This window comes from Butyrivibrio sp. NC2007 (assembly GCF_000421405.1).
GTDB lineage: Bacteria > Bacillota > Clostridia > Lachnospirales > Lachnospiraceae > Butyrivibrio.
The window spans coordinates 1-115,343 of sequence record NZ_ATWY01000014.1; the positions used below are offsets into that span (position 1 = coordinate 1).

100 protein-coding genes and 1 tRNA gene (1 of these 101 running past the window's edge) are annotated in these 115,343 nt (G+C 44.7%); 80 read left to right on the forward strand and 21 right to left on the reverse strand.

Annotation, left to right across the window (positions count from 1 at the left end):
* Nucleotides 1–946 precede the first annotated feature (946 nt).
* The 23 genes from G632_RS19885 (at nt 947) to G632_RS0111905 (ending at nt 27,937) form a co-directional block, all read left to right on the forward strand.
* Complete coding sequence (locus G632_RS19885) at nt 947–3,217, forward strand: DUF3160 domain-containing protein (protein WP_022769429.1); 2,271 nt, start codon at nt 947–949, stop codon at nt 3,215–3,217.
* Nucleotides 3,218–3,219: 2 nt separating this feature from the next.
* Nucleotides 3,220–4,671 carry a CapA family protein gene (locus G632_RS21300; protein WP_022769431.1) on the forward strand — a complete coding sequence of 484 codons (1,452 nt, stop codon included), beginning with the start codon at nt 3,220–3,222 and terminating at the stop codon, nt 4,669–4,671.
* Between the two features lie 21 nt (nt 4,672–4,692).
* A complete protein-coding gene (locus tag G632_RS0111805; RefSeq protein ID WP_022769432.1) occupies nt 4,693–6,477 on the forward strand; it encodes an alpha-amylase family glycosyl hydrolase in 1,785 nt (594 codons plus the stop codon).
* A 430-nt stretch (nt 6,478–6,907) separates the two neighbouring features.
* Nucleotides 6,908–8,002 carry an ankyrin repeat domain-containing protein gene (locus G632_RS21305; protein ID WP_022769433.1) on the forward strand — a complete coding sequence of 365 codons (1,095 nt, stop codon included), beginning with the start codon at nt 6,908–6,910 and terminating at the stop codon, nt 8,000–8,002.
* A 252-nt stretch (nt 8,003–8,254) separates the two neighbouring features.
* Complete coding sequence (locus tag G632_RS0111815; RefSeq protein ID WP_022769435.1) at nt 8,255–8,884, forward strand: prolipoprotein diacylglyceryl transferase family protein; 630 nt, start codon at nt 8,255–8,257, stop codon at nt 8,882–8,884.
* Nucleotides 8,885–8,886: 2 nt separating this feature from the next.
* The gene (locus tag G632_RS0111820) at nt 8,887–9,642 is read left to right on the forward strand and encodes an HAD family hydrolase (RefSeq protein WP_022769436.1); all 756 of its coding nucleotides are present in this window, start codon (nt 8,887–8,889) and stop codon (nt 9,640–9,642) included.
* Nucleotides 9,639–10,181, forward strand: coding sequence for a VanZ family protein (locus G632_RS0111825; protein ID WP_022769438.1), 543 nt, complete (start codon nt 9,639–9,641; stop codon nt 10,179–10,181). The genes G632_RS0111820 and G632_RS0111825 overlap by 4 nt, the downstream gene beginning before the upstream one ends.
* Nucleotides 10,182–10,190: 9 nt before the next feature.
* Nucleotides 10,191–11,810, forward strand: coding sequence for a response regulator transcription factor (locus tag G632_RS0111830; RefSeq protein ID WP_022769439.1), 1,620 nt, complete (start codon nt 10,191–10,193; stop codon nt 11,808–11,810).
* Nucleotides 11,807–13,141 (forward strand): sensor histidine kinase, encoded by a 1,335-nt coding sequence (locus G632_RS0111835; RefSeq protein WP_022769441.1) that lies wholly within the window; start codon nt 11,807–11,809, stop codon nt 13,139–13,141. Before G632_RS0111830 ends, G632_RS0111835 begins: the two co-directional genes overlap by 4 nt.
* Nucleotides 13,142–13,275: 134 nt before the next feature.
* On the forward strand, nt 13,276–14,268 hold the full coding sequence (locus G632_RS0111840; RefSeq protein ID WP_022769442.1) for an ABC transporter substrate-binding protein: 993 nt from the start codon (nt 13,276–13,278) through the stop codon (nt 14,266–14,268).
* 68 nt (nt 14,269–14,336) lie between these two features.
* Nucleotides 14,337–15,842 carry a sugar ABC transporter ATP-binding protein gene (locus tag G632_RS0111845; protein ID WP_022769443.1) on the forward strand — a complete coding sequence of 502 codons (1,506 nt, stop codon included), beginning with the start codon at nt 14,337–14,339 and terminating at the stop codon, nt 15,840–15,842.
* A 3-nt stretch (nt 15,843–15,845) separates the two neighbouring features.
* Nucleotides 15,846–16,934, forward strand: a complete 1,089-nt coding sequence (locus G632_RS0111850) for an ABC transporter permease (RefSeq protein WP_022769445.1) — start codon at nt 15,846–15,848, stop codon at nt 16,932–16,934.
* A gap of 1 nt (nt 16,935) precedes the next feature.
* On the forward strand, nt 16,936–17,976 hold the full coding sequence (locus G632_RS0111855; protein WP_022769446.1) for an ABC transporter permease subunit: 1,041 nt from the start codon (nt 16,936–16,938) through the stop codon (nt 17,974–17,976).
* A gap of 16 nt (nt 17,977–17,992) precedes the next feature.
* A complete protein-coding gene (locus G632_RS0111860; protein ID WP_022769448.1) occupies nt 17,993–19,042 on the forward strand; it encodes an ABC transporter substrate-binding protein in 1,050 nt (349 codons plus the stop codon).
* Nucleotides 19,043–20,280: 1,238 nt separating this feature from the next.
* Nucleotides 20,281–20,892, forward strand: a complete 612-nt coding sequence (locus G632_RS19900; protein WP_022769449.1) for a TlpA disulfide reductase family protein — start codon at nt 20,281–20,283, stop codon at nt 20,890–20,892.
* Between the two features lie 14 nt (nt 20,893–20,906).
* Nucleotides 20,907–21,053, forward strand: a complete 147-nt coding sequence (locus G632_RS22170; RefSeq protein ID WP_022769451.1) for a CD1871A family CXXC motif-containing protein — start codon at nt 20,907–20,909, stop codon at nt 21,051–21,053.
* Nucleotides 21,046–21,924: a 4Fe-4S binding protein gene (locus tag G632_RS19905; RefSeq protein ID WP_022769452.1), complete on the forward strand. Its 879-nt coding sequence runs from the start codon at nt 21,046–21,048 to the stop codon at nt 21,922–21,924. The genes G632_RS22170 and G632_RS19905 overlap by 8 nt, the downstream gene beginning before the upstream one ends.
* A gap of 174 nt (nt 21,925–22,098) precedes the next feature.
* Nucleotides 22,099–22,623, forward strand: coding sequence for a translation initiation factor IF-3 (gene infC / locus G632_RS0111880; protein WP_026512554.1), 525 nt, complete (start codon nt 22,099–22,101; stop codon nt 22,621–22,623).
* Nucleotides 22,624–22,723: 100 nt separating this feature from the next.
* The gene (rpmI, locus tag G632_RS0111885) at nt 22,724–22,921 is read left to right on the forward strand and encodes a 50S ribosomal protein L35 (RefSeq protein WP_022764511.1); all 198 of its coding nucleotides are present in this window, start codon (nt 22,724–22,726) and stop codon (nt 22,919–22,921) included.
* A gap of 60 nt (nt 22,922–22,981) precedes the next feature.
* A complete protein-coding gene (gene rplT / locus G632_RS0111890) occupies nt 22,982–23,338 on the forward strand; it encodes a 50S ribosomal protein L20 (protein WP_013280184.1) in 357 nt (118 codons plus the stop codon).
* Nucleotides 23,339–23,453: 115 nt separating this feature from the next.
* Nucleotides 23,454–24,932: an aminoacyl-histidine dipeptidase gene (locus tag G632_RS0111895; protein WP_022769454.1), complete on the forward strand. Its 1,479-nt coding sequence runs from the start codon at nt 23,454–23,456 to the stop codon at nt 24,930–24,932.
* 30 nt (nt 24,933–24,962) lie between these two features.
* The gene (locus G632_RS0111900; protein ID WP_022769455.1) at nt 24,963–25,523 is read left to right on the forward strand and encodes a TetR/AcrR family transcriptional regulator; all 561 of its coding nucleotides are present in this window, start codon (nt 24,963–24,965) and stop codon (nt 25,521–25,523) included.
* Between the two features lie 20 nt (nt 25,524–25,543).
* Nucleotides 25,544–27,937, forward strand: a complete 2,394-nt coding sequence (locus tag G632_RS0111905; protein ID WP_022769457.1) for an alpha-galactosidase — start codon at nt 25,544–25,546, stop codon at nt 27,935–27,937.
* Here G632_RS0111905 and G632_RS0111910 read toward each other — a convergent pair.
* Nucleotides 27,934–29,055, reverse strand: coding sequence for a cation diffusion facilitator family transporter (locus G632_RS0111910; protein WP_022769458.1), 1,122 nt, complete (start codon nt 29,053–29,055; stop codon nt 27,934–27,936). The genes G632_RS0111905 and G632_RS0111910 overlap by 4 nt on opposite strands.
* A 133-nt stretch (nt 29,056–29,188) precedes the next feature.
* Between G632_RS0111910 and G632_RS0111915 the strand changes: the two genes are divergently transcribed.
* The 4 genes from G632_RS0111915 to G632_RS0111930 all read left to right on the forward strand — a co-directional run bounded on the left by G632_RS0111915 (nt 29,189) and on the right by G632_RS0111930 (nt 33,460).
* Nucleotides 29,189–30,562, forward strand: coding sequence for a sensor domain-containing diguanylate cyclase (locus G632_RS0111915; protein ID WP_022769459.1), 1,374 nt, complete (start codon nt 29,189–29,191; stop codon nt 30,560–30,562).
* 19 nt (nt 30,563–30,581) lie between these two features.
* Nucleotides 30,582–32,237, forward strand: a complete 1,656-nt coding sequence (locus G632_RS0111920; protein ID WP_022769461.1) for a sensor domain-containing phosphodiesterase — start codon at nt 30,582–30,584, stop codon at nt 32,235–32,237.
* Between the two features lie 25 nt (nt 32,238–32,262).
* Complete coding sequence (locus G632_RS0111925; RefSeq protein WP_022769462.1) at nt 32,263–33,003, forward strand: hypothetical protein; 741 nt, start codon at nt 32,263–32,265, stop codon at nt 33,001–33,003.
* Nucleotides 33,004–33,208: 205 nt separating this feature from the next.
* Nucleotides 33,209–33,460, forward strand: a complete 252-nt coding sequence (locus G632_RS0111930) for a hypothetical protein (protein WP_022769464.1) — start codon at nt 33,209–33,211, stop codon at nt 33,458–33,460.
* A gap of 77 nt (nt 33,461–33,537) precedes the next feature.
* On the opposite strand, the gene G632_RS0111935 is transcribed toward G632_RS0111930, so the two are convergent.
* Nucleotides 33,538–34,833, reverse strand: a complete 1,296-nt coding sequence (locus G632_RS0111935) for an adenylosuccinate synthase (RefSeq protein WP_022769465.1) — start codon at nt 34,831–34,833, stop codon at nt 33,538–33,540.
* Between the two features lie 235 nt (nt 34,834–35,068).
* Between G632_RS0111935 and G632_RS19910 the strand changes: the two genes are divergently transcribed.
* The 15 genes from G632_RS19910 (at nt 35,069) to G632_RS0112010 (ending at nt 53,693) form a co-directional block, all read left to right on the forward strand.
* On the forward strand, nt 35,069–36,784 hold the full coding sequence (locus tag G632_RS19910; protein ID WP_022769466.1) for a methyl-accepting chemotaxis protein: 1,716 nt from the start codon (nt 35,069–35,071) through the stop codon (nt 36,782–36,784).
* 122 nt (nt 36,785–36,906) lie between these two features.
* A complete protein-coding gene (locus G632_RS0111945) occupies nt 36,907–37,392 on the forward strand; it encodes a GNAT family N-acetyltransferase (RefSeq protein ID WP_022769468.1) in 486 nt (161 codons plus the stop codon).
* Nucleotides 37,376–38,248 (forward strand): ParB/RepB/Spo0J family partition protein, encoded by an 873-nt coding sequence (locus G632_RS19915; protein ID WP_022769469.1) that lies wholly within the window; start codon nt 37,376–37,378, stop codon nt 38,246–38,248. The genes G632_RS0111945 and G632_RS19915 overlap by 17 nt, the downstream gene beginning before the upstream one ends.
* Entirely contained in the window at nt 38,229–38,771 is a 543-nt protein-coding gene (locus G632_RS19920) for an HAD family hydrolase (protein ID WP_022769471.1), read from the forward strand. Before G632_RS19915 ends, G632_RS19920 begins: the two co-directional genes overlap by 20 nt.
* Nucleotides 38,746–40,326: a PP2C family protein-serine/threonine phosphatase gene (locus G632_RS21310; RefSeq protein ID WP_022769472.1), complete on the forward strand. Its 1,581-nt coding sequence runs from the start codon at nt 38,746–38,748 to the stop codon at nt 40,324–40,326. The genes G632_RS19920 and G632_RS21310 overlap by 26 nt, the downstream gene beginning before the upstream one ends.
* A gap of 64 nt (nt 40,327–40,390) precedes the next feature.
* Nucleotides 40,391–41,284 (forward strand): HAD family hydrolase, encoded by an 894-nt coding sequence (locus G632_RS0111965; RefSeq protein WP_022769474.1) that lies wholly within the window; start codon nt 40,391–40,393, stop codon nt 41,282–41,284.
* 21 nt (nt 41,285–41,305) lie between these two features.
* Nucleotides 41,306–41,836, forward strand: a complete 531-nt coding sequence (locus tag G632_RS0111970) for a zinc ribbon domain-containing protein (protein ID WP_022769475.1) — start codon at nt 41,306–41,308, stop codon at nt 41,834–41,836.
* Nucleotides 41,837–41,941: 105 nt separating this feature from the next.
* A complete protein-coding gene (locus tag G632_RS0111975) occupies nt 41,942–42,415 on the forward strand; it encodes a hypothetical protein (protein ID WP_022769476.1) in 474 nt (157 codons plus the stop codon).
* A 16-nt stretch (nt 42,416–42,431) separates the two neighbouring features.
* Nucleotides 42,432–43,028 carry a TetR/AcrR family transcriptional regulator gene (locus tag G632_RS0111980; protein ID WP_022769478.1) on the forward strand — a complete coding sequence of 199 codons (597 nt, stop codon included), beginning with the start codon at nt 42,432–42,434 and terminating at the stop codon, nt 43,026–43,028.
* Nucleotides 43,029–43,102: 74 nt separating this feature from the next.
* Nucleotides 43,103–46,909 carry a phosphoribosylformylglycinamidine synthase gene (locus G632_RS0111985; RefSeq protein ID WP_022769479.1) on the forward strand — a complete coding sequence of 1,269 codons (3,807 nt, stop codon included), beginning with the start codon at nt 43,103–43,105 and terminating at the stop codon, nt 46,907–46,909.
* Nucleotides 46,910–47,195: 286 nt separating this feature from the next.
* The gene (locus G632_RS0111990; RefSeq protein ID WP_022769481.1) at nt 47,196–48,314 is read left to right on the forward strand and encodes a carbamoyl phosphate synthase small subunit; all 1,119 of its coding nucleotides are present in this window, start codon (nt 47,196–47,198) and stop codon (nt 48,312–48,314) included.
* Nucleotides 48,315–48,340: 26 nt separating this feature from the next.
* The gene (gene carB, locus G632_RS0111995) at nt 48,341–51,604 is read left to right on the forward strand and encodes a carbamoyl-phosphate synthase large subunit (protein WP_022769482.1); all 3,264 of its coding nucleotides are present in this window, start codon (nt 48,341–48,343) and stop codon (nt 51,602–51,604) included.
* A gap of 42 nt (nt 51,605–51,646) precedes the next feature.
* Nucleotides 51,647–52,216, forward strand: coding sequence for a DUF1961 family protein (locus G632_RS0112000; RefSeq protein WP_022769484.1), 570 nt, complete (start codon nt 51,647–51,649; stop codon nt 52,214–52,216).
* Complete coding sequence (locus G632_RS0112005; RefSeq protein WP_022769485.1) at nt 52,213–52,650, forward strand: type II 3-dehydroquinate dehydratase; 438 nt, start codon at nt 52,213–52,215, stop codon at nt 52,648–52,650. Before G632_RS0112000 ends, G632_RS0112005 begins: the two co-directional genes overlap by 4 nt.
* A 20-nt stretch (nt 52,651–52,670) precedes the next feature.
* Nucleotides 52,671–53,693, forward strand: a complete 1,023-nt coding sequence (locus G632_RS0112010) for a LacI family DNA-binding transcriptional regulator (RefSeq protein WP_022769486.1) — start codon at nt 52,671–52,673, stop codon at nt 53,691–53,693.
* Between the two features lie 2 nt (nt 53,694–53,695).
* Here the strand turns inward: G632_RS0112010 and G632_RS21315 are convergent, their stop codons facing one another.
* Complete coding sequence (locus tag G632_RS21315) at nt 53,696–54,604, reverse strand: helix-turn-helix domain-containing protein (RefSeq protein WP_022769488.1); 909 nt, start codon at nt 54,602–54,604, stop codon at nt 53,696–53,698.
* Nucleotides 54,605–54,854: 250 nt separating this feature from the next.
* On the opposite strand from G632_RS21315, the gene G632_RS0112020 reads away from it, so the two are divergent.
* The 12 genes from G632_RS0112020 (at nt 54,855) to G632_RS0112075 (ending at nt 67,814) form a co-directional block, all read left to right on the forward strand.
* Complete coding sequence (locus G632_RS0112020; RefSeq protein WP_022769489.1) at nt 54,855–56,312, forward strand: ABC transporter substrate-binding protein; 1,458 nt, start codon at nt 54,855–54,857, stop codon at nt 56,310–56,312.
* Nucleotides 56,313–56,338: 26 nt separating this feature from the next.
* Nucleotides 56,339–57,238, forward strand: coding sequence for a carbohydrate ABC transporter permease (locus G632_RS19935; RefSeq protein ID WP_022764539.1), 900 nt, complete (start codon nt 56,339–56,341; stop codon nt 57,236–57,238).
* Nucleotides 57,235–58,068: a carbohydrate ABC transporter permease gene (locus G632_RS0112030; RefSeq protein ID WP_022769490.1), complete on the forward strand. Its 834-nt coding sequence runs from the start codon at nt 57,235–57,237 to the stop codon at nt 58,066–58,068. The genes G632_RS19935 and G632_RS0112030 overlap by 4 nt, the downstream gene beginning before the upstream one ends.
* 21 nt (nt 58,069–58,089) lie before the next feature.
* The gene (locus G632_RS19940) at nt 58,090–59,313 is read left to right on the forward strand and encodes an AGE family epimerase/isomerase (RefSeq protein ID WP_022769492.1); all 1,224 of its coding nucleotides are present in this window, start codon (nt 58,090–58,092) and stop codon (nt 59,311–59,313) included.
* Nucleotides 59,282–60,463: a glycoside hydrolase family 130 protein gene (locus G632_RS0112040; protein ID WP_022769493.1), complete on the forward strand. Its 1,182-nt coding sequence runs from the start codon at nt 59,282–59,284 to the stop codon at nt 60,461–60,463. The genes G632_RS19940 and G632_RS0112040 overlap by 32 nt, the downstream gene beginning before the upstream one ends.
* Nucleotides 60,464–60,533: 70 nt before the next feature.
* Nucleotides 60,534–61,553 (forward strand): glycoside hydrolase family 130 protein, encoded by a 1,020-nt coding sequence (locus G632_RS0112045; protein ID WP_022769494.1) that lies wholly within the window; start codon nt 60,534–60,536, stop codon nt 61,551–61,553.
* Nucleotides 61,554–61,561: 8 nt separating this feature from the next.
* On the forward strand, nt 61,562–62,770 hold the full coding sequence (locus tag G632_RS0112050; RefSeq protein ID WP_022769496.1) for a hypothetical protein: 1,209 nt from the start codon (nt 61,562–61,564) through the stop codon (nt 62,768–62,770).
* Nucleotides 62,771–62,841: 71 nt separating this feature from the next.
* Nucleotides 62,842–63,822 carry a type I phosphomannose isomerase catalytic subunit gene (locus G632_RS19945; RefSeq protein WP_022769497.1) on the forward strand — a complete coding sequence of 327 codons (981 nt, stop codon included), beginning with the start codon at nt 62,842–62,844 and terminating at the stop codon, nt 63,820–63,822.
* A complete protein-coding gene (locus G632_RS0112060; protein WP_022769498.1) occupies nt 63,819–65,501 on the forward strand; it encodes a phospho-sugar mutase in 1,683 nt (560 codons plus the stop codon). The genes G632_RS19945 and G632_RS0112060 overlap by 4 nt, the downstream gene beginning before the upstream one ends.
* Before the next feature lie 7 nt (nt 65,502–65,508).
* Nucleotides 65,509–66,150: a GDSL-type esterase/lipase family protein gene (locus G632_RS0112065; RefSeq protein ID WP_022769500.1), complete on the forward strand. Its 642-nt coding sequence runs from the start codon at nt 65,509–65,511 to the stop codon at nt 66,148–66,150.
* 58 nt (nt 66,151–66,208) lie between these two features.
* Nucleotides 66,209–66,766, forward strand: coding sequence for an elongation factor P (efp, locus tag G632_RS0112070; protein ID WP_022769501.1), 558 nt, complete (start codon nt 66,209–66,211; stop codon nt 66,764–66,766).
* Between the two features lie 142 nt (nt 66,767–66,908).
* Nucleotides 66,909–67,814 (forward strand): DUF5688 family protein, encoded by a 906-nt coding sequence (locus G632_RS0112075; protein ID WP_022769502.1) that lies wholly within the window; start codon nt 66,909–66,911, stop codon nt 67,812–67,814.
* 4 nt (nt 67,815–67,818) lie between these two features.
* Here G632_RS0112075 and G632_RS0112080 read toward each other — a convergent pair.
* Nucleotides 67,819–67,890, reverse strand: a tRNA-Arg gene (locus G632_RS0112080).
* Nucleotides 67,891–68,035: 145 nt separating this feature from the next.
* Between G632_RS0112080 and G632_RS0112085 the strand changes: the two genes are divergently transcribed.
* The 4 genes from G632_RS0112085 (at nt 68,036) to gdhA (ending at nt 73,436) form a co-directional block, all read left to right on the forward strand.
* Entirely contained in the window at nt 68,036–69,370 is a 1,335-nt protein-coding gene (locus G632_RS0112085) for an SH3 domain-containing protein (protein ID WP_022769504.1), read from the forward strand.
* Nucleotides 69,371–69,415: 45 nt separating this feature from the next.
* Complete coding sequence (locus G632_RS19950) at nt 69,416–70,561, forward strand: Gfo/Idh/MocA family protein (protein ID WP_081647155.1); 1,146 nt, start codon at nt 69,416–69,418, stop codon at nt 70,559–70,561.
* Complete coding sequence (locus G632_RS0112095) at nt 70,512–71,972, forward strand: cell wall hydrolase (RefSeq protein ID WP_022769506.1); 1,461 nt, start codon at nt 70,512–70,514, stop codon at nt 71,970–71,972. The genes G632_RS19950 and G632_RS0112095 overlap by 50 nt, the downstream gene beginning before the upstream one ends.
* 129 nt (nt 71,973–72,101) lie before the next feature.
* Nucleotides 72,102–73,436, forward strand: a complete 1,335-nt coding sequence (gdhA, locus tag G632_RS0112100; protein ID WP_022769508.1) for an NADP-specific glutamate dehydrogenase — start codon at nt 72,102–72,104, stop codon at nt 73,434–73,436.
* A gap of 84 nt (nt 73,437–73,520) precedes the next feature.
* On the opposite strand, the gene ptsP is transcribed toward gdhA, so the two are convergent.
* From ptsP to G632_RS0112125, 5 genes are read right to left on the reverse strand one after another with little or no spacing between them, the layout of a single operon-like run.
* On the reverse strand, nt 73,521–75,227 hold the full coding sequence (gene ptsP / locus G632_RS0112105; RefSeq protein ID WP_022769509.1) for a phosphoenolpyruvate--protein phosphotransferase: 1,707 nt from the start codon (nt 75,225–75,227) through the stop codon (nt 73,521–73,523).
* A 1-nt stretch (nt 75,228) separates the two neighbouring features.
* Nucleotides 75,229–75,492: an HPr family phosphocarrier protein gene (locus tag G632_RS0112110; protein ID WP_022769511.1), complete on the reverse strand. Its 264-nt coding sequence runs from the start codon at nt 75,490–75,492 to the stop codon at nt 75,229–75,231.
* A 53-nt stretch (nt 75,493–75,545) separates the two neighbouring features.
* Nucleotides 75,546–77,486, reverse strand: a complete 1,941-nt coding sequence (locus G632_RS0112115; RefSeq protein ID WP_022769512.1) for a PTS fructose transporter subunit IIABC — start codon at nt 77,484–77,486, stop codon at nt 75,546–75,548.
* Between the two features lie 58 nt (nt 77,487–77,544).
* Entirely contained in the window at nt 77,545–78,450 is a 906-nt protein-coding gene (gene pfkB / locus G632_RS0112120; protein WP_022769513.1) for a 1-phosphofructokinase, read from the reverse strand.
* A gap of 14 nt (nt 78,451–78,464) precedes the next feature.
* Complete coding sequence (locus tag G632_RS0112125) at nt 78,465–79,214, reverse strand: DeoR/GlpR family DNA-binding transcription regulator (protein ID WP_022769515.1); 750 nt, start codon at nt 79,212–79,214, stop codon at nt 78,465–78,467.
* 302 nt (nt 79,215–79,516) lie between these two features.
* Here G632_RS0112125 and fliY point away from each other — a divergent pair, with 302 nt between their 5' ends.
* The 5 genes from fliY to G632_RS0112150 all read left to right on the forward strand — a co-directional run bounded on the left by fliY (nt 79,517) and on the right by G632_RS0112150 (nt 86,498).
* Complete coding sequence (gene fliY, locus G632_RS0112130; protein WP_022769516.1) at nt 79,517–80,122, forward strand: flagellar motor switch phosphatase FliY; 606 nt, start codon at nt 79,517–79,519, stop codon at nt 80,120–80,122.
* An 8-nt stretch (nt 80,123–80,130) separates the two neighbouring features.
* Nucleotides 80,131–81,267 carry a DUF4317 domain-containing protein gene (locus G632_RS0112135; protein WP_022769517.1) on the forward strand — a complete coding sequence of 379 codons (1,137 nt, stop codon included), beginning with the start codon at nt 80,131–80,133 and terminating at the stop codon, nt 81,265–81,267.
* Nucleotides 81,268–81,394: 127 nt separating this feature from the next.
* Nucleotides 81,395–82,756 (forward strand): GGDEF domain-containing protein, encoded by a 1,362-nt coding sequence (locus G632_RS0112140; RefSeq protein WP_026519623.1) that lies wholly within the window; start codon nt 81,395–81,397, stop codon nt 82,754–82,756.
* 36 nt (nt 82,757–82,792) lie between these two features.
* Nucleotides 82,793–84,547, forward strand: a complete 1,755-nt coding sequence (locus G632_RS0112145) for an ABC transporter ATP-binding protein (RefSeq protein WP_022769520.1) — start codon at nt 82,793–82,795, stop codon at nt 84,545–84,547.
* Between the two features lie 13 nt (nt 84,548–84,560).
* Nucleotides 84,561–86,498, forward strand: a complete 1,938-nt coding sequence (locus tag G632_RS0112150) for an ABC transporter ATP-binding protein (protein WP_022769521.1) — start codon at nt 84,561–84,563, stop codon at nt 86,496–86,498.
* Between the two features lie 1,004 nt (nt 86,499–87,502).
* Here G632_RS0112150 and G632_RS0112155 read toward each other — a convergent pair.
* The 10 genes from G632_RS0112155 to G632_RS0112200 form a co-directional block, all read right to left on the reverse strand.
* Nucleotides 87,503–89,098 carry an Mbeg1-like protein gene (locus G632_RS0112155; protein WP_022769523.1) on the reverse strand — a complete coding sequence of 532 codons (1,596 nt, stop codon included), beginning with the start codon at nt 89,096–89,098 and terminating at the stop codon, nt 87,503–87,505.
* 102 nt (nt 89,099–89,200) lie between these two features.
* The gene (locus G632_RS0112160; protein WP_022764589.1) at nt 89,201–89,563 is read right to left on the reverse strand and encodes a response regulator; all 363 of its coding nucleotides are present in this window, start codon (nt 89,561–89,563) and stop codon (nt 89,201–89,203) included.
* 177 nt (nt 89,564–89,740) lie between these two features.
* Nucleotides 89,741–90,142 (reverse strand): hypothetical protein, encoded by a 402-nt coding sequence (locus G632_RS0112165; RefSeq protein WP_022769524.1) that lies wholly within the window; start codon nt 90,140–90,142, stop codon nt 89,741–89,743.
* Between the two features lies 1 nt (nt 90,143).
* Nucleotides 90,144–90,698, reverse strand: a complete 555-nt coding sequence (locus G632_RS0112170; protein WP_022769525.1) for a hypothetical protein — start codon at nt 90,696–90,698, stop codon at nt 90,144–90,146.
* The gene (locus tag G632_RS0112175) at nt 90,698–91,207 is read right to left on the reverse strand and encodes a DUF4860 domain-containing protein (RefSeq protein WP_022769527.1); all 510 of its coding nucleotides are present in this window, start codon (nt 91,205–91,207) and stop codon (nt 90,698–90,700) included. The genes G632_RS0112170 and G632_RS0112175 overlap by 1 nt, the downstream gene beginning before the upstream one ends.
* 9 nt (nt 91,208–91,216) lie before the next feature.
* On the reverse strand, nt 91,217–91,552 hold the full coding sequence (locus tag G632_RS0112180; protein WP_022769528.1) for a hypothetical protein: 336 nt from the start codon (nt 91,550–91,552) through the stop codon (nt 91,217–91,219).
* 11 nt (nt 91,553–91,563) lie between these two features.
* Nucleotides 91,564–92,616, reverse strand: coding sequence for a type II secretion system F family protein (locus G632_RS0112185; protein ID WP_022769530.1), 1,053 nt, complete (start codon nt 92,614–92,616; stop codon nt 91,564–91,566).
* Between the two features lie 24 nt (nt 92,617–92,640).
* Nucleotides 92,641–93,546 carry a transglutaminase domain-containing protein gene (locus G632_RS0112190; protein ID WP_242826722.1) on the reverse strand — a complete coding sequence of 302 codons (906 nt, stop codon included), beginning with the start codon at nt 93,544–93,546 and terminating at the stop codon, nt 92,641–92,643.
* A gap of 111 nt (nt 93,547–93,657) precedes the next feature.
* Nucleotides 93,658–94,398 (reverse strand): GGDEF domain-containing protein, encoded by a 741-nt coding sequence (locus G632_RS0112195; RefSeq protein WP_022769532.1) that lies wholly within the window; start codon nt 94,396–94,398, stop codon nt 93,658–93,660.
* Nucleotides 94,399–94,443: 45 nt separating this feature from the next.
* Nucleotides 94,444–95,265 (reverse strand): histidinol-phosphatase HisJ family protein, encoded by an 822-nt coding sequence (locus G632_RS0112200; protein WP_022769534.1) that lies wholly within the window; start codon nt 95,263–95,265, stop codon nt 94,444–94,446.
* Nucleotides 95,266–95,478: 213 nt separating this feature from the next.
* On the opposite strand from G632_RS0112200, the gene gap reads away from it, so the two are divergent.
* The 3 genes from gap (at nt 95,479) to tpiA (ending at nt 98,724) form a co-directional block, all read left to right on the forward strand.
* A complete protein-coding gene (gene gap / locus G632_RS0112205) occupies nt 95,479–96,510 on the forward strand; it encodes a type I glyceraldehyde-3-phosphate dehydrogenase (RefSeq protein ID WP_022769535.1) in 1,032 nt (343 codons plus the stop codon).
* 124 nt (nt 96,511–96,634) lie between these two features.
* Nucleotides 96,635–97,873: a phosphoglycerate kinase gene (locus tag G632_RS0112210; RefSeq protein WP_022769536.1), complete on the forward strand. Its 1,239-nt coding sequence runs from the start codon at nt 96,635–96,637 to the stop codon at nt 97,871–97,873.
* A gap of 104 nt (nt 97,874–97,977) precedes the next feature.
* Nucleotides 97,978–98,724: a triose-phosphate isomerase gene (gene tpiA, locus G632_RS0112215; RefSeq protein WP_022769538.1), complete on the forward strand. Its 747-nt coding sequence runs from the start codon at nt 97,978–97,980 to the stop codon at nt 98,722–98,724.
* Nucleotides 98,725–98,818: 94 nt separating this feature from the next.
* Here the strand turns inward: tpiA and G632_RS0112220 are convergent, their stop codons facing one another.
* On the reverse strand, nt 98,819–99,355 hold the full coding sequence (locus tag G632_RS0112220; RefSeq protein ID WP_022769539.1) for a hypothetical protein: 537 nt from the start codon (nt 99,353–99,355) through the stop codon (nt 98,819–98,821).
* A 417-nt stretch (nt 99,356–99,772) separates the two neighbouring features.
* Between G632_RS0112220 and kduI the strand changes: the two genes are divergently transcribed.
* The 5 genes from kduI to G632_RS21320 all read left to right on the forward strand — a co-directional run bounded on the left by kduI (nt 99,773) and on the right by G632_RS21320 (nt 104,976).
* Nucleotides 99,773–100,636, forward strand: a complete 864-nt coding sequence (gene kduI / locus G632_RS0112225; protein WP_022769540.1) for a 5-dehydro-4-deoxy-D-glucuronate isomerase — start codon at nt 99,773–99,775, stop codon at nt 100,634–100,636.
* Between the two features lie 50 nt (nt 100,637–100,686).
* Nucleotides 100,687–101,541 carry a gluconate 5-dehydrogenase gene (locus G632_RS19955; RefSeq protein ID WP_022769542.1) on the forward strand — a complete coding sequence of 285 codons (855 nt, stop codon included), beginning with the start codon at nt 100,687–100,689 and terminating at the stop codon, nt 101,539–101,541.
* 30 nt (nt 101,542–101,571) lie between these two features.
* A complete protein-coding gene (locus G632_RS0112235; protein WP_022769543.1) occupies nt 101,572–102,537 on the forward strand; it encodes a bifunctional 4-hydroxy-2-oxoglutarate aldolase/2-dehydro-3-deoxy-phosphogluconate aldolase in 966 nt (321 codons plus the stop codon).
* Nucleotides 102,538–102,593: 56 nt separating this feature from the next.
* On the forward strand, nt 102,594–103,619 hold the full coding sequence (locus G632_RS0112240; RefSeq protein WP_022769545.1) for a sugar kinase: 1,026 nt from the start codon (nt 102,594–102,596) through the stop codon (nt 103,617–103,619).
* 100 nt (nt 103,620–103,719) lie between these two features.
* Nucleotides 103,720–104,976: an HD domain-containing phosphohydrolase gene (locus G632_RS21320; protein WP_022769546.1), complete on the forward strand. Its 1,257-nt coding sequence runs from the start codon at nt 103,720–103,722 to the stop codon at nt 104,974–104,976.
* Nucleotides 104,977–104,978: 2 nt separating this feature from the next.
* Here G632_RS21320 and G632_RS0112250 read toward each other — a convergent pair whose 3' ends face one another.
* Nucleotides 104,979–106,472 carry a serine hydrolase domain-containing protein gene (locus G632_RS0112250; protein ID WP_022769547.1) on the reverse strand — a complete coding sequence of 498 codons (1,494 nt, stop codon included), beginning with the start codon at nt 106,470–106,472 and terminating at the stop codon, nt 104,979–104,981.
* A 117-nt stretch (nt 106,473–106,589) separates the two neighbouring features.
* Here G632_RS0112250 and G632_RS0112255 point away from each other — a divergent pair, with 117 nt between their 5' ends.
* From G632_RS0112255 to frr, 9 genes are all read left to right on the forward strand, one after another.
* On the forward strand, nt 106,590–106,991 hold the full coding sequence (locus G632_RS0112255) for a hypothetical protein (protein ID WP_026512561.1): 402 nt from the start codon (nt 106,590–106,592) through the stop codon (nt 106,989–106,991).
* 53 nt (nt 106,992–107,044) lie between these two features.
* Nucleotides 107,045–108,208, forward strand: a complete 1,164-nt coding sequence (gene rlmD / locus G632_RS19965) for a 23S rRNA (uracil(1939)-C(5))-methyltransferase RlmD (RefSeq protein ID WP_051154940.1) — start codon at nt 107,045–107,047, stop codon at nt 108,206–108,208.
* Between the two features lie 109 nt (nt 108,209–108,317).
* Nucleotides 108,318–109,631 (forward strand): aminotransferase, encoded by a 1,314-nt coding sequence (locus G632_RS0112265; RefSeq protein ID WP_022769549.1) that lies wholly within the window; start codon nt 108,318–108,320, stop codon nt 109,629–109,631.
* 2 nt (nt 109,632–109,633) lie between these two features.
* Nucleotides 109,634–111,976, forward strand: coding sequence for a ferrous iron transport protein B (gene feoB / locus G632_RS0112270; protein WP_022769550.1), 2,343 nt, complete (start codon nt 109,634–109,636; stop codon nt 111,974–111,976).
* Nucleotide 111,977: 1 nt separating this feature from the next.
* Entirely contained in the window at nt 111,978–112,472 is a 495-nt protein-coding gene (locus G632_RS0112275; protein ID WP_022769551.1) for a CinA family protein, read from the forward strand.
* Between the two features lie 77 nt (nt 112,473–112,549).
* Complete coding sequence (locus G632_RS0112280; RefSeq protein ID WP_022769553.1) at nt 112,550–113,491, forward strand: polysaccharide deacetylase family protein; 942 nt, start codon at nt 112,550–112,552, stop codon at nt 113,489–113,491.
* A 30-nt stretch (nt 113,492–113,521) separates the two neighbouring features.
* Nucleotides 113,522–114,487, forward strand: a complete 966-nt coding sequence (locus G632_RS0112285; RefSeq protein ID WP_022769554.1) for a polymer-forming cytoskeletal protein — start codon at nt 113,522–113,524, stop codon at nt 114,485–114,487.
* Nucleotides 114,488–114,505: 18 nt separating this feature from the next.
* Nucleotides 114,506–115,201, forward strand: a complete 696-nt coding sequence (gene pyrH / locus G632_RS0112290) for a UMP kinase (RefSeq protein WP_022769556.1) — start codon at nt 114,506–114,508, stop codon at nt 115,199–115,201.
* Between the two features lie 18 nt (nt 115,202–115,219).
* Nucleotides 115,220–115,343, forward strand: the start of a protein-coding gene (frr, locus tag G632_RS0112295) for a ribosome recycling factor (RefSeq protein WP_022769557.1). 428 nt of this gene lie beyond the right edge of the window; 124 of the gene's 552 nt are visible here — the first part of the coding sequence; its start codon is at nt 115,220–115,222; its stop codon lies beyond the right edge, outside the window.

Genomic DNA, 115,343 nt, shown 5'->3' on the forward strand with positions numbered 1-115,343 from the left:
ATATAGGCCCGCCGCCATGGGATTGTAGCTCACATAAATACCGGACCCAAGGGCTGCCCGGGCGCCAAAGGGCGGCGCCCAGCGTACTGTCCCTTGACTCCGGTATTTATATGAGCGGTCGGTCACTAAGGCGGGCCGATAAAGTGGGCACGGGTTATGCAGAGACTATGGCGATTGTCTTGAATTGTCGAGGAATGCATCACAAAGAATCTGTGGTCTGCTGGTTGTGATGCTGAAGAAATTTTATTCATCTAATTTTCTACATATATGAGAAAAAGTGCCTGATGGGTATAGAAAAAATTCGTGTTGAAAAGGATGATTGAGCTATTTTTCTATATATATGCACAAAAGTGAGGTGTGGGCGTAGAAATTGGTGAGACCTGATTTTAAATTTTCTATATATATGACAAAAACTTGGCTGTGGGCGTAGAAAATTTGGCACCCAAAAACTTTGGAGGCAAAATCTTTCTATATATAGCCGAAAAAGTGCCTGATGGGTATAGAAAATGTGAAGATATGTTGGAAGAGAACCGTCCCCCCATTGACTCAACGTTTGCTCCGATGACTCTCAGCTCTGCGCATCAGCTGCTCAAAGATCTGGAGCCTGAGGTAATAAACCAGCCACCCTGCCGTGGCAGGGCTTGTCCTTGATACGCATAAATCAGAATGCTAAGCTGAGAAAGCCGATGGTGATGCTAATCAGCTGCTCATGAGTCTATCGCCGTCGGTGATGAAAAGCCAGCATTCTGATTTATGGGTGTCAAGGATGGCGTGCTAAACCAAAATGTAAGGAGTCAAAGAGAACCGTCCCCAATGACTCAAAGTGAGACAAAGTGAAACGTCCCCAGTGACTCAAAATGAGTCAAAGTGAAACGTCCCCAGTGACTCATGGATTTTACCTGGTGTGCATATTTGGTTATAATGTGGTAGAGGAGGAAAGTGTATTATGAAAAGACGTGTACTTTCGATGCTATTATCTATGACCATGCTGTGCACTGCATGCGGAGCAGCAGGAAACAGCACTAATGAGCAGTCCGGGGGGCAGGATCAGACGGCGCAGGAAGCAAGTGAGGATGCGGACGGCGCAGCACAGGCTGATACATCTGCTGATACCCAGCAGAGCGATGCTTCAAGCACTGTAGCAATCGGCAAACTCCCATCCCTTCTTGGAGATGAGGAGGAGATATATTACGATGAGGCTCTGGTTCCAAGCGTGGAGCCATATACAATCGCACCGGATTTTTCAAATGTAACTTATCATCCGGACTATGCATATCTGTTTGAACCTCAGTACAAATCTGAGTGGAATGATCCGACGCTCCTTAGGGATGCGCTTGTAAAGAACGGCTTTGCCATAAAAAATCAGAGCGAAGCTGATGAATTCTACGAGATTTATGAGGACAATCGTTATTTCTTTTTCCCAAACTTTGTAACTGTAGATTCTCTGATGCACACTTATCACCTGTACTTTGCACATCTGATGAAGAACACGGAGAAAGACTATCTTGCTGACAAGCTCAAAGAGCTCAGCGCCCAGATGCTTTCAAAGAGTACAGAGCAGTACAATGCCCTAAAGGGCACAAAGTGGGAGAGCGCAGCCCTTAGGAACTTAGAGCTCTTTTACGTAGGAGCATACCTTCAGGATGAGACTGTAGCTGCTCCTGTAGATGATGCTGATTTCGCAGCCGCAGTCAAAGCTGAGATCGACAAGATAAATGGCGCCGAGGCTATTGATGACTGCGTTGTTTCTGGCCTTAAGGAGGACTATACCCAGTACAAGCCAAGAGGCTACTACGAAGGCGATGAGCAGCTTGAGAAATACTTTAAGGCTATGATGTGGTACGGTCGCATTCCTATGGCGCTTGATGACGAGGATATGGTCAGAAGCGCATGCCTTATAAGCAGCGCCCTTGCAAGCGATGATGAAGCCTGGAAGAGCATTTATTCAGTTACATCCTTCTTCGCCGGCGCGTCAGACGATCCCGGATACGACCAGTTCTGCGCTGTGATCGAGCAGTGCTACGGCTCAGTGCCTGATGCTGCGACCCTTTCATCGGACGATACGGCCTTTGCAAAGGTCTTTTTGGCAGCAAAAGAGCTTAATCCTCCGGCAGTGAATTCCGTTCCCGTCATGGAAGGTGATGATCCCGTGATCCCATCCTTCCGTTTCATGGGCCAGAGATTTACTGTGGATGCAGCAATCATGCAAAAGCTCATTTTCAGCGCGGTAAAAGAAAACTCAAACGGCGATAGAAGATATCTGCCCGATACCCTGGATACCGCTGCAGCTCTCGGCTCCGATCAGGCTGTAGCAATCCTGAAAGAGCAGGGTGCATATGAATTTGAGAATTACGAGAAGAATATGAACACTGCCACAGAGCACTTTAACAACGAAAATCCCAAGATCTGGAACAACAGCCTGTACGCTGGCTGGCTCAATACCTTAAGACCTCTGTTTGAGTCCAAGGGCGAGGGCTATCCTATGTTCATGCAGAGTGCAGAGTGGGATAAAAGAAATCTCGAGTGCTTTGCAGGTTCATTTGCAGAGCTCAAGCACGACACCATCCTCTATTCAAAGTCAGTAATGGCTGAGATGGGCGGCGGATACGACACTCCACCGGATGACAGAGGATATGTTGATCCTGAGCCCAAGATCTACAGCAGATTCATCTTCCTTTCAAATAACACCTTGAAAGGTCTTGCTAACCTTGGAATGCTAAGCGAGAGAGATGAGGATAACCTTAACCGTCTCTCAGAGATCGCCCATAGGCTCCTTGAGATTTCAGAAAAAGAGCTGAAGGCTGAGTCCCTGACAGATGATGACTACGAGTGGATTAGAAACTACGGCGGATACATCGAGCATTTCTGGAATGAGGTAAATAACCCTGATGATACGCAGGAGCAGGTTTACCCCGAGAACGTGCCATGTCCTGTTATTGCTGATATCGCAACTGACCCCAACGGAAGCATCCTTGAAGTTGGAACAGGCTATGCTCAGACCATGTACGTGGTATTCCCTATCGACGGCGAACTTCACGTTGGAAGCGGAAGTGTCTACAGCTTCTACCAGTTTGAAGCACCTATGTCCGACAGAATGACCGACACTGAGTGGCGTCAGATCCTAAAGGGCGGATATGTCGATGACAACTGGGAATGGATTGAAACAGAGCCTGCACCGGACCAGCCTGAGTGGACTCAGAGCTACAGAGTAGGGTAATAATGGAGAGGCCGGCATCTGCTAAAAACCGGAAAAAGATATTGTGGCTGCTACTGCTCGTTGGAGCAGTGGCGGCCTTTTGCTGTTTATTTGCTCTAAATTATATCCCGGGCGGTTTTACCTGGCAGGAGAAGCGAATAGAGCTTAATGACGGACAGAGCCTTCTGCTCTCAGGAAAAGAGCTGACTCTGACCGCAGCAAATGGAGAAATGCTCTATAAGTCTGATGATGGCTACAAAGTTCAGGACGCCTTTGTAACTGACCTTGACGGAGACGGTGATGAGGAGCTGATAGCTCTTTTGTGGAAAAGAGGCAGGTTCGGCCCGGCAAGACCTTACTGGATCACATCCGATAAAAAGAGCTACAGCCAGCACATCTTCATCTATGATATAAATAAAGATGGCAGCGTGACCCAGAAGTGGTGCGCATCTGACATTGGTCCTGTGGTTGTCAGGATGAAGGTCATGGAGAAGAACAGCGCTTTTCTCCTGACGGAGGATGTTAACGACAAAGCCTGCCTTTGGAGGTGGCAGTCCTTTGGCCTTAAGAACATGGATAACACAGTGAGCTTTGCATGCTTTGGTGATAATATAATCCATGAGGATATATATCTTTACGGCGAGAGCGTAGCAGGCGGCAATTACGACTTTTTGTACAAGCCCTTTGAAAAAGACATCAAGGAAGCTGATGTATCTGTGATCCAGCTGGAGACTATGCTGGTTGACAAGGCATCTGCTGTGGGAGGATACCCCTCCTTCGGGACTCCTATTGGTGTCGGAAGAGCCATAGCCGATGCGGGTTTTGATGTGGCAACCTGTGCAAACAACCACAGCATGGACCGTGGGCTGTATGGTATAGATGTGACGATAGGTTTTTTGCAGCAAAATAACATTACCTGCGTTGGGCTGCACAGCGCCTATGATTCAGACAATAGGGCCTATAAGATAATTACCAGAAACGGCATGAATATTGCACTGTTCGGATATACTTATGGTATCAACGAGCAGGGGAATGAGAATGATTTCTCTTTCCTACTCAATAACTTTCCGGAGGGAGAGGAGCAGGAAAAAGAGTTTGTAGAAGAGCTTAAGAGTGCAAAGGACGAAGCGGACTTCGTCATTGTATTTGCCCATTGGGGACAGGAGTATGAGAAGGAGCCTAATGACTATCAGAAGCATATGGCACAGCTCATGGCTGAGGGCGGCGTCGATGTGGTGGTGGGTTCCCACCCTCACGTGGTGCAGCCTGTGGATATGGTGAAAAGACCTGACGGCGGAAACATGCTTGTTTACTACAGCCTTGGCAATTTCAGGTCAGGCCAGGCATTTAGCGAGGACACTAAAACCGGTGCAGAAGCTCTTTTTACAATCGAGCATTGTTATAATGGGGTGAGGCTTTCCGGTTATGAGATAAAAGAGATTGACGCATATTGGAAGGATGCTTTGAATAATTAGAGTTAAGTGGAGGAGTTTGAGATGTCTTTTAACAAAAAAGTGATATCCCTGGGGATTGCCGTAGTTATGACAGCTGCGGTTGTAGCTGCCGGAATGATGGGCGGAAATATCGGTTTGAAAGGCGCCGAGGAACAGGCAGATGTTCAGAGCGCTGAGAGTGTGGCGCAGAGTGCAGAGGGAACTGCGAATGTGCTGCCTGTGAATGTAATTGACGATAAGTACAGGACCACTTATGAGGTCTTTGTGTATTCCTTTAGCGACAGCGACGGGGATGGCGTCGGAGATATCAGGGGGCTTATCGACAAGCTTGACTATATCGGAGATGGGAACCCGGAAACCAATACGGACCTTGGTTGCAACGAGATATGGCTCATGCCCATTTCGCCATCGCCCACATATCATAAATATGATGTGACTGATTATAAGGATATCGATCCGGAGTATGGCACCATGGAGGACTTTGATGAGCTTATAAAGGCCTGCCACGACAGGGGAATCCGGGTTATCATCGATCAGGTTTATAACCATTCATCGGTTGAGCATCCCTGGTTTAAAGATGCAGCGGAGTTTTTGAAAGATCACCCCGGAATTACATTTGAGAATGGCGATTACAGTGCTTCGTTTTACATAGACTGCCCAAAGCTGTCCTACTACAACTTTGCAAACGAGCAGCTTGCAGGTTATGAGCCTCTTCCGGGAACGGAGTATTATTATGAGGCCAGATTCTGGTCGGGAATGCCGGATCTTAATCTTGATAGTGATGCTGTTAGAAGAGAAATCGCAGATATCACGAGCTTCTGGCTGGAGCACGGTGTAGATGGCTTCAGGCTTGATGCTGTGACCTACTACTACACGGGAAATGATTCTGCAAATATAGATTTTATGACATGGCTCAATGATACGGTGAAGTCTGTAAATCCCGATGCTTACATCGTTGCAGAGGCATGGACAAACTCTGCAACTTATCACAAGTATTATGCCAGCGGAATCGACAGCTTCTTTGACTTTGACTATGCGGGAAGTGAGGGCGTGATCGCAGGTGTGGCAAGGGGGACAGCTCCGGCGTCGAGGTATGGAGAAGCTCTTGAGAGCACCCAGAAAGCACTTGAAGCAAACGGCCCGGGAACAGCCATTGATGCACCTTTCTTTGTAAATCATGATATGGCAAGAAGTGCAGGTTACTTCACGGGAAAAGGCTCCGAGGACAAGCTAAAGCTCTCCTGGGGACTTAACCTTCTGATGCCAGGAAATGCGTTCATATACTATGGCGAGGAGCTTGGAATGAAGGGCTCCGGCAAGGATGAGAATAAGAGAGCACCCATGTACTGGACTGAAGACTCCGGTGCAGAGGGTATGTGCAAGGGTCCCAAGGCCATGGACTACTTTAAGATGAAATATCCGGCAGCAGATGAGCAGTACGACGATCCTGCTTCTATCTATAACTACGTTAAGGCAGCCATCAAGGCGCGCAACACCTTCCCGGCAATCGCAAGGGGAGAGACTTTTGTTGTTAAGGAACTCTCCGACGCGGACATTTGCGCCTTTGTCAGAGCCTGCAAGGCAGATGATGGCGGAAACTACGATGCTGAGAGATTGTTTGTTGTCATCAATTCATCAGATGAGGCAAAGATAGTAGATTTGTCAGCTGTTACCGATGCTATTGAAGCTTCAGATATGCCTGTATCCGGCGCTGACATCGCTTCAAACGGAATCGCATATCAGCTAAACACGGGCGAAGAGTGGAGCTCACTTGAGAACACCACCCTGACCATGGCACCTTACGGCATAATCATAATTAGATTCTAATGTAGAAAGATTTTGGTCTCCACAGTCTAAAAGTCATGTTATTAGCAACTTTTATCTTTTCGCATGACTTTTAAAGTACAAAAAGTCATGCCCTACAGAAAAACATTGAAAAAACATGACTTTGGAGTCATGTGTATAGGGAAAATGACCTTTTCGCATGACTTTTTATTGAGTTTTTGTCATGTTTATAATGAAAATCACTCTTGCGCATGACTGGACTAAATTGGTGAGTCATGTGTATTTGAATTTTCAATTAATAGCATGACTGAGGCGTACATAATTGCATATATTTACAAACGGCGATAACTTTGTCTGCAGTCTGAGGCACCACCAAAATTTTTTAGTGGTGCCAGTTTATTTATGCAACATTTTTCTATTGCTATGTGTTATAAAGATGAAGAGAAATTTTGAATACTGAAAGGTATGGATAATGGACAAAGAGATAGTCAAGGAGATGCGAGCAGCCATTAAGGCAGCCGATCTGGATCATATCAGAGAAATGATAGATAAGCATGAAGGGATACTGGATGAGGTAACAATCTTCGGTACTTTTTTAGCTGATGCAGCGAGTACCGGCCCAATAGAGTCTGTCAGGTTTTTGGTAGAAGCAGGAGCTGATATAAATAAAATAGGAGGCTATCACGAAAGTGGGCCTTTGACTGTTGCGGCGTTTGATGGGCGCCTTAATGTCGTCAGATATTTATTTGAACATGGTGCAATATTGGATGTCAGCTCTTTTTCCGCAAATCCTCTGTTCGGAGCAATATATAATGGACACACCGAGGTTGCTAAATTCCTGGTGGAAAATGGAATCGACCTTACAGCAACATATCCAATTGCAAACATAGACGAGTGTGATGCCTACGAATATGCCAGAATGTATGGCAAAACAGAAATAGCAGAGTATTTAAAAGATATTATGGGTAAGCCTGACATTATAAAAGAGCCTGATCCGGATAAAGAGGAGAGCCCGTACGCAGACGGAGCAGAGCCGATATTTCCATATGATTCTTTTGAAAAAGATCTGTATGATGAGGTTTGCAAAAGCCTTAAGAATCATGGCGATAATAAGGATATTTATGCTGTCTCTATCAGCTATTGGCCTGAATTTACCACGTTTATCGGTGTCGCATTAAATACGAATTCGAATCTTAAGAGCATGCCTTCGAAGGATGAGTCCGAATACATGTATTACAAATACTGCGAGGAAGAATGGGCAATAGGCGAAGAGTTCGAAGGTCTGTCAAAAGAGCTTGTTGATTATTACAATGCTTTGAAGCAGTGGACATTGGATGATGATGATCTGTGGGAAAAGACATATGATGATCATGTAAAAGGAATCATCGAGATATGCAAAAGAGTTTTGCTGAAAGTTAAGCAGTCTCCGGAATATGCTTTATATCCGTCTTTGAATCTTAATGTGTATGTCAGGGAATTCTTCTCAGAAGAGGAGGAGATAGCAATATTCAAAGAGCTTAACACTGAGCAGGCTGTACACGAATATGAAAGGTTTTTATTCGGGTAACAAAAATGATAAACAACGATAGAACTAAAATATTATGCTGGACATCTCTAATCTGCTGGATATTAGGGCATATCACTTTATTTTTGGTAGACAGGTTTGAAGCAACATTGCAAAGCCCCTATTCTGATTATGTAGTACCGGTGATGGGAATGCTTCTCGTTGCAGGTATCATTCTTTTCTTGGTAGCGTGCGAACTCTCATTTAGATCCTGCGAGAGTAATTTTATCGGATGTCTTGAGATGGGGTAAATATATGTATGCCGCAATGATTGGTTTATCTATAGTGCTTGGGCTCGGGGTATATGCTCTGTCTCTTAAGAAAAAGAGTGTTCCTGCAAACATTATTTTTTATTCTGTAATTCTGGAACTGGTCATTTCCATTTATTTGGCGCTTATGACAACTTATGTTTTATCCGGTGCAAACGGTTATGGACTGACAAGCTCCGGTGGCGCTGCAGGAATGCTGATTGGTGTATTTATAATGTCCAAAATAACCCCACAGTATGGGAAAAGCTTTTTTGACTCTTGTGTCCTTTCTCTTCCGCTTATGTATGGTATTGGAAAGATAGGATGCGCATTTGCCGGATGCTGTGGTGGAATCGGCTATACCGGGCCACTTCATATAGGGTCGGAAAGAGGAGATGTTTTTCCGATTCAGGCATTGGAAGCTATCATGTTTTTGAGCATATATGCTATTTCTTTATTCTTGTATTTGAAAGATCGTTTTAACTCACTGTATGCTGCAATAGCATATAGCTTTGTGAAGATTCTTTTGGATTTTCTCAGAGAGGCGCATGAGACTAAGCTTATCACTGCTAATCAGATAATATGCTTAGGGATTGTACTGGCATTGGTACTGGTAAGTGGATTTGAAAAGGAGTAGAAATGATAACAGATAATTACATCTTTGACCTATATGGCACGCTGATAGATATACACACCGACGAACAGGCACCAAAGCTCTGGGAGGCAGTGTGTGATCATATTGCAAAAGAGCTTTCGCAGTACATAACAGCATCAAACAAAGCTATACTCACAGTTCCTGCAAAACTCAAAGAGGTCTTTTTCAAAATGGACAGACAGGAGCGTGTGGCACTGGGTAAGCGCCTTGGCACAGAGCACCCTGAGATCCGTATCGAGTGGGTGTGGGAGAGACTGCTTTCAGACAAACCTGAAGATAGGACAAGACCAAAGGCAGAGCATGTGCCGCTTCCCATCTACGACTTTGAAGATGCGGATGAAACCGTAGCTCCGTTGCATCTGGTAAGACTTGGCAATTTCTTTCGCCGCACATCCAGAGATGTCTTCAGACTCTACCCTGACACCCTGAAGATGTTGCAATCCCTAAAGCGCAAAGGCAAGAAGATCTTCCTTCTCTCCAACGCGCAGCGCACTTTCACCAGGGAGGAAATCCTTGAGCTGGGCATAGCGGAATACTTTGACGACCTGTTTATGTCCTCGGACAAACTCATCATGAAGCCCGATACAAAATACATGCAGATGCTCCTTGATAAACACAACCTCGATAAGGCAAAATGTGTTATGATAGGTAACGAAATCGGCAGTGATATAAAGATTGCCGACGATATGGGAATGGAGAGTATCCTGGTAACAGACGGGGATTTCAGTAAGATATTATGAAGTACTTTTTGATGTATATTAAGCAGACCCTGAGGTTTGTTTTAAAGCCGCTGTCCTTTGTGCCTGCCATCATCATGATGCTGGTGATATACAGCTTTTCGGCGCAGGAAGGGGACCAGAGCTCGCAGCTCAGTTACGAAGTGGGGGTGAGGGTCCTTACGATTGCCAATGAGACTCTGGACAGGGGCTGGAGCGAGGAGCGTATCGAGCAGCTGTCTGAAAAGGGACAGTTCTATATAAGAAAAACAGCGCACTTTACGGAGTATTTTCTCCTGGCAGTGTCGGTTGCATTTCCCCTTTATGTATATGGGGTCAGGGGATTGTGGCTGGTATTTTCTGCAGGAATTTTCTGCGTAGGATATGCCTGTCTTGATGAATATCACCAGTCCTTTGTGGCCGGGAGAAGCCCGGGTAAGCGCGATATTGTCATCGACAGCGTTGGCGTTTTCTTTGGGATAATAGTTACGAGAATAATCGGTTGGACCGGCAGGATGACCATATTCAGGCCGCTTTCAAACCATAAAAATGAAAAAGGGTGATACGGGGTTATGTTAAAGGTATTTTTGGCGGAGGACGAGTTTGTTGTCCGCGAGGGGATTAAAAACAATGTGGACTGGAAGGCCCACGGTTACGAATTCTGCGGAGAAGCAGGCGATGGGGAGCTTGCTTATTCCATGATCCAGACTCTAAAGCCTGATATTCTCATCACGGATATCAAGATGCCATTCATGGACGGCCTCACACTCAGCAAGATGGTCAGGGCCGCTTTCCCAAACATAGAAATAGTACTGCTCACAGGCTATGAGGATTTTGAGTACGCCAAGGAAGCCATCAAGATCGGCGTCTGCTCTTATCTCTCCAAGCCTATTAGTGGTGAGAATCTGTTAAAAGAGATTGATGCAGTAGCGGCTAAGATAGAAGAAAAAACAAAAGAGCGCGAGATCGCAAAGCGCTACGAAGAAGACATGAAGGAACGCACAGAGCTCGATAAGCATGAGTTTTTCGAAAACCTTGTAACGGGAGAGAAAGATCTTCCATATCTTCTTAACAGGGCAAAAGAGCTATCGCTGAACATCACAGCTCTCAGGTACAATGTACTCATCTTAAGAATCCGTTCCATCAAGCACGGGACAGATGAGTATTCAGGTAGCGTAGTTGGCGTATCCGACAAGCTGGTTGATATAGTATCAGCCAACAAGGCCCTTTTATTTGATCTTAACCTTGATGGCAAGGCAATCCTATTTAAAGGTGATTCCGACGAAGAGATTACTCAGAACATCGACAACGCCATTGCGCAGATGAAAGAGCTCTTTTCCTCATATCCGCACATCAGATATTTCGGAGGTGTAGGTCAGGTGGCCTGTAGAATTTCGGACATCCCAAGCTCTTTTACCTGGGCAAACAGAGCCTACGCTCACCAGTACCTGACAAGCGAAAGCGACTTCCTCTTCGGCTCGGAAGAAGGACTTCACTCCCAGAGAGACGATGTCATCCTCTCGGAGATCGACCCAAGACACATCGACAGAAGACTTGTTAAGGAGTTCCTCAGAATGGGAGATGAGTCCGAGACTGAGTTCTTCTTGGATGAGTTTTTCAAGGGCATGGGCAAGAACGCAATTCGCTCAACCATGCTAAGACAATACATTTCCATGGACATCTATTTCACGGTGTCTGACTTTGTCATGAACGAACTGGGAATTTCCAAGGAGGAAGTGGATGCCCAGGTTCCGCAGTCAGACATGCTTTCCGATGAAAAGACAACCTACGATTACCTTGTCGGTATCCTCAAAAAGGCCATCGCTCTTAGAAAGCGCAGCTCGCAGAGTCACTACCGCGAGGTCATTGGCGAGGTTATTTCTTATATTGACCAGCACTACAGCGACGAGGAGCTTTCTCTTAATACGCTGGCTGCACACGTTAATTTCTCGCCCAATCATTTGAGCGCGGTATTCAGGCAGGAGATGGGCCAGACCTTCATCAAGTACCTCACGGATTTCCGTCTTGATAAGGCAAAAGAGCTGCTTCTTTCCACTTCAAGAAAGAGCAACGAGATAGGGGCTATGGTGGGTTACAAGGATCCGCATTATTTCTCCTATCTGTTCAAAAAGACTACGGGCATGACCACAACCCAGTACAGGGGAAAAGGACGCATGGAGGATGAGGAATGAGTACTTCTGCAAAGGAAGGCCGTACCAGGAATAAATCCCGTCTGGCCACTCAGATCCGAATATCATATCTGCTACTTCTTTTGCCCAATATCGTGTTCATGGTCTTTGCTTTCTACAACCTCTGGAAGCTGAGCGTGCGCTACGACGACATGCTCAATTCCGTTGTGGTGGCATCGGAGTTTTCCCTGGATTTCAAAAATGACTTCGACTATGAGACATATCTTTTGATAGTGGGTAACGTTGCCCCTGCGGATTCCAAGATTCCGCAGCTTCTTTCTGATGCCCGCGGAGTTGTTGACAGCCTGAAGGATGTTACGGATACGCCGGATAACAGAAAGAGGCTTCAGAGTGCGGACAAGTATCTCAACAACCTTCAGGGCTACATTGACAACATCACAGAGAACCTAAATTATGACGACCGGTATGAGGCAAACATGCTGATCTGGGAGAACGACGTTCAGATAGTAACAGCTCTTTTACAGGAGACTATCAATGAGTACATCTACTACGAGAACCGTCAGATTCAGATCGCGCAGGCCCAGAACCGTCAGTTCTACTTAAATACCATCAAGGTTTCCATGGGCATATTTGCCTTTATCGCAGTGGCTATCATCGTCGTTTCCATCGTAGGACCACTGTGGATCACACGCCCCATCGAGGAGCAGGTTACAAGAGAGCAGAAGCAGCTTCGTAAGGCTGAGTTTGAACTTCTTCAGGCCCAGATTAATCCTCACTTTTTGTACAACACATTGGATGCCATTGTATGGTCTGCTGAGGCCGGAAATCAGAAGCAGGTTGTTAAGATGGTCGGCTCTCTTTCCGAGTTCTTCAGGTCTTCTCTTAATAAGGGAAAAGAGCTTGTAAGAGTGCGTGAGGAATTATCCCACGCCAGAAGTTATCTTGAGATCCAGCAGATAAGGTATCAGGATATCTTAAGCTATGAGATTGAGGTTCCTGAGGAGCTTTTTGAGTATGAAATCCCCAAGATTACCGTTCAGCCCATTGTTGAGAATGCTCTTTATCACGGCATCAAGAACAGAAGGGGCGGAGGTAAGATCACCATAACCGGAGAGGAAGGCGATAATGATTACAGGATCATTGTCACCGATGACGGAATCGGCATGGATAGCGAGCGCCTTGCTCAGATAACAGAAGGCCTGTCCGGCAAGAATCCCGGGGATGTCAAAATTTACGGACTGTATAACGTAAATGAGCGCATAAAGCTCTTTTACGGGGAAGAATACGGTATCAGTATCGAGTCGGAGTATGACAAGGGCACCAGAGTTGTGATCCGTCTGCCGAAAAAATCAACCGAAATCGTAGAAAATTGAAACTGAATAAAAAATAAATAAAATATTCAACTCTTTTTCTTTGTTTATTTAATGGGAATTTTATGGTTTTTCTCTAGAATTGTAGTTAGTAAGGAATGGTCCTTACACATACATCCATTCTAGGAGGAAAAATTATGATGAAGAAAGTATTGGCAGTTCTTATGGCATCTGCAATGACCTTAGGTCTTGTAGCATGTGGCGGCGCAGCACCTGCAAGCTCAGGCTCAGCTCCTGCAGCATCAGGCGGAAAGATCAAAGTTGGTATCATCAACAACGATCCTAACGAGTCAGGTTATCGTACAGCTAACGACGCTGACCTTAAGGCTAAATTTACAGAGGCTAACGGCTACGAAGCATCATTTGCTTACAGCTTAAAGAACGACGAGCAGATCCAGTACGCTCAGAACTTTATCCAGGACGAAGTTGATTACCTTCTTCTTTCAGCAGCTGATACAGCAGGCTGGGATTCAGTTCTTAAAGATGCACAGGCAGCAGGCGTAAAGGTTATCCTTTTCGACCGTACAATCGATGCTGATCCTTCACTCTATGAGGCTTCTATCGTTTCCGATATGGCTAAAGAGGGACAGACAGCTGTTGACTGGCTCGCCGGACAGAACCTTTCAGAGTACAACGTAATCCACATTCAGGGTGTTATGGGATCAGCTGCTCAGCAGGGAAGATCAGGCGCTCTTGATGCTAAGGTTGCTGCAGAGTCCAATTGGAACATCGTTAAGCAGCAGACAGCTGAGTGGAACGCAGAGAAGGCTCAGCAGATCGTTCAGTCAGTTATCGACGCAGGAACACCTTTCAACGTAATCTATGCAGAGAACGACGATATGGCTAAGGGCGCTGTTGCAGCTCTTGACGCAGCAGGTATCTCTCACGGTGTTGGCAAGGACGTAGTAGTTATGGGATTTGACTGCAACAAGTGGGCACTTGAAGAGCTCCTTGCTCAGAACTGGAACTACGACGGACAGTGCAATCCTTTCCAGTCAAGCTACATCGATGATATCATCAAGAAGCTTGAGGCAGGTGAGACACTTTCACAGAAGACCATCATCATGGACGAGAAGGGCTTCGATGCTTCAACAATTACACAGGATGACGTAGACAACTACGGAATTTAATGAATTAGTAATGAAAGGCGCAGCGGCGTTGTCTGCTGCGTCTTTTTTAAAGAAATGAGGAGCAGCCAATGAATGAAACCACATTACTAAAAATGCGTGGCATTGTTAAATCATTCCCTGGCGTCCGTGCGCTTCAGAATGTGGATTTCACCCTTAACAAGGGAGAGATACATGCGCTGATGGGGGAAAACGGTGCAGGAAAATCAACGCTTATAAAAGTACTTACAGGTGTTTATCCCAAGGATGCGGGGAATATAGAACTTGAGGGGAAGGCAGTTGCGATCCATTCGCCTCAGGATGCACAGAATCTTGGAATAAGCACGGTTTATCAGGAAATCACTCTTTGTCCTAATCTCACTGTTGCTGAGAATATGTTCATCGGAAGAGGCGAGGGAGTTCTTACAAACTGGAAGCAGATAAATGCTGATGCGGATAAACTCCTTCAGTCACTGGACATTCCGGCCAGGGCAACTCAGCAGCTCTCCAATTGTTCCATCGCAGTTCAGCAGATGGTAGCGATTGCAAGAGCGGTGGATATGGATTGTAAAGTTCTTATATTGGATGAGCCCACATCATCTCTTGATGAGCAGGAGGTTGAAAAGCTCTTTGGCCTCATGAGAGATCTTAAGGAGATGGGAGTAGGAATCATCTTCGTAACACACTTCCTTGACCAGGTATATGAGGTGTGTGACAAGATCACTGTCCTTAGAGACGGACAGCTTGTAGGTGAATATGAGATCAAGGATCTTCCGAGAGTTCAGCTTGTTGCCAAGATGCTTGGTAAAGAAATGGATGATCTTTCAGATATAAAAGGAGAGACGAATGAATACAAAGGAAAAGATGCTGGAGAGATCGTGTTCGAAGCTAAGGACCTTCAGTCCGATGCCGGAATAAAGCCTTTTGATTTCTTTATCAAAAAGGGTGAAGTAAACGGCTTTACAGGACTTCTGGGTTCAGGCCGAAGCGAGTGCGTAAGAGCAATCTTCGGAGCTGACAGGATCCTTGGAGGTAAGGTCAAGGTTCATGGCAAGGATGTCAAGATAAATAAGCCTATTGATGCCATGAGAAACGGTATAGCTTACCTGCCTGAAGACAGAAAGATAGATGGAATAATAGGAGATCTTTCCGTAAGGGAGAACATAATCCTTGCGCTTCAGGTTTTGACAGGATTCTTTAAGCCGTTTTCAAAAGCTCAGGCCAATGCCTTTGCAGATGAATTCATAGAGAAGCTCAACATCAAGACACCATCAGCTGATAAGCCAATCAAGGCACTTTCAGGAGGAAATCAGCAGAAGGTTATTCTTGCAAGATGGCTTCTTATGCATCCTGAGTACCTGATCCTCGACGAGCCTACAAGAGGTATCGACGTAGGAACCAAGGTTGCAATCCAGAAGCTGGTGCTGGAGCTTGCATCTGAAGGTATGAGCGTGACCTTCATTTCATCTGAGACTGACGAGATGCTCAGAACATGCTCAAGACTAGTAGTAATGCGCGATAGAAAAGTAGTCGGAGAACTCACCGGTGATGATCTTACACAGAACAAGATCATGGCTACTATCGCAGGAGGGGAATAAGGTATGACAAACGATAAAAAAGGAAATGCTTTGGGCGTGATAAAGACGATAGCGTCCAATCAGCTGTTTATACCGCTTCTTGCACTTGTTCTTCTGGCGGTGGTAAACCTGATAAACGACCCGACATTTTTCGAGATAAAAAACGTAACTAACAACGCAGGCTATATCGTTAAGTCCGGAGCTCTTATCACAATTCTGGACTACGGCTCAGAGCTTGCAATCCTTGCCATCGGTATGACGCTGGTAACTGCAGCTTCAGGCGGACAGGATATTTCCGTAGGTGCAACCATTGCAATCGCAGGTTCAGCAATGCTGAGAGTCCTCTGCGGAGGCAATTCAAGACCTGATACCATTCAGGCACCAATCATTGTTGCTTTCCTGGTGGCTTGTATCGTAGGAATGCTCTGTGGAGCTTTCAACGGAATGCTGGTTTCAATCTTTAAGATTCAGCCCATGATCGCAACACTGATCCTGTTTACCGCAGGAAGATCAATTGCAGCATGGATCAACAACAACGAGCTTCCTATCGTTCCGGATCCCAAGTTTGCTTACTTCGGCGGATTTATCCCCGGAATACCGATCCCGACCACGGTTTTCATAGCAGCGATCTGTATCGTGATCATCGCTCTTGTGCTTAAGTTTACAAACCTTGGTCTTTACACACAGGCAGTTGGTATCAACGAGAGTTCATCAAGACTCAACGGTATCAACCCCACATTTATCAAGTTCCTTTCATTTGTAATTTTGGGACTCTGCGTAGCAGTAGCAGCTCTCATCAAGGTTAGTCGTCTTTCAACCATCAACTACTCGGTTATTGCAAAAGACATTGAGATGGATGCCATCCTTGCCGTTGCCCTTGGAGGTAATGCCCTTTCAGGCGGTAAGTTCAACATCTGGGCTTCAATCCTTGGAGCATACGTAATCCAGTTCCTTACAACAACTCTTTACAAGTTCAACGTTCCTTCCGATGCGCTTGCTGCATACAAGGCCGTTGTAGTTATCATCCTTGTTGTATTCTCAGCTCCTAAGGCAAGAGAGTACATGGAGATGCTTGTGAAAAAGCTGAATCCTGCAAGAAAGGAGGCGGCTTGATATGAAAGAGAAAAACAAAGTAAGTATCTTTAACAAGATGAATGATACGAGCCTGCTTCTTACCATCACCATTGTTATATTCTTCCTGATGTATATCGGAGCAGTGCTGTTTCAGGGAGGCGGATTCTCAAAGCCTCAGATGTTCTTTAACATCTTGAATGCCAATGCGGCACTTATCATTACAGCCTGTGGTATGAGTATTGTAATGATCTCAGGCGGAATCGATATTTCCGTGGGCGGTGTTGTAGCTCTTGTATCAATGTGCTGCGCAGTATATCTGGATAAAACAGATTCGCCAAGCCTTCTGGTTTCAGTGCTTATAGCCATCGGTATCGGAGTTGCTTATGGACTTGTACAGGGCTTTTTGGTTGCTGTACTTGATATTCAGCCGTTCATCGTATCTCTCGCCGGAATGTTTTTTGCAAGAGGTATGACAACCATAGTTAATACAGCACCTTTCAATGTAGAGAATCAGGCTTTCATAGCCCTTAAGGACACACGTGTAAACGTACCTTTCCTTGGTTCCTACAACAAAAAAGGCATATATGTTCCCGCATATATTGAAATTGGTGTTATTGTGGCCCTTGTACTTGTGATATTATTATTTGTAGTGCTCAGATGGACCAAGCTTGGAAGGAGCTTTTATGCAGTTGGCGGAAACAAGCAGAGCGCTCTAATGATGGGTATAAACGTAAGAAGGACCAAGTTCCTGTCACACCTTATCTGCTCTACACTGGCAGGCATCGGAGGATATGTATATTTCCTTCATGTAGGATCAGGATCTGCAAGCCATGCCATGGGTATGGAGATGAACGCAATTGCTTCCTCCATCATCGGCGGAACACTCTTAACCGGTGGTGTCGGCAACATTATCGGAACGTTCTTTGGTGTTCTTTCACTTAGCACCATTCAGAACATCGTTGCCTCTGCAGGACTTGACGAAGCATGGTGGACAGGTATCACCATTGCAGCAATGCTCTGCATCTTCCTTCTTATCCAGAGCGTAGTTATGGCTCAGAAAAAGAAAGCTATCAAGGCCTGAGGATAATTAAGGGAACATGAAAAGATTTTTTAAACTGATACCTTTGCTGCTCCTGATACCGGCTATTCTGGCCGGTTGCGGGAGTAGCATTCCTTCCGAAAATGCGGAAGAAATATTAGAAACCCCAAAAGCCGACGATCTCGTTACCGTCGGCTTCTCTCAGTTGGGGGCAGAATCGGACTGGCGAAGTGCAAACACAGACTCCATGTTAAGTGCCTTTACGGAAGAAGCCGGCTACAATCTGATCTACAAAAACGGTCAGCAGAAACAGGCAAACCAGATCACTGCCATCAGGATGTTTATCCAGCAGGAGGTGGACTACATAGTTCTTGCACCTTCTACGGAGGACGGTTGGGAGACCGTGCTGGGAGAAGCCAGAGAAGCCGGCATTCCCGTTATTCTTGTTGACAGAAGAGTAAACACAGCAGATAAAAATCTCTATTCCTGCTGGGTCGGTTCCGACTTTGAGCTTGAGGGAAAAAAGATGGCAGCCTGGATCAAGGCTTATACCGAGAGCAAGGGAATCGCACCTGAGGATCTCCACATAGTTAACATTCAGGGTAACATCGGTTCAACGGCTCAGATAGGCAGAACCAGGGGCCTTGCAAACGCAGCAAGAGACAACGGCTGGGACCTCATGGCAGAGGTGAGCGGAGACTTTACCGAGAACAGAGGAAGAGAAGTTATGGGAGCTCTTCTAAAGAGGTTCGATAACATAAACGTGGTCTACTGCGAGAATGACAACATGGCCATCGGCGCCATTGATGCCATCGAGAGCGCCGGAAGAAAAGCCGGCCCCAACATTCAAAATGGCGAGATCATGGTTGTATCCTTTGACGGTGTCAACGAGACGGCCCTTGACTACGCAAGACAGGGCAAGATCTCCTGCATCGCTGAGTGTAACCCACTTCACGGACCAAGAGTTAGAGCCCTTATCGAAGTTCTCAAGATAGGCGAGACTCCCGAGAAATTCAACTACGTTGACGAGATGCTCTTTAGCTCAGTTCCGGGTGTCGACGCCATCGTAGTAGACGACAAGACCTACAAAGTTGAAAGAGAATACTAATGTGAGTCACCGGGGACGTTTCAGTTTGACTCACTTTGAGACACTGGGGACGTTTCAGATTGACTCATTGCGCGCAATGAGTCAGGGGGGACGGTTCTTTTGACTTATAATTGCAGAAGATGTGGTAAAAGAGTGCTTTTGCCACATCTTTTTTGTTTTATCAGCCCGCCGCCACGAGATTGTAGTTCACATATATACCGGAGTCAATGGCTGCCCGAGCGCCAAAGGGCGGCGCCCAGCGTACTGTCCCTTGACTCCGGTATCTATGTGAACGATCGGTCACTAAGGCGGGCCGATTAAAAGGGGCTGGATAGAAGATGCATCCAGGCGCAACCGGTGTTTTCATGTCCCGGATGCGATAGAGTGCACATTTGCCACAGATATAGGCTGGATGAAGCCTCTTGTGCTAGCTTTTCTCATGCCCCGGAGACAATAGAGTACGCTTTTGCCACAGATTTAGGCCAGATGAAACATCTTGTGCAAGCTTTTCTCATGTCCCGGATGCGATAGAGTACACATTTGCCACAAATATAGGCCAGATGAAACATCTTGTGCAAGCTTTTCTCATGTCCCGGATGCGATAGAGTATACATTTGCCACAGATATAGGCCAGATGAAACGTCTTGTGCAAGCTTTTCTCATGTCCCGGAGGCGATAGAGTGCACATTTGCCACAAATATAGGCCAGATGAAACATCTTGTGCAAGCTTTTCTCATGTCCCTGAGGAGATAGAGTACGCTTTTGCCACAGATTTAGGCAAGTAGACACTTTAGCCAAACCTCTGCTTTGGATTGTGGCAGAGAGGTGCTTTTTAGGTGGATTGACAGGTAAAAAGTAGGCATAAGATCTTTTTCCAAGCCTGAATTTATGGCAGGAAGGAACTTTCTTGGTAGATTGACAGGTAAAAAGCTTGTACAAGATCTTTTTCCAAGCCTGAATTTATGGCAGGGAGTAACTTTCTTGGTAGATTGACAGGTAAAAAGCTTGCACAAGCTCTTTTTCCAAGCCATAGTTTATGGCAGGATGGTACATTCTTGGCGAATTGACAGGTAAAAAACTCATGAAGAAAAATGCTCCTCTGATCCGATTCCGGAGGACGTAAAAAATGAGTCAAAGTGAAACGTCCCCACTGACTCAAAATGAGTCAAAGTGAAACGTCCCCGGTGACTCCCCGGTGACTCATAGAATCCCACAGTGGAACATGGTATAATTATTCAAAACCATGGAGGACGGGATATATGAGGAAAGCAGCGGTGGTGCTATTGGCAGCCACACTTTCATTTTGCATAATATCAGGATGCGGAAAGAGCGAACAGCCATCAATAGATCAGCAGACGGCAGATACTCGGAATGTGGAGATTCAGGCTACTGAGCAGACCACGGAGATTATTTCTCCCGAGGATGGCCTTGTAAACTACACAGTCAAAGATCTGGATCTCAATGATGTGGCGCTTGCAGATTACGTAAAGGGTAACAAGCTCACCATGATCAATATCTGGGGAACCTTCTGCGGACCATGTATTTCAGAGATGCCGGCCTTGGGTGAGATTGAGCGAAGGTACAAGGATAAAGGCTTTGAGATTGTGGGTCTAACCTGTGATGTATACGATATGTACGGGAACTATGACGAGAGAATAATAGATGACGCCAGGTCAATTATAGAAGATACGGGAGTTACCTACCCTGTTCTTGTGGCTCCGTCGCAGCTCATGATGGAAATAGGGCTCCAGTATGTTCCGACAACATATTTCCTCGACTCAGAGGGCAATGTACTGGGAAACGCTGAGATAGGAAGCAAGACCAGCGTTGAATGGGAAGATGTTATCAACATGTATCTTTCACAGGAATAATAAGAGAGGTCATTATGAAAAAGACTCTGCCGACTTACGTGACGCTGATCCTCCTCTTACTTGCCATTGTTTCCTGCATATTTGGCATCAGCAGGGGAGAAGCAAGTACCGTGGGTAAAAAAGCAACCAGCATATGCATGGAGTGTATTGGAATTGGCTGATAATGGCTTGAAGAAACACAAAATAATAAGAAAAAGCATCCAGGCCGGCTGGGGAATCCTTACAAATGGCTATTTCAAAGGTTTCCTTACTGCCTCAATCTATAAAGGCCCCCTTAAGAACTTCTGCATTCCGGGAATGAACTGCTATTCCTGTCCGGGGGCTTTGGGAGCATGCCCCATCGGAGCCATGCAGTCCATCTTCGATGGCAGGAAAAGAAAATTTGCCTTTTATGTAGTTGGTTATCTCGCTGCAATAGGACTACTGGTCGGACGTCTCATCTGCGGATGGCTCTGTCTCTTTGGCCTGATAGAGGAGCTTCTCTACATGATCCCTACACCGAAGATCAGAATTCCGGAGAAAGTAGACAGACCCTTAAGATATCTTAAATATGTGTTCCTCTTCCTGTTTGTATTTGCACTTCCGTTCTTTTACAGGACAAGTCTTGGTACAGGAGATCCGTTCTTCTGCAAATATATATGCCCTGTAGGAACGCTGGAAGCAGGTCTTCCCCTTGTGCTTCTGGACAAATCCATAAGATCTGCACTGGGAGCACTCTTTAACTGGAAGCTGACTATACTTATTGCCTGCATACTGGCTTCAATCTTTATTTACAGGCCTTTCTGCAAGTATATGTGTCCTCTCGGAGCATTCTATTCCCTGTTCCAGAAGGTGAGCCTTCTCAAGATGTCTTTTGACGAAAATGCGTGTGTAAATTGCGGAACATGTTCCAGAACCTGCAAGATGAATGTGAATCCCATAAAGAGCCCAAACAGCGCGGAATGTATCAGGTGTGGCGAGTGTGTTAAAGCCTGCCCAAAGAGTGCGCTGAAGTTTAATGTAATCGAAAAAAAGAAAAAAGTGTTGACATAGCCTGACGGTTATGTTAAATTATATCAGTGTTTGAAAACAAAGCAGAGTATCCACTCTCACCCTGCGGCTTGGCCAGTAGCGGTTAATATCTTTTCAAATCTAAGCCTGGGGCGAGGATTCTGTAATTGATCATCAGTGGATACATTTGCGAATGTATCCATTTTTTATTCATTTTTGGAGGGTAAAGCCATTAGCGAGTTATTTATTAACGAACAGATCAGAGCTAAAGAGGTCCGTGTAATTGGTATTGAGGGAGATCAGCTTGGAGTTATGCCTATTGCAGACGCCAGGAAGATCGCAGAAGACGAGGGTGTTGACCTTGTCATGATAGCTCCAACTGCTAAGCCACCTGTTTGCAGAGTAGTTGACTATGGTAAGTTCAAGTATGAGCAGCTTCGTAAAGAGAAGGAAGCTCGTAAGAAACAGAAGACTGTTGAGATCAAGGAGATCAGACTTTCTCCCAACATTGATACCAACGATCTGAACACTAAAGTTAATGCAGCCAAGAAGTTCCTTGAGAAAGGAAACAGAGTTAAGATCACACTTCGTTTCCGCGGACGTGAGATGGCACACATGGGAGCCAGCGTTCACATTCTCACAGATTTTGCAGAGGCACTTTCGGATGTTGCGGTTGTAGAGAAGCAGCCTAAGGTTGAGGGACGTTCAATGACCATGTTCCTTGCCGAGAAAAAGAACTGATCATTAGCCAGAAATATTTGGTTAAAGATAAATATGATATAGGTTAATACAGAGAAATCCGTATATCATAACTAAGCGTAGAGTATAGGAGGAAATAGCAATGCTGAAGATGAAGACAAAGAGAGCAGCTGCCAAGAGATTCAAAGTTACAGGCACAGGAAAGCTCATGAGAAACAAAGCGTATAAGCGCCACATCTTAACAAAGAAGTCCACAAAGAGAAAGAGAAATCTTAGACATGCCGGACTTGTTGACGCTACAAATGTAAAGACAATGAAGCAGATTCTTCCTTACGCATAATCTTTGCAGGAAGAAACTTAAGTCAGGTATATTTTTGATTATTTATAGGAGGATTTAAAGATGGCAAGAGTTAAAGGCGCATTAAATGCCAAGAAGAAGCACAATAGAGTACTTAAGCTCGCTAAGGGCTATAGAGGAGCAAGATCAAAGCAGTACAGAGTTGCTAAGCAGTCTGTTATGAGAGCACTTACTTCAGCATTCGCTGGACGTAAGCAGAAGAAGAGAGATATGAGATCTCTTTGGATCACACGTATCAACGCTGCAGCAAGAATCAACGGCCTTTCATACAGCAACATGATGCACGGCCTCAAGCTTGCAGGTGTTGACATCAACAGAAAGATGCTTGCTGAGCTTGCAGTTAACGATCCTGATGGATTCAAGACACTTGCAGAGCTTGCAAAAGAGAAGATCGCATAATATTATTGGAAACTTTTATTGAATAAATAGTTTTTTAATAGTAAAATTAAGGAGTCTGAAGATATAAATTCAGATTCCTTTTTTATTTGATCAAATGTTAAACGGAGGCGATACTATGGCACTTGAGAATTTACAGCCAAAGGAAGTATTTACATTTTTTGAGAAGCTGTGCAGCATTCCACACGGCTCATATAACGTACAGAAGATCAGCGACTATCTCGTATCTTTTGCAAAGGAGAGAAATCTTGAAGTTATTCAGGATAAAGAGCTTAACGTAATAATCAAGGCTCCCGGCAGCGTAGGATACGAGGATAAAGAACCTGTAATCCTTCAGGGTCACATGGATATGGTGGCAGTTAAGGATGACAAAGCAAATATTGATATGAAGACAGAGGGCCTTAGAGTCACAACAGACGGAGAATATGTCTGGGCAGAGGGCACCAGTCTTGGAGGAGATGACGGCATCGCAGTTGCATACTGCCTTGCTCTCCTTGATTCAAAGACCATTCCTCATCCACCACTTGAGGTTGTTATAACAACCAATGAAGAGACAGGAATGGAAGGCGCTAATGCAATTGACCTCTCAGGTCTTAAGGGCAGAAAGATGATCAACATCGACAATGAGGTTGAGGGACAGTTCATCACCAGCTGCGCAGGTGGAGCAAGATTCTACTCATACCTTCCTGTTAAGAGGGAGGCTTTCAAGGGTATAAAGCTCAAGGTAACGATTGATGGCCTTAAGGGCGGTCACTCAGGAGAGATGATAAAGTGCGGAAGAGGAAACGCCAACGTGATCCTTGCAAGAACTCTTTTGGAGGCAAGTGACGTATCTAAATTTTCAATTATCGACATGCACGGTGGTGTTGCCGATAACGCAATCCCTGCATCAGCAGTAGCAGACATCGTTGTAGCAGCAGAAGATGCATCAGCATTTGTAAAGAGCCTTGCAGGAACTCTTAATGACCTCAAGGGAGAGCTCGAGATCAAGGATCCTGATGTCATGATCAGCGTTCAGAATAAGAAGGCAGAAGATGCAGCTGCCGTCGATGAAATCGTAAGCCTTCCTGAAACCGAAGAGATGGCAATAACTGTAGAAGATTCCTTAAAGGTGGTCTCACTCATTGCCGTAATGCCTGATGGAGTACAGGCCATGAGCGCTTCCGTAGAGGGACTTGTTGAGACATCTCTTAACCTTGGCGTTCTGAGTACAGAAGAAAACCGTGTAATACTGGAGCAGTCAGTAAGAAGTAGCGTTGAGACTTCCAAGGAAAATCTTCTTAGAAAGCTTGAACTCATATCCGGCGGCTACGGAGCAGAGACTGTTATCAACAGCCGTTATCCCGGATGGAAGTATAACCCAAATTCTGACCTCAGAGAGCATATGGTTTCTGTGTACAAAAAGATGTATGGCACTGAGCCCAGGATTGAAGCAATCCACGCAGGCCTTGAGTGCGGAATCTTAAGTGACAAGATCAGTGGCCTTGACTGCATCTCAATCGGACCTGACATGGATGATATCCATTCACCAAAGGAGAGACTCTCAGTTAAATCTACAGCCAATGTCTGGGAATTCTTAAAAGAAGTTTTGAAGTGATAAACAGGACAGTCGAAAAGGAGGCGTTACATGAATACCATCAGAAAAAGCATAATGGATGCTGTTGTTGATCTTTTCAACGAAAAGGGAATGAAGTTCACCATGGATGACATATCCAAGAAGCTCCACATCAGCAAAAAGACCATCTACAAGGAGTTTGATGATAAGGACGAGCTCTTTTACGCAACTGTTGACTATGGCTTTGCTGCCATCAAGCAGAAGGAAGCAGAGATCATTGCAGACGATTCCTTAGACCTTATTGATAAGATATCCAAGGTCATTGTATGTCTTCCCGACAACTACAGAAATATCGACTTCAGGCAGGTTTATCAGCTCAGGGAGAAATACCCTGTTGTCTACAGCAGGATTGCCGGCAAGATCGAGACTGACTGGGAAGAGACCGAGAAGCTCCTGGCAGAAGCCATGGAGAAGGGCTACATCAAGAAAGTGCCTATTCCCGTTATCAAGCTTACTATCGAGGGCGCCATCGAGAAGTTCCTCAGCACACAGGAACTTGCAGGAACTCAGGTTACTTACGAGCAGTCCCTCAACAGCATGATTGATATTATTATGAACGGACTTCGCGCCTAAGCGCCATTTGGAGGATAACAATGATATACGCTGATGGACAGATATTTCTTTTACAGACCAAAAACACATCCTACATCTTCAGAAAGACTGAGACCGGTCATCTTGAGCACATTCACTTTGGAGGCTCCATCTTTTCTTCGGAGACCTATGCCCGCCTCAAGACGGAGATAGAGCTTGAGAGTAGAGATAAAGAGCTCCTTGAAAAGACAGTTCAGGCCATGGCTCCCAAGCATTTTAACGGCGGTGGCAACATGAACTACTATGATGATGAGCATGAAAAGCTCTGCCTTGAAATGCTGGGCCTTGAGTTTTCATCCTTTGGAAAGGGTGACATCAGAGAGCCTATGATAGAACTATACTATCCCGATGGAAATACCACGGTAGATATGCTCTTTGACGACTATGAGATCAGAAAGGGTAAAAGAGCTTTAGAGACCCTTCCATCTTCCTACGATGATACAGACAGCGCACAGCAGCTTATAGTAAAGCTCTCCGACAAAGGATATGGTGCAAAGCTTGACCTTATCTATACCGTATTTCCCGACTGTGATGTGATCACAAGAAGTGCAGTCCTTACAAACGACGGAGAAGGCGATATAAGGGTTGAGAGACTTCTTAGCACCTCTGTTGATTTCTATGAGACAGGACTTAAATTTACTTCTTTCCACGGCAGATGGGCCTATGAAATGGGTAAATCAGAGTCTTTATGCAAGGCAGGCAAGGTGGTTTCGGAAGAACTTGCTGCCGGAGAATCCGGTTCAAGATCCAATCCCTTTGTTATTGTCAGCAGTCCTGATGCAGATGAAAACAAGGGAGAGTGCTACGGCTTTAACCTTATTTACAGCGGAAATCACTACGAGGCCCTCTCATCAAACGGCTGCAGCATAAGCAGGTTTGTTACGGGTATTCAGCCAACAGGATTTTCCTGGATTCTTTCAAAGGGAGAAAAGCTCGAGTCTCCCGAAGCTGTTATGGCTTATTCCGGCAAGGGATTTAACGGAATGAGCATGGGTATGCATGAGTTTGTAAGAAAGCATGTGGTAAGGGGCTCATGGCGCGACAAGGAGCGCCCAATCCTCATCAACAGCTGGGAAGCCAACTACTTTAACTTCAACCAGGGCTCTCTTTTGAATCTTGCAAAAGAAGCAAAGAAGTGCGGAATTGAGCTCTTTGTAATGGACGATGGCTGGTTTGGCGAAAGAAACGATGATCACAGGTCACTGGGCGACTGGGAAGAGAATAAGAAAAAGCTGCCCGGCGGCGTAAAAGAGCTGGCAGATAAGATATCGGATCTTGGAATGCTCTTTGGAATCTGGGTTGAGCCGGAGATGGTAAACGAGGATTCTGAACTTTACAAGGCACATCCCGACTGGGCTGTAATGGTTCCGGGGCATGCCCACACCAAGGGAAGATTCCAGTTAAACCTTGACCTTACAAAAACCGAAGTTCAGGACTACATCATAGATTCCATGAAAAAGGTCTTTTCCTCAGGGAAGATCTCTTACGTCAAGTGGGATATGAACAGGATATTCTCAGACCGCTTCTCAACAGGACTTGCTGCGGACAGACAGGGCGAGTTCCAGCACAGATATTACATCGGACTGTACAGGGTCATGAAAGAACTGACAGAGAGCTTCCCTGATATTCTCTTTGAAGGGTGTTCTGCCGGCGGAAACAGGTTTGATCTTGGTATCCTTTCTTACTTCCCGCAGACCTGGGGAAGCGATGATACAGATGCCTTTTGCAGGCTGGATATCCAGAGAGGCTACAGCTACGGATATCCTGCAAGTACTGTGGGAGCGCATGTTTCAGCCTGCCCTAACCATCAGACTCTTGGAAATGCCACTCTTGAGACAAGGTTTGAGATCGCTGCAGCAGGATGCTTTGGCTATGAGCTCAATCTCTGCGACATGAATGACTCTGATAAAAAGATAATTTCAGATCAGGTGGAGTTCTACAAGAAGTGGAGAAAACTCTTCCAGTTCGGTGATTACTACAGACTCCCTGACGATGGCTACATGATCGTTTCAAGGGATAAGAAAAAGGCCATTGCCTTTGCGGTGGAGAAAAAAGCTACTCCTAACTGTGATTACAGGTGCATAAGGACTCTTGGCCTTGATGATTCAAAGATTTATAATATTTCCAACAGAGTGGTGCCTCTTAGCGTAATGGACTTCGGAAGCCTTGTAAATACCATGGCTCCCGTACATGTTAAGCAGGATGGAATCATTCACCACCTTATTGATAAGTTTACGAATTTCACAGGAGAAGAGCAGAAGGAAACAGCTACCGGAGCTTCGCTTAAAAGCCGCGGCCTTTCACTGAACGGATCCTTTGCAGGAACCGGCTACGGTCCTGAGACCAGGATCATGAGGACCGGTGATACAAGGCTCTATCTCTTTGAAGAAGCTTAATCGCTGTAGCTTACGTCCATGTTTGCGATGACTTCGAAGTCGGGATAAGCTTCTTTTACAGCATTTATAGCGTTTTTAAACACATCCGTTTTGTTTGGTACGAAATCAACTACCAGATCAAAGCGGATGTTCTTTTTTTCAAAATCAACAAAGAATCCGTGCATCTGAAGGACGTTGTCAAAGGAGGAGACGATCTTTCTTACGTTGTTTCTTACTTCGGTAATCTTGTCATCTTTGGTATTTACGGAGTAGATACCGATGGAAATAATGGATACGTTGTGCTCCACATAGACTCTGTCCTGGATTTCTCTTGTTATCTCATCAATCTTGTCAGCAGTGAAGGTGTCGGGAATCTCGATGTGAACGGATGCCATTACACGGTCGGGACCATAGTCTGAAAATATCAGATCGTAGGCGCCCTGAACTCCGTCGACATCGACGATTGTCTTCTTGACTGCTGTTGATACCGCTGAATCAATACGCTCTCCGAGGATCTCGCTTATGGTGTCTCTTAACATTTCAAGAGCTGACTTTATCATGATGATAGCGATGATGGCTCCGAGGTATGCCTCAACGGAGAGGTGTGTAAATATAAAGATGAAAGCAGCCAGCAGTGTGGCTGCGGAAATGATGGAGTCAAATCTTGCATCGGTGCCTGATGCGACCAGGGATTCTGAGGATACCTTCTTACCTGTGTTTATGAAGAACTGACCAAGAAGGAGTTTGACCACAACGGCCACAGCTACGATGATAAGAGTAACAGTGCCGTACTGGGCAGGCTCTGGATGAAGGATTGATTTGCAGGACTCAACCAGTGATGTGATGCCGGCATAGAGCACGATGATTGAGATGATCATGGCGCTTAAATACTCAATCCTGCCATATCCGTAAGGGTGCTTTTTGTCGGGAGCCTTGCCTGCAAGAGCAGTTCCTATTATTGTGATGACCGATGAGAGGGCATCACTTAAGTTGTTGACTGCATCAAGAACGATGGCGATGGAGCCGGATATCATGCCTACTATCATTTTAAAACCGGCCAGAAGTATGTTTACCACGATGCCGATGATGCTGGTTCTGATGATGACTTTGCCTCTTGTAACTATCTTCGAATCTGCCATTTTCTATTACCTCACAATTGACTTTCTGTTTATGAATTGTACCATAGATTTGGATGGGTCATACCACAATAATACAAAAATATGATAAAATTAATAGAGTATGGGCGTATTTTTCTTATTTTGAGGGGCGAAAATGAAAAAGAGCATCACAGCAGGTCTTATAACCTTTATTGCAGCGCTGGCCATCACAACCGTGATCGCAATTGTATATATTACAACTGCAGCAGGCAACAGAAGGGAAAGGGCTGAGTTTATTGCGGAATCTGTTGCAGACAGAATAGAAGCTGAGATCCAGAGGCGTGATTATATAACCCGAATGCTGGAGATTGAAGTTTCAAGCAGTAAGGACGGTATCACCCCTGAGAAGTTTGCTATTACCGCCGATGAAGTGTTCAACGACTACATGGATATAGTTGACATCACTTTGGCACCGGGTGGGATAGTCAGCTACAAGTATCCGCTGGACAACGGCATTGCGGAGAGGGAAGATCTCTTTTCCGACGGTGTTGACGGCATCTATGCGGATTACAGCAAGATGAGCGGACTTGGAATAATCATGGCGCCTGTAACATTATCCGACGGAAGCTACGGCATCATACTCAGAAGACCTATCTATATGGGCGAAGTATCAGAAGAAAACTTCTGGGGATTTGCTTCAGTTAAACTCAATCTCTCAAGCTTTTTGTCCGATGTAAATATAAGAGCCCTGGTTGACGGAGGCTACGAATACAAGCTCCTCGGTGATAACCCTATCACCGGTGAGAACCGTATGATCATGGAGTATTCAGAAAAAGAGCTGGCATCTCCCGTATCGTCAATGATAAATACGGTAGGTGGCAGTTACTGGACACTTCTTATTTCTCCGACCAGCAGCTGGATGAATCTCTATGAGATAATAGGTGCTCTGGCAATCGCAGTTGTTATCAGTGTCCTTGCGGCTCTGGCAGCAGCAGCTTACGTTTCGATGAAGGCATATTCCAAGGAACTTGAAGTTCTCTCTTACAGAGATGCTCTGACTAACATCAACAACAACAGAAGTTATCAGGAGCACATGGAAGAGCTCAGCAAAAAGAAGCTTCCATACGGCCTTATATTTATGGACCTCAATGACTTTAAACAGGTCAATGATACCTATGGTCATGAAGCCGGAGATACGCTCCTTAACATCGTTGCCAAGAGGCTTCAGAACAGTATAAGAGAGAAGGATAAGGCTTTCCGTATCGGCGGTGATGAGTTCGTTGTAGTTATCCATGGAACTCATGACAAGCAGTTCTATGAGGGCGTTATAGAAAGAATGCGTCATAATGTGGCAAGGGATGTAACCCTTAACAACGGTATCATCCTTAAGGTGTCCATTAGTGCCGGATTTGCACGTTGTCCTGAGGACGGAGCCAAGTTCGAGGACGTTGTAAAGAAGGCGGATGACGCAATGTACCACAACAAGAGAGCCTTCAAGGCTCAGAGAAACGGTGGCAGCAGAGCGGGGAATGCGCCATCGGGAAGATAATTAAGCGGAGAAAGGTAAAATGGCGGGAGGAAATTTTGACACAATCAACAGAATCTTTGACACCTTTGCGGTAACTTCAAGAAGCCGCTATGTCTATGTATATGACATGGAAAAGAATGTGTCCAGGTGGTCAGCAAATGCTGTTGATTATTTCGGTTTAACCGGGGAGTATGTATACAATGCAAGTTCGGTATGGGAGATCCGTATCCATCCCGACGATATAGACAAGTACAAGGAGTACATTAATGCCGCTTTTTCCGGACAGAAAGTTGATCCCAACTTTGAGTACAGAGCCAGGAACAAGAACGGCGAATATGTAATTTGCTCTGCAAGGGGCGTTGTGATAAAAGACTATGTCGGAAGACCTGTCTTTTACGCATGCTCTATCATAAATAAAGGTATCGTTGATAACAGCGATCCGATAACTCTTTTGCCAAATCAGTATGAGATGCTCAACTACATGAGGCAGCTTAAGGCTCAGATGAAAGAGTACTCAATCCTCATGATCAATTACATTGACTTTGGTGGCATCAACAGAAGATATGGCTATACCATGGGTAATACCATTTTAAGAGCAACAGCCCAAAGGCTGGTTGACGAGGGCAAGAACCTCGGAAGGGCCTTCAGGGGCGATGGAACTACCCTTGCTTTCATTTCGGATTCCATGAACATAGAAGAGATCAAGAAATTCTACGGGCGCATGAGAATCTACGCCAGAGAATCTCTTATGGTGGATGAAAAGAAAGTAGGAGCAGAGCTTGCAGGTGGCGTTATCGTCTCGACAGATCATAACGTAGATGAGCATTCAATCTACACCAGCGCCAAGTACGCTCTTGATTATTCCAAGACCCAGAAGCACGGAAATCTCATTATTTTCCACAACGATGCACTGGATAACAATAAGAGCAGTATTGAGCTTGTAGACGCAGTCAGAAACAGCGTTTTAAATAACTTTGAAGGGTTCCACCTTGAGTATCAGCCAAGAGTATCCTCTGTGGGCGGTAAACTTGTAGGAATGGAAGTCTTTGTAAGATGGAGCAAGGAACCATATGGAGAGGTGCTTCCTTCTGAATTTGTGCCCTGGCTTGAACAGGATCCGGTGTTCTATTCGCTGGGTAATTGGATTTTAGAGAAGGCACTCACGGATGCCCTTGAGATCAGAAAGAACAACAAGGATTTCTATGTAAGTGTAAACCTTGCATTCATGCAGCTTGAGAGATCCGAGTTCAGAACAACTCTCCTTGATATCCTTAGAAAGACAGGTTACCCTGCAACAGGTATCTGCCTTGAGATGAGCCAGTCCAGCAGCAGACAGCTCTCCATGGAGCACTTAAAGAGTCAGATCGAGTTCATGAAGTCCTGTGGCATCAAGATTGGAGTTGATTGTTCGAGCTTCTCGGCTCTTGATATGGTTAAGAGTCTTCCGGTTGATATCGTGAACCTCTCGCCGGCTCTTACAGGAGTGGTTGCAGATAACCTCACCGTCAAATACATGATCGAATCCATCACCTCTTTTACCCACAGACTGGGTATTAGAACGTGCTTTTCCGGCATAGAGGATCAGGCGACAGATGCAATTGCAAGGCAGTATCCTGTATCTGAGCTTATGGGTTACTACTATGGTAGACCTTGCAGAATAGAAGATTTTAAGAAACTTGAGCTGCTTGGACAGTAAGTAAGTCCTGCAGCCGGAGGAATAGATGAGCAGGTTGTTTCGTTTCGTACAAGATAATGATGTGCTTAAGTCTTTTGAGGAGTTCAAGAATTCCGTACTCCTTGAAAGGCCTGTTGTTATTGCGCGCAACGGGGACTATACGCTCTTCCTTCGCAGAGTATCCGATGATGAACTGGAACTTACAACCGAGAATACCAAGAAGAGCCAGGTTACTGCCAGCAGGACCTATGTAGTCTCTGATACGACAAAAGAGCTTGTGGCAAGAGGCACAAGACATGCCTGCCAGAAGATGTCGGAACTTTCTGATGATGATGTAAACAGAAAGAGGCTTCAGATCTGGAAATGGTACATCATGGACTGGCAGCTGGAATATAAATCCAATACAAAAGAGCTTGTTGAAAAAGAGCTTCACTGGCAGGAGGATGTAAATGATAACAGGCAGGAAATCCTGGATATGGAGTCCTTCCTCCACGGGGATTACCTAAACCTTGGAAATACTCTTTCTCTCATAGACAAATATCTGGCTGATGATGAGAAACACAAGGAGGAATTTCGAAAGTTTGCCATCGAAGATATCATGGAGATGACAAGTGAAGATACCAGGGACAGGTCTCTTGCCGAAGCGGAGCAAAAGAGGCAGGAGGACGGTGTTAAGAAACACACCTACAGATTCACCGTCAGCGTGGAAGCAAGCGACAAAGAACACGCAAGAGCAGCACTGCTGCGGTATCTGGCGGGAGACGACAGGATCAAGGTGCAGAAATAATAAAAAAAGTCTAAACCACTTTATAAACTTTTAATGGTTTAACGTAAAAAAGTGTGGCTTATTCTCTATCTTTTAGGGGGTATAAGAGATATAATGTACCCATTAAATGAAATTTTATTGTGAAAAGTTAAGGGTTGAGGGGCCTTTTTATTTCACCGGTCATTTCATTTAAAATCATATTTCTTATGAGATGGAGGAATTGAATATGAGACGTTCCGCAAAGAGCAGACACAAAGTTAGCCAGAGCAGCATCGCAATCATGGCAGACGCAATCAAGGCAAAGGAGCAGAACCTTTCATACGGCAAGTTCAAGGCGCTAGACCTTCTTGGAGCCGGAAGTATGGTGGATGAAGACGAGACATCAGAGTATGCAGTACACAGCTCAACACTGGTTCGCAAAACTGTACACGCTGAGGAAAAGAAAGCAGTTGCTTACGTTAAGGTAAGAGCAGTATAAACCTTAAGAGCACAACTGAATACAGAATAAAAAATGGGAAGGACCTTTAAAAGGTACCTTCCCTTATTTTTGCTTATTTACTTGGAGAGCTTGCTCTCTCTGTAGATGATATCTGTTCTTGCAGGGCCGTTACTTACCATTGTGATAGGATAGCCGATGTGATCTTCGATGAACTCGATGTACTTTCTGCAGTTCTCAGGGAGATCTTCGTAGTTCTTGATTCCTCTGATGTCGCATTTCCATCCGGGAAGAGTTTCAAACACGGGCTTTGCCTTGTCAAGGAGGTGAGTTACAGGGAACTCTGTTGTAACCTCTCCGTCAATGTCGTAGCCAACGCATACAGGAATCTCATCAAGGTATCCTAAAACGTCAAGTACTGTGAAGGCAACATCTGTTGTGCCCTGAAGTCTGCAGCCGTACTTACTTGCTACGCAGTCATACCAGCCAACTCTTCTGGGACGTCCGGTTGTTGCGCCGTACTCGCCGCCGTCACCACCGCGTCTTCTGAGTTCTTCAGCTTCATCACCAAAGAGCTCTGATACGAAAGCACCTGCTCCTACAGCTGATGAATAAGCCTTGGATACAGTAACGATCTGCTTGATCTCGTAAGGTGGAATACCTGCACCAATCGCACCATATGCTGCAAGAGGTGAAGAACTTGTAACCATAGGATAGATTCCGTGGTCGGGATCCTTCATGGTTCCGAGCTGACCCTCAAGGAGAATTGTCTTTCCTTCCTTGATTGCCTCATCAAGATAAAGAGATACATTTCCAACATACTCTTTAACCTGATCTCTCCATTCAACGATCTGATTAAAGAGAGCTTCCTGATCGATAGGATCTGAGTGATAGAGATTAACAAGAAGAACATCCTTGATCTCTGCGATCCTTGCGATCTTCTCTTTGATAACATCATCATCCTGGAAGAACTCGTTTATCTGCCAGCCGATCTTAGCAAACTTATCTGAATAGAAGGGAGCGATACCTGACTTGGTTGAGCCAAAGCTCTTACCTGCAAGTCTTGCCTCCTCAAGTGTATCGAAGAGTACGTGATAGGGCATCATGACCTGTACTCTGTCAGAGATCATGATCTGTGGCATCGGAACGCCCTTTGATGTGATCTCATTAAGCTCTTTCATGAACTTTGTGATATCAAAGGCAACACCGTTACCGATGATATTCATAATGTGCTGGTGGAAAACGCCTGAGGGCATTGTGTGAAGTGCAAATTTGCCATAGTCGTTTACAATTGTGTGTCCAGCATTGGCACCGCCTTGGAAACGGATAACTACGTCCGCCTTGTCCGCGAGGGTATCTGTGATCTTACCTTTTCCCTCGTCTCCCCAGTTGGCACCTACAACAGCTTTTACCATAATAGAAAGCCTCCTCATTACTTATATAGAAACTATGTTTCAAACCACATATAAATATATCCTATTAACGCGAAGAAGTAAAACGAAAGTTGCAAAAGTGACTGAAATGTTTATGTTTTTTCTTTATTTTATAAATATTTATACAATATTAAGATTCATTTGACGTAATATCGTTTAAAATATAAAGTACAGATTGTTGACAATTTCTTTTCCCCGATATATCAGGAGGACCCTTATGGCAAAGACAGGTGCTAAGTCAAGTGAGTTTGGCGGCGAAGGTTTCAAAAGACTTTCTGTCGCAGATAAGTTCAAAAAAGTATTCAACAATTTCCGAAACAATTTAATAGTTATCTTTGTGGTAATTTTTATAATTGACCTTGTGGCCGTTAGCAATCTCGGAAATATATACAAGGTTTATTATGAGCAGAACAGTCAGCAGGGCGAAATAAGGATCACGATCCAGGCTCTTGCCAAGTACTATCTCTGGGCTATGAACGCTGTTGATGCTGCGGACAGAGACGAGCAGCTTGCAGGTGCTCAGGAGAAGATCGATGAAATGAATGATGGTCTTGATACACTTGCAAAAGTGTATAAGGGAGATCTTTCTACAGCCCGTGCTCATGTTGCAGACATTGATAGCGCAGATGAGAAGTTAAAAGAGCTGATGAACTCCGGAGCTCCCAGGGAAGAGATTTATGCATACTATGTTGGCACCGTAAATGAAGCCATCAAAGTAGTTGTAAAGGATTTTAAAGAGATAGGACTCTCAGCCAAGGCTGAAGCCAAGAAAGCATATATGCTATCCCTTGTAATGGTCAGCGTAATGACACTCATTGCACTTGGAATTGTTATCTATGCTCTTATGTATTCAAGGAATGCAAGAGGAGCTCTTACCAAGGGCATCCTTGGACCTATAAGTGCCATCACAGCCGCAGCTGATGATATGGCTAAGGGTAAACTGGAGGTCAATATCCAGACAGACTCAGAGGATGAGCTCGGCAAGCTGGCAGGTGATCTTCAGGAATCCACAACGGTTATCGAGAGTATTGTAAAAGACATTGATGAAACCCTGAGGAGAATGTCCGGAGGTGATTTCTCCACCGGCTCACAGAACGAAGAACTGTACATCGGAGACTACGAAGCAATAAAAAATGCCTTCGCTGATATTTCAGAGAATCTCTCAAGCACACTTCTTGAGGTTAAGAATTCTTCAAGCCAGGTATCCCAGGGAGCAAGCAACATGTCCCAGGGTGCATCGGACCTTGCAGAGGGTGCCACAGATCAGGCAGCTGCAGTAGAAGAACTTACAGCTTCAGTAAATTCAATTACAGAACAGACCAAGCAGCTTGCTGAAGTTGCCGAAAAGAGTAAGAGCATGGCAACGGAAGTAATGGATAATGCAGACATGAGTGCCCGTAAGATGCATCTTGTAACGGATGCCATGACCAGGATCACAGAAGCTTCTGCAGAGATCGAGCAGGTAACCAATTCCATCGAAGCAATTGCCAAGCAGACATCACTCCTTGCCCTCAATGCTTCCATCGAGGCAGCAAGAGCGGGTGAGACAGGAAAAGGCTTTGCGGTTGTTGCGGATCAGATCGGAAAGCTTGCTGATCAGAGTAGTGAAGCAGCTAAGAATACACATCAGCTCATCGCTGATACCATGGATGAGATCAGTAACGGAAATTCAGTAGTGGCTGAGACCACAGAGGCTCTTGATGCAATGAGAAACAGTGTCGAGGAGATCACTCAGATGATCGTAGAGACCGGAGATCTTGCAGAGCAGCAGGCTCAGAGCATGGACGAGATCGACAGAGGAATCGAGATGATATCCAATGTAGTTCAGAGCAATTCTGCTACAGCAGAGGAGTCCAGTGCAGTATCCTTAGAGCTTTCTGAGCAGTCAGAGTCACTGAATAATCTGATCGGACAATTCACAATAAACGGCTGATAAGATCAGCCTTTATAAGACACTAAAAGGCCCTTTGCGTATGGCCCTGCTCCTGCGCGAGGGGTTTTGTCTTATCATTGTTTACCTCCGAGTGTATAATTAAGCTTGGAGGAGACAATGATATGAATATAAGACGAGCAGAAAATAAAGATATAAAAAGAATCCTTGAGCTATTGGGGCAGGTACTTGAGATTCATGCAAACATCAGACCTGACATATTCGTTTCGGGTACGACCAAGTACAGCGAAAATGATCTGAAAGAAATGATGCTTGATGACGAGAAAACTATTTTCGTGGCAACAGATGAGAGAGATACGGTTCTGGGCTATGCGTTTTGTCAGCTGAAGAACCCCGCTTTTACCAGCACCATGGTTCCACATAAATCTCTTTTCATAGACGATCTGTGCGTTGATGAAAACGCCCGCGGACAGCATATTGGGGAAAAGATATTTGAATATGTCAAAGACGAGGCCAAAAGGCTTGGCTGCTATGAAGTCACCCTAAATGTATGGAAAGGCAATGAGTCTGCAGAACATTTCTATGAAAAGATGGGAATGACCACGAAAGAAAGAATGATGGAGATTATTCTTGATGAGAGAAAGATTTAAAGACTATCTTAAAAAGCAGATTGAATCCTACCAGGGAATAGCATTTCCCATAAAGGCAAGCCCTTTGGAGCGCTTTTTTACGACCAAGGCAGACGTGATGAAGCTTCATCCCAATCCCGATGATGAGTTCACAAAACCTGAGGTAGGACCCAGCGATCGTATCATTTCGGAGTATGAGCAGTTCTTTAGAAGAAATGTTGATCTTTATAAGGAAGAACCTCTTATTATCGAGAAGATGCATCCCGACGGATATATGCTTATAAACGGCCATCACAGATGGGCTGCCTACTACACTGTGGGCAGGAGGAGAGCACCGGTTAAGCTGGTAAACCTTACTCATGATGCCGATATCAAGGAAATGCTTAATGGCGCAGTCCATGACAAGATAGTTTCTTTTGACCTGGACGAAGTTGTATTTACGACAGGGTACGATGGCAAACTTGAGAAAAAGCTGATGTTTCCTTTTAATCGTTTCTTTAAGGAAGACATAAGGCTTGGTATTCCGGCTCTTTTCCATTATCTGTCCAAGTATGGCTATGATATTTGGGTATTTACTGCCAAGTACTATTCCATGGACTACATCCGTAATTACTTTAAGCGCTACCATGTGAAGGTCAACGGTATTGTGACCGGTACTGAGAGGCAGAAATCCATCAGCTCGATGAGTAAGACCGATCTTGATAAGATGATCGCCGAGAAGTACAAATATACCATGCACATCGACAATGATTCTGTTGTCAGGATCAATACAGTCACAAAGGAATTCGAAGATTTTGAGATAGACAAAGAAAAGGGGAACTGGGCCGATCAGGTCATGAAGATCGTCGGAGGATTCGATGAAAAAAAGCAGGAATAATGAAGAAAAGATGAGGGTATCCTTTGATCTTGATGAAGTTCTTTTTGTGTACCCCAAGACCCATAAGACTGAGCCGGAGCTTAAGTTTCCGTTCAATAAATACTACAAGGAAAGACTGCGCCTGGGAACGCCGGAGCTTATCAATACCCTGCAGGAGCTTGGGTATGAAGTGTGGGTATACACATCATCTTTTCGAAGTGAGAAATATATCAAGGGGCTCTTTAAGCACTATGGTGTCAAATTTGATGGTATAATCAACGGAAACAGGCATCTTAGGGAAGTGCAGAAAAACAGCTCGCAGCTTCTTCCGCAGAAAGTACCCAGCAGATACAGGATATCCCTTCACATCGATGATGAAGCCATCATCTGCACGCAGGGCAGAACATTTGGGTATGAAGCCTATCAGCTGGATGGCCCTGATGATGACTGGAAGGAAAAGATAATAAAATTTGCCGGAGAGGTAAGACACAGAAAAGAGCTCCGGGAGGGGATAAACGATGAAGACCAGGTGGACGGTAACTAAAAAGAGTGTACTCAGTATCAGTATATTTGCGCTGATACTCAGTGCTCTTATGTGCCTCAGCGGATCTTATATATTTAATCGCGCAATACAAAAAGAGTATAACGACAAGGGATATGTTATAGCGAATATAATTCTGGATGAGATAGATCACGATAAGATAGCCGAATATACCACTACCTGGAGAGGTGATGACTATTATAAAGAAATGTCGTCTTACCTAAGAGGTATGCAGCAGCACACGGGCGCAGCTTATATTTACATTATGGTTCCCTATGAAGATGGAACCATGCGCTATATCTACGATCCTGACACCTTTATGGGGGATACGGATCCCATAGCTGCTTCCTTTGATGAGATATGGACAGCTTATAAAGAGGGAGTAAGGCCCCAGAGTTATCTTGTCAGAAAGTCCAAGAAATACGGATATTTAACTTCCAGCTGTATGCCGGTTAAGGACAGCAGCGGAAATGTGGTGGCTCTTTTATTTGTTGACACATACATGGAAGTTATTCTTTCAACACTATACAGCTATATCTTTTACATGATAATAATAGCTCTGATACTTCTGGCTTTGTATGTTGTCTTTAGCTATATTGCTCTGAAACAGAATCTGATAGGGCCTCTGCTCACCATAAAGAATAACGTCAGCAGCTTTGCCAGGAACAATGCGCAGCCCGACGATACTCTGGATACCATTAAGACCAGGGATGAGATGCAGGATCTTGCCGAAGAGATCAGCAGCATGGAAAAAGATATTGTGAATTATATTGACAGTATCAAGACCATCACAGCTGAGAAGGAGAGGATCAGCGCAGAGCTGGACGTTGCAGCCAAGATCCAGTCGGATATGCTGCCAAGTGATTTTCCTCCTTTCCCGGACAGAAAAGAGTTTGATATCTATGCGACCATGGACCCTGCCAAGATAGTAGGTGGAGACTTCTACGATTTCTTTTTCCTGGATGATGACCATCTTGCTATAGTAATGGCAGATGTATCAGGTAAGGGAATTCCGGCAGCTCTTTTCATGGTAAATGCCAAGACCAGTATCAAGAACAGGACCCTGAACGGAGGCAAGCTCTCTCCATCACAGGTGCTCTATGATGTCAACAATCAGCTGTGCGAGGGCAATGATGCAGAGTTGTTTGTAACAGTATGGCTGGGAATTCTGGAGATCTCGACAGGAAAAGTTGTGGAAGCAAATGCAGGTCACGAGCACCCGGCTGTAAGAAAGGCCGGAGGAGAGTTCGAACTTGTAAAATACAAGCATTCACCTGCGGTTGCTACGCTTCCGGGCCTTAAGTTCAGAGAAAACGAGTTTACCTTAGACCCCGGAGACAGCCTCTTTATTTACACAGATGGTGTCACTGAAGCTACCAATTCCGAGGATAAGCTCTTTAAAACTGACGGACTTCTTAGGGTTCTCAACAGTGAACCCGATGCGGATGCAAGGCGCATGTGCGAGATCGTTGCCAAAGGAATCGATGAATTTGTGGGCGATGCTCCGCAGTTTGATGACATCACAATGCTTGGTTTTAAATATCTTGGCAATAAATAATTTATAGTGTATTATATTCCCTGGCATTAACGGTTTTAATATTTATGCGAGGAATATGTACTATATGAATGAGAAAAAGGAAACAAAAACATATAAGAGGGTGCTTGCCTGGGTTGGAATCGTTCTGCTCGTAGGCATGTACCTTCTTCTTTTATATGAAGCACTTACAGGTTCACCGGATACCTACAATGTATTTATTGGCTGCGTTGCAGCGACCATCGCTGTGCCGATACTTCTGTGGCTCCTTATCTGGGCTATCGGAGTATTTACCGGAAGACATACCGTGGCCTCTCTCGATGCCATGACCAGCAACAAGAAGCATGACAAGTACGGAAATGTAGTGCCGGATAGTGAGATCGATACTGTTGTATTTGATATAGGAAACGTGCTCACAACCTTTGCTTGGGATAAGTTCCTTGAGAACAAGGGATATGATAAAGAGATGGTCGAGAGAATGGGCAAGGCATCTGTAAACAGTGATGACTGGGTTCAGTTTGATATAGGAAACCTTACTACGCAGGAGATTGCCCAGAGATTTGCGGACAATGATCCTGAGATAGGTGATGAGCTTAAGAGTGCTTTTTCGGATATCAAAGATATCGTTATAAAGAGAGAAGAGACTATACCATGGATAAAGGCACTTAAGGCAGCAGGCTACAGGGTACTGGTTTTATCCAATTTCAGCAAGCAGGCTCTTGAGGGCTGCAAGGATGCCATGGCTTTCCTTGATTATGTTGACGGAGGAATCCTTAGCTACAGAGATCATGTGGTTAAGCCCGACCAGGCTATATATAAGCTCCTTATGGAGAGATATGATCTTGTTCCTGAGAAAACAGTGTTTATCGATGATACGCCGGCCAATATTAAGACTGCAAGAGAGCTTGGATGGCACGGTATTGACTATAAGACTTATGACCAGGTGGTGGAAGAACTCCATGGCCTTGGTGTCAGATATTGATTTAGATTAAGGAGTTTATGAATGACCAACTGTAATTCATGCGGAGTACCTCTTTCAGATGAGGACGCTTTTTGCCCTAACTGCGGAGCAGCTACGGGTAAGCCCAGGATACAGGCACCCAAGACTGTGATGGACATGGAGCCTGCTCCTGTATTTTTTCAGCCTGAAACTGTTCAGCAACCTGTTGTTCAGCAGCCTATAGTGCAGCAGCCAATGGTTCAGCAGCCAATGGTTCAGCCTGTAGCGCAGCCTGTTCTTACACAGGAATCAATGGATGAGTGGCAGCGCCAGGCGGCCATGAAGACAAGGAACCAGAACAGAGGATATGTCACAGCTATCAAGGTCATGCTTATAATTGCATGCATAGCAGGTGCAACAGCTTACCTGATACCTCTTTTATGGATGGTACCCATGACCGTTGTTGCATGGAAAAAGCTTGACAGAGCAGAGCCTCTTGGGCTTGCATTTAAGATTTTTACCTGTATTTTTGTAAGTAAGCTCGCCGGATTTTTCATGTTCATGCTAAAGGATGACTATCCGGGTTACGTATAATATTCGGGGAAAATCATCTGTACTTTTTTTGTGGTAATTGATATAATGATTTCTGACGGATTTAGTTGGAAAAATGGCGCAAAGCCAGAAGGGGAGCGGTGTTCAATGGGTTTCGAAAATGACGGAAGTGTCAATGAGAACAGCGTAGAGGATATAGTTTTAAGATATCGCCCGGAGCTTGATAAGATAGTTCCGTATCTGAATTGGCTTAAGGACAATGCAAGCAATGAAGTGGCTCAGAGCTATAACAACTCTGAACTTAAGTCCATGCCATTTCCGATATATGATTCTTCACTGCTTTCATTTGTAAAGGCGGCGCAGAATACAAACCTTATGGATCGCAACTATGTCTATGTATATTCAAGACATCGCTTAAATTCGGCCAAGGATGAGCTTTCATTCATTCAGGATGCGCAGATCACTGATATCGATGATCTTGCAGGTATCCTGTCCAAGTACATCCTTACCGGTATGACCAAGGGTACCGTTTGGGCAGAGGGAGTCCGTAACGGTGTTCTGTACAATGTGGTCAAGAAAATGGACGAGCTCGTGAAGTTTTGGGCTGTGAAAACTTGCTGAGGTTTTTGGAGGAGAGATGGGAGAGAAGTCAGTCCAGAAGAAAAAGTACATTCTTGAGAAGGCCAGAACGGTCTTTTCCGAAAAAGGTTTCAAGAATGTAACTATGAAGGATATTGTAGACGCCTGTGAAATCAGTCGTGGGGGTCTTTATCTCTATTTCTCCAGCACAGAAGAAATATTCCTTGCAGTTCTTGCAGACGATTCCTCAGAGGATGATGAAGAGGCAGTGGCCCTCGCACTTTCCGGTGATGCATCCGCCGGCGATATGCTCGCTCTTTTCCTCAAGGAACAGAAAAAAGAAATCCTTAGAAAAAAGAATAATCTCACTGTTGCCACTTATGAGTTTTTCTCTCTTCATAAGGCACAGTCTAAAGATAATCCGCTGAAGAACCAGTTCGATACAGCGGTGCGTATTGTTGAAAAGCTCATAGAAAATGGCGTTGATAGCGGCGAATTCTATTGCGAGAACCCTGTTGGCTGTGCTCGCAATCTTATGTACGTGGTGGAAGGCCTCAAGATCGCCTCCAAGACCATCGGCGTTACAGAAGAAGCCATTGACAGAGAGCTGATGTATGTATTAGAGGGGTTAGTGCCCGATGAATTAAATAATTAATTTGGTTTAAAAAGTGCTTAGATGATTCTAAAGCACTTTTTTAATAAATAAGTAGTCAGGAAAGAGGAGATTTTATGAGCGCAGTAAGACGAATTTATGTGGAAAAGAAAGCCCCCTTCGCCGGAAAGGCCAAGGAACTGAAGTCTGAGATCAAAGGCTACCTGGGAATACGAAGTGTAGAACAGGTAAGGATCTTTATCAGATATGATGTTGAGAACATATCTGATGAAGTCTTTGAAAAGGCCTGCAGAACCGTATTTTCAGAGCCCCCTGTAGACATCCTTTACAGAGAGGAGATCGAGATCCCGGATAATGCCAAAGTGTTCAGCATTGAGGCACTTCCCGGACAGTTCGACCAGAGAGCTGATTCCGCAGAGCAGTGCGTGCGCTTTATTAAGGGCGACGAGAAGCCTGTTATAAAGACAGCTGTAACCTACATGCTGATCGGCAATGTATCTGATGAAGAGCTTAAGAAGATCCAGGATTACACCATGAACCCTGTTGATTCAAGGATCGCAGCAGATACTAAGCCCGAGACTCTTGTTGAGAATTATGACGAGCCCGAGGATGTAAAGATCCTTGACGGCTTTAAGGATATGCCGGAAAAAGAGCTTGAGGAACTCTATAAGTCTCTCGGCCTTGCCATGACCTTCAACGACTTTAAGTGGATACAGCAGTATTTCGTATCTGACGAGCACAGGGATCCTACAATGACAGAGATCAGGGTTCTTGATACATACTGGTCAGACCACTGCCGTCACACCACTTTCGGAACAGAGCTTGTTGATGTGGAGTTCGGCGATGGATTCTACAAAGAGCCGATCGAAGGCGCTTACAAAGACTACCTTGCAGCAAGAGATGAGCTCTATAAATCAGATGACAAGAAGAAAGAGAAATTCATTTCCCTTATGGATATTGCGCTCATGGGAATGAAGAAATTAAAGGCAGACGGAAAGCTCACAGATATGGAAGTATCTGAGGAGAACAACGCCTGCACAGTTGTTGTACCTGTTGAAGTTGACTACGGACAGGGACCAAAGACAGAGAACTGGCTTGTATTCTTTAAGAATGAGACACACAACCATCCTACAGAGATCGAGCCTTTCGGTGGCGCTGCCACATGTCTTGGCGGTGCTATAAGAGATCCTCTCTCAGGAAGAGGTTATGTATATCAGGCTATGCGTGTAACAGGTGCTGCAGATCCTACAGTTCCCGTTGCTGAGACCATGAAGGGCAAGCTCTCACAGAAGAAGCTCGTAAGAGGCGCTGCATCCGGCTACTCATCCTACGGTAACCAGATCGGTCTTGCAACCGGCTATGTTAAGGAAGTTTACCATCCCGGCTATGTTGCAAAGCGTATGGAGATCGGTGCTGTAATGGGCGCTGCTCCTCAGGAGCACGTTATCAGAGAGAGCGCAGATCCCGGTGATATCATCATCCTCCTTGGCGGACGCACAGGAAGAGACGGCTGCGGCGGAGCAACAGGTTCTTCCAAGGCTCATGATTCTAAATCACTTACCAGCTGCGGAGCTGAGGTTCAAAAGGGTAACGCTCCTACAGAGAGAAAGCTTCAGAGGCTCTTCAGACGCCCTGAAGTAAGTGAGCTTATCAAGAAATGTAACGACTTTGGTGCCGGCGGAGTTTCAGTTGCCATTGGTGAGCTGGCTCCGGGTCTTGATATCAACCTTGACCTTGTACCCAAGAAGTATGCAGGTCTTGACGGAACAGAGCTTGCTATCTCAGAGTCACAGGAGAGAATGGCAGTAGTTGTTGCCAAGAAAGATACAGAACAGTTCCTTGCATATGCTGCAGAGGAGAACCTCGAGGCAGTAGAAGTTGCGGTTGTTACCAAGGAGCCAAGACTTGTTCTTAACTGGAGAGGCAAGAAGATCGTAGATATAAAGAGAGAGTTCCTTGATACAAATGGAGCTCACCAGGAGACCAAGGTCAAGGTAGAGATTCCTTCCAAGGAAGATAACTACTTTGAGACTATAGCAAGTGAGGGTGCCAAGGCTGCCCTTGCGGAAGGCGATGTTAAAAAGGCATGGCTCTCTGAGATGAAGGACCTCAATGTATGCTCACAGAAAGGTCTTGTTGAGATGTTCGACTCCTCCATCGGAGCCGGCTCAGTTCTTATGCCTTACGGTGGTAAGTACCAGCTCACAGAGACACAGACCATGATCGCTAAACTCCCTGTTCTTGCAGGTAAGACAGATACAGTAACCATGATGAGCTACGGCTTTGATCCATATCTTTCAAGCTGGAGCCCATACCACGGCGCAGCCTTTGCTGTAACAGAGTCCGTGGCAAGGATCGTTGCAAGCGGCGGTGACTACAGAAACCTTCACTTCACATTCCAGGAGTACTTCAAGAGAATGACAGAGGATCCCACAAGATGGAGCCAGCCTTTCACAGCACTTCTTGGTGCATTTGAGGCTCAGCTGAAGTTCGGCATCGCATCCATAGGTGGTAAGGACTCAATGTCAGGTTCCTTTAACGAGATAAACGTTCCGCCCACCTTGGTTTCTTTTGCAGTAGACGTTGCAAGCCTTAAGGATGTCATCACACCTGAACTTAAAAAGAGCGGCAATAAGCTTGTTCAGTTCGTTCTTCCTAAGGACAGCTTCGATCTTCCTGATTACGACAAGGTTTGTGCACTCTTTGGTCAGGTAAAAGAGCTTATGGCAGCCGGCAAGATCGTTTCAGCTTACGCAGAGGATGCCTACGGTATCGCAGCAGCAGTAAGTAAGATGGCCTTCGGTAACGGTCTTGGAGTTAAGATTTCAGATAATATTTCTGCAAAAGAGCTTTTTGCCAACGATATGGGTAACATTATTGCCGAAGTTCCTGCAGAGTTTGCAGCTGATGCCCTTGCAGTAAGCGGAGCAAGAGAGATTGGTGAAGTAACAGATAACGCTAAGTTTGAGGCATGCGGAGCTGTTATCGAGCTCTCAGAAGCTCTTTCAAACTGGAAAGAGAAGCTTGAGAAGGTATTCCCTTCTACAGTTTCAGAGGATAAGAGCGAGGTTAAGTCAGACCTCTTTAAGGCAGATAGCATCTATGTTTGCAAGAATAAGGTAGCTAAGCCTACAGTATTTATCCCTGTATTCCCTGGAAGCAACTGCGAGTACGATTCTGCAGAGGCCTTCAGAAGAGCAGGAGCTGAGACAAACGTTAAGATCTTCAGAAACAGGGATGCACAGGACATCAGAGAGTCTGTTGCAGAGTTTAAGAATGCAATAAACAATGCTCAGATCATCATGTTCCCCGGCGGATTCTCAGCAGGTGATGAGCCTGACGGAAGTGCCAAGTTCTTTGCAACAGCCTTCCAGAACGAGGAGATCAAGGCAGCAGTCGAGGACCTTCTTGATAACAGAGACGGACTTGCACTTGGTATCTGTAACGGATTCCAGGCTATGATCAAGCTTGGTCTTGTACCTTACGGACATGTAACAGGACAGACTGAGAATTCACCTACACTTACATTCAACACCATCGGAAGACACATCTCCAAGATGGCATACATAAAGGTTGTTTCCAACAATTCACCATGGCTCTCAGGAGCAGAGCTCGGCGGAGTTTACACAAACCCTGCTTCTCACGGTGAAGGAAGATTTGTTGCACCTGATGATGTCCTTAAGGATCTCTTTGCTAAGGGACAGATCGCAACACAGTACTGCGACCTCGACGGCAACGTAACAATGGACGACGAGTGGAACATCAACGGATCTTATATGGCTGTTGAAGGTATCCTTTCACCCGACGGCCGCTGCCTCGGCAAGATGGCTCATTCCGAACGCCGCGGCGATGGAGTAGCCATTAACATCTTCGGCGAGCAGGATCTGAAGATATTCGAATCAGGCGTAAGGTATTTCAAATAATACGCAACGGCCGGGCCCACATAATTTATATGTGAGTCTCGGCATGCCGGGCACTGCACTGAGCCCAGGGCATCAATCGCTGCGTGCATAGGCACTTACGATTGATTGGTCTCAGCTCCGTGGCATGAAATCGCCTCACATATAAATTATGTGGGCCCGGCATCTGCTTACGTATTGGAAGTATTAAGTGTCTGATTCATAAGTCAGATGTTTGCTCAGAATGAAGTATATAGATGGCTTCATTTGTGCTTGTAATGAGTTAGTTTGTTTATTTTTGGAGGTTTTAATGAAAGCTTTTTTGATCTTAGAGGATGGGACAGTCTTCGAGGGAAAACATATTGGAGCTGATAAGGATGTTGTCAGTGAGATTGTGTTTAATACTTCGATGACCGGTTATACGGAAGTGTTTACTGACCCGTCATATGCCGGACAGGCGGTTTGCATGACTTATCCGCTGATCGGTAATTATGGTGTATGTCTGGAGGACATGGAGTCCGAGAAGATTTGGCCGGATGCAGTTATTGTAAGGGAAATGGCCAGGGTTCCTTCCAACTTCAGATGTGATATGAGCCTGCAGGAGTTTTTGGAGAAGTATGAGACTCCCGGTATTGAGGGGATTGATACCAGAAAGCTGGTAAGGATCCTCAGGGAAAAGGGTACCATGAACGGGTACATCACAACCAATGAGAATGTGACCTACGACAGCATCAAGGACAAGCTCCATGCATATACAACAGGAGACGTGGTATCCAAGGTTTCCTGCAAGGAAAAGGTAAGACTCACAGCACCTAATCCAAGAGGCGAGAAGATCCCGAAGATTGCCAAGGAAGAGAACGGCAAGGGACTTAAGGTTGCCCTTCTTGATGTTGGCGCCAAGAGGAATATTTCAGATGCGCTTCTTGCAAGAGGGTGCGAGGTTACAATCTATCCTTACAACACCACAGCAGAGGAGATCCTCGCTGATAAGCCCGATGGAATCATGCTTTCAAACGGCCCCGGAGATCCCAAGGAGTGCACCGGAGTCATTGAAGAGATCAAAAAGCTTTACAATTCAGATGTTCCGATCTTTGCCATCTGCCTTGGACATCAGCTCATGGCGCTGGCAACAGGAAGCGATACCTACAAGCTGCACTATGGCCACAGAGGCGGCAACCATCCGGTAAAAGACCTCTCAACAGGCCGTGTTTATATCTCATCACAGAACCACGGCTACGTAGTGGATACGGACAAACTGGATAAAACAGTGGCAGAGCCAGCCTTTATGAATGTCAACGACGGCACCAATGAGGGTCTTAAATATGTGGGCAAGAACATCTTCACGGTTCAGTTCCATCCGGAAGCATGCCCCGGACCTCAGGATACCGGTTATTTGTTCGACAGATTCATCGGAATGATGCGCGCTTAAGCTTTAGTAGGAAGGATATTTTAGTTATGCCAAAGAATAAAGACGTTAAGAAGGTCCTTGTAATCGGTTCGGGACCCATTGTAATAGGACAGGCTGCGGAGTTTGACTACGCCGGAACACAGGCCTGCAGATCCTTAAAGGAAGAGGGAGTTGAGGTTGTCCTTGTAAATTCAAACCCCGCTACCATCATGACAGATAAGGACATTGCGGATGAGGTTTACATTGAGCCTCTCACCGTCAAGGTTCTTGAACAGATCATTGAAAAAGAAAAGCCGGATTCAATCCTGCCTACTCTCGGAGGCCAAGCAGGACTTAACCTTGGTATGGAGCTGGACGAGTCAGGTTTCTTAAAGAGTCATAATGTAAAGCTCCTTGGAACCACAGCCGAGACCATCAGAAAGGCTGAGGACAGACAGGAATTTAAGGATACCATGGAGAAGATCGGAGAGCCCTGCGCAGCTTCTACCGTTGTTCACAACGTTGAGGACGGTGTTGCTTTTGCTAGAGAGATTGGATACCCGGTAGTTCTTCGTCCCGCCTTCACACTTGGCGGATCAGGCGGTGGTATTGCCCACAACCAGGCAGAGTGTGAAGAGATTCTTAAGAACGGATTAAGGCTTTCAAGAGCCAATGAAGTTCTTGTTGAGCGCTGTATCGCAGGCTGGAAGGAGATCGAGTATGAGGTAATGCGTGACGGAGCAGGAAACTGCATCACCGTCTGCAACATGGAAAACATCGACCCTGTCGGCGTCCATACCGGTGATTCAATTGTTGTGGCACCTTCACAGACCCTTACCGACAAGGAATATCAGATGCTCAGAAGCTCTGCTCTTAATATCATCAATGAGCTGGGAATAACAGGAGGCTGTAACGTACAGTTCGCCCTTCATCCCACAAGCTTTGAGTACTGCGTAATCGAGGTTAACCCTCGTGTAAGCCGTTCATCGGCCCTTGCAAGTAAGGCAACAGGTTATCCTATCGCCAAGGTTGCAGCCAAGATCGCCCTTGGATATACCCTGGACGAGATCAAGAACGCAATCACAGGAAAGACCTATGCAAGCTTTGAGCCTGCCCTTGACTACTGCGTAGTTAAGTTCCCGCGTCTTCCTTTTGATAAATTCATTACCGCCAAGAGAACCCTTACAACACAAATGAAGGCCACCGGCGAAGTAATGAGTATATGCACCAACTTTGAGGGTGCAATGATGAAGGCAATCCGCTCTCTTGAGCAGCATGTTGACTGCCTTACAAGCTATGACTTCTCAGATCTTGATGATGATGATCTTAAGAAGCGCCTTACTGTAGTTGACGATCAGAGAATATGGGTTATCGCAGAGGCTCTTCGCCGCGGATTCAGCCATGAGGTGATACATGAGATAACCATGATCGACCTCTGGTTTATTGATAAGCTCCACACCCTTGTTAAGATGGAACTCAGGCTCCTTCGTGCAGGTGAGAGAAATACAGCAGGAAAGACCGGCACTCTCGAAGATGCCAAGAAGGCAATAAGCTATGACCTTCTCCTTGAGGCAAAGCGCCTTGAGTATCCTGACAGCGTAATTTCCCGCTTCACAAGATTTGATGTTTCCGTGTTAAAAGAGCTGAGGGACTTCTATAACATTATGGCTTCCTACAAGCTTGTTGATACCTGTGCAGCAGAGTTTGCTGCTCAGACGCCTTACTACTACTCGGTTTACAACGGCCCTGATTCAGAGGATGAAGCTCTTTTAAAGACCTCTGACAAAAAGAAAATTCTGGTTCTGGGTTCAGGCCCTATCAGGATCGGTCAGGGTATCGAGTTCGACTATTGCTCAGTACATGCAACCTGGGCGTTTAAGAAGGCAGGTTATGAGACCATAATCATCAACAACAACCCTGAGACAGTAAGTACAGACTTTGATATAGCAGACAAGCTCTACTTTGAACCCCTTACACCTGAGGATGTTGAGAATATCGTAAGACTTGAAAAGCCCGACGGAGCAGTAGTTCAGTTTGGTGGTCAGACTGCGATAAAGCTCACTCAGGACCTCATGAAGATGGGTGTTAAGATCTACGGAACCGATGCAGCAGATGTTGATGCAGCTGAAGACAGAGAGATCTTTGACCGCATCCTTGAGGAGACCCAGATAAAGCGTGCTGAAGGAGCTACCGTTTACACAGCAGAAGAGGCCAAAGAGGTTGCAAACCGTCTGGGCTATCCTGTACTGGTGCGTCCTTCCTACGTCCTTGGTGGACAGGGTATGCAGATTGCTCTTTCAGATCAGGAGATCGAGGAGTTCATGGGCATCATCAACAGATATGCTCAGGACCATCCTATACTTGTAGATAAGTACCTTCAGGGTGTTGAGACAGAAGTTGATGCCGTATGCGACGGCGAAGACATTGTAATTCCGGGTATCATGGAGCATATCGAGCGAAGCGGAATCCACTCCGGCGACTCAATCTCTGTATATCCTGCACAGTCTCTTTCACAGAAGGTAAAAGACACTATTGCGGAATACACAAGAAGACTTGCAAAGGCACTTCATGTAATAGGCCTTATCAACATTCAGTTCATCGCAGTAGGAGATGAGGTATATATCATCGAGGCTAACCCGAGATCATCACGTACCGTTCCTTACATCAGTAAGGTCACTGGTATTCCGATCGTTGATCTTGCAACTCAGGTCATGCTTGGTAAGAAACTAAAAGACCTTGGCTATGAGCCGGGACTTCAGAAGGAAGCAGACCACATCGCCATCAAGATGCCTGTATTCTCCTTTGAAAAGATCAGAGGAGCTGAGATCAGCCTTGGACCTGAGATGAAGAGTACCGGTGAGTGCCTTGGAATTAGTAAGAGCTTCAACGAGGCTCTCTATAAGGCATTCCTTGGAGCCGGAGTAAACCTTCCTAAGCACAAACAGATGATCATCACCGTCAAGGATGCTGACAAGGGTGAAGTCATTGAGATCGCAAGGCGCTATGAGAAGCTGGGTTACATCATTTATGCAACGAGATCCACAGCCCAGACCCTCAACGAAAACGGCGTCAAGGCGAGAAAGATAAATCGTATCAGCCAGGAATCTCCTACAGTCATCGACCTTATCCTGGGACACAAGATCGACCTTGTAATCGACACTCCTACCCAGGGAAGAGACAAGACAAGAGACGGCTTCATGATCAGAAGAACAGCCATTGAGACAGGTGTTAATGTTATCACTGCCCTTGATACTGCAAGAGCCCTGGTTACAAGCCTTGAGTGCGCAGTGGGTGAAGAAGGTCTTGAACTGGTTGATATAAGTAAGATATGATTTAATAGACTTATAAAAATCTGATTGGAGATACAAATCTTTATGCCTAGAGTTATTTATGAGAATGCTCTAAGTAGTGAATCGGATATAAAGGATTTAGTACTTGAAGGGGACGCCGATATTTCTTTTTCCAAAGACGCAATGTGCATCAGCTCTTTGGGAGAAGCAGTACTTTGGTATACCAAGCCCCTTCCTGCGGACGTGAGAATAGATTTTGAGTTCAAGCCTCTTTCGGATGCCGGAAGAGCACAGCTTCACTTTGCTGCCAAGAATGCAGGGGACAGGATCTCGGAGTTTTTGCTCTCTTACTACAACAGAGAGTCGGAGAGGGAGAGGTCTTTTCACACCTGTGCACTGTACAAGAACGGATACGAAAACCTGGTTTATAGAGGTGCAGACCCCATGGCAGGCGCCGGAGAGGATGAGTGGTATCATCTCTCTACAGTAAAGCGCGGAAAAGACGTGTTCTACGGAATAGACAATCTTGAACTCTTACATTATCACGACGACGGAATTACTCTCGGTGACATCCTGACAGGAGGCAACATGGGCCTTGGCCAGCTTCCGGGGACAGTTGCTCTATACAAAAACTTAAAGGTGAGCTGGATATGAAGATACTTGTGATCAACGGACCAAACCTCAATTTCCTGGGGATCAGGGAAAAGGCAGTCTACGGTAATCAGGACTACAATTACCTGTGCAACATGATAAAAGACAAGGCAGCAGCCGACGGAGATGAGGTGGAGTGCTATCAGTCAAACCATGAGGGAGCCATTATCGACAGGCTTCAGGAGGCTTACAGCGATGGCACAGTAGGGATTGTCATAAATCCCGGAGCATATACCCATTACAGTTATGCTATCCATGATGCACTTAAGAGCCTTGAAGATATCATCAAGGTTGAGATCCACATCTCGGATATCCAGTCCAGGGAGGAGTTTCGTAAGGTTTCCGTAACAGCTCCTGCCTGCGATAAACAGATTTACGGACATGGCCTTAACGGCTATCTTGAGGCTATGGACTACATACACGAAGCGCTAAAATAAACCACCAAAGGACTACTTACATGGCAAAGACAGTTAAGATGGCAGATATAGCCAAAAAAGTTGGAGTGAGTGTTGTCACAGTATCCAAAGCCCTCACAGGACAGAAGGGTGTCAGTGAGAGTACCCGTCAGCAGATCTTAAGGCTTGCGGATGAGATGGGATACGTTCAGCCCTCCGCTGCTATCCGCAGTGAAACAAAGGGCCATAACATAGGTATCATCATTCACGACAAGTACTTTAGTAAATACAATTCATTCTATCTGCAGATGTATCAGATGCTCACAAGCCGGCTTGGTGCTCAGGGAGATTTCACTATCTTAGAGCTTATAACCCATGACATGGAAAAAGAGCTGACGGCTCCGAATCTTCTTAAGGAAAACAAGATAGATGCTCTTGTGATGCAGGGTGAGTTTTCAAGGCAGTACTGCGAGTTCATAAAGAGCGTAGCAGGAGATATTCCTTTGGTGTATCTGGATTTCTGCGACGAATCCAGAGATGAAGTGTCTGTTATATCAGACAGCTTCTATGGCTCCTACTATATGACCAATTATCTGTTTGACAAAGGGCACAGAGATATAGCCTTTGTCGGATCTCTTTTGCAGACAACATCCATCACCGACAGATATCTGGGATATGTAAAGTCCATGATGGAGCATGGAATTCAGGTAAGACCTGACTGGCAGATTGAGGACAGAGATAAGAATACGGGAATCATCTTTGAACCGGATAAGCTCCCGCTTCCGCTGGAACTTCCGACAGCTTTTGTATGTAACTGCGATCTTACAGCAGGAGTACTTATTAAAAGGCTGGAGAAAGAGGGGTACAAGGTCCCCGATGATTTCTCGGTTGTAGGATATGATAACTTTATCTTCCCGGGAGTCTGCGACGTGGAGATAACCACTTATGAAGTAGATATGCCTGTTATGGTGCAGAAGGCAGTTTCCTATCTGACATCTCTTTTAAAGGGAGAGGAAGTGAAAATGGGAACGCACATTATAACGGGACATCTTATAGAAAAAGACAGTGTAAAAGCTCTTAGCTGATGCTAAGAGCTTTTGTTTTTTCTGTATTCTGCAGGTGTCTGCGAGGTTTCTCTCTTAAAGAGTTTGATAAAATGACTGGTGTTGGCGATGCCAACGTCGTACCCGACAGCATTTACCGTTATATCTGTCTGCTCAAGAAGTGTCTTGGCCTGCTGGATCCTGACATTGTTGAGATATTGAAGTGGTGAGTGGCCGTAGTAGTTTTTAAACTCACGACAGAGCCTGTATTTACTTATTAGGAGCCTCTGCTCAAGGTTATCTAAAGTAATAAAGGTGTTATATTCCTGATCAAGTATTGACTTCATCTCCTGGATATAGCCGGGAATACCGGGAGTAGCTGAGGGGGCAAGGGCCTTTGAACCTGCAAGATACCCTTCCGTGAGGATATCGGTCAGGATTCTGGCTCTTAGAAGCTCTGAGTCCGCTCCCTGCCTTAGCAGCAGCCTTTGCAGGTAGGAGAGCTGCGTTCCAATATGCTTTTCTTTAAATTCTATAACCTTGGATGAATGCTCTGTATATAATCTTAAGGATTCCCCTGATAACAAAAACAAATGGAAATAGCAGGGAGTACTCTTGGTGTCGAAGCGGAAATTCTCGTAAGGCCTAAGAAGTATCATGCTTCTCTCCGGCATCGTTATGCTGTCTTTTGTCTTTATCAAGGCATCCCCTTTTTCGATATATAATAATAAATAGAATGGATTATCGATACATTCAAAGGTGGTTGGGATACCGTAGGTAATGGCTCCGCCAAATACTGCTCTGAGGATAAGAGGATCCAATGACTCGCAGCCACAGGCCATGAATCTCTTGGTGTCAAGGACATCGGTAAAAGACGTGCCACTACCGAAGAGTCTGTGGAAACGGAAGATATTATTCAGTTCATCAATCGTGGTGTATTTTGCCGGTGTCATGATATTACTCCTGTTTATGGGACCATTATAGTAAGTAAAATAGGAAATATCAACCTAAAATTAACTAAAACGTTTAAGTTAATTAGGTAAAATAAGCTAAATAGATGAGTAAAAAGCTAAAAAATTAAAAGATAAATCCATTAACGCAAGAATGAGCTATAAAACGCAAGAATAATAGATGATTAAAAAAAGTAAATAATGTATTCTTCAATCAGTAAATGAAACAGAGCTCGTTTAAAGGAGGATGAATATGAAATTGAAAAGAGCTTTAGCGGTTACACTTATTACAATCATGGCAGCAGGTGCGGTTGCCTGCGGGGAGACAACCGTATCTGAAAGCGGTCAGGAGACAGGCACAGATACAGGTGCAGTAGCACAGGCAGAAGACGAGCAGGTAGCTACAGCAGATGCTCCTGTATCTGAAGCAGAGGGCATTAAGTCTTATGCTGATCTTGTTCTTGGTGAAGACTTTACTGATCTTAATACAGAGATCTCTTTCTTCAGCAACAGAACAGACCTTGATTCAGAGGATTATGGCGGAGTTACATGGAAGGAATACATTGAGGCCTTCAATGAAGTTTATCCTGATATCACAGTAAACGTGATCACAGATACAAACTACGCAGAGGATGCCAAGACACACCTTCAGTCAGGAGATTATGAGACAGTAATCCTCATCCCTGCAATTGACAAGGCTGACCTTTCTTCATACTTTGAGTCATTCGGAACTCTTGATGTTATGAACGGACAGATCAACTACGCAGATCACTGGGAGTACCAGGGTGAGGTTTACGGAGTACCTTCAACAGCAACAGCGCAGGGTATCGTGTACAACAAGAGAGTGTTTGAGGAGGCAGGCGTAACAGAACTTCCCAAGACTCCTGAGGATTTTCTGGCTGCTCTTAAGAAGATCAAGGAGCACGATGCTTCAATCATCCCTCTCTACACCAACTACGCAGCAGGATGGACAATGGGAAGCTGGGATGATTACACAGGAATCAGTGCAACAGGTGATGTTAACTACACCAACGGAACACTTCTTCATGAGAAGGATCCTTTCAGAGATTATGGCGATTCAACCCACCCTTACGCTGTATACAAGATTCTCTATGATGCAGTTGCGCAGGGACTTACAGAGGATGATTACTCAACAACCGACTGGGAAGGCTGCAAGGGTATGATCAACAGAGGTGAGATCGGATGCATGGTCCTTGGATCATGGGCTTATCCTCAGATGGAAGCTGCCGGAGAGAACGCAGCAGATATCGGATACATGCCATTCCCTGTAACAGTAAATGGCAAGCAGTACGCTCTTGCAGGTCCTGACTACTGCTATGGTATCAATAAGAATGCTCCCGATGATGAAAAGCAGGCAGGAATCATCTTTGTAAAGTGGATGACTGAGCAGTCAGGCTTCGTATACAACGAAGATGGTCTTCCAATCAAGGCAGGAAGCACTGAGACAAAGCTTTCATTTGACAATGTTGAATTCCTTCAGGAAGCACCTGCAGCAGAGGGAGAAGAGGATCTTCTCAATGAACTCAACTCCGAGTCAGAGCTCAACTACAGAGCAGGCGGTGACAGAAGAATCCAGCTCATCATCGAGCATGCGTCAATGGGCGATATGGAATTCGATGACATCATGAACGAGTGGAACGAGAAGTGGACACAGGCTCAGGAAGTTCTCGGCGTATCAGTAAATGAGTAACTGTTAAAACCAAGGAGGATGGGGCAATGAAATGGCTTAAAAGTAGAAAGGGACAACAGACTGTAATAATAATCAGCTTTATCACTGTCCCATTACTTCTTCTTGCTATCTTTACCTACCTGCCCTTTGCGCAGATGGTACAGTTTAGCTTTTACAAAATGAAATATCTTACACCACCGGACAAAAGAGTCTTTGTGGGATGGAAAAACTATATTGATGTGTTTACCAGAGACGATTGTTTCAAGGCATTAAAGCTCAGTTTCTATTACTGCGCCGGTGCACTGTTTCAGCTGGCACTGGCACTGTTTCTGGCAACGATCTTAAGCTTTGGGGTAAAGGGCGGAAACATCTTTAAAGGAATGATGTTCTTTCCTTATCTCATAAGCGGAATTGCTATCGGTTTTATCTTCAAGTTCTTTTACACAAGAGGATTCGTCCTTGATTCAATATTGGGGATCATTGGAGTGAACAAGGACATTCTTCCCTACTGGCTAAAAGATCAGAGTGTAAATAACTGGTCCCTGGTGGCGACATCTGTATGGCGCTACTTCGGACAGAACATGGTCCTTTTTATCGGAGCGATCATGTCGGTGGATGCTGAGCTATATGAGGCAGCTTCCCTGGACGGAGCAAATCGCTTCCAGCAGTTCTTTCACATAATTCTTCCGAGTATCAAGACCATTGTCACCTTAAACGTGATCCTGTCAATAACCGGATCCTTAAGTGCTTTTGAACCTCCGTTTGTAATAACGGGAGGTGCTAACGGAACAGGAACCTACTTCGTTATCATGAACGAGATTGCACATGTCACGCAGAAAGTAGGACTTGCAAGTGCCATGGCTGTGGTACTTCTGGTGATCATATTCATAGTCACCATATTGCAGAAACTGTTCTTTAAATATGTTTTCAGAGAGGCAGACGCATGAAGATAAGAAAGTTATTAATAAACATAATTAAATATCTGATCCTTGTATTCTTTGCGTTTGCAGCTGTGGTACCTGTAGTATCCTGCATATTTACGGCATTCAAGACATCGGAGGAGTATCAGACAACAAATGTAATTACACCCCCCTCAAACTGGTTATACTTCAATAACTTCGTCAAGGCCTTTCAGACAGCAAACATGGGCAGGGCATTTATGAACTCTCTCATAGTAATGGTGGTTGTTCTCGTGGTCTCTGTTGTAGTCGGAACACAGCTTGCTTATGTACTGAACCGCTTTGAGTTTTTAGGAAATACCCTCATAAGAAATCTGTTTTTGTTTGCATCACTCCTTCCGTCAATTGCCATGCAGGTTACAGTGTACAAGATCATGAGTACCCTGGGATTTGTAAATCACCTCTACGGCTATATCATCATGATGTGCGGAACTGATGTCATCTCCATATATATCTTCATTCAGTTTATGGAGAATATATCAAATTCAGTGGATGAGTCAGCAATCATAGACGGTGCTTCCTACTGGACGGTTTACTGGAAAATAATCCTTCCGCTTCTTAAGCCGGCGGTTGTTACAGCGTGCATATTAAAAGGAGTATCGGTCTACAACGAGTACTACTGCGCCAATCTTTATCTTATGGACAAGGAGATACGAACCATGTCCACTTCCCTTTATACCTTTGTTGGTCCCATGGGAAGCCAGTACAACCTGATCTGCGCAGGTGTCCTTATTTCGATCTTCCCGGCGTTTTTGGTATTTATCCTTTGCCAGAAGCAGATTTACAGCGGAATAACGCAGGGTGCAGTTAAGGGATAAAAGAGTTTTTGAGGTTTTGAAATGTTACAGGAAATACAAAAAGAGTTAACGGAACATATCATACCCTTCTGGAAAGGGCTTAGAGATGATGAATACGGCGGCTACTACGGCCTTATGGATTTTGATCTTAAGTTGGATAAAAAAGCCGAGAAAGGCGCCATACTAAACAGCCGCATTCTCTGGTTCTTTTCAAGGGCATTTAACGAGTTAAAAGACATATCGCTTCTTGAAGAAGCAGACCACGCCTACAGGTTTTTAAAAGACAAACTTGCAGGTGATGGAACAAAAGGAATCTGCTGGTCTGTTACCTACGACGGCAAGGTTCTCGATAGCACAAGACATACGTACAATCAGGCATTTGCCATATATGCTTTATCGGAATACTACAGAGCAACAGCTGAACCGGAGGCGCTTAATCTGGCGCACAAGCTCTTTTTCCTGATAGAGGAGATGTGCAGGGACAATGACGGTTATCTTGAGGCTTTTGATGAAGACTTTAACCTTCTTCCCAACGACAAGCTCTCCGAGAACGGAGTTATGGCTGAAAGAACCATGAATACAGCGCTTCACGTGCTTGAAGCCTACACGCTCTTATATGATGTGACAGATGATCCTGCCATCAAAAAGTGTATAGGAAAGAAACTCTCAGACTTGCTCCTTATCTTTAAGGACAGAATCTACAACAAAAAGAAACACAGGCAGGAGGTCTTCTTTGACATAAACTACAACTCTCTGATAGACCTTCACAGCTTCGGCCATGATATTGAAAGCTCCTGGCTTATCGACCTTGCGCTCGATACTCTTGGCGGTGAGTACCTAAGAGCAAAAGATGCAGAGGAGATTCGGAGTATGACCCTTGATATGTTGGAGAACACCTATAAAAAAGCCATGGTTGATGGATCTTTTGTAAATGAATGCGAAGCCGGAGTAAGGGATGATACCAGAATCTGGTGGGTGCAGTCGGAGGCCATGGTAGGGTTTGTAAATGGCTACCTAAGAAGCGGAAAGCCTGAGTATTTGCAGGCTGCAAAGAGCATATGGCAGTACACAAAGAGCCATATCATCGACAAGAGAGAGGGCTCGGAGTGGTTCTGGCAGGTTGATGAAAATGGAAATCCGGGCAAAAGACCTATAGTAGAGCCCTGGAAGTGTCCCTACCACAACGGCAGAATGTGCTTTGAAATGATAAACAGACTTAAAAAAGGAGCAGCAGATGATTCACGAAAAGTATTACGAGGAGCTTGAAAAGCAGGAGAGGCTTATCACAAGGAAGAATGAGCCGTCTGATTTTTATAACGGTCTGTATAACAGATATAAATATCCTGTTCTCACAAGAGAACATATTCCGCTTACCTGGAGATACGATCTTGATAAAGACGAAAATCCCTACTTCATGGAGAGACTTGGCGTAAATGCAGTCATGAATTCAGGAGCTATCTATCTGAACGGGAAGTATTACCTTGTTGCACGAATTGAGGGAAATGACAGGAAGTCATTCTTTGGAGTTGCAGAGAGTGAGAATGGAATAGACGGTTTTAGATTTTGGGATCATCCGGTTCTGTTGGAGGATACCTGCAAGGAAGAGACAAATGTTTATGACATGAGACTTACCCAGCATGAAGACGGATATATCTACGGAGTTTTCTGCTCGGAGAGTAAGGATACATCTGTAAGTGACCTCTCTGCAGCAGTGGCTTCGGCAGGAATTGTGAGAACAAAGGATCTAAAGAACTGGGAGAGACTTCCGAATCTTGTCACCTTGAGAAGCCCCCAGCAGAGAAACGTTGTTCTTCATCCTGAATTTGTAGATGGCAAGTATGCCTTCTATACAAGACCGATGGATGATTTTATTGAGACAGGAAGCGGAAGCGGAATCGGATTTGGGCTTTGCAGCGATATCACTCAGGCAGTGATTGACGAGGAGAAGATGACGAGCCTTCGTAAGTATCACACCATCACCGAGGCTAAGAATGGAGCCGGTGCTGTGCCTATAAAGACAGCAAGAGGATGGATACATATAGCTCACGGAGTAAGAAATACGGCAGCAGGGCTCAGATACGTTCTCTACTGCTTTGTGACAGATCTTAAGGACCCGTCCAAAGTTATCGCTGAGCCGTCAGGTCTTTTAATTGGACCCAGAGGTGATGAGAGAGTAGGAGATGTCTCCAATGTTGTGTTTACAAACGGAGCGATAGTTAATGAGAAAGAAGAGGTGTTTATTTATTATGCATCATCAGATACAAGAATGCATGTTGCAACAACCACAGTGGACAAGCTACTTGACTACTGTTTCAAAACCCCGCAGGATCCCGGCAGGTCGGTCCTGTGTGTAAGACAAAGAGACGATTTGATAAACAGAAACCTTGAACTATTGGGTAGTATAAACCAATCGTGAAGACAGTAGACCGTCCTAAGGAATCCACCGCAAGCGGTACCCCCTTAGGACCAAAAAGGAGAGAAAACTAATGAAGTACGAGATTTTCGGACCCGGAACAGAGCGCATGCCCTGGCAGGATAAGCCTGAGGGACTTAAGGGAGCTCCTATCTGGAGATACAATGCCAATCCCATAATTGACAGAAATCCTGTGGAGGGAGTTGCAAGAATATTTAACAGCGCAGTAATGCCCTATGAGGACGGATTCATAGGAGTTTTCAGAGGAGAGCAGACAAACGGTATTCCTACGATCTACATGGGCAGAAGCGCAGATGGAATTAAGTGGGATATTGATAGTGAGAAGATTCCTTTTACGGATGAAGATGGAAATCCCTTTATGCCTCAGTACGCTTATGATCCGCGTCTTGTAAAGGTTGAGGATGATTACTATATCATCTGGTGCCAGGATTTTTACGGAGCATCCATAGGAATAGCAAAGACAAGAGACTTTAAGAAGTTTGTGAGAATTGAGAATCCTTTTATTCCCTTTAACAGGAATGCAGTTCTTTTCCCAAGAAAAATAAACGGAAATTATATGCTGCTCTCAAGGCCGTCAGACTCAGGCCACACTCCTTTCGGAGATATCTTTATAAGCGAGAGCCCCGATATGACTTACTGGGGTAAGCACAGACATGTCATGGGCCCCAACGAGAACTGGTGGGAATCGCTTAAGATAGGCGGAGGAGCAACTCCGATTGAGACAAGCGAAGGCTGGCTTTTGTTCTACCACGGTGTTACCGGAACCTGCAACGGATATGTGTATTCCATAGGAGGTGCAATCCTGGATATAGACAACCCTTCTGTTGTTAAGTACAGGTGTGAGACATTTCTTTTGACTCCGCAGGAGTGGTATGAGGAGAGAGGCTTTGTGCCCAATGTCTGCTTCCCATGTGCAACGGTACAGAACAGGGAAACCGGACAGATCGCCATCTATTACGGAGCTGCCGACAGCTATGTTGGACTGGCATTTGGATATACCGATGAGATCATCGACTATATTAAGGAGCACAGTAAAACTTCCGAGACGGACCGTGAGATTGGAAGGCGGTGATTTGAGCGATGAGAGAAAAACCAATCATCACTTATTCAAAAGAGCCTGTGCTGGAGCCAAAAGAGGGTTGTGCCTGGGCGGATACGATGGTGCTGAATCCTGCGCTGGTTCTTGATGAAGACGGAAAGACCATTCACATGCTCTTTCGGGCAACAGGCCCCTGGCCGGAGGCTAATCTTAAAGGAAAGTCAGATCCATATCCGATATTCCTTGGATATGCAAAGAGTACCGATATGGGAGAGAGCTTTACAGCTGACTTTGAAAGACCTGCTCTTGCCCCGAAGCTTGCCTATGATGAGCAGGATATGTACGTGATAAATGATAAGGGAGAGAAAGTCATTAACTATGCCAACGGGTGCATAGAAGATCCAAGGCTCTTTTACATAGGAGCGCAGCTCTATCTGACCGTTGCCTGCAGACTCTTTCCTCCGGGACCTTACTGGGAAGGGGATAAGAGAAAAGACAACCTGCCTGACTGGGTTATGAATCCGGACTCTCCGGTGGGAGTTCTTGCCAGGAGAAATGATACTGTCACGGTTCTTTATAAAGTCAATCTTAATAAGCTGAAAAAAGGAAAATACGAAGAAGCATTCTCTTATGTAGGACCGCTTACGGACGGGAATCTTAGTGATAACAGGGACGTTTTCTTTTTCCCAAAGAGAATGAATATCGGTGGAACAAAGAAACTTGTTATGCTCCACAGGCCTGAGAGAAGCTATGAGTTTCCGACAGGTGAAGGTGTAGAAACTCCTGCTATCTTCCTGGCAGCAGCGGATGAGTTTGAAGACTTTGTCACGGCGGATGCTACCCACAAGCTGCTGGCAAAAAGTGAGTTTGACTGGGAAGAGGAGAGAGTCGGAGCAAGCTTTCCTCCACTGGATTTAGGAGATGGAGAGTGGCTCGTATCTTATCACGGAAAAGAGCTTCCGACTTACGGCTACACACAGTCATTCATGATACTTAAGGAAAGAGACGGTGACTTTCCCGAAATAAAACACCGTATGTCTGAAAGACTGATTTATGCAAGACAGAAATGGGAACTTCCCGATAAATTCCCATGCCCCTGTATCTTTACAACCGGAGCGGTGGTGGCAGGTGATGAACTGATCATGGGCTATGGAGCAGCTGATCAGAAGATCGGGATAGCTAAGGTAAATCTAAAAAATCTGACGGACTATGTTCGCGGATTTGACGCATGCGGAAACAGGACGGATTGACCAAGTAAACAGCGATTGAATTTGCGGTTTTGCAATCGCTGTTTTTTTGTTGCCCAAAATTGGAGGAGAGAATGAAAGAAAACAATCTTGAGATACTATTTTTGGAGCCTGTCTGCAAGCACACCATCTGGGGCGGAACAAGGCTGAAGGACGAGTTTGGATGCAATGAAGAAGGAAATGATATAGGAGAGCTGTGGGGAATATCGGCTCATCCAAGCGGTGATGTAACGGTGAAAAATGGAAAGTATAAGGGCATGCATTTGTCTGAACTGTGGGAGAAGCACAGAGAGCTCTTTGGAGATGAAGAAAGTGATGTGTTCCCGCTTCTGGTTAAGATCATTGATGCCAGAGACGATCTTAGCATACAGGTTCATCCCGATGACAGGTACGCTGCAGAACATGAAAACGGGGCTCTTGGAAAGACTGAGTGCTGGTATGTCCTTGATTGTCCGCCGGAAGCAAGTCTTGTCATCGGGCACAGCGCCAGAGACAAAAGTGAACTGGATGAGCTTATAGATCAGGGCAGATGGGGACAGCTTATAAATAGAGTTCCCGTAAAGAAAGGGGATTTTTTGCAGATAGATCCCGGAACGGTGCATGCGCTTACGAAGGGCTGCCTTATTCTGGAGACTCAGGAAAACAGTGACATCACCTATCGCGTCTATGATTACGACAGACTTGAAGGCGGAAAAAAGAGAGAACTTCACCTTGAGCAGAGTAAGGATGTGATCATGACTCCGGCAAGACCCATAGAAGAATGCCTGGTTCCTGCATGCAAAAGGGACAGAAGAGCAAACACCCTTCACAGTATTTACGGATGTGAGTATTACCACGTCTATGAGATGAAGGTTGAAGGACGGGCACAGATTTTAGGTGTGTCTGAATTCATGCTGGTAAGTGTTGTGGAAGGATACGGAGAAGTGGATGGATGCGCCATCTCAAAGGGAGATAGTTTTATCATACCAAAGGGATATGAGAAGGCGGGCTTTATAGGCAGCATGAAGATCATAGCATCAACACCGGGACAGAAGCAGCAGAGGAGAATAGGATGAAAAGAGATTACAGAGATGAGTTTGGAAAATGGAAAGAGGCAAGTCTTCTTGATGATGATCTTGTAGCTGAACTTTATGTTATGGAAGAGAATGAAGCAGAAATGGAGGATGCCTTTTATAAGGATCTTTCCTTTGGGACGGGAGGCTTAAGGGGCGTTATAGGCGCCGGTACAAACCGTATGAATGTCCATACTGTCATAAAGGCCAGCAAGGGAATAGCGGATTATTTAAATGACGAATTTGGTGATGAGAAAAAGAGCATCGCTATCTCTTTTGACTCAAGGATAAAGTCGGAACTCTTTGCAAATACAGCTGCAAAAGTCTTTGCCGGATGCGGGATCGATGTGTACATATATAAAGAGCTTATGCCAACTCCCTGTTTGTCTTTTGCAGTGAGAAAACTTGGGTGCAAAGCCGGAGTCATGATCACAGCCTCCCACAACCCTGCCAAATACAACGGTTACAAAGTATACGGTCAGGATGGATGCCAGATAACCACCGAGGCTGCAGCAAAAATCCAGGGGTATATCGATAAAGCAGATGCACTTGATGTGAGAATGGTCAGTGAGAGTGATGAAAGGATTTCTTTTGTGCCTGATGAAGTCTATGAATCTTTTATCAATGAGGTGTTAGGACTCTCGTTGATCGGCGAAGAAGATGGCGATAAAAGTGCGAAGATAGTCTATACTCCTCTAAACGGAACCGGAAGAAAGCCTGTTACAGATGTCCTTAAAAGAGCCGGATTTGTGGATGTCCATATTGTAAAAGAGCAGGAGAATCCCAATGGTAATTTCCCGACATGCCCTTATCCCAATCCTGAGATTCCCGAAGCGATGAGGTTAGGAATGAACTATGCGGAGGAAATAGGTGCAGACCTTCTTCTGGCGACTGATCCCGACTGCGACAGAGTTGGAGTTGCGGTAAGAGATAAAGAAGATTTTGTCTTGCTCACCGGAAATCAGGTGGGATGTCTTTTGCTAAACTACGTATGTGAACGCAGGATCAGCATGGGAACTATGCCAAAGAACCCTGTTATGGTCAAGACCATTGTCACCAGTGATCTCGGTGAAAAGATTGCTGATCACTACGGCGTAAAGACCGTCAATGTCCTCACGGGATTCAAGTTCATCGGAGAGCAGATAGGCCTTTTAGAATCACAGGGCAGAAAAGATGATTATGTCTTTGGATTTGAGGAGAGCTGCGGATATCTTTCGGGCACTCATGCAAGGGACAAGGACGGAGTTAACGCGTCTCTCCTTATTTGCGAGATGTTTGCATATTATAGAAAGATGGGTAAAAGCTTGGTCCGTGTACTTAATGAGCTCTATGAAAGATACGGTTACTATCTGAATACACTCTATAGCTTTGAGTTTGAAGGCCCCAAAGGGCAGGAGAAAATGAAGAACATCATGGAGAGATTCAGAAACCTTAAAGGAGAGCTGTGCGATCAAAAAGTTGCCCTGACCCTTGATTATCTTGATGGAGTAGATGATCTTCCAAAGTCAGATGTCCTTAAGTTCTCTCTTGAAACAGGTGCAGGCATAGTTGTAAGACCCTCAGGCACAGAGCCCAAGATCAAGATATACCTCTCGGTTCCGGGAGATGATAAGGCCGGTGCACAGAAAGCGGAAAAAGAATTGTCTGTTCTGATTGAGGAAAACATGACTACTGTGGTATAAAAGTATTATGAATACTTATATGGTTGAAAAATACAGACATCTTAACAGAGGCGCCAGGAAAGGCCAGATTTTGTTTGTGGGGTCATCTCTCATGGAGCACTTTCCTATAAATGAAATTCTTGTAAACAGAGGGCTTGACCTGGCAATCTACAACAGAGGCATAAGCGGATACACAATCCCTGAGCTTCTTGAGTCCATGAATGAGCAGATCTTTGACCTTGATCCTTCTGTCATCTTCATTAATATCGGTACCAATGATATCAGCAGACCTGAGGAGACCAAGGAGGATCTGTACAGGGATTATAAGGAAGTCCTGCAGCAGATAAAAGAAAAGCTTCCTTTGACGAAGGTCTATATGATGGCATATTATCCGGTAAATCCGGCTCTTGCCAAGGAAATACAAGCCTGGCCCGAGGCAGCAGAGGCAGCAAGGCTTCGTAAAGAGCGCCTTCCCGGGGCCAATGATGTTGTAAAAAAGCTCGCAGCAGAATTTTGCTATGAGTATATAGATGTAAATGAAGGTCTTTATGATGACGCAGGAGAGCTAAAACGCGAACTCTCAACAGATGGAATTCACATGTGGCCTGAGGCTTACGAGTTAATTTTTGACAACATGAAGGATTACTTGTCAAAAACAGTTGAAAAATGATTAAGGATAGTTTATACTATCTTAGTTGTTTGAGTTATGTATTTTAGGAGGAATATTTATGATTTCTGCAAGTGATTTCAGAAATGGTGTAACCATCGAAATCGATGGCAACGTATGTCAGATTATTGAATTTCAGCATGTTAAGCCTGGTAAGGGCGCTGCTTTCGTAAGAACCAAGCTCAAGGATATCATCAATGGCGGTGTTAAGGAGACAACCTTCCGTCCTACTGAGAAGTTCCCTGCAGCTCGTATTGATAAGAAGGATATGCAGTATCTCTATCAGGATGGCGACATCTTCAATTTCATGGATTCAGAGACTTATGAGCAGATTGGTCTTACTAAAGATCAGATCGGCGATTCTCTCAAGTTTGTTAAGGAGAACGAGACCTGCAAGGTTATGTCTTACAACGGCAACGTATTCGCAGTTGAGCCACCTATGTTTGTAGAGCTTACAATCACAGAGACAGAGCCCGGATTTAAGGGTGATACAGCTACAGGTGCTACTAAGCCTGCTACTGTTGAGACAGGTGCTAACGTATCAGTTCCTCTTTTCGTTAACGAGGGAGACGTTATCAAGATCGACACAAGAACCGGTGAGTACCTCTCCAGAGTTTGATAATACGTAACCATATCTGACGCAGTAAAGGTCATATTTTAATAGAAACTAATTAAGACAATAGGATTTTCGGCATTAAGCGCCGAGGGACTATTGTCTTTTCTTTTGCAAAAAATTTGATTTTAAAGGAGATTATTCAGATATGGAAATTAAGGAATTTAGCCGTGTAATGGCAAGAGAAGTAAGCGATAAATTAGGTGAGGGTGTTCAGATTGAGTGCACTGAGGTTTTAAAGAATAACGGAGTTGTGTACCACGCTCTTACCATCAGAAAGCAGGGGCAGAACGTTGCTCCCACGATCTACATCGATCATATGCTTGAGAAGTACAACAGAGGAACTATGCTCATGTCGCTGGTTGATGACGTGGTAGGTATGTATAACCAGTGTGCGCCGGCTGCAGATACAAAAGTGGACTTTTTTGATGATTTTTCAGTGGTTTCAAAGCATCTTTTCTTCAAAGCGGTGAATTATAAGAAAAATGAGAAAAAGCTTGAGAATGTGCCTGTAAAGAGAGTATTGGACCTGGCGCTGGTTCCCCTTGCACTGTTTGAACATCCAAGCCTGGGATCGGGCACAATAATAATTGAGAATTCACATCTTGATATATGGGAGATTACAGAAGAGGAGCTATGGGAGAATGTAATTGAAAATGCTCCCGGATTTCAGCAGGTTAAGATAAAGGGAATTATGGATGTACTTGAGAAAATGACAGGGATGCCGGCTCCGATACCGGGCGGAGGGGATGAACTCTGTGGCATATATGTGATATCAAATAAAGAAGAGTGCCTGGGGGCTGCCACTATCTTTTATCCCGACGTACTTAAAGGCCTTTCTGAGGACTTTGAGAGCGATATTTTTGTTATACCCTCATCAATCCATGAGTGTATTGTGATCCCTGATACGTTCCTCGGACTTGATGTGGAATATCTTAGAAGAATAATTCATGAGGTCAATGTAACTACTGTGGCTGATGAGGAAATCCTGAGCGATAACCTCTACAAATACGACAGGGACAGCGACAGACTCTTTATCGTCAAAGAGGCATGAAAAATGCACCCGACTGGACTCGAACCAGCAACAAAGGCGTCGGAGGCCTACGTTTTATCCATTAGACTACGGGTGCAACATAGATTATGATACCACACAAATGGTGACGCGTCACTAGTGCCAATTGGTGTACCAAGGCCTTCAAACTTGACTTGACCTGGGTTTACCATTAAAATCATTTTGGTGGTTTGTGCCAAACCAAAATTTCGAGGTTTTATTTTATGAGAAAAAAGAAGAATAGTGTAACAAATTGGAGAAATGAAAAGAAGGATATATTTGCTATCCTTGGTGATAATAAGAAATTCCTGATGCCGGCTATTTTAGTTATTGCAGTGATCATCACAGTAGTGATCGCAGTAAGTGCCAATCACAGAGCGACAGAGATCGCAGCAAACACTGCTGCTGAGGCAGAATCTACTACCTTTGAAGTAACAGAAGCTGCAATGGAAGAGAATGCTCATCCCGAAGTTAATGCCCTGGTTGAGAAATACTATGAGGCTTCCGCTGCAGGAGATGCAGATGCTCTTAAAGAGATATACAAGGGACTTGATGAGACAGAGATCCTAAAGGCTGTTGCTACTTCAGAGTATATTGAGAAAATCGATAACATAACAGTATATACCAAGCCCGGTCCTGTTGAGGGAAGCTATGTTGCTTACGTATACAATGAGGTTAAGCTCTTTGATTATGAGGGCAAGGTACCCGGTCTTGAGACTTTGTACATCTGCACAGATGAGAGCGGAAATCTCTACATCAACGGTGATATTGCCGATGCAGGTGAACTTGATTACATTAAGCAGATAAGTGTACAGGCAGATGTTATCGACCTTAATAACAAGGTTGCTTCAAGCTATAACGAGATGGTCAGCGGCGATGAGGCTCTTGCAGAGCTTCTTACCAAGATGCGTTCAGGAGTTCAGGTTTCCGTAGGAGAAGCTCTTGCTACATCAGAGGCTACAACTCCCGAGGATAATGCTGCAGAGGAAGCTTCGGAAGAAGAGACAGAACCAGGCAAGACAACCATTACCACAAGGATCATCAAGGCTACAGATGTTATCAATATCAGAAGCTCCGATTCAGAGACTGCGGATATTTTGGATAAGACTACACAGGGCCAGGAGTTTAAAGAGCTGGAAGCTCTTGCGAACGGATGGAGTAAGGTTGAGTATAAGGGCAAGGAAGCTTATGTAAAGACTGAGTTCTTCGAGGTTGTTTCTGAGGAGACGACAGTAGTTGATAATGGCGAAGAGAATACAGAAGAGGCTGACAATGCATCAGCTGCAGCTGCTTCTTCAGCATCAACGGATTCATCAGCTGCTGCTTCTTCATCTGCTTCAACGGAGAGTTCAACCAGTGTTTCATCTGCCAAGACAGGTAAGATGACAGTTACGGATTCTGTTAAGTTCCGTAAGGGACAGAGCACTGACAGTGAGGCTATTACAACAATTTATGCCGGTTCCACTGTAAATGTTATTGAGCAATATGCCAGCGGATGGGCTAAAATAGAGTATAATAATAAGACAGGATACGTTAAATCCGAGTTCCTCAAAGACTGATAAATACATATTCCTTCCAAGGAGGTAACATCTATGTTTGGACGTTTGAAAGTTGCTATCATGGGAACCGGCAAGATTGCCGGAACAATGGCAGAGACACTAAAGGAAACCAAAGGTGTTACGTGTTATGCAGTTGGATCACGAACATTAGAAAATGCCGAGAAATTTGCCAGGGACTATGGCTTTAAAAAGGCCTATGGTTCTTATGCGGAGCTTGTTGCAGATCCAAAAGTCGATCTAATCTATGTTGCAACTCCGCATTCGGAGCATTATGAGAATGTTAAGCTTGCTATTTCCGCAGGCAGAAACGTTATCTGCGAAAAAGCTTTCATGCTCAATGAAAAGCAGGCAAAAAAGATCTTTGAATTTGCTGAGGAGGAAAAGGTTCTTGTCACAGAAGCTATCTGGACAAGATATATGCCCATGAGGACCAAACTCATGGAGATCCTTGCCAGCAATGTCATCGGTGAGCCCACTATGCTCACAGCTAATCTCAGTTACAATATCGCTTATAAAGAGAGGATTCAAAAGCCTGAGCTCGGTGGGGGAGCTCTTTTGGATCTTGGTGTTTATTGCCTTCATTTTGCATCCATGGTATTCGGAAATGATGTAAAAGACATTGCATCAATATGTACCTTTAACAATCTCGGAATGGATATGCAGGACAGCATCACACTCAGATATGCTGATGGAAAGATGGCTGTTTTAAATGCCACAGTTCTTTCAACGGGAGACAGAAACGGTGTCATCTACGGAAGCAAGGGCTTCATCGTAGTTGAGAACATCAACAATCCTGAGGCTATTGCTGTATATGACAACAACTACAACAAGACTGCCTATTACAAGAGACCCAAGCAGAAGACCGGCTATGAGTATGAGATCGAAGCCTGTGTTAAGGCTATCGGAGAAGGATGGCTTGAATGCCCGGATATTCCTCATGCCGAGACTTTGAAGATTCTTAACATGATGGACTTTATCAGGAATAACAATCACATCGTATTCCCGGGTGAAGATGATAATAGTGAAGCTATAGAAACACCCGCAGAGACTACTGATGAATCTGTAGAGGTAATTGAAACTATACCGGAAACAGAGGCTGAGGCTTCTGAAGAAATTTCAGAAGCAGTGGAGCAGGGAGAGTATGAAGAAGAAGTTAATTCTGGGGATGATACTTCTGGCACTGACGTTTAATCAGTTTTCTTTCGTCAGTTTCGCAGATGAAACTGATGATGCTATTTCTGAGATGAGGGAGAGGGAGGCCGAGACACAGGCGGCCATCTCCAATCTTCAGAAACAGACCAAGGAAACAAAGGAAGCAATCAGTGCCCTTGAAGGTCAAAAAGAGCAAACACAGCAAAGCGTAAGCAATCTGGAAAGCCAGAAGAGCTCTCTTCAGAGCACCATAAATGGCTATTCCAGTAAGTTAGAAACGCTTAACAGCGAAATTGACGAGGCTGAGGCGGCAATGGCCGTAGTCTCTGCTGAGATAGTATGCCTGAATAATGAGCTTGCAGAGGCTCAGAAGCAGGAAGCAGACAGATATGCACTTCTCAAAAAACGTCTGCAGTCTACCTACGAGAGTGGAGGCTCATCAGGACTTATCCGTGTTCTACTTGAATCCGGATCTATTGGTGAACTTCTGACCAAGTTTGAGTATCTAAATGCAATTGTCAGATATGATCGCACAAAAATAGCTGAATATCAGGGACTTCAGGCTCAGATCGAGGAGCAGAAAAGAGTTGTTGAGGAAAAGGAAGCAGAGCTGGATGCTTATCAGGAACAGCTTGATGAGAAGCACACAGAACTGTCAAACCTCACTGATGAAGTAAAGGGGCAGCTCTCTTCAACCAAGAATTCGCTTTCGAGTGAGAAGAACAAGCTTTCAAGTTATGAAGATCAGCTAAAAGAGCTTGATAAGAAAATGAAAGATCTCGAAGCTCAGACAGCAGCAGCTCAGGCAAAGCTGGCTCAGCAATTGGCAGAGCGCCTTGCTCTTTCAAAGGAAAACCTGGGTGGTTCCTATGATGCCAGTGAACAGGAGCTTATCTGGCTGGCAGCTACCATACAGGCCGAGTCGGATGGTGAATCCTATACAGGTAAACTCGGCGTAGGCTCAGTTATCATGAACAGGGTAAAGAGTTCGGCTTTCCCAAATACAGTCATAGGCGTTATTACGCAGCCTATGCAGTTTGCACCCTACAGATCGGGAAAGGTTGAGTTCATCATTGCAAATGGCCCAAATTCCACCTGTATAAGGGCAGCACAGGAAGTTTTGGCCGGTGCCCGTATCGGAGACTACCTTTTCTTTATGACTCAATATTGGGCCGATTATTACAGAATAAAGAACTATACAATGATAGGTCACCATGCCTTCTTTTATCGCTGGGAGACCTACGATCCGCCTGCAGAGGAAACTCCACAGGAAGACCCTGCACCACCTGAGGAAAATCAAGACAATGGCGGCGGTGAAAATACAGAAAATACAGAAAACCAGGAAGAAAATTCCGAGTCCTCAGAAGGTGGCGACGATAGCGGTGAGAGCAGTGAAAACAGTGAGGATGGCGGAGAAAACAGTGAAGAAAGTTCCGGAGACGGAGGATAAATTAAGCCCCATTACAGCATAAAAACTGTAATGGGGTATATTTATAAAAAACTCTTGCGCTTTAAACTATCAAAGTGTATAATTGTATACAATTATTGATGCTAACGAAATATAGGAGGAAGTAAAGCTATGTCATACGTAGATGAAGTCTACAACTACGTTGTAGAGAAAAACCCGGCTCAGCCTGAGTTCCATCAGGCAGTTAAGGAAGTGCTTGAGTCACTTCGTGTTGTTATTGAGGCTAATGAAGAGGAGTATCGTAAGGACGCTCTCCTTGAGAGACTTGTAACTCCTGAGAGACAGATTCTTTTCAGAGTACCTTGGGTTGATGACAAGGGACAGGTACAGGTTAACAACGGTTTCCGTATCCAGTTCAATTCAGCAATCGGACCTTACAAGGGAGGACTTCGTTTCCATCCTTCAGTAAACCTTGGTATCATCAAGTTCCTTGGCTTTGAGCAGATTTTCAAGAACTCACTTACAAGCCTTCCAATCGGCGGTGGTAAGGGTGGATCTGACTTCGATCCTAAGGGCAAGTCTGACAGAGAAGTAATGGCATTCTGCCAGAGCTTTATGACAGAGCTTTTCAGACATATCGGTGCTGACACAGACGTACCTGCCGGAGATATCGGTGTAGGCGGACGTGAGATCGGCTTTATGTACGGACAGTACAAGAGAATCAGAGATACATACGAGGGTGTTCTTACAGGTAAGGGACTTACATACGGCGGATCACTTGCTCGTACACAGGCTACAGGATACGGCCTTCTTTACCTTACAGAGGAGCTTCTTAAGTGCAACGGCTCTGACATCAAGGGCAAGACAGTAGTTGTATCAGGTGCAGGAAATGTTGCTATCTACGCTATCGAGAAGGCTCAGCAGCTCGGTGCTAAGGTTGTTACATGTTCAGATTCAACAGGCTGGATCTATGATCCTGAAGGAATCGATGTAGCTCTTCTTAAGGAAGTTAAGGAAGTTAAGAGAGCAAGACTTACAGAGTATGCAGCTGCAAGAAGCTCAGCAGAGTACCACGAGGGCAAGGGTGTTTGGTCAGTTAAGTGTGACGTTGCTCTTCCTTGCGCAACTCAGAACGAGCTCCTTCTTGACGATGCTAAGCAGCTGGTTGCTAACGGCGTTCAGGCTGTATGTGAGGGTGCTAACATGCCTACATCTATCGAGGCTACAGAGTACCTCCAGAGCAACAAGGTTCTCTTTGTTTGTGGTAAGGCTTCAAATGCCGGTGGTGTTGCAACATCAGCTCTTGAGATGAGCCAGAACAGCGAGAGACTTTCATGGACCTTCGAAGAGGTTGATGCTAAGCTTAAGCAGATCATGGTTAACATCTATCACAACATTGATGACGCTGCAAGAAAGTATGGCATGGAAGGCAACTACGTTGCAGGTGCTAACATTGCAGGCTTCCTTAAGGTTGCTGAAGCTATGAAGGCTCAGGGTATTGTTTAATAAATAACCCTCCAATTTGATTTAACCGACAATAATAAATCCTCCGGTAATTGCTTACCGGAGGATTTTTTATTTATTGCTTTATTATTCTTTAGCAGATTCTTTTAATAACTTTTGTATCTCACCTTCTGTATCAAGAGCCATAACCTTGGCTGCAAGATCGTCAGCTTCCTGCTTGGTCCACTTGGAGATGATACATCTCGCTGTAAGAACAAGAACAGGATTTACTGAAAACTCAGTAAGACCAAAGGAGATGAGAAGAGGTATCATAAGCGGATCTGCAGCTGCTTCTCCGCACATTCCAACAGGTATTCCCGCTTCAACACCGCACTCTATTATGTGCTTGATGGAGCGAAGAACCGATGGCTGGAAGGTTGAGTAGAGATATGCAACATCTGCATTTCCTCTGTCAACGCTCATGGTGTACTGTGTCAAGTCATTGGTACCGATTGAGAAGAAGTCCGACTCTTTTGCAAGAAGGTCAGCAATAAGAGAAGCAGAAGCAGTCTCTACCATGCAGCCTACTTCAATATCCTTGTCATAGGCTATACCGTTTGCATCGAAGTCTTTCTTGATCTCGGCAACCATCTCTTTTACTGCACGGATTTCTTCTACGCAGGTTACGAGAGGAACCATGATCTTAACCTTACCGAAAGCGCTGGCTCTCACAATAGCACGAAGCTGGATCATGTAGTTGTCTCTGTTTCCGAGACAGTACCTAACAGCTCTGTATCCGAGGAAAGGATTCTCTTCCTTCTTGATGTTGAGGTAAGGAATATCCTTGTCTCCTCCAACGTCGAGAGTTCTGATTATCACAGGCTTGCCACCAAGAGTCTCAGCTGCTTCTTTATAAGCTGCAAACTGCTCGTCCTCTGTGGGCATCTTGGTGTTGTCCATGAACAGGAACTCTGAGCGGAAAAGACCTACACCTTCACCGTCACATTCAACAGCCTTCTTGGCATCTTTTGGAGTTCCGATGTTGCAGAAAAGTTCGAGATTTATTCCGTCTGCAGTCACAGTCTCTTTTCCAAGGAAGCCCTTGAGCTCAGCCTGTTTCTTGATGTAATCCTCTCGCTTAATGATGTACTGTGAAAGAATGTCTCCCTCGGGATTGATGTAAACATTTCCTTCTGTTCCGTCTACAATAGCAGTGTCCTTGTCTTTTACAAGGGTTGTAATGTCAGGGACGGAGAGTACTGCGGGAATTTCCAGAGCCCTTGCAAGGATAGCGGAGTGGGAGGTCTTGCCTCCAACCTCTGTTATGATACCTGCTACGTTTTCCTTGACTATCTGTGAAGTCATGGAAGGAGTCAGGTCTCTTGCAACCAGGATAGTTCCCGGTGCAACCTTGCTGATATCAATGTCTTCAATCCCAAGAAGGATCTTGAGAAGGCTGACCTTGATATCGCTGATATCTGAAGCTCTCTGACGCATCATGTCATCATCCATTTTGGAGAACATTCCGATGAACATGTCGCAGACAGCTTCTACAGCAGACTCTGCGCACTGACCTGCGGCGATCATCTTACCCATTTCTCCGGACATGGAGGGGTCAGACATCATTACAAGGTGTCCCTCAAGGATCTCAGCCTCTTTGGGACCGATGCGCTTTCTGATATCCTCAGCCATTTCAGCGGTTTCTTTTTTGAACTGCTCAACAGCTTTGTCAAAGCGCGCTTTTTCGCTTTCTGTGTCTTCTACTTTGACAGCATCATACTTGAGCTCGTGCTCAGTAATAACACAGATGCTGCCGATTCCGATTCCGCGGGATGCGGCGATTCCGTTGTACATATCAGTCTCCTAATCCACTCTCAACAAGTTCAATAGCTTTCTTAAGTGCATCCTGTTCGTCAGCGCCGTCGCACTGGATCTCGATCTCAGCGCCGCACTTGATGCAAGCGCTCATAAGCATCATAACGCTCTTTGCATCATAAGCTGTTCCGTTAAAGACAACCTTTACATCACTTGCAAAGGGAGTCATAGCCTGTGAAAAGACACTTGCCGGACGCATGTGCATTCCCTGTTCGTTTGTTACTGTGATTTTCTGTGATACCATAATCTGTTTTTTCCTTTCTGTTAATCAGACAATAATAAAGCTGTTAGTTTATTTTATGCTTCCTGAGCATTCTTTTTAAGAATACCAAGAAGAAGACATCCAACTGCAGATCCTACTAAAAGAGCTACCAGGTACATTGCAACGTTTCCTACTACAGGGAATACGAAGATTCCGCCGTGAGGTGCCATAAGTGTGCACTTGAAGGCCATTGAGAGAGCACCTGCAACTCCTGATCCAACAAGAAGTGAAGGAATTACATGGAGAGGATCAGCTGCTGCGTAAGGGATAGCACCCTCTGTGATGAATGAGAGACCCATAATGAAGTTAACAGGGCCGGACTTTCTCTCAGCTGCAGTAAATTTCTTCTTAAAGAAGATGGTTGCAAGAGCGATGGCAATAGGAGGAACCATTCCGCCTACCATGATTGCTGCCATGATCATGTAACCTGTCTCGTTCTGGTTAGCAAGTGAAGCAAGACCGAATGCGTAAGCAGCCTTGTTGAGAGGGCCACCCATGTCTGTTGCCATCATTGCTCCAAGGAGTGCACCAAGGATGATGATTGATCCGTTTGACATTCCTGTAAGAACACCTGAGATCCAAGCGTTAAGTGCACCAACAACAGGATTGATGAGGCACATAACAAGACCGATAAGAAGTGTTCCGATGAGCGGATAGATAAGTACAGGCTTGATTCCCTCAAGAGCAGGAGGAAGAACCTCACATACCTTGCGAAGACCAAGAACAATGTAACCACCTACAAAACCTGCTACAAGAGCACCAAGGAAAGCTGAAGGAACGTCGCCTCCGGGAGAAGCGAATGTAGCACCGGTTGATGCAAGATAACCACCTACGAAACCAACTGCAAGACCTGGACGGTCAGCAATACTCTGTGCAATAAAGCCTGCAAGAATAGGAAGCATGAATCCGAATGCAGCGCCGCCGATTGACTTAAACCATGCAGCTACAGGTGTGTTTGAACCAAAGTTACTTGGATCGATTGAGTAGTCATCCAAAAGGAATGCGATAGCAATAAGGATACCGCCACCGATAACGAATGGAAGCATATGTGATACACCGTTCATAAGGTGTTTGTATGCTTTTCTTCCTGCACTCTCATTTGATGTTGTCTCTGACTTTGTAACTGCGCCTGTGTGATGGTAAACAGCTACGTCACCTGTCTGAGCCTTCTTGATGAGATCTTCAGGACCGTGGATAGCTTCTTTGGTAGAAGCGATGATAACCTTCTTACCATCGAATCTTCCCATTTCGATGTTCTTGTCAGCTGCTACGATAACAGCATCAGCATCAGCGATTTCTGCTGCTGTAAGGACATCCTTTGCTCCGCCTGAACCGTCTTTTTCTACCTTGATGTCAATGCCCATCTCTTTAGCCTTGAGCTCAAGAGCCTCAGCTGCCATGAAGGTGTGAGCGATTCCAGTAGGACATGCTGTAACACCGACGAGCTTTCTAATTGAAGGAGCAGCAGGAGCAGCAGGAGCAGCAGCGGCTGCTTTCTTCTGAGCTTCTTCAGCATCCTTTGCAGCTTCCTTACTATCAATTATAGCAAGGAATTCATCAGCTGTTTTAGCATCGATGAGCTTTTGTGAAAAACTCTGATCCATGAGAAGTGTCATCAGCTTTGAGAGCACTTCAAGATGTGTGTCTGCTGCTGTATCAGGTGCAGCTATCATAAAGAAGAGCTTACTTGGGTTTCCGTCAAGTGACTTGTAATCAATTCCAGCAGGAATTGTCATGGCAGTAACGCCTGCTGTTGCTACAGCTGCTGACTTTCCGTGAGGAACTGCGATTCCCATGCCAACTGCTGTTGAACCCTTTTCTTCTCTTGCGAGGATTGCTTTCTTAAACTCCTCCGCATCCTTTAAGTTACCAACCTTTGAATGGAGCTCGATGAGCTTGTCGATTGCTGCATTCTGGTCAGCGGCATCTACGCCGAGCGCAATGCCATCCTTTCTTAGTAAATCTGTGATTTTCATAGACCCTCCTTTTGGCTTTTTGCCGTCATAGTATCCCCTTTACAAAATCTATTCCTCTTTAAAGATTTTTATAAAGCTCGAGAATTGCTTCTCCTGTGGCGAGATCGTCTGAGAAAGCAGTAGCTGATCCTGCTGCAGTACCCATCTTAAGAGCTTCTTCATAACTCTTATTCTTAAAGTATCCTGCGATGAAGCCTGCTACCATTGAATCTCCTGCGCCAACGGAATTTTTAACCTTGCCCTTTGGAACTCCGATGCGGAACTTTTCTCCGGTCTCGGCTATGAGCATTGCTCCGTCGCCTGCCATTGAGATAAGTACGTTCCTTGCACCAAGCTCCTGGAGCTTTTTGGCATAGAATTCAATCTCGTCATCAGTCTTAAGCACTGTGCCAAACATCTCACCAAGCTCGTGATTATTTGGCTTTATTAAGAATGGATGATATTTAAGGACATTCTTTAAAAGATCCTTTGTCGCATCCACAACGACATCAACTTTTTTATCTGCAACCAGAGCGATGAGCTTTTCATAGACATCGTTTGGAAGAGAATTCGGAATGCTGCCGGCCAGAATGATCATGTCGCCGTCTTTAAGAGCAGCGACCTTGTCAAAGAGCTTTTTCCTGGCATCTTCAGGAATCTTGGGCCCCTGAGCATTTATCTCTGTTTCGGCTTCGCCCTTGATCTTTACATTGATCCTGGAGATTCCTTCATCCAGCTGGATGAAATCTGCGATGATACCTTTTCCGATAACGCTTTCCTCAATAGCCTTACCGGTAAAGCCTGCAGTGAATCCAAGAGCAGTGCTCTCAAGACCGAGGTTTTTAAGAATTGTTGAGACATTAATGCCTTTGCCACCAAAGTAACAGTCTTCGGAATCTGAACGATTGGTCATCCCCGGAAGGAGTTTGTCGCTCATTCTTACGATGTAATCAATGGCAGGATTAAATGTAACCGTATAAATCATTTGTGCCTCCCTTTTTATTCAACTACCTTGATAATGGTCTTACTGTGGTAGTTCTTGCCGACTTCTTTGTCGGTGATAATGCAGCAACTGGAAATGTCTGCAAAAGTAACTGAACTTATCTGTCCAAACTTGCTGTGATCAGCAAGGATGTAGGAGATATAAGCGTGCTTTACCGCTTCCTCTTTTACAAGAGCTTCATCCACGTCCGGGGTGGTGTAGCCTGCATTTATGGAGATTCCGTTGGTTCCCATGAAGGCTTTTGTGAAGTGATACTTCCTGATGCCTTCGATACAGTCTGGGCCGATGATAGCCTCAGTGGCTGCCTTGCATCTTCCGCCGATTATCATGGTGTTCAGGTTCTTCTCAAGGAGCTTTTTGGCATGGACAATACCGTTGGTGATGTATTTTGCCTTGGTGTTGTCTATATACTTGATCATCTCCAGGGTGGTGGTACCTGAGTCAATGTAAACGAAGTCGTCATCATTTATCAGCGAAGCTGCATACTTACTTATGAGGTCTTTCTCCTCGACATTTAATGTGGCCTTGGCTGATACTGTGGGCTCGAGTGTGATTACATCACTTGCTGAAAGAGATGTGGCACCACCGAAGACCTTTAAGATCTTTCGCTCATCGTGAAGGACGGATAAGTCTCTTCTGATGGTGGCTGCCGAAGCATCAAACTCTTCCATGAGCTCGTTTACCGTGACGGCGTTTTTTTCGTTTATATATGAAACAATCAGATCTCTGCGTTCCTGAGTGAGCATATAACCCTCCAAACAAAAGTCAGCTATCTTATAGATTGAGGATAGCACTTTAAAAAATCAAATTCAATCAAAATAAATCACAAATAATCAATGAGCTTTTTATTAAATAATCACAAATTAATATAAAATGATAAAAATCAATCAACAAAAAAGCATCAAATGATCACTCCCGAAAGCACAGTATATTCTAAAAAAAGCATAAAGCTTTTCTTATAACCGTATATCTGCCTTTACAAAAGCTCCCCAAATAAACTAAAATAGAAGAGGATTCTGTACAAAAGACATATTGGAGGTGACTGACTTTGGAAGATTTTATGCTGAACAATGAACAGATTGATATTCTCGGTGAGATTGCAAATATCAGTATGGGTAACTCAGCAACAACCCTTAGTATGATGGTCAATAGAAAGGTAGACATCACTACTCCCAATGTTAAGGTCATTAAGAGGAGCGAAGCTCTCGATGACTATGAAAAGACATGCATTTTTGTTCAGATTCATTATGTAAAGGGACTTCAGGGCAACAATGTGCTTGTCCTTAAGGAGCATGATGTAAAGGTTATGACCGACCTTATGATGGGCGGAGACGGCACAAATACATCAGGTGATATTACAGACCTTCATCTTTCCGCAGCGTCTGAAGCTATGAACCAGATGATGGGAACCTCTGCAACCAGCCTTTCATCTATGCTGGGAGTTGCTACTGATATCAGTACACCTATTGTTAATCAGATAGATGTAGAGAGTATTAAAGTTTTTGAAAAAATGTTTGATACTACTTACGATAAATTTGTTAAAATAGCATTTAGGATGACCATAGGAAATCTTATCGATTCCATTATGGTCCAGCTTTATCCAGTGGATTTCGCAGTGGATATGTGCAACAAATTTATGAGTAAAGGAAAATAAAGTATCAAATGAATAAGGCAGAAACACTAGAGATCAAGAAACAGTTTACACAGGAGAGATGTACTATAGACCACATTTGCGGATGCTATGTGGACCATGAAAAGAATAAAAAGCTTACCTTCAGGAAGGCCTTTGGCCAGCTGCCTGAGGAGGAGACTTTCAAGTATCTGGATATATTCCAGCACACTCTGACAGGAACCTTTGGCAAAAATCTAATAAGTCTTGAGTTTCCGCTTGACCAGGAGATGCCTGGAGGTACTCAAGACTTTCTTTTGACCTTAAGAAACTCAAAGCTTGAGGATGACGAACTGGTTGATGAGTGCTATGACAAGATCATCGCCAACTATGTCAACGGTGAGAATTACTACATTATCCTCGTTCATGCAGCCTATGATGTTCCGGGTATTACAAGGGACGGCATAGAGATGGAAGATGCCTCGGACAATGTTTATGACTACATCCTTTGCAGTATCTGTCCCGTTAAGCGCTCAAAGGCAGGTCTTGGCTATAACGAATCCGAAAACGTGATAGAGGAAAGATACAGAGACTGGGTCGTTGAAGGTCCGGTGAAAGGATTCCTTTTCCCGGCATTTATAGAGAGAAACACAGATATTCACAATATGCTTTACTTCACCAAAAAGCCTGAGGATCTTCAGCCTGAATTTGTTGAGGCGATGTTTGGCGGAAGAGCTCCGATATCAGCTCCCGAGCAGAAGGATATCTTTGATGCAGTCGTGCAGGAAACCATAGGTGAAGATGCCGACTATGACATAATGAAGAATGTCCATGATAACCTCAATCAGATGATCGAGGATCACGCAGAGGATGCTGAGCCTTTAGAGCTTACCAAAAATGATGTGAAGCAGCTCCTTTCAGACAGTGGTGTATCTCAGGAGCGCCTGGGATATTTTGACGAGAACTATATAAAGTGTGCAGGAGATGAGGACTATCCTCTGCTTGCAAGCAATATAGCTCATACAAAGAAATTCGACATTGAAACCCCCGATGTTGTCATCAAGGTTAAACCCGACAGAACAGACCTTGTTGAGTCAAGAATTGTTGACGGAAGACAGTGTCTTGTTATTGAAGTGGATGATCATATTGAGGTCAATGGTATCAATGTCAGAACATTTATGAACAAGTGATATGATCCATACCCTCTTTAACTTTATACAAGTTAATAATGCTGAAATTTGCGAGATCAGAGAGTATTTCGATATTTGCAGCGATGAGATAGACAAACGTAATCTGTTCATGTTACGCAGAGTGTGTATGTACACTTCTCTGGTATACCTGGGCATGATTGCTTTGGCCTTTATGATTGTGCCCGGATTTAAAATGAATCCCGGGCACATTGCGATTATTCCGGTGCTTGTTGTGTATATGTTCATCAATTCATATACAAGGAAAAGGAATGATATCGTTGGCCCTATGGCAAGCGCTATATGCCTTTGTTATTATGCTCTGATGCTGATCTGTCTGATAGCTGTAGATCTGTCCTATACTACAAGGCCGGCTTTATGGCTGCCCTTGTGTCTAATGGTCTATTCGGTCATCTACATTGACAGGCTCTTTATGTATGGTATCGAAGAAACTATCGCAGTTGTTATATATGCTGTCATTTCATACCAAAAAAAAGCATACCCGCAGTTTATAAATGAACTGTACATGATCATAGCTGCCTATGTCCTTTCTTTGATAATCGGGAGAATCATCCTTGGTGTAAGAAGTAAGGAAGGACTTGCCATGGCTGAAGTCAGAAGATTCAGCAAGGTGGACAAGCTTACCAATGTTCTCAACAAGGGAGCGTTGGTGTCTGAGATAGACAATTACTTCAATCACAGAAGAGAAAACATTCCCTGTGCAATGTGCATCTTTGATGTGGATGATTTTAAGCAGGTCAATGACGGAATAGGACACGGAGGCGGAGATATACTCCTTGAGCATGTGGGAGGCCTTCTTTTAAAGAGCTTTAGACCCTCTGATATCATCGGAAGATTCGGCGGAGATGAGTTCGTTGTATTTATGCCTAACATGAAAGAGATTTCTCTTGTTGAATTCAGGTGCAAATCTCTTCAGATGATGCTCCATGAATTTACCATCGACGATAAGGGCCCATTTACCTTAAGTATCGGAGCTATCGTAGATAAAGGCGGACACAGCCGTGACGAAGTATTCAGAATGGCGGATGATGCCCTCTATAAGTCCAAGATAGGCGGCAAAAACAAATGTAGTTCCTGGGTTGTGGATAAGGATACTAAGTTTACAAGGCCGGTAATGGTTTTCCTTACATCACTGGATGAAGAAAATGCACTGATTCTTTTTAAGGAAGAGTCAGACAGATTCGATATTCTTCCCTGCAATGACAACGATGAAGCCATAGGATATATCAGCCAGTACCATAACAATATTAAGATAGTTGTGGTTGAAGTAAATGATGAGAGCCTCATGGGAGGCCTTGCGATCAGATATATAAAGGAGAGGGAGTTCTTCAGATCAATTCCTGTCCTTGCTGTTGTAAGTAACGATGACACCATTTCGCTGGCAAAAGAGTTCGGTGCAGATGCCGTTTTAAAGACAGATGATCCTAATGAAACATTTGCTCTTACAATAAAAGAACTTTCGGGTGTATGATAATATAGTTATTTACTTATAGAAGGGAAGACATAAATGTTAAAGACACTATTATCGCAGGTTAAGCAGTACAAACTTGCATCCATTCTCACTCCGCTGTGTATGATCGGCGAAGTAATCTGTGAGATGATCATTCCTGTTCTCATGGCGGGAATAGTGGATAAGGGTATCTACGGTAACAACATGGGATATATCTTTTCCACCGGAGGAAAGATGATCGTCATTGCTGTTTTGGGACTTCTGGCAGGACTTTTAGGAGCTTACTATGGTTCCATGGCATCCACCGGATTTGCCAAAAACTTAAGAAAGGCCATGTTTGATAACATCCAGACCTTTTCTTTTTCCAACATCGACAAATTCTCAACTTCAGGTCTTGTAACAAGACTTACCACCGATGTTTCCAACATTCAAAATGCATATATGGTTACACTCAGAATGGCTATGAGAGCACCGGCATCTATGATAGTTGCCCTGGTCATGAGCTTTATCATCAGCCCTGAGCTTGCAAGAATATATCTGGGAGCAGTAATATTCCTGGCTGTTGTTGCAGTTCTTCTTATGAGAAGAGCTACCAGATACTTTAAGCAGGTGTTTGAAAAGTACGATGAACTCAATGAGAGCGTACAGGAAAATGTATCAGCCATCAGAGTTGTTAAGGCTTATGTAAGGGAAGACTATGAGAACGCCAAATTTAAGAAAGCTGCCCTTAATATCTACAACATGTTCGTTAAGGCAGAAGGAAATGTTGTATACGTATCTCCTTTAATGACAGGAACCGTTTACGTATGCATTCTTCTTATCAGCTGGTTCGGTGCACACATGATAGTGGCCGGAAACCTCTCGACAGGAAGCCTTATGAGCCTTCTTACCTACTGCATGAGTATCCTTATGAGCCTTATGATGCTGGCTATCATATTTGTAATGATGACCATGGCTGAGGCAAGCGGAAAGCGTATTGCAGAGGTTATCGAGGAGAAAGCCGATCTAACAAATCCCGAGAATCCTGTAATGGAAGTTGCGGACGGAAGCATCTCTTTTGACCATGTATATTTCTCATACAATAAGAGCTCGGATGAACCTGTGTTAAAAGACATTACTCTTGATATAAAGTCCGGTGAAACGATAGGTATCATCGGAGGAACAGGTTCAGCCAAGTCATCTCTTATAAACCTTATCAGCAGACTCTATGATGTTACGGATGGCTCTGTAAAGGTCGGCGGAGTGGACGTAAGGGACTACGATATGGAGGTCCTCAGAGACCAGGTATCTGTGGTTCTGCAAAAGAATGTCCTGTTCTCCGGAACTATTCTTGATAACCTCAGGTGGGGCGATAAGAATGCTACTGAAGAAGATGCAAAAAGAGCTTGTGAAATGGCCTGTGCAGATGAGTTTATTGAGAAGATGCCCGATGGCTATAACACAGTTATAGAGCAGGGCGGAACCAACGTATCAGGCGGACAGAGACAGAGACTCTGTATTGCAAGAGCTCTTTTAAAGAAGCCTCGCATACTTATTCTGGACGATTCAACAAGTGCCGTAGATACTGCTACGGATGCCAAGATCAGAAAAGCATTTGCTACGATGATCCCCGGTACTACCAAGCTTATAATTGCTCAGCGTATCAGTTCAGTTCAGGATTGTGACCGTATAATCGTTATGGATGACGGTAAGATCAACGGCTTTGCAAGCCATGATGAACTTCTTAAGACTAACGAGATCTACAGAGAAGTTTACGAGTCACAGACCGGAGTAAGCGGAGATGCTGATTTTGATTCAGCTTCAGGGCAGTAATTGGAGGTAAAACATGGCAGAGACAAAAGAAATTAAAGGAGGCCCGGGCGGCGGAGCAAGACGCGGAATGCCAAGGCCCAATATAGATAATCCCGGTAAGCTCTTCGGAAGGCTTATGGGATACGTATTTAAATTTTATCCGATACATATGCTGGCGATTGTGGTCTGCATAGTGCTTACAGTATTTTCATCGGTTCAGGGAACTCTTTTTACAAGGACTCTGATCGATTCCTACATTCAGCCGATGCTGGATAATCACAGCACAGACTATGGCCCTTTACTTGGAGCCATGGGAAGAGTTGCGATATTCTACGCAGTTGGTGTCCTGGCAGCCTTTGTTCAGGCAAAGGTAATGATCTATATAAACCAGGGAACACTTAGAAGGCTCAGAGAAGAGCTGTTCGTTCATATGGAATCTCTTCCTATCAAGTATTTTGATACACATGCCCACGGCGATATCATGTCGATCTATACAAACGATATTGATGCCTTAAGGCAGATGATAAGCCAGAGTATTCCTCAGCTCCTCAGCAGTGCCATCACCATTGTTTCAGTGCTGGCATCCATGATCGTTCTCAGCATTCCGCTTACCATTGTTACGCTTCTTATGGTAGCAGTCATGCTGTTTTGCTCAGCTAAGGCGACAGCTTCTTCGGGTAAGAACTTCGTTGCTCAGCAGAAGAATATAGGTGAGCTTAACGGTTTCATTGAAGAGATGATGACAGGACAGAAGGTCGTTAAGGTCTTCAACCACGAGTCAGAAGCAATCGAAAAGTTTGATGAATTAAACGAGAAGCTCTGTGAGAGTGCATTTAAGGCAAATGCATATTCCGGAGCCCTTGGACCTATTAACGCACAGCTCGGTAATACCAGCTACGTGCTCTGCGCCATGATAGGTGCTGCAATTGCCCTTTCAGACAGCGTGGCGGTAGGGTTTACCGTTGGTATGCTGGCGAGCTTCCTTACCTTTAACAAGAGCTTTTCAATGCCCATCAACCAGGTCAGCATGCAGTTTAACTCAATCATCATGGCTCTGGCAGGTGCAGACAGAATCTTTAAGCTCCTTGATGAGCCGGGAGAGACTGACGACGGCTATGTAATGCTGGTTAATTCTGAAGAAAAAGACGGAGAGATCGTAGAGGCCGATCACCACACAGGACACTGGGCCTGGAAGCATTATCATAAAGCTGATAACACAACAACCTATCAGCCCATGGAAGGTGATGTTACCTTTAACGATGTTGACTTTGGATATACAGATGAGAAGATGGTTCTGCACAACATAGTTCTTCATGCAAAGCCCGGACAGAAGATTGCCTTTGTAGGTTCAACCGGTGCCGGCAAGACCACCATCACCAATCTTATCAACAGATTCTATGACATTCAGGACGGTAAGATAAGATACGATAACATCAATATCAACAAGATCAAGAAGGCAGACCTTAGAAGGTCTCTTGGAATAGTTCTTCAGGATACGCACCTCTTTACGGGTACTGTTATGGAGAACATAAGATACGGCAAACTCGATGCCACAGACGAAGAGGTTAAGGCAGCAGCCAAGCTCGCCAATGCCCACAGCTTCATTAAAAGGCTCCCTGACGGGTACAACACAATGCTCACAGGAGACGGTGCAAACCTCTCCCAGGGCCAAAGACAGCTCCTTGCAATTGCAAGAGCAGCTATCGCAGATCCTCCGGTTCTTATCCTGGATGAAGCTACTTCCTCCATCGATACAAGAACAGAGAAGATTGTACAGGATGGTATGGACAAGCTTATGAGCGGAAGAACAACCTTTGTTATTGCTCACAGGCTCTCCACAGTCAAGAACTCAGACTGTATCATAGTTCTTGAACACGGCCGCATAATAGAGCAGGGAACACATGATGAACTTATTGCTAAGAAGCAGAAATATTACCAGCTCTATACCGGAATGAAATCCGAGACAGCATAAGTTAGTGGGGACGGTTATGTTGACTCCTCGCAGAGGTTATTTATGCCCCGCTGCCTGGGATTGTAGCACATAATAAAACCGGAGCCAAAGGCTGCCCGGGCGCCAAAAAGCGGCACCCAGCGTACTGTCCTTTGACTCCGGTTTTCTTATGTGCATCATGGTCACTAAGCGGGGCTTGCATAAGGGGTGCATGGTCTGCCATAATCTGTGGCGGATAGCCAGCTTATAACTGCCGGGATATGAAAAAAGAGTACATGGTCGAGGATCAAAAAGTTTTTCTACCTATACGGTCATAAGTAGCTCATGGGCGTAGAAAGCCGAGGGGAGAGAATTTGCATAAGGGGTATTTTTCTACCTATACGTACAAAAGTACCCTGTGGGCGTAGAATGCCCTGAGGTTATTTCTACTTATATCCAAAAAAGTTGTCCTTGGGCGTAGAAAAAAAGAGGTGTTTAATTTTTTACAGGAAATTCCTTCTACCTATATTGTGAAAAGTACGTTCTGGGCGTAGAAAATCTTTGAATCTGAGATTTTCTATATATGTGAATCTAACTTGGATTGGGGTATGGAAAATGCAGAGAATCGAAAAGCTTGATTCTTGATTTTTCTCTATATAACTTAAAAAGTTGCCTTGGGGTATGGAAAGTCGTTGGCGAGCCAGAGCAGATTTCTATATATATGAGTAAAAGTAAGCATGGGGTATAGAATTAAAGGCATTCAAAGTTTTTGTGCAAATTTATTTTCTATATATATCAGGCAAACTCATCGCAGGGTATAGAAAAATCGGCAGACAAAAAGTTTTGGGACTCGCTTTTCTTCATGACCCGCTTAGTGACAAAAAATGCCTTAGCAAATGAATGTCAATGGCACCGTGGAATACCGCAGCACGCATTTTGCGAGGATATGCCGCGAAAGGCCATTGATATTCATTTGCTAAGGCATACAATTCCTAAGCTGCGAGTCATGAAGGAGGGAGTCAAAAAGAACCGTCCCCGTGACTTTTTTACTTATGCCTGTCGCGCAGCATCTTCAGAATCTCAAATATCGCATCAACCAAAAGAAGCATGCCACAAGATAGCATATACCAACTGTTTTCGATATCCGGAGTTACAAGGATATATCCTCCCAGGAACACCGTCACAATGCCTTCAAACGATGACCTGAAGCGGTCAAAGACCTTGGTCTGGTTCCTGAAATTGATAACGTTCTGATATGCAAGAGTAAGGAGCACAACTCCGATTATCATGCTGGATATTACGAAGAGAGCATCGGGCTTTATCATGATAGCTGATGTCAGAACCAGCAGTATGATACACATGATAACTCGTGGCCGCTCTTTACGAAATTCCAGTCCGGAATCTCTAAGGTGCTTGATGGTAAGGACTACTTCATAGACACAGACTATGAGAAGTGCCAGAAATACCACGGATTCCATGGCGAAATCCGGAAATGCAAAGCACAGAGCGGACAGGAATAAGGAAAGTCCGATCCTGATCAGCTGTTTTCTGTTTATAAGGCCCCATATCCTGACAAAAAGACCCTTGGAGTCATCATCCTCTTTCTTGATGCTTCTGGCTTTGTTTTTGAGGTTTAGAGCGTCATTTCCGGCCATCTTCATGATCAGCTCCTCAAAGGCCGAAGGCCCAAGGGAAGCGAACTCTTTTATGGTGTTTACTCCTGTATCAGACATGGAATCGAAGAGAGTATCAACGAATTTTTCTCTGGCGGACATATCCATCCCCTCAACAAATCTGTCGATAAGATCGTTTAAAAGATGGCTCTCCGGAGCATGGTCGTCACACATGACAGGACCGTTTGAATCAAGGACCCAGGTCTGTATGCTGTGCTGGATCAGCGGATTGGCAGAGCTCTTTATGATGATGCTTTCGCCTGCCGGAGGCTCAAAGATCCTACCGATAATTGAGTATTCGGGAGTGATTTTGGTGATCTTGCTAAGAATCCTGTAGATAAGGGATTTATCCAGAATGTCGGGACAAAAACCGGGACCGTCATTGATATAAACATGAAGGAGCTTATCCTGCTGAGAACCCTCCAGATGGGCAGCGGCGTAGAGGGCGAGATGAGCGCCCTTTGAATGGCCCAGGATTATAACGCTGCCATCAGCTTCGTCTACGTGCTTTGTGGCGTAGGAGAGTGCCAGATCCTGAGAGGGAACGTTTGTGTAACTTATCATGAAGTCTTCCTTCCATCCGATGATGGTGGAGTCTGTTCCTCTGAATGCGATTATCGTAGGACCATTTGGAATCTTATAAGTTACTGCAGCAAATTGTTTGTCCTGGCTGTCATAGATATCCTGAAAATCATAGAGACAAATGTCTTTGTACCTTGCACAAGCAGCACAGTATCTGGCAAAGTCCAGATCTTCTTTTCCCGCGCCTGCTCTTGTACTTTTTAAAAGACCTTTAGAGTCCAGCTCGTTTATCGCCTGCTCGATGGTCATGGAACGGCCGTCCTTTAAAACACTCTTAAAGTCTATATAAATGAGTTCGGAAAATACAAGGTTATCTTCAGTTTTAAATTCTCTTTCGGAAAAGGTAAGGTCACCTCTCCAGAGAATATAATCATTTATATGCGCCATGTCTCTACCTTAAAAATAGATATATTTAGTCATGAAAAGAGGAGCTGCAGCAAATAGTTGCAGCTCCTTTATTTTATCATAGATTATCAGAGCTATGCGGATTTAGCCGATAGCTTTTTTAACTGCCTCGAGAACACGATCAGCCTGGAAAGGCTTAACGATGAAGTCCTTGGCTCCTGCCTGAATAGATTCAATAACCATTGCCTGCTGTCCCATAGCAGAACACATGATACAAACTGCATTAGGATCTGCAGCCTTGATTCCCTTCAAGGCTCCGATACCATCAAGCTCGGGCATTGTGATATCAAGAGTTACAAGGTCGGGTTTTAACTCATTATATTTTTCGATTGCGACTTTTCCGTTCTCTGCTTCGCCGGCAATCTCATATCCGTTCTTTGAGAGGATATCCTTGAGCATCATGCGCATGAAAGCGGCGTCATCTGTAATGAGTATTCTTTTTCCCATATTGAACCTCCAATAAGTATTTTTAGTTGCGTAAGAAAAAATGCAAATTCATTTTGAGAATTATTATTGGTACATAATCTATTGTACCACGTAATTCTGTTTGTGAGCGTTAAATCGTCATGCAAATAATTAAAATTTGATAAAGTCTCTGAGAAAATTGTTTGAAAATCACATTCATTATTTCAGTACCGGAAGAGTGCTGTCATAATTGAAATCGCCGTGATTTACAATTTGCCACTGGATAATAGACAATGTATTGTCTGAATTGGATGAGTTGTTTGTGCTATTTGCATCTATGGCGATATCCAGAGACTGATTATCGGTTATTGGTATACTTTCTTTCATTATACCATCCTCCGAGCCTTTAGAATAGCCTGAATTTACGGCTGCGACAAAGGCATTTCCTTTATGACAGGCTTCGTAGTATAGTTTATGTCTCTCGGTAAGATTATTGCTTAAATTGTAGTCAGCTTTTGAGTTTACAAGTGTCAGAGTGGCAAAAGAGATTATGCTGAGCACGGTAAATATCAGAAGGATGGAAGCGCTGCCAATATGAGAGCCACCGGATGCTTTATTCATATCATCTGCCCTCCTTTCCAAGATAAGTGTCAACACTTACTGACATTATGATCCTCTTAGGATCGACTGAAGCTTCAGGAGTAAGTTCATCTAAACCTCTTATATCAATAACTGTAATTTCGCCTACTGCAGCCTTTCCTATAAGAGAGATGCCATAGTCTGATACATCTGAGTAAACCCTGCTTGCATCTTCCGTGGTGATGCTGAGGTTTGCAACATAAGAGGAATTTGCAAGACCGTTTACCTGATTCCACTTATCATCAAAGAAAAGAACAAGGCTTCCGTCACTCATGGAAGGATCTGATGTTGTATAGCTTATGACAGCATCAGGAAAGAGATCAGCCATATCAGACAGCCGTCCTTTTTTGCCCTCAAAAGCTTCCGCCAGATTCTGGGTCCAAATGGTGGCATTTGACAGATTCTCAGTGGTTTCAGCCATTATATGGGCAGAGGCAAAAAGCCTTACGCAGACTGCTGCAGAAAGGGAGAAAAACATAATTGCCACTATTAGTTCCATCAGGAACAGACTTAAGCGCGAATTACTCCTCTGATCCATTAGTTACCTTCCGTACTTCTTTTTGTGATGTATAAAAAGTCTTCGGTTCCGTCTTCAAGTACTACTTCAATACTAAACATCCTGTCTGATACTTCTTCAATCTCAAGAGATTTTATATCCATGATCTTCTGCCCTGACTGTGGATAGACAACTTCCAGCGAATCTCTTGCCATAAGCTCCATCAGCTGGCCGTCATAATCATAGATATAGGTGGTGTAGAGCTCACCGTTTACTTCCTTACTCATGGCAAGTACATTCTCGCCAAAAAGCTCTTTTACCCGCACGGTTCCGTTTATATCGGACTGCCTTACCTTCTCTGTAATGTAGGCACTGGCAATCCTGTGGGAATTGTTACTTGCCATGGCGGAGACATTCTTTTGGTAAATGCTTGCGCCGATGGCGATAACTGACAATGCGCACAGAACAAAGAGCAGCATAAGGCATATGACAAAGACAGAATCTATAACGTGTTTGTCTTTTTTCTTTGGTGTTAATGTCGTTTGTTCCATAAGCTTTTGTTACCTCAGGATAACTGTGTAATCAGGATAAAGATTTGCTGCGATGGGCTGATAGTCTACGAAAAACGTGTTCTTGTCATAGGTAAGACCATAGTGCTGTTCCATATACTCAAGGCTTGGTGGGTACATTCCCTCTATGGCGTAGCACTGGACTATATCCCTTGAAATGGCATTCTCAAGAGACTCCTGCTGCTTTTCAATGGTGCTTCTTCCGGAGTACTCAACAGCCAACAGGAAGAAAGCCACAATAAGTGCAAATATTGCGACTGAGATCACCCTGTAAAATGCAGGAGAAGGTGTGAAAATGTGTTTTTCGTTATCAAATCTGTTAGCCATTTAAGACCTCTTTAACCTATGGTGGTCATTATTCCCATAAGCGGGAGAATTACTGACAAAAGGATCATTCCGACAATGAGAGAAAGAATGATTACCAAAGTGGGTTCAAGTACCGAAATGAGAGAGTAGATCCTGCGCTCGGTATCTTTTTCAATTCTCTCGGAAACCTGCTTCATTGCCTGATCCATGGAACCTGACTTAAATCCGACTGAGACCATCTGTGCATAGAAGGATGTGAAGATTTCAGTCTTTTCAAGGGCTTCAGGGAAGCTGTCTCCGTCGAGAAGGAGCTCTTTACACTGGTCGATCTTGTTCTTCATGTCATCATCGCCGGTAAGTTTTTTAACGAGCCCCAGACCTTCGTAGGTATCCATACCACTGGAGAGAGTGAGCACCATTCCGCTGGCGAATCTCTCGAGCTCGATGTCGTGCATCAGCTTTCTTGTGGGGCCGAATTTCCTCATGAGCTTCTTGAAATTCTCTTTTCCTGCAGAACTTGAGAAGTAGAGGAAGCACGCTGCGAATATTACGAGGATGGCCACAAGGATAATGGAGTATCTGTTGAGGGCACTTCCCAGGGACAAAAGAGACTGTGCAAAGCCACTCATGCTGGTCCCGAGCTGTGAAAATACCTGCTCGAAGATGGGCAGTACCTTTGTGATAAGTACCAGTACAACGATCAGCATCATAAATACCATGATTAGCGGATAGCTCACGGCACTTCTTATGCTTGACTCGATATTTTCTTCCCTCTCGTAGTAGTCCGCCAGGGATTCCATTACGGTGTCCATGTTTCCGGATTCCTCACCGATGGTGACCATGTGGACAACATAGTCGGGAAAGACCTCACTCATACTGAGGGCTACATGGAATTTTTCGCCGCTGTGGAGAACATTACTGATGGCGCTGTATACCTTTTTGGCGGATGCATCCTTGGTGTCCTGCTCAAGGATATCTATACCGTCGGCCGGCGCAATTCCTGCTCTTAGCAGCAGAGACATCTGTCTGCAAAAGCTTGAGATCTCATAACTTTTTAATTTGCCAAGTTTTGCTGTAGTGCCCATAAGTTCCTCCATCATGAACTCTTGTCAATAAATGTATTTTACGGAGTAATTTGAACCGTCTCCGATGAACTCTTTTAAAGCCTTGTCTTTGGTGTTAGAAGCAAAGGTCGGATCCATCAGCGACCATTCGTTTCCGTCGAATTCGATCATACCGTTTACCCAGCCTACGTCTTCGATATAGGTGGATAGCCATGCGTGATACGCGGTTCCGGCGTAGCCGATCTCCATTCTGGTGGGGATTCTCTGGCTTCTTAGCATGGTGGTCATGAGGGCTGCATAGTCGAGACAGATTCCGGTCTTGGTATAAAGAACTTCATCCACATCCGGAAGGTATCCGCTCTGGACGGTTTCAGCCTCCTCGTGGTCGTAGGTGATGTTACTTATTATGTAGTTGTAAACTTCGGATACTACTTCAAGGTCCGAGTTACAGACATAGGCGAGATACTCGCTCTTTGCAACGGCCTCGTTGGAACCGGTGAAATTTACGTACTGATTGGGATATAGGAAAGGTGAAAACTCGTTGGTTATGTTTACATCAAGCATCTGGCTGTAGGCCTGTGAATACTGGGTTCCCTCGATGTTCTCGAAGATGTTTACCATATACTGGCCGTTGCCCTGCTGAAGAGGAAATACTTCTTCTTTGGGAATGCTGGAGATGTTGTAGGTGTAGGTCACTTCTTTCGGACCTGTGATCTGGAGTTTTACCTTTGGTGAATTTCCGTGGTAGGTTACAACAATGTAACCTTCGGAAATATTGGAAGCATCCACCTTGGCGTATTGGTTTTCATATACGACTTCGCCCGGTGCTTCGGGCACAAGACAAACAGGGGTGTTGTCACGGCTTCCCTTTACGCGCTCTGTATCCGGAACTTCCACATCGGGAGTGGGAGCGGGAGCGGCCTGATCGGAAGACTTTGAAAACTCAGCCACCGGATCATCTGCTTCTCCGCATCCGGAAAGGACAGTGACAATACCCAATATTAGGATAAGTGAACAAGATATTAGATTTTTCTTTTTCCTAAGAAAATCTCTTCTCATAAGTTAAGAAAGTGTTAGAGGCATCTCGCGGATCCTCTTGTAGCCCAGGGAAATAAGGTCGGAAATATTATCTGCATGTTCATCGCAGTTAAGGATTCTTGTGTAGATGACTTCGATAGGTGTTCCGACTTTCATTTCGTTGTAGCCGTGGATCCTCTTTGTGAGTTCAAGTAAAAACATATCGGCAGCAGTGCTGTCGCAGTTCTCGATAAGGATGATGAATTCGTTTCCCCCGTTTCTGCCGACGTATCCGAAATTCGCACTTACATCTTCGAGGATGGTTGAGAATTCAGAGATAAGCCAGTTGCCGTTGTCATGTCCGTTTTCATCGTTGGTGGAATCGAGGTTTCCAAGCTTCATCAGCATGAATCCGGCCATTGGAAGGCGCTGAGGGTTATTAAAGCTTTCAATCAAAAGATCACAACTGTATCTGTTGGGAAGGCCGGTCAGATGGTCAAGATACGCCATCTTGTTCAGATGCCTTCCTATAGAAGCAGTCTTAGTCAGAATATAGAAATCAAATAGAATGGAAAAGACATACAGAACAAGGCAGATTCCGCCGACCACAAAAAAAGCAGGGGTCGATTTATCCGAAATCAGATGAAAGATCTCTTTGTCCCTGTGAAACAAAAAAGCCAGGACTATGGTAAGAATACCAAGTATGATCAGAGAAATCATCTTATATACATAAACACTGTTATATACGTTAGTACGTTTACTCTTGTCATAAAATTCAGGCTTCATTTGAATCCTCCATATAGAATAATTGTACTATAAATATGTGCACTCTTAAAGTGCATGAGGAGTCGGAATTCTCTTTTCATAAGTGAAATATTCGTCAAAACCGCACGATTTTGCGATTTCGCACATTTTTTCAAAACCGCAGGCAACTTTTTGTGGCGTGTGTGCATCGGACCCTATGGTTATGATTCTGCCACCCAGTTCTTTATATCTTTTAAGAACCTCGGGAACAGGATTTGGCAAAAGAGATATGTCATTCCCCAGAAGCTTTGAATTAAAATCAAGACCCTTGTCATTCTTTATAAGGTAGAGCAGGATTTCATCGATCTGGTCTGCGAAGCGCTCATAGCTATAAGTGTTATCACCCTTTGGCGCATATCTCGAGACATAGTCAAGGTGGCCCAAAACGTCAAAGTCCGTAAAGAGCTTTATGTTTTCCAAAGTCTGCTCAAAGGTTCTTTTGTAGATGTTCTCGGGAGTATCCCCGTCCCAAAAAGAAGGGTAGTAGGGATCTTTTTTGTCAACAAGGTGGATTGAGGCGATGACAAAATCAAAGCCGCCCTTTTTGACAAAATCGAGGTTCTCTTTTACGACCTGAGTCTGCATTCCGACTTCCACGCCAAAATGCATTTTGATCTTATTCGCATAGAGCTCTTTGTAATGAAGAAACTCATCCCTGTAGGAATCGACGTCAAGGATAAAGGGAAACTCCGGAAGATCGTAGCAGGTAGGGTAGTCCTCGTCCTGGTGCTCTGTGAAGCAAATCTCCTTAAGTCCCTTGTCTATGGCGCTTTTGATCATGTCCTCCATGGGGGCATCGCTGTCGCCTGAATTGTGTGTGTGCATGTGATAATCTGCTAAAATCGGCATTTTGATTCTCCGTAAAATTGAGTGTAAAAGATCCAATTAATTCATATCGTCAGTTTACTAATTTTTTATTATATAATCTAGCATAAATTTAATATTCTCACTTGATTTATGGGCAAAAGTCGGATAGAATTGTAGGTGCTGATAAAAATTTATCAAGATAGATAATTTATGAAACAGCAACTCATATAAAATTCATTTTAGGAGGAACTTAAAATGGCAGTAAAAGTAGCAATTAATGGTTTTGGCCGTATCGGTCGTCTTGCATTCAGACAGATGTTTGGTGCAGAAGGTTACGAAGTTGTAGCTATCAACGATTTAACAAGCCCTAAGATGCTTGCACATCTGTTGAAGTATGACTCATCACAGGGACGTTACGTAGATCTCGGACACGAGGATGACGTAACAGCTGACGACGAGGCTGGAACAATCACAGTTAAGGGTAAGACAATCAAGATCTACAAAGAGCCCGATGCTAACAATTGCCCTTGGGGAGAGCTTGGTGTAGACGTTGTTCTTGAGTGCTCAGGATTCTACACATCTAAGGATAAGGCACAGGCACACATCAATGCCGGCGCTAAGAAGGTAGTTATCTCTGCTCCTGCAGGAAACGATCTTCCTACAATCGTTTACAACGTAAACCACACAACACTTACAAAGGACGACAAGATCATTTCAGCTGCTTCTTGCACAACAAACTGCCTTGCACCTATGGCTAAGGCTCTTAATGATTACGCTCCTATCCAGTCAGGTATCATGTGCACAATCCACGCTTACACAGGTGACCAGATGATCCTCGACGGACCTCAGAGAAAGGGCGACCTCAGAAGATCACGTGCAGGTGCTGTTAACATCGTTCCTAACTCAACAGGTGCTGCAAAGGCTATCGGCCTTGTTATCCCTGAGCTTAACGGCAAGCTTATCGGCGCTGCTCAGCGTGTTCCTACACCTACAGGATCAACAACACTTCTGTTCGCAGTAGTTAAGAAGGCTGACGTTACTAAGGAAGCTGTAAACGCAGCTATGAAGGCAGCAGCTACAGAGTCATTCGGATACAACACAGACGAGATCGTTTCATCTGATATCGTTGGTATGAGATTCGGTTCACTCTTCGATGCAACTCAGACACTTGTTAACAAGGTTGATGATGATACATACGAAGTACAGGTTGTTTCATGGTATGACAACGAGAACTCATACACATCACAGATGGTTAGAACAATCAAGTACTTTGCAGAGCTTGGCTGATTAACCTCAAATACGAAATAGACTTTAACGAGGTCCGGTCCATATGGGCCGGACCTCATTTCTTTTTATCAAACTTCTAAAATAAAAGAATTTCTTTTAAATAAAAATCCAGGAGGAAAAAAATATGTCACTCAACAAAAAGTCCGTAGATGACATCAATGTTAAGGGCCGTCGCGTACTTGTTCGTTGCGATTTCAACGTACCTTTAAAGAACGGTGAGATCACTGACGAGACAAGAATCGTAGCAGCACTTCCTACAATCAAGAAGCTGGTTAAGGATGGCGGTAAGGTTATCCTTTGCTCACATCTTGGTAAGGTTAAGAATGGCCCTAACGAGGGGGAATCTCTTGCACCTGTTGCTAAGAGACTTTCAGAGAAGCTTGGCAAGGATGTTAAGTTTATCAGTGATTACAACGTAACAGGTCCTACAGCAACAGGCGCTGTAGAGGCTATGAATGAGGGAGATGTAATCCTTCTTCAGAATACCCGTTTCAGAGGCAAAGAGGAGACTAAGCCTGAAGAGGCTGGTGAGGCTTTTGCAAAAGAGCTCGCTGACCTTGCTGATGACTATGTATGCGACGCTTTCGGATCAGCTCACAGAGCACACGCTTCTGTAGCAGTTGTTACAAAGTACATCAAGGAAAAGGGTGGAAACAACGCAGTTGGATACCTTATGCAGAAGGAGATCGACTTCCTCGGAAATGCAGTTGAGAACCCTGTAAGACCTTTCGTTGCTATTCTCGGCGGTGCTAAGGTTGCTGATAAGCTCAACGTTATCAACACTCTTCTTGACAAGTGCGACACACTTATCATCGGTGGTGGTATGGCTTACACATTCCTTAAGGCTAAGGGATACGAAGTAGGTAAGTCACTTCTTGACGAGACCAAGATTGACTACTGTAAGGAAATGATGGAGAAGGCAGAGAAGGCCGGCAAGCAGCTCCTTCTTCCTGTTGATACAGTATGTATCGATTCTTTCCCTGATCCTATCGACAACCCTAACATTGCAACAACAGTTGTAGATGCTGACAAGATTCCTTCTGACAAAGAGGGTGCTGATATCGGACCTAAGACAATCGCTCTTTACGCTGAGGCTGTTAAGTCTGCTAAGACTGTAGTTTGGAACGGACCTATGGGCGTATTCGAGAACCCTGTTCTTGCAAACGGAACAGAGGAAGTTGCTAAGGCTCTTTCAGAGACATCAGCAACAACAATCATCGGCGGCGGCGACAGTGCAGCAGCTGTTAACCAGCTTGGCTACGCTGACAAGATGAGCCACATCTCAACAGGTGGCGGAGCTTCTCTTGAGTTCCTTGAGGGCAAGAAGCTTCCTGGCGTATACGCTGCAGACGATAAAGCGTGAACACTTAGTGAGGTTTTGTCGAACTTAGTGTGAACTCTGTTCTGGCGAGGGCCTGCGGCCCGAGAGCAGAACTTCCTTATGAATAAAAACTGGAGGATTACAAAATGGCACGTAGAAGAATAATCGCCGGAAACTGGAAGATGAACAAGACTCCCAGCGAGGCAGTAGCTCTTTGTGCAGAGCTTAAAGATCTTGTAAAGAATGATGACGTAGACGTTGTTTACTGCGTACCTGCTATCGATATCTGTGCAGTAGCAGAGGCAGTTAAGGACACAAACGTACATGTTGGTGCTGAGAACTTCTACATCGTAGACAGCGGTGCATTCACAGGAGAGATTTCAGCTCCTATGCTTAAGGATGCAGGTGTTGAGTATGTTATCATCGGACACTCAGAGAGAAGAGATATCTTCGGCGAGAACGATATCCTTATCAACCAGAAGGTTAAGAAGGCATTCGCATCAGGCCTTACACCAATCCTTTGCTGTGGAGAGTCCCTTGCACTTCGTAAGGCTGACACATACAAGGAGTGGATTGAGAGACAGATCACATGGGATCTCAGCGGAGTAACAGCTGACCAGGTTAAGAAGCTTGTTATCGCTTACGAGCCTATCTGGGCTATCGGAACAGGCGAGACAGCTACAGCTGATCAGGCTGAGGAAGTTTGCGGACTTATCCGTGAACTCATCGCTAAGCTCTATGACCAGGCTACAGCTGATGAAGTTCGTATCCAGTACGGCGGATCAATGAACGCTGGCAACGCTGCTGAGCTTCTTTCAAAGCCTAACATCGACGGTGGTCTCATCGGCGGTGCTTCACTTAAGCCTGACTTCGGCAAGATTGTTAATGCATAATAAGTAATCAAAAAGGTGCCATCCCATAACTGGGATAGCACCTTTTTATTTGCACTATTTTAAGTTCGGGGGGGGGTGACTTTGGTCAACCTTATCAGCCACCAAGTGTTTTGCTTACTAACTCTCTTGAAGCAGCTTCGTCGAGTTCTACTGCATCGTAAACATTGCCTTCGGAATCAACAATGATTCCAGAAACAAGGTCCTCGTTGAAGTAGTATCCGTACTCACCCATGGTTCCGATGAGCTTCTCATAAGTCTTGCCATCGTCTGTCTTGGTCTCTTCTGTTGTGAACATTCCATAGTCGAAAATATCACCGTCATTGTAGATATAGATGATATCGCCCTGCTCGTTTCTGAACATGCAGACATCAATCTTCTTGGCAGCATCATCAGCTGTCTTAAGACCGCCCATGAATACGAGCGAATCCTGTACAGCCTGAAGCTCTTCTTCAGGATTTGGCATTTCATCCTCTACAGCAGTCTCAGCAGTTTCCTCTACTACCTCAGCAACCTCTTCTGTAGTCTCAGCAACTTCCTGCTTAACGTCTTTGTTTCCGCATGCTGCCAGTGAAAGGCACATGGTTGCTGCAACAATACCTACTACAATTCTTCTGATCACGTTGTTTTTCATAATATCTCCTCCTCACAAGAAATAATCAGTTACAACAGTTTTGAATTCTAGCAGCATATTTTGTATGTGTATAGACAATAAGCGGAATATTTAGAAAAAGTTTATTTTTTGCAACTTTTGCAATGTAAAACTTATTAGTACATGTTAAAATGTAAAATATATGAAAGCACTTACATATGGTCAAGATTTGCAACTTTTTGATGAAATAATGAAGTGAAAATGAATATCGTTTACATTATGATGATATAAGGATTCAAAGTCCAATGATTCTGTGCTTGCACATAGAATTATTTGACCTTGAAGACTGAACAAACATGAGGAAGTAGTGCGAATGCACGGATTCCGAATGTTTGAAGGAATGCGAAAGTATTCCTTATATCATCATATATCATAGATTCAATGTAACGGGAGGGTTATATGGAACTTAGAACAGCATGTTCACCCAAGGATGAGAAGTACTACGACACAGCCAGACTTCGCAGCGAGTTCCTGATCGACGATCTGTTTCAGCCTGATGACATCAAGCTTGTTTACAGTCATATAGACAGGATCATTACAGGTTCAGCAGTACCGGTTAACAAAGAGCTGAAGCTTACAGCAGGAGATGAGCTCAGAGCTGAGTATTTCCTTCAGAGACGTGAGATGGGTGTCATCAATATCGGTGGCGCAGGAGTGATCACCATTGATGGCAAGAAGTACGAGGTTGATTATAAGCAGGGCATGTACATCGGAATGGGAGCAAAAGACATCTCTTTTGCCAGCAAGGATTCTGCAAAGCCTGCCAAGTTCTACATCAACAGCGCACCTGCTCATAAGACATATCCCACAGTTCTCATTAAGAGAGAGGGAACACCTGAAGAAGGCGTTGTTATCATCAAGGATGAAAACAAGAAAGAGCTTGGAAGCCTCGAGCAGGCCAATCACAGAGTTATCAACAAGTACATTCTTCCCGGTCAGGTTGAGACCTGCCAGCTTGAAATGGGCATGACAGAGCTTAAGCCCGGATCGGTATGGAACACAATGCCATGCCATACACATGACAGAAGAATGGAAGTTTATCTCTACTTCGATATCCCTGAGGATGCACTTGTTATGCACTTCATGGGCGAGCCTACAGAGACAAGACACATCATCATGAGAAACGAGCAGGCTGTTATCAGCCCCAGCTGGTCAATCCACTCAGGATGCGGAACACAGGCCTACACATTTATTTGGGGAATGGTAGGAGAGAACCAGGATTTCGACGATATGGATGACTGCGCAATGCAGGATCTGAAGTGATATAGGAATCCAGAAGCAACTACAAATATTCATTTAGGAGGGTATATATAATGTCAGACTTTTTAAAGAACTTTTCACTTGAGGGTAAGGTAGCATGGATCACAGGCGCATCATACGGCCTCGGACTTGCATATGCAGTAGCTTATGCAGAGAGCGGAGCTAAGATCGTATTCAACGATATCAACCAGGAACTTGTTGACAAGGGACTTGCTGAGTACGAGAAGAGAGGAATCAAGGCTTTCGGTAAGGTTTGTGATGTAACCAAGGAAGATCAGGTTCAGGCATTTGTTGCAGCTGTAGAGAAGGAAGTTGGAACAATCGACATTCTCGTTAACAATGCAGGTATCATCAAGAGAATCCCTATGCATGAGATGAGCGTTGAGCAGTGGAACCAGGTTATCGACGTAGACCTTACAGGTCCGTTCATCTGCTCAAAGGCAGTTCTTCCTGCAATGATGGAGAAGAAATCAGGTAAGATCATCAACGCCTGCTCAATGATGTCTGAGTTCGGACGTGAGACAGTATCTGCTTATGCAGCTGCCAAGGGCGGACTTAAGATGCTCACAAGAAACATCTGCTCTGAGTATGGTCAGTACAATATCCAGTGCAACGCTATTGGACCAGGCTACATCGCAACACCTCAGACAGCTCCTCTTCGTGAGAAACAGCCTGATGGATCAATGCATCCATTCGACAGATTCATTCGTTCAAAGACACCTGCTCAGAGATGGGGCAGAACAGAAGACCTTATGGGACTTGCAGTATTCCTTGCTTCTCCTGCTTCTGATTTCATCAACGGCCAGGTTGTTTATATCGACGGCGGTATCTCAGCTTACATCGGACAGGATCCAGGAAACCTTGATCCTTCCAAGTTCACAGATATCGACGAGAGCACAGCACAGTAATTATTTTTTATAAAAGAAAGGCATAAGAACATGGATAAGATTTGTGAAGAACTTTATAAGATCGGTATTGTTCCTGTAATCGCAATTGACGATGCTAAGGACGCTGAGCCTCTTGCTCAGGCACTTATTAACGGAGGACTTCCTGCAGCAGAGGTTACATTCCGTACAGCAGCAGCTGAGGAAGCAATTAAGATCATTTCAACCAAATTCCCTGAGATGATTGTTGGTGCAGGTACAGTGCTCAATGCTGAGCAGGCTGACAGAGCTAAGGCTGCAGGCGCTAAGTTCATCGTAAGCCCCGGCTTTAACAGAGCAAACGTTGAATATATTCAGTCAATCGGTGTACCGGTTGTTCCGGGAACAGCTACACCCGGTGAGGTTGAGCAGGCTATCGAGCTTGGCCTTGACTGCGTAAAATTCTTCCCTGCTGAGCAGAATGGTGGAATTGCCAAGATCAAAGCTATGGCAGCACCTTATACCAAAATGCACTTCATGCCTACAGGTGGTGTAAATAAGAACAACTTAAATGACTACCTCAGCTTTGGCAAGGTATTCTGCTGCGGCGGAAGCTGGATGGTTAAAAAAGACCTTATCTCAGCCGGCAAGTTCGATGAGATCGAGGCAATGACAAGAGATGCTGTAAATGCAATGCTTGGCTTTAAGCTTAAGCATATCGGTATCAACCAGGATAGCGCAGAGGCAGCTGAGTCTGTTGCAGATAAGTTTGATGCACTCTTTGGCCTTACCAAGAAGGTTGGCAATTCCTCTGTATTTGCAGGTTCAGCAGTAGAGGTTATGAAGTCAAAGGGCCGCGGAACATGCGGACATATCGCAATCGGCTGCAATAACATCGACAGAGCAGTATATCACCTTGGAAGACAGGGCGTTAAGTTTGATGAGACATCTTTCTCATATGATGCAGATAATCATCTTAAGGTTGCATATCTTGCTGATGACTTTGGCGGATTTGCTGTTCACCTTGCTAAGAACGACTGATTTAAGTGAACAATATAAAAATTTATTTACACAGTTATATATGAAAGGAATAAGCTATGGCAAAGAAAGTTGTTACATTTGGTGAGATCATGCTGCGTCTGCAGCCCGATAACTACTTAAGATTCGTTCAGGTTGATCACCTGGAGGCTACATTCGGAGGCGGAGAGGCAAACGTATCTGTTTCTCTTGCAAACTATGGACTTGATTCAGTTTATGTTACAAAGCTTCCTACACATGAGATAGGACAGGCAGCTGTTAACTCTCTCAGAAAGTACGGCGTTGATACATCCAAGATCACAAGAGGCGGCGACAGAGTAGGTATCTACTTCAATGAGAAGGGTGCTTCTCAGAGAGGTTCAAAGTGCATCTATGACAGAGCACATTCAGCAATCGCTGAGGCTGTACCTTCAGACTTCAACTGGGATGAGATCTTTGACGGAGCAGAGTGGTTCCACTTCACAGGTATCACTCCCGCTGTAAGTGACAGCCTTGCAGCTATCACACTTGAGGCTTGTAAGAAGGCTAAAGAGCACGGCCTTACAGTATCCTGCGACCTTAACTACAGAGGTAAGCTCTGGAGCAAAGAGAAGGCAGGCAAGGTTATGGGCGAGCTCTGCAAGTATGTAGATGTTTGCATCGCTAACGAAGAGGATGCTAACGATGTATTCGGTATCGCTGCTTCTTCAACAGATGTTACAACAGGTAAGCTCAACAGAGAGGGCTATATCGAGGTTGCTCAGAAGCTCACAGAGAGATTCGGCTTCAAGAAGGTTGCTATCACACTTCGTGAGTCTATCTCAGCTAACGACAACAACTGGAGCGCAATGCTCTATACAGACGGAGAGGCTTACTTCTCCAAGAAGTATGCACTTCACATTGTTGACCGTGTAGGTGGCGGAGATTCCTTCGGCGGCGGACTTATCTACAGCTGCGTAAACGGATTCGGACCTCAGGAGACAATCGAGTTTGCTGTAGCTGCTTCAGCTCTTAAGCACTCCATCGAGGGCGACTTCAACCTTGTAACAGTTGATGAGGTTAAGAAGCTTGCAGGCGGAGACGGCTCAGGACGTATCCAGAGATAATCAAAATAAAAATTAAAAAAACATTAAAAAGCGTCATCTGTATTTCACACAGAGGCGCTTTTTTTGTATAATTTAATATGCAGAAGAATGCGAGGTTTTTATGAAACTGGACAAGACTACAGAAACACTGCTGGTATTTCTTGCAGCGTTTGTCACGCTGATAACTGCATATTTGGTTGAACAGGTATGTGCAGACAATAATGTATCTTCAGAGTACGCCATCGATATGAGCCTTACGGGAGCAAGGCTTTCTGATGGTGTCTATGCTTCTGTGGCCAAATCCGAGGAAAATGTAACCAGAAACCGATATATCGCTAAGTATGAGTTTGAGATTCATAACGATAGCAATGTCAATATCAGCAACTGGGCTGCATACATAACAGTTCCAAAGGACACCGAGATAACCAATTTCTGGGGAGTTGAGGCCAACATAGAAAAAGGAAGGCTCATATGTGCTCCTGAGTTTTATAATCTCTCTTTTTCCAAAGGGGACAGCTTAAGCTTTGGAGTAGTACTAAACACCCAGAAGAGCTTTTATCCGGAACAGATCAGCTTCAGGGGCTACAAGAGCGGAAATTCAGGAGGCGTATTTACCAAGATACTTTATGGTGCTTTCATTATCTGGGCAGCTCTTTTTGTAGGCTTCTTTGTATCAAACTTCAATCTTAAGAACTACCGCGAGAAGCAGAAGAATGACGTGCGTATCATCCTTCAGTCCATGAATACCTTCATCAGTTTCATTGATGCAAAAGACCCTTACACCAGGGGTCATTCCAGAAGAGTGGCCATGTATGCTGCAGAGATCGCAAAGAGAATGCGCCTGTCTGAAGATGAAGTGCAGAATATTTACTATGCAGGACTCCTCCACGATGCAGGAAAGCTTAGCGTTCCCGATGCTGTGCTGAATAAGCCCGGAAAGCTTACAGACGAAGAGAGAAAGCTTATCCAGGACCACACTGTGGCCGGTGGAAAGATGCTTAAGCAGATGTCATCTCTTCGAGGCATCAGAGAGACAGCTCTTTATCATCACGAGAGATATGACGGAACCGGATATCCTGAGGGCTTAAAAGGCGATACAATTCCGCTTTATGCCAGGATTGTCGGCGTTGCAGACTCATATGACGCCATGTCCAGTAACAGAGTATATAGAAGACACCTTAACAAGGATGAAATTATAGAGGAAATCCAGCAGGGATCCGGAACCCAGTTTGATCCAAATATTGTTCCGTTCATGGTGGATATGATCAACGACGGATATGTAAACGTAGTTAAGATGGAAACTGCAGACAATGACGCCGGCAGAAGCGACTTCCATCTGACGGAAGACGACATCCCCGGCGTCTATATGGGATTCTGATTTTAGCAGCCGTAGAGGTGGCCATCGAATTCTTTGAAATAGGTTTCCTCAACTTTTTTCATAAAGACAGTGAGGTCGTCATCTCCAAAGTATAGTTCAATACGGACAGAGCCTACAGATTCTCCGATGAGGTGGAACCTGATATACAGGACATTTCTTCTAAACCATACGGCTCCGGCTGTGTATTTGCAGTCGTAGATGGGGAAAATACCATCTGCCATATCATTTATACCAAAGTAGAGCTTAAGGGCATTCTCGGGAAGCGAGGATGCCTTATTTTTATCCTTGTAAGTAAAAGTCAGGGACGAAGGACCATCCGAATTTAAGCTGACCTCAAGGGTATTAAATCCTTGAGGATTTTCTGCAAGTTTGTACACCCTGTTGAAATCGCTATAATTATCAGAAATATCTTCTCCTGTACGAGTGAGACCGTAATTTTCGGGAAGTCTTGGCGGTGCAATTCTAAGGCTTTCTGCGTAGGCTGACAGGTCTTCATAAGCTCTTTTATCATCGCCGGTTGCGGCGCTATTTCCAAGGAGATTCTCATAAAGCGCATCGTAGATAACCTGATTACCACCGGCCATTCCCTGAGTGTCGGCAGTGGTTACGATCAGCATATTTTCCGAAGGAAGACTGATACCAAGCTGACCACCCATTCCGTAGAGTACAAATCCGCCCTTTTCATTCTGCCAGATCTGCATGCCATAGCCTTGTGCCTCACTGGGAAGAGGCGCGGTGGGAAGAGAATCGCTGATGTTTGATGTGGCTTCCTCTACAAACTCTTTTGGCAAAAGAGATCTCGTTACGCCATCGCCACATACAACAGTTCCACCTTTGTGAAGCAGATACAGAATCTTAAGAAGGTCCATAGGAGTTGCCATAAGGCCGCTTCCGCCCATGGATACTCCAAAAGGGTCTTTTACCATATAAGAATCCTTGGAAAAATCAAGATAGTTAAAGGCCTTTTCCTTCAGATAATCAAGCATGGGCATTCTAGTGAGCTTCTCTGCAAGAGCGCACAGAGTGTGAGCTGCAGAGGTATCATAGTGGAAAATGGTCCCGGGCTTATGCGTCGGTGCTACCTTAAAAAAGCTCTCCACCCAGTCGGATTTCATATCGACCTTGTAGGTAGTGGAAGCGTGGCAGGTGCGCATCTGGAGCATGTTCCTTATTGTGGTCTGTCTGATCCAGGGATGAGTGTTCTCGTCCGTATATTCAGGGAAATAATCTGTTATTGAGGCGTCAAAGGAAAGCTTGCCCTCCTCCTGCAAAAGCGCTATCGCCATGGCTGTGATACTCTTACTTACGGAAAAGAGCCTGTGAAGAGTATCAGCTGTATATGGAGCATAGTATTTTTCAAAAATCAGCTTATCGTCCTTCATGATAAGGAGGCTGTGAATCGGAACGTCCTTTTTATCCAGTCTTTCAAGAACATTTTTTATGGCTTTAGAGGATATCCCGACATTTTCGGGAAGTGTTTTTTCAAAAGTGAACATAAGGTTTTCTCCATGTTTTTGATAAAATAAGTATAGCATAAACTGCTTGTGTTTCTTGAAAGAATGCGTCTTCTGGGTTATAATCTAATATTAGTTAGAAAATAAAGTGAGGTTTATATGTCTTCTATTATCCAGAACAATCAGGTCTTTAATAATGAAGTACCCTTCTGCAGGGTATATAGCGTAGAGAGCAAGAAGCAGCTCGAAGAGAGGTTTTTGGCACACCGTATCTCATACTTCATCGAGTGGCAGGACAAGTCAATCCTTCAGAGGCTCTTCGACAGAAAGGGTAGCAAGATAGTCTGCACCTTCAGGATCAATAAGGGTGACCTTGTGAGGGCAAAAGAGCTTTCTCAGGGAATCGAGGGTATCAAATACAAGGACTACGGTGAACTCAAGAATACAGAGCGTATCCGCAGAAGAAGCGAAGCAGTTAAGGAAGAGGGTACAGGCCTTGAAATGCCGGAGCTTAGATTTGAGAACAAGATCGGCGATACTGAAGATAACGAGAAATTTTAAAATAGAGCAGGGGATTTATTTCTCCTGCTTATTCTTTGCGTAAAGGAGACAACATGGCAGAGAAAAAAACAACTAAGAGCAGATGCCCTGTATTCAAGAAGTGCGGAGCATGTCAGATGATCGACACTCCTTATGAGACACAGCTTCGTAAAAAGCATGCACATGTTGCGGAGCTTTTAAAGCCATACTGCAAGGTGGAGTCCTTCATAGGCATGGAGAGTCCGGAGCACTACAGGTGCAAGGTTCATGCGGTCTTTGACCATGACAGAAAGGGCAATCCTATAACCGGAATATACAGAGAAGGCTCCCACGAGGTTGTGCCTGTTGATAGCTGCCTTTTGGAAGACCAGAAAGCCGATGCGATCATTGCAACTATACGAGGAATGCTTAAGTCTTTCAAGATCAAGACTTTTGACGAGGACAACGGATACGGTCTTCTTCGCCATGTGCTGATAAGGATAGGTAAGAACACGGGAGAGATCATGGTTGTACTGGTTACCGTGTCACCTGTATTCCCGTCCAAGAATAACTTCGTTAAGGCGCTTAGAAAAGATCATCCGGAGATCACCACAATTGTTCTTAATGTTAACGACAAGCAGACCAGCATGATCCTTGGAGATAAGGAAAAGCCTATCTATGGACCGGGATTCATCTATGACATTTGCTGTGGTATGAAGTTTAAGATTTCACCAAAGTCTTTTTACCAGGTAAATCCTATTCAGCAGGAAGTGCTGTATAAGACTGCAATCGAAATGGCGGATCTATCAGGTGATGAAGTTGCCATGGACTGCTACAGTGGTGTTGGTACAATCGGTCTTATTGCAAGTCCTCATGTGAAAGAGGTCATCAGTGTTGAACTTAACAAAGATGCGGTAAAAGATGCAATCCTTAATGCCAAGATCAATGAAGTAAAGAACATTACATTCTATCAGAATGACGCCACTGTATTTATGCAGCAGATGGCAGAATCCGGAGATAAGGTCGACCTCGTGTTCATGGATCCTCCAAGATCAGGATCGACGCCGGAGTTTATCAGGTCGCTGATAGCTCTTTCTCCCAAGAAGGTAGTGTACATATCCTGCAGCCCGGATTCACTGGCCAATGATCTTAAGCTCATTACCAAGGGCGGCTACAAGGTTAAAAGAGCTGTTCCCGTGGACATGTTCCCGTTCACAAGAGGCTCGGAAGTAGTATGTCTTTTAACAAAAGAAAAATGAACTAAATAACATTTTGTATAATTGTATACCTTGATTCTTTTTCAAGTCTGCGTTATATTTTATTGAAGAAATCAGCGATTTAACGTGGTGAATTTGAGAGGAGAAAAAGATGTCCCAGGTTCAAGGCAGTACAAAGAAGTATGTTGAGATGAGCAAGCAGGAACTTGAGCAGGAAATTGTTAAGCTCAAGGCCGAGTACAAGAAGTATCAGGAGATGGATCTGAATCTGAACATGGCAAGAGGTAAGCCATGCAGAGAACAGCTTGATCTTTCTATGGGTATGATGGATGCCCTCAATTCAGAGGCGGATCTTTCATGCGAGGATGGTACAGATTGCCGTAATTACGGCGTTTTGGATGGTATTCATGAGGCCAAGGTACTTATCGGTGCAATGATGGAGAACAAGCCGGAGAATATCATTATATATGGAAACTCTTCACTTAACGTAATGTATGATACCGTATCAAGAGCCTATACACATGGTGTTATGGGAAACACTCCATGGTGCAAGCTTGATAAGGTTAAATTCCTTTGCCCTGTTCCCGGTTACGACAGACACTTTGCAATTACAGAATACTTCGGAATCGAGATGATCCCTGTACAGATGACACCTACAGGTCCTGATATGGATGAGGTAGAGAGGCTCGTTGCTTCTGATGAGTCCATCAAGGGAATCTGGTGCACACCTAAGTATTCAAATCCTCAGGGCTATTCCTATTCAGATGAGACAGTAAGACGTTTTGCACGCCTTCGTCCCGCAGCAAGAGACTTCCGTATCTTCTGGGACAATGCATACGGAGTTCACCACCTTTATGATGACGATCAGGATTACCTTATAGAGATCTTAGAGGAGTGTAAGAGAGCAGGAAGCCCGGATATGGTCTACAAGTTCTCATCAACTTCCAAGATCACATTCCCCGGTAGCGGAATTGCTGCCATTGCCACATCTCTTAACAACTTAGAGGAGATCAAGGCTCAGCTTACATATCAGACCATCGGACATGACAAGGTTAATCAGCTCCGTCATGTAAGATTCTTTAACGGAGATATCAACAATCTCAAAGAGCACATGAGAAAGCATGCAGCCATCATAAGACCTAAGTTCGAGGCTGTTTTGGAAATTCTTGACACCGAACTTGCTCCATACGGAGTAGGAAGCTGGACAAGGCCAAAGGGCGGATATTTCATCAGCTTTGATGCACCTGAAGGATGCGCCAAGGCTGCTGTTGACAGGGCTAAGAAGGCCGGTGTAACCATGACCGGAGCCGGTGCAACATATCCATATCACAAGGATCCTCATGATTCCAATATCCGTATTGCCCCGACACTTCCAAGCCTGCCGGATCTTAAGCTTGCTATGCTCATCTTCACAGTTTGCGTAAAACTCACAGCAGCTGAGAGACTTCTTAAGGAGATGGATTAATAATGAATTTAAAAGAACTGAAGATTGGTCAGTCGGCGGTCATTAAGGCCGTCGGCGGAGAAGGCGCACTTAGACAGCACTTTTTGGACATGGGAGTTATTCCCGGAACAGAGGTGACTGTTATTAAGTATGCGCCTCTTGGCGACCCTGTAGAACTTCAGATACACGGTTATGAGCTTACGCTCCGTCTTGCTGATGCAGAGAAGATCGAGATTGAGCCGATAAAAGAGCGCACCAACAAGCATGAGAGAATAAAAGAGATAGTAAGTTCAGAGCACCCCGGACTTGGTGAGGACGGCAAATATCACGTAGAGGGCGATAAGGACAAGCTTCCGGACGGAACTCTTTTGACCTTTGCTCTTGTGGGAAATCAGAACTGTGGCAAGACCACTCTTTTCAACCAGCTTACAGGTGCCAATCAGCACGTTGGAAATTTCCCGGGCGTTACCGTAGATCGCAAGGACGGACCCATCAGAGACTTCCCGAATACTCTGGTTACGGATCTTCCCGGAATCTATTCCATGTCTCCTTATAGTGCAGAGGAGCTGGTATCCAGAAACTTTGTAATTGAAGAAAAGCCAAAGGCCATCATCAACATCGTGGATGCCATGAACATCGAGAGAAACATGTATCTTACCATGCAGCTTCTCGAGATGGGAGTACCCATGGTAGTTGCTCTTAACATGATGGATGAGGTGAAAGGCAACAACGGCTCCATTGATATCAACAAAATGGAGGAGCTTCTTGGCGTACCTGTTGTTCCTATTTCCGCTTCCAAAAATGAGGGTGTGGCAGAGCTTGTACGTCATGCTGTGCATCTTGCGCAGTATCAGGAAAAACCTGTAGAGCAGGACTTTTGCTCCAAGACCGATCACGGCGGAGCAATCCACAGAGCGATCCATGCAGTGGAGGCTATTTTGGAGGATCATGCAGAGAAGGCAGGACTTCCCTTAAGGTTTGCCACCACCAAGGTCATCGAGGGCGATGAAATCGTAATGGAGAAGCTCTCTGTCGATGAGAATGAAAAAGAAATGATCCGTCAGATCATAAAGAAGATGGAAGATGAGAGCGGAATGGACAGAAGCTCTGCCATCGCCGATATGAGATATGACTTTATTGAGCGTGTCTGCGAGCAGACTGTGGTTAAGCCCATGGAGAGCAAGGAGAGAATACGCTCAGAGAAGATAGATAAGATACTTACGGGAAAATGGACGGCAATTCCCTGCTTCATCCTGATAATGCTCCTGGTATGCCATCTGACTTTCAATGTTATAGGCGCTTTTTTACAGGACGTTTTGGAGATGGGAGTCGACTACCTTAAGGGTCTTGCTGAAGCCGGAATGAGCGCAGCCCATGTCAATGCAACCATACAGGGGCTTGTGCTTGACGGAATATTCGACGGTGTCGGAAGTGTCCTTAGCTTCATGCCTATTGTGGTTACACTGTTCTTCTTCCTATCGCTTATGGAGGACAGCGGATATATCGCAAGAGTAGCCTTCTTTATGGACAAGCTCCTTAGGAGAATCGGACTTTCGGGAAGAAGTATCGTGCCTCTTCTTATCGGCTTTGGATGTACGGTTCCTGCCGTAATGGCAACGAGAACTCTTCCTTCAAGAAGGGATAGAAGGATGACCATACTCCTTACTCCGTTTATGAGCTGCTCAGCCAAGGTGCCCATCTATGCATTCTTTGTAGCTGCTTTCTTCCCAGATAAAGCTGCACTTGTAATGGTGCTCTTATACCTTCTCGGAATAGCAGTCGGAATCCTGGCTTCTCTTGCTTACAAGAACACAATCTTCAGAGGCGAAGCAGTTCCCTTTGTAATGGAGCTTCCGAATTACCGTATGCCGGGAGCAAGGAATGTAGCAAGGCTTCTATGGGATAAGGCAAAAGACTTCTTCACAAGGGCCTTCAGCGTTATCCTGGTTGCAACTATTGTAGTATGGTTTTTACAGAGCTTTGACCTTCGCTTTAATCTGGTGGAAGACTCTTCAACCAGCATAATGGCTGCGCTTTCAAGCGTGCTTGTTCCTCTGTTCACTCCACTTGGTCTTGGTGACTGGAGAGTTGTAACATCCCTTATCACGGGATTTATCGCCAAGGAGAGTGTTGTTTCAACCATGAGCATTCTCTTTGACGGCGGTGTGGAAAATGCGCTTACAGCTGTTACTGCCGCAACGATGCTTGTGTTCTCACTTCTTTACACACCTTGCGTTGCAGCCATTGCAGCCATAAAAAGAGAACTTGGCGGACTGTATGCTCTTGCAGTAGTTTTGTGGCAGAGCGCCATCGCCTGGCTTGTTGCATTTATCCTTAGGTTTGTCTTTATAGCGATGGGAATGTAATATGACTGATCTTGAAAAGAATGTGCGGGAGAAATTCCGCTATATAACGAATACTTTAATTAAGGAGCAGCTCACCATAACGACAATGGAGAGCTGCACTTCTGGTCTTGTGGCATCTCTTTTGACAGACACCGAAGGTGCATCTGCGATATTAAAAGGTGCCTTCATAACCTATTCAAATGAGGCCAAGATAAAGCAGAATGTACCTGCGGATGTGATAGAGAGATTCGGGGTGTACTCAAAGGAGACTGCCCGGGAGATGGCACTTGCAGCCAAAAGAGCTTATGGCGCAGATATAGCGATCGGAGTTACCGGGACCATGGGCAACGTAGACCCTGCAAACAACGACTCGACTCCGGGCGAAGTGTTTTTTGCCATAGCTCATAAAGAGGGCACTGAGAGCTTTCATATTTCCGTGCCTGTTCAGGATAGCAGATACGAATACAAGCTCTTTGTAGCGGGCGCTATTGCAGAAGAAATCACACGTGTTATCTAAACAAAAGACCTTTTGGTGTTTTGTATTCTATGCTATACTATACCTTGGTTACATATTAGTAAGAAAGAGATGGAATAATGGAGTCTAAGCAGTACAGTAAAAGAATCCGATATTTGCGCAGACTCATCATTACTACAGTGGCAGCTGCCTGCCTTATTCCCACTTGTATATGCGTTATTCTGGCCATCAGATACGACCGTCTTCACACAGAATATGAGAAGAGCATGGCGGATCTGGAGTGGTACAGAGAGCAGTTCGGCAGCGAGAGAGATATTCTGGCTACAGAAGCTGAGCCGGATGGGGAAGATTCGAATATTGTAGAGACTACTTCGGAAGGGATGGATGTTGACTACGCCACGGTGGATGTCAGTGGCGCTCAGAATCCTGAGGATATAGAGGGCACCAGATATGTTTATCTGACCTTCGACGACGGACCAAGTACGTACACAGACGAGATACTCGATATATTAGAGCAGCACAATGTAAAGGCTACCTTCTTTGTCTGTGGCAAACCAAATGCCAAGTATACAGATCTTTACAAGAGAATAGTTAATGATGGGCATACTCTTGGGATGCACTCGTACAGTCACAAGTACAGCGAATTATATGCTTCTCTTGATTCGTTCAAGGAAGATACGGATAAATTAAGAATTTTCTTATACGAGACAACAGGCGTGTGGGCTAGTTTTTACCGGTTCCCCGGTGGAAGCTCCAATACGGTCAGCAAGGTGGACATGCATGAGCTGACTGATTATCTGGAGAGCAGCAATGTCACCTTCTTTGACTGGAACGTTTCAGCAGGTGATGACAAGGCCGGTGCCAACAAGGACACGATCTACGCCAACATAGTTAACAACGTACCCAGATTTAAACACTGCGTAGTACTTATGCACGACGCAGCTGATAAAAAGAGTACGGTAGAAGCACTGCCTGAGATAATCGAAGCGATCCAGGCAATGGATGACACAGTGATAGTACCGATAACCGAGGATACGTTACCGGTTCAACATATCAATTAAACGAAAAAAGATTGAATGGAGGATATCTAGATGGGATTTTTTTCTGAGCTGAAAAGCGACCTCTCACAGGCTGTAAACACTCTTATGCCTGAGGACAAGCCGGAAGCTGAAAGCAAGGGCAGCAATGGACCTGTAGAAGCTCCTAAGCCTGTAGACCTTGACAGCATGCTTAATCGTCTCGACGACATTAAGCTTGATGAGGCAGCAGAGAGAAAAGAGGATGCTGTGGAAGAGACTGCAGCAGCTGAGGATGTAGCAGAGACTTTAGACGAGGTTGCAGAAGATGCAGTCGAGACTATAGATGAGTTAAAAGAGGAGATCGAAGAAGTTTCTGAGACCGTTGATGAAGTTCGTGAGCTTGAAGAGAAGATTGAAGAGCAGACTCAGGAAGAGATCAAGGTCGAGGAGCCCAAGAACGCACTTGAGGCTATAAATCCTGCACATATTGGCAAGTATGTTGCAGATAAAAATGCAGAAACAGAAATGATAACAAGAAACGGGGGAATTGAAACTATGGATTTCGAACAGCAGACACCTACAGATGAAGTTGCCAGCATTACCGAAGGTATGATCGTCAAGGGCGACATTGCCACAACAGGTTCACTTGAGCTCATCGGTAAGATCACAGGTAATATCAAGTGTCTCGGCAAGCTTAACATAACAGGCGAGATCAACGGAGATTCAGACGCAGCAGAAGTTTATGCAGAGTCAGCAAGGATCACCGGTGAGATCAAGAGTAAGGGCAGCGTTAAGGTTGGCCAGAGCACAGTTATCGTAGGTAACATCTATGGATCAAGCGCAGTTATCGCAGGCGCTGTAAAGGGTGACATCGATGTTCACGGTCCTGTAGTTCTTGATACAACAGCTATCGTAATGGGCAATATCAAGTCTCAGTCAGTACAGATCAACAATGGTGCTGTTATCGAGGGTATGTGCTCACAGGCATACGCTGATGTTAATCCTTCAGAGTTCTTCGAGGGACTTAAGAATAAATAATTTGATAATGGAGAAGATATGAGAATTTTATTAAAGCTCAGTGGTGAGGCACTTGCAGGTGATAAGAAGACAGGCTTCGATGAGGAGACCGTCAGAAAGGTTGCACTTCAGGTTAAGCAGCTTGTAGATAACGGAACTCAGGTAGGTATCGTTATCGGCGGAGGCAATTTCTGGAGAGGACGAAGCAGCGAGAACATTGATCGCACCAAGGCTGACCAGATCGGAATGCTTGCCACAATCATGAACTGCATCTATGTATCCGAGATATTCAGAAGTGTAGGCATGATGACCAATATACTTACTCCATTCGAGTGCGGATCCTTCACAAAGCTCTTTTCCAAGGATAGAGCAAACAAGTACTTTGCAAGGAATATGGTAGTGTTCTTTGCAGGCGGTACAGGTCATCCGTATTTCTCAACAGATACAGGAGTTGTTTTAAGGGCCATCGAGGTTGAGGCTGACTATATACTTCTTGCCAAGGCTATTGACGGAGTATATGATTCAGATCCTGCCAAGAACCCTGATGCAAAGAGATATGACACTATCTCAATCGATGAGGTTATAGAGCAGAACCTTCAGGTTGTAGATATGACAGCATCAATACTCGCCAGGGACAATCACATGCCTATGAGAGTATTCGCTCTCCAGGAGGAGAACAGCATAGTTAAGGCATCAACAGGCGATTTTAACGGAACAACCGTTACAACAAATTAACCAGGGGAGGTTATGTGTATGAACGAGAGACTTAAGACCTTTAACGACAAAATGCAGAAGTCATTTGATTATCTCAAGGATGATCTTGCATCAATAAGAGCAGGTAGAGCTAATCCACATGTTCTCGATAAGATTAAGGTTG

Coding starts and splice junctions, on each gene's coding strand:
- G632_RS19885 (WP_022769429.1), top strand. CDS start 947: ATGAAAAGACGTGTACTTTCGATGCTATTATCTATGACCATGCTGTGC.
- G632_RS21300 (WP_022769431.1), top strand. CDS start 3,220: ATGGAGAGGCCGGCATCTGCTAAAAACCGGAAAAAGATATTGTGGCTG.
- G632_RS0111805 (WP_022769432.1), top strand. CDS start 4,693: ATGTCTTTTAACAAAAAAGTGATATCCCTGGGGATTGCCGTAGTTATG.
- G632_RS21305 (WP_022769433.1), top strand. CDS start 6,908: ATGGACAAAGAGATAGTCAAGGAGATGCGAGCAGCCATTAAGGCAGCC.
- G632_RS0111815 (WP_022769435.1), top strand. CDS start 8,255: ATGTATGCCGCAATGATTGGTTTATCTATAGTGCTTGGGCTCGGGGTA.
- G632_RS0111820 (WP_022769436.1), top strand. CDS start 8,887: ATGATAACAGATAATTACATCTTTGACCTATATGGCACGCTGATAGAT.
- G632_RS0111825 (WP_022769438.1), top strand. CDS start 9,639: ATGAAGTACTTTTTGATGTATATTAAGCAGACCCTGAGGTTTGTTTTA.
- G632_RS0111830 (WP_022769439.1), top strand. CDS start 10,191: ATGTTAAAGGTATTTTTGGCGGAGGACGAGTTTGTTGTCCGCGAGGGG.
- G632_RS0111835 (WP_022769441.1), top strand. CDS start 11,807: ATGAGTACTTCTGCAAAGGAAGGCCGTACCAGGAATAAATCCCGTCTG.
- G632_RS0111840 (WP_022769442.1), top strand. CDS start 13,276: ATGATGAAGAAAGTATTGGCAGTTCTTATGGCATCTGCAATGACCTTA.
- G632_RS0111845 (WP_022769443.1), top strand. CDS start 14,337: ATGAATGAAACCACATTACTAAAAATGCGTGGCATTGTTAAATCATTC.
- G632_RS0111850 (WP_022769445.1), top strand. CDS start 15,846: ATGACAAACGATAAAAAAGGAAATGCTTTGGGCGTGATAAAGACGATA.
- G632_RS0111855 (WP_022769446.1), top strand. CDS start 16,936: ATGAAAGAGAAAAACAAAGTAAGTATCTTTAACAAGATGAATGATACG.
- G632_RS0111860 (WP_022769448.1), top strand. CDS start 17,993: ATGAAAAGATTTTTTAAACTGATACCTTTGCTGCTCCTGATACCGGCT.
- G632_RS19900 (WP_022769449.1), top strand. CDS start 20,281: ATGAGGAAAGCAGCGGTGGTGCTATTGGCAGCCACACTTTCATTTTGC.
- G632_RS22170 (WP_022769451.1), top strand. CDS start 20,907: ATGAAAAAGACTCTGCCGACTTACGTGACGCTGATCCTCCTCTTACTT.
- rpmI (WP_022764511.1), top strand. CDS start 22,724: ATGCTGAAGATGAAGACAAAGAGAGCAGCTGCCAAGAGATTCAAAGTT.
- rplT (WP_013280184.1), top strand. CDS start 22,982: ATGGCAAGAGTTAAAGGCGCATTAAATGCCAAGAAGAAGCACAATAGA.
- G632_RS0111895 (WP_022769454.1), top strand. CDS start 23,454: ATGGCACTTGAGAATTTACAGCCAAAGGAAGTATTTACATTTTTTGAG.
- G632_RS0111900 (WP_022769455.1), top strand. CDS start 24,963: ATGAATACCATCAGAAAAAGCATAATGGATGCTGTTGTTGATCTTTTC.
- G632_RS0111905 (WP_022769457.1), top strand. CDS start 25,544: ATGATATACGCTGATGGACAGATATTTCTTTTACAGACCAAAAACACA.
- G632_RS0111910 (WP_022769458.1), bottom strand. CDS start 29,055: ATGGCAGATTCGAAGATAGTTACAAGAGGCAAAGTCATCATCAGAACC.
- G632_RS0111915 (WP_022769459.1), top strand. CDS start 29,189: ATGAAAAAGAGCATCACAGCAGGTCTTATAACCTTTATTGCAGCGCTG.
- G632_RS0111920 (WP_022769461.1), top strand. CDS start 30,582: ATGGCGGGAGGAAATTTTGACACAATCAACAGAATCTTTGACACCTTT.
- G632_RS0111925 (WP_022769462.1), top strand. CDS start 32,263: ATGAGCAGGTTGTTTCGTTTCGTACAAGATAATGATGTGCTTAAGTCT.
- G632_RS0111930 (WP_022769464.1), top strand. CDS start 33,209: ATGAGACGTTCCGCAAAGAGCAGACACAAAGTTAGCCAGAGCAGCATC.
- G632_RS0111935 (WP_022769465.1), bottom strand. CDS start 34,833: ATGGTAAAAGCTGTTGTAGGTGCCAACTGGGGAGACGAGGGAAAAGGT.
- G632_RS19910 (WP_022769466.1), top strand. CDS start 35,069: ATGGCAAAGACAGGTGCTAAGTCAAGTGAGTTTGGCGGCGAAGGTTTC.
- G632_RS0111945 (WP_022769468.1), top strand. CDS start 36,907: ATGAATATAAGACGAGCAGAAAATAAAGATATAAAAAGAATCCTTGAG.
- G632_RS19915 (WP_022769469.1), top strand. CDS start 37,376: ATGAGAGAAAGATTTAAAGACTATCTTAAAAAGCAGATTGAATCCTAC.
- G632_RS19920 (WP_022769471.1), top strand. CDS start 38,229: ATGAAAAAAAGCAGGAATAATGAAGAAAAGATGAGGGTATCCTTTGAT.
- G632_RS21310 (WP_022769472.1), top strand. CDS start 38,746: ATGAAGACCAGGTGGACGGTAACTAAAAAGAGTGTACTCAGTATCAGT.
- G632_RS0111965 (WP_022769474.1), top strand. CDS start 40,391: ATGAATGAGAAAAAGGAAACAAAAACATATAAGAGGGTGCTTGCCTGG.
- G632_RS0111970 (WP_022769475.1), top strand. CDS start 41,306: ATGACCAACTGTAATTCATGCGGAGTACCTCTTTCAGATGAGGACGCT.
- G632_RS0111975 (WP_022769476.1), top strand. CDS start 41,942: ATGGGTTTCGAAAATGACGGAAGTGTCAATGAGAACAGCGTAGAGGAT.
- G632_RS0111980 (WP_022769478.1), top strand. CDS start 42,432: ATGGGAGAGAAGTCAGTCCAGAAGAAAAAGTACATTCTTGAGAAGGCC.
- G632_RS0111985 (WP_022769479.1), top strand. CDS start 43,103: ATGAGCGCAGTAAGACGAATTTATGTGGAAAAGAAAGCCCCCTTCGCC.
- G632_RS0111990 (WP_022769481.1), top strand. CDS start 47,196: ATGAAAGCTTTTTTGATCTTAGAGGATGGGACAGTCTTCGAGGGAAAA.
- carB (WP_022769482.1), top strand. CDS start 48,341: ATGCCAAAGAATAAAGACGTTAAGAAGGTCCTTGTAATCGGTTCGGGA.
- G632_RS0112000 (WP_022769484.1), top strand. CDS start 51,647: ATGCCTAGAGTTATTTATGAGAATGCTCTAAGTAGTGAATCGGATATA.
- G632_RS0112005 (WP_022769485.1), top strand. CDS start 52,213: ATGAAGATACTTGTGATCAACGGACCAAACCTCAATTTCCTGGGGATC.
- G632_RS0112010 (WP_022769486.1), top strand. CDS start 52,671: ATGGCAAAGACAGTTAAGATGGCAGATATAGCCAAAAAAGTTGGAGTG.
- G632_RS21315 (WP_022769488.1), bottom strand. CDS start 54,604: ATGACACCGGCAAAATACACCACGATTGATGAACTGAATAATATCTTC.
- G632_RS0112020 (WP_022769489.1), top strand. CDS start 54,855: ATGAAATTGAAAAGAGCTTTAGCGGTTACACTTATTACAATCATGGCA.
- G632_RS19935 (WP_022764539.1), top strand. CDS start 56,339: ATGAAATGGCTTAAAAGTAGAAAGGGACAACAGACTGTAATAATAATC.
- G632_RS0112030 (WP_022769490.1), top strand. CDS start 57,235: ATGAAGATAAGAAAGTTATTAATAAACATAATTAAATATCTGATCCTT.
- G632_RS19940 (WP_022769492.1), top strand. CDS start 58,090: ATGTTACAGGAAATACAAAAAGAGTTAACGGAACATATCATACCCTTC.
- G632_RS0112040 (WP_022769493.1), top strand. CDS start 59,282: ATGATTCACGAAAAGTATTACGAGGAGCTTGAAAAGCAGGAGAGGCTT.
- G632_RS0112045 (WP_022769494.1), top strand. CDS start 60,534: ATGAAGTACGAGATTTTCGGACCCGGAACAGAGCGCATGCCCTGGCAG.
- G632_RS0112050 (WP_022769496.1), top strand. CDS start 61,562: ATGAGAGAAAAACCAATCATCACTTATTCAAAAGAGCCTGTGCTGGAG.
- G632_RS19945 (WP_022769497.1), top strand. CDS start 62,842: ATGAAAGAAAACAATCTTGAGATACTATTTTTGGAGCCTGTCTGCAAG.
- G632_RS0112060 (WP_022769498.1), top strand. CDS start 63,819: ATGAAAAGAGATTACAGAGATGAGTTTGGAAAATGGAAAGAGGCAAGT.
- G632_RS0112065 (WP_022769500.1), top strand. CDS start 65,509: ATGAATACTTATATGGTTGAAAAATACAGACATCTTAACAGAGGCGCC.
- efp (WP_022769501.1), top strand. CDS start 66,209: ATGATTTCTGCAAGTGATTTCAGAAATGGTGTAACCATCGAAATCGAT.
- G632_RS0112075 (WP_022769502.1), top strand. CDS start 66,909: ATGGAAATTAAGGAATTTAGCCGTGTAATGGCAAGAGAAGTAAGCGAT.
- G632_RS0112085 (WP_022769504.1), top strand. CDS start 68,036: ATGAGAAAAAAGAAGAATAGTGTAACAAATTGGAGAAATGAAAAGAAG.
- G632_RS0112095 (WP_022769506.1), top strand. CDS start 70,512: ATGAAGAAGAAGTTAATTCTGGGGATGATACTTCTGGCACTGACGTTT.
- gdhA (WP_022769508.1), top strand. CDS start 72,102: ATGTCATACGTAGATGAAGTCTACAACTACGTTGTAGAGAAAAACCCG.
- ptsP (WP_022769509.1), bottom strand. CDS start 75,227: ATGTACAACGGAATCGCCGCATCCCGCGGAATCGGAATCGGCAGCATC.
- G632_RS0112110 (WP_022769511.1), bottom strand. CDS start 75,492: ATGGTATCACAGAAAATCACAGTAACAAACGAACAGGGAATGCACATG.
- G632_RS0112115 (WP_022769512.1), bottom strand. CDS start 77,486: ATGAAAATCACAGATTTACTAAGAAAGGATGGCATTGCGCTCGGCGTA.
- pfkB (WP_022769513.1), bottom strand. CDS start 78,450: ATGATTTATACGGTTACATTTAATCCTGCCATTGATTACATCGTAAGA.
- G632_RS0112125 (WP_022769515.1), bottom strand. CDS start 79,214: ATGCTCACTCAGGAACGCAGAGATCTGATTGTTTCATATATAAACGAA.
- G632_RS0112135 (WP_022769517.1), top strand. CDS start 80,131: ATGAATAAGGCAGAAACACTAGAGATCAAGAAACAGTTTACACAGGAG.
- G632_RS0112140 (WP_026519623.1), top strand. CDS start 81,395: ATGTACACTTCTCTGGTATACCTGGGCATGATTGCTTTGGCCTTTATG.
- G632_RS0112145 (WP_022769520.1), top strand. CDS start 82,793: ATGTTAAAGACACTATTATCGCAGGTTAAGCAGTACAAACTTGCATCC.
- G632_RS0112150 (WP_022769521.1), top strand. CDS start 84,561: ATGGCAGAGACAAAAGAAATTAAAGGAGGCCCGGGCGGCGGAGCAAGA.
- G632_RS0112155 (WP_022769523.1), bottom strand. CDS start 89,098: ATGGCGCATATAAATGATTATATTCTCTGGAGAGGTGACCTTACCTTT.
- G632_RS0112160 (WP_022764589.1), bottom strand. CDS start 89,563: ATGGGAAAAAGAATACTCATTACAGATGACGCCGCTTTCATGCGCATG.
- G632_RS0112165 (WP_022769524.1), bottom strand. CDS start 90,142: ATGAATAAAGCATCCGGTGGCTCTCATATTGGCAGCGCTTCCATCCTT.
- G632_RS0112170 (WP_022769525.1), bottom strand. CDS start 90,698: ATGGATCAGAGGAGTAATTCGCGCTTAAGTCTGTTCCTGATGGAACTA.
- G632_RS0112175 (WP_022769527.1), bottom strand. CDS start 91,207: ATGGAACAAACGACATTAACACCAAAGAAAAAAGACAAACACGTTATA.
- G632_RS0112180 (WP_022769528.1), bottom strand. CDS start 91,552: ATGGCTAACAGATTTGATAACGAAAAACACATTTTCACACCTTCTCCT.
- G632_RS0112185 (WP_022769530.1), bottom strand. CDS start 92,616: ATGGGCACTACAGCAAAACTTGGCAAATTAAAAAGTTATGAGATCTCA.
- G632_RS0112195 (WP_022769532.1), bottom strand. CDS start 94,398: ATGAAGCCTGAATTTTATGACAAGAGTAAACGTACTAACGTATATAAC.
- G632_RS0112200 (WP_022769534.1), bottom strand. CDS start 95,265: ATGCCGATTTTAGCAGATTATCACATGCACACACACAATTCAGGCGAC.
- gap (WP_022769535.1), top strand. CDS start 95,479: ATGGCAGTAAAAGTAGCAATTAATGGTTTTGGCCGTATCGGTCGTCTT.
- G632_RS0112210 (WP_022769536.1), top strand. CDS start 96,635: ATGTCACTCAACAAAAAGTCCGTAGATGACATCAATGTTAAGGGCCGT.
- tpiA (WP_022769538.1), top strand. CDS start 97,978: ATGGCACGTAGAAGAATAATCGCCGGAAACTGGAAGATGAACAAGACT.
- G632_RS0112220 (WP_022769539.1), bottom strand. CDS start 99,355: ATGAAAAACAACGTGATCAGAAGAATTGTAGTAGGTATTGTTGCAGCA.
- kduI (WP_022769540.1), top strand. CDS start 99,773: ATGGAACTTAGAACAGCATGTTCACCCAAGGATGAGAAGTACTACGAC.
- G632_RS19955 (WP_022769542.1), top strand. CDS start 100,687: ATGTCAGACTTTTTAAAGAACTTTTCACTTGAGGGTAAGGTAGCATGG.
- G632_RS0112235 (WP_022769543.1), top strand. CDS start 101,572: ATGGATAAGATTTGTGAAGAACTTTATAAGATCGGTATTGTTCCTGTA.
- G632_RS0112240 (WP_022769545.1), top strand. CDS start 102,594: ATGGCAAAGAAAGTTGTTACATTTGGTGAGATCATGCTGCGTCTGCAG.
- G632_RS21320 (WP_022769546.1), top strand. CDS start 103,720: ATGAAACTGGACAAGACTACAGAAACACTGCTGGTATTTCTTGCAGCG.
- G632_RS0112250 (WP_022769547.1), bottom strand. CDS start 106,472: ATGTTCACTTTTGAAAAAACACTTCCCGAAAATGTCGGGATATCCTCT.
- G632_RS0112255 (WP_026512561.1), top strand. CDS start 106,590: ATGTCTTCTATTATCCAGAACAATCAGGTCTTTAATAATGAAGTACCC.
- rlmD (WP_051154940.1), top strand. CDS start 107,045: ATGGCAGAGAAAAAAACAACTAAGAGCAGATGCCCTGTATTCAAGAAG.
- G632_RS0112265 (WP_022769549.1), top strand. CDS start 108,318: ATGTCCCAGGTTCAAGGCAGTACAAAGAAGTATGTTGAGATGAGCAAG.
- feoB (WP_022769550.1), top strand. CDS start 109,634: ATGAATTTAAAAGAACTGAAGATTGGTCAGTCGGCGGTCATTAAGGCC.
- G632_RS0112275 (WP_022769551.1), top strand. CDS start 111,978: ATGACTGATCTTGAAAAGAATGTGCGGGAGAAATTCCGCTATATAACG.
- G632_RS0112280 (WP_022769553.1), top strand. CDS start 112,550: ATGGAGTCTAAGCAGTACAGTAAAAGAATCCGATATTTGCGCAGACTC.
- G632_RS0112285 (WP_022769554.1), top strand. CDS start 113,522: ATGGGATTTTTTTCTGAGCTGAAAAGCGACCTCTCACAGGCTGTAAAC.
- pyrH (WP_022769556.1), top strand. CDS start 114,506: ATGAGAATTTTATTAAAGCTCAGTGGTGAGGCACTTGCAGGTGATAAG.